Origin of the sequence: Dubosiella muris (assembly GCF_004793885.1) — a bacterium.
GTDB classification, from domain to species: Bacteria; Bacillota_I; Bacilli_A; order Erysipelotrichales; family Erysipelotrichaceae; genus Dubosiella; species Dubosiella muris.
Genome location: NZ_SRYG01000006.1, coordinates 1 through 111,225, shown reverse-complemented (window position 1 = coordinate 111,225; position 111,225 = coordinate 1). Strand labels below are relative to the sequence as shown.

At 48.1% G+C, this 111,225-nt stretch carries 114 protein-coding genes; 35 read left to right on the top strand and 79 right to left on the bottom strand.

The annotated features are described in order from the left end of the window. Window positions 1-143 precede the first annotated feature (143 nt). The 6 genes from E5336_RS04355 to E5336_RS04330 are packed head-to-tail and all read right to left on the bottom strand — an operon-like array spanning window position 144 to window position 6,925. Window positions 144-1,214: an NAD(P)-dependent oxidoreductase gene (locus E5336_RS04355; RefSeq protein ID WP_168353548.1), complete on the bottom strand. Its 1,071-nt coding sequence runs from the start codon at window positions 1,212-1,214 to the stop codon at window positions 144-146. Continuing rightward, a complete protein-coding gene (hemL, locus tag E5336_RS04350) occupies window positions 1,211-2,500 on the bottom strand; it encodes a glutamate-1-semialdehyde 2,1-aminomutase (protein ID WP_135979854.1) in 1,290 nt (429 codons plus the stop codon). The genes E5336_RS04355 and hemL overlap by 4 nt, the downstream gene beginning before the upstream one ends. Continuing rightward, window positions 2,490-3,434 carry a porphobilinogen synthase gene (gene hemB, locus E5336_RS04345; protein WP_277820778.1) on the bottom strand — a complete coding sequence of 315 codons (945 nt, stop codon included), beginning with the start codon at window positions 3,432-3,434 and terminating at the stop codon, window positions 2,490-2,492. The genes hemL and hemB overlap by 11 nt, the downstream gene beginning before the upstream one ends. A gap of 2 nt (window positions 3,435-3,436) precedes the next feature. Continuing rightward, window positions 3,437-4,873: a uroporphyrinogen-III C-methyltransferase gene (gene cobA / locus E5336_RS04340; protein ID WP_135979852.1), complete on the bottom strand. Its 1,437-nt coding sequence runs from the start codon at window positions 4,871-4,873 to the stop codon at window positions 3,437-3,439. Next, window positions 4,866-5,744, bottom strand: a complete 879-nt coding sequence (gene hemC / locus E5336_RS04335; protein ID WP_135979851.1) for a hydroxymethylbilane synthase — start codon at window positions 5,742-5,744, stop codon at window positions 4,866-4,868. The genes cobA and hemC overlap by 8 nt, the downstream gene beginning before the upstream one ends. Beyond that, window positions 5,735-6,925: a glutamyl-tRNA reductase gene (locus tag E5336_RS04330; protein WP_135979850.1), complete on the bottom strand. Its 1,191-nt coding sequence runs from the start codon at window positions 6,923-6,925 to the stop codon at window positions 5,735-5,737. The genes hemC and E5336_RS04330 overlap by 10 nt, the downstream gene beginning before the upstream one ends. A gap of 120 nt (window positions 6,926-7,045) precedes the next feature. Between E5336_RS04330 and E5336_RS04325 the strand changes: the two genes are divergently transcribed. Further along, window positions 7,046-7,339 (top strand): hypothetical protein, encoded by a 294-nt coding sequence (locus E5336_RS04325; protein ID WP_135979849.1) that lies wholly within the window; start codon window positions 7,046-7,048, stop codon window positions 7,337-7,339. A 38-nt stretch (window positions 7,340-7,377) separates the two neighbouring features. Here the strand turns inward: E5336_RS04325 and E5336_RS04320 are convergent, their stop codons facing one another. After that, window positions 7,378-8,406 (bottom strand): hypothetical protein, encoded by a 1,029-nt coding sequence (locus E5336_RS04320; protein WP_135979848.1) that lies wholly within the window; start codon window positions 8,404-8,406, stop codon window positions 7,378-7,380. A gap of 84 nt (window positions 8,407-8,490) precedes the next feature. Between E5336_RS04320 and E5336_RS04315 the strand changes: the two genes are divergently transcribed. Continuing rightward, on the top strand, window positions 8,491-9,210 hold the full coding sequence (locus E5336_RS04315; protein WP_135979847.1) for an SDR family oxidoreductase: 720 nt from the start codon (window positions 8,491-8,493) through the stop codon (window positions 9,208-9,210). A 13-nt stretch (window positions 9,211-9,223) separates the two neighbouring features. Here the strand turns inward: E5336_RS04315 and E5336_RS04310 are convergent, their stop codons facing one another. Continuing rightward, window positions 9,224-9,736, bottom strand: a complete 513-nt coding sequence (locus tag E5336_RS04310; protein WP_135979846.1) for a hypothetical protein — start codon at window positions 9,734-9,736, stop codon at window positions 9,224-9,226. Window positions 9,737-9,962: 226 nt separating this feature from the next. Between E5336_RS04310 and nrdD the strand changes: the two genes are divergently transcribed. The 7 genes from nrdD (at window position 9,963) to pcp (ending at window position 16,289) form a co-directional block, all read left to right on the top strand. Next, window positions 9,963-12,137, top strand: a complete 2,175-nt coding sequence (nrdD, locus tag E5336_RS04305) for an anaerobic ribonucleoside-triphosphate reductase (RefSeq protein ID WP_135979845.1) — start codon at window positions 9,963-9,965, stop codon at window positions 12,135-12,137. A gap of 1 nt (window position 12,138) precedes the next feature. Beyond that, window positions 12,139-12,384, top strand: a complete 246-nt coding sequence (locus E5336_RS04300; RefSeq protein WP_135979844.1) for a DUF1653 domain-containing protein — start codon at window positions 12,139-12,141, stop codon at window positions 12,382-12,384. A gap of 57 nt (window positions 12,385-12,441) precedes the next feature. After that, window positions 12,442-12,963 carry an anaerobic ribonucleoside-triphosphate reductase activating protein gene (gene nrdG / locus E5336_RS04295; protein ID WP_135979843.1) on the top strand — a complete coding sequence of 174 codons (522 nt, stop codon included), beginning with the start codon at window positions 12,442-12,444 and terminating at the stop codon, window positions 12,961-12,963. A 192-nt stretch (window positions 12,964-13,155) separates the two neighbouring features. Continuing rightward, window positions 13,156-13,848, top strand: coding sequence for a hypothetical protein (locus E5336_RS04290; protein WP_135979842.1), 693 nt, complete (start codon window positions 13,156-13,158; stop codon window positions 13,846-13,848). A 132-nt stretch (window positions 13,849-13,980) separates the two neighbouring features. After that, a complete protein-coding gene (locus E5336_RS04285) occupies window positions 13,981-14,679 on the top strand; it encodes a DUF969 domain-containing protein (RefSeq protein WP_135979841.1) in 699 nt (232 codons plus the stop codon). Continuing rightward, window positions 14,676-15,629, top strand: a complete 954-nt coding sequence (locus tag E5336_RS04280) for a DUF979 domain-containing protein (protein ID WP_135979840.1) — start codon at window positions 14,676-14,678, stop codon at window positions 15,627-15,629. Before E5336_RS04285 ends, E5336_RS04280 begins: the two co-directional genes overlap by 4 nt. 15 nt (window positions 15,630-15,644) lie before the next feature. Next, window positions 15,645-16,289 carry a pyroglutamyl-peptidase I gene (gene pcp / locus E5336_RS04275; RefSeq protein ID WP_135979839.1) on the top strand — a complete coding sequence of 215 codons (645 nt, stop codon included), beginning with the start codon at window positions 15,645-15,647 and terminating at the stop codon, window positions 16,287-16,289. A gap of 39 nt (window positions 16,290-16,328) precedes the next feature. Here the strand turns inward: pcp and E5336_RS04270 are convergent, their stop codons facing one another. The 4 genes from E5336_RS04270 to E5336_RS04255 form a co-directional block, all read right to left on the bottom strand. After that, window positions 16,329-17,291: a helix-turn-helix domain-containing protein gene (locus E5336_RS04270; protein WP_135979838.1), complete on the bottom strand. Its 963-nt coding sequence runs from the start codon at window positions 17,289-17,291 to the stop codon at window positions 16,329-16,331. 382 nt (window positions 17,292-17,673) lie between these two features. Further along, entirely contained in the window at window positions 17,674-18,165 is a 492-nt protein-coding gene (locus E5336_RS04265) for a hypothetical protein (RefSeq protein WP_135979837.1), read from the bottom strand. 183 nt (window positions 18,166-18,348) lie between these two features. After that, window positions 18,349-20,931, bottom strand: a complete 2,583-nt coding sequence (locus tag E5336_RS04260) for a heavy metal translocating P-type ATPase (RefSeq protein WP_135979836.1) — start codon at window positions 20,929-20,931, stop codon at window positions 18,349-18,351. A 10-nt stretch (window positions 20,932-20,941) separates the two neighbouring features. After that, a complete protein-coding gene (locus tag E5336_RS04255) occupies window positions 20,942-21,238 on the bottom strand; it encodes a metal-sensing transcriptional repressor (protein WP_135979835.1) in 297 nt (98 codons plus the stop codon). A gap of 106 nt (window positions 21,239-21,344) precedes the next feature. Between E5336_RS04255 and E5336_RS04250 the strand changes: the two genes are divergently transcribed. Beyond that, on the top strand, window positions 21,345-21,719 hold the full coding sequence (locus E5336_RS04250) for a hypothetical protein (RefSeq protein ID WP_135979834.1): 375 nt from the start codon (window positions 21,345-21,347) through the stop codon (window positions 21,717-21,719). Then, on the top strand, window positions 21,716-22,321 hold the full coding sequence (locus E5336_RS04245) for a hypothetical protein (RefSeq protein WP_135979833.1): 606 nt from the start codon (window positions 21,716-21,718) through the stop codon (window positions 22,319-22,321). The genes E5336_RS04250 and E5336_RS04245 overlap by 4 nt, the downstream gene beginning before the upstream one ends. Window positions 22,322-22,332: 11 nt before the next feature. On the opposite strand, the gene E5336_RS04240 is transcribed toward E5336_RS04245, so the two are convergent. Together E5336_RS04240 and E5336_RS04235 are read right to left on the bottom strand one after the other, a co-directional pair. Continuing rightward, complete coding sequence (locus E5336_RS04240) at window positions 22,333-23,331, bottom strand: hypothetical protein (protein ID WP_168353547.1); 999 nt, start codon at window positions 23,329-23,331, stop codon at window positions 22,333-22,335. Window positions 23,332-24,371: 1,040 nt separating this feature from the next. Continuing rightward, a complete protein-coding gene (locus E5336_RS04235) occupies window positions 24,372-24,854 on the bottom strand; it encodes a helix-turn-helix domain-containing protein (RefSeq protein WP_135979831.1) in 483 nt (160 codons plus the stop codon). Between the two features lie 243 nt (window positions 24,855-25,097). Between E5336_RS04235 and E5336_RS04230 the strand changes: the two genes are divergently transcribed. From E5336_RS04230 to E5336_RS04210, 5 genes are all read left to right on the top strand, one after another. Beyond that, a complete protein-coding gene (locus tag E5336_RS04230; RefSeq protein WP_135979830.1) occupies window positions 25,098-25,283 on the top strand; it encodes a hypothetical protein in 186 nt (61 codons plus the stop codon). Then, the gene (gene gpmA, locus E5336_RS04225; RefSeq protein ID WP_135979829.1) at window positions 25,280-26,026 is read left to right on the top strand and encodes a 2,3-diphosphoglycerate-dependent phosphoglycerate mutase; all 747 of its coding nucleotides are present in this window, start codon (window positions 25,280-25,282) and stop codon (window positions 26,024-26,026) included. Before E5336_RS04230 ends, gpmA begins: the two co-directional genes overlap by 4 nt. 152 nt (window positions 26,027-26,178) lie before the next feature. Continuing rightward, window positions 26,179-26,643: a DUF2087 domain-containing protein gene (locus tag E5336_RS04220; RefSeq protein WP_135979828.1), complete on the top strand. Its 465-nt coding sequence runs from the start codon at window positions 26,179-26,181 to the stop codon at window positions 26,641-26,643. Between the two features lie 4 nt (window positions 26,644-26,647). Next, a complete protein-coding gene (locus E5336_RS04215; RefSeq protein WP_168353546.1) occupies window positions 26,648-27,844 on the top strand; it encodes an MFS transporter in 1,197 nt (398 codons plus the stop codon). Between the two features lie 45 nt (window positions 27,845-27,889). Then, window positions 27,890-28,621, top strand: a complete 732-nt coding sequence (locus E5336_RS04210; RefSeq protein WP_135979826.1) for a DUF2087 domain-containing protein — start codon at window positions 27,890-27,892, stop codon at window positions 28,619-28,621. 41 nt (window positions 28,622-28,662) lie between these two features. Here the strand turns inward: E5336_RS04210 and E5336_RS04205 are convergent, their stop codons facing one another. Together E5336_RS04205 and E5336_RS04200 are read right to left on the bottom strand one after the other, a co-directional pair. Continuing rightward, window positions 28,663-30,063 carry a 6-phospho-beta-glucosidase gene (locus tag E5336_RS04205; protein WP_135979825.1) on the bottom strand — a complete coding sequence of 467 codons (1,401 nt, stop codon included), beginning with the start codon at window positions 30,061-30,063 and terminating at the stop codon, window positions 28,663-28,665. A gap of 104 nt (window positions 30,064-30,167) precedes the next feature. Next, a complete protein-coding gene (locus E5336_RS04200; RefSeq protein ID WP_135979856.1) occupies window positions 30,168-31,196 on the bottom strand; it encodes an alpha-hydroxy-acid oxidizing protein in 1,029 nt (342 codons plus the stop codon). Window positions 31,197-31,277: 81 nt separating this feature from the next. On the opposite strand from E5336_RS04200, the gene E5336_RS04195 reads away from it, so the two are divergent. Next, window positions 31,278-32,306, top strand: a complete 1,029-nt coding sequence (locus tag E5336_RS04195; RefSeq protein ID WP_135979824.1) for an aldo/keto reductase — start codon at window positions 31,278-31,280, stop codon at window positions 32,304-32,306. Window positions 32,307-32,348: 42 nt separating this feature from the next. Here the strand turns inward: E5336_RS04195 and E5336_RS04190 are convergent, their stop codons facing one another. From E5336_RS04190 to E5336_RS04165, 6 genes are all read right to left on the bottom strand, one after another. Further along, window positions 32,349-33,461 (bottom strand): DHHW family protein, encoded by a 1,113-nt coding sequence (locus tag E5336_RS04190; protein WP_135979823.1) that lies wholly within the window; start codon window positions 33,459-33,461, stop codon window positions 32,349-32,351. 15 nt (window positions 33,462-33,476) lie between these two features. Further along, the gene (locus E5336_RS04185; protein WP_135979822.1) at window positions 33,477-34,826 is read right to left on the bottom strand and encodes an MBOAT family O-acyltransferase; all 1,350 of its coding nucleotides are present in this window, start codon (window positions 34,824-34,826) and stop codon (window positions 33,477-33,479) included. 4 nt (window positions 34,827-34,830) lie between these two features. Next, complete coding sequence (locus E5336_RS04180) at window positions 34,831-35,310, bottom strand: DUF4358 domain-containing protein (RefSeq protein ID WP_135979821.1); 480 nt, start codon at window positions 35,308-35,310, stop codon at window positions 34,831-34,833. Continuing rightward, window positions 35,307-36,038 carry an SGNH/GDSL hydrolase family protein gene (locus E5336_RS04175; RefSeq protein ID WP_135979820.1) on the bottom strand — a complete coding sequence of 244 codons (732 nt, stop codon included), beginning with the start codon at window positions 36,036-36,038 and terminating at the stop codon, window positions 35,307-35,309. Before E5336_RS04175 ends, E5336_RS04180 begins: the two co-directional genes overlap by 4 nt. A gap of 74 nt (window positions 36,039-36,112) precedes the next feature. Then, window positions 36,113-36,367: a DNA repair protein gene (locus tag E5336_RS04170; RefSeq protein ID WP_135979819.1), complete on the bottom strand. Its 255-nt coding sequence runs from the start codon at window positions 36,365-36,367 to the stop codon at window positions 36,113-36,115. A 15-nt stretch (window positions 36,368-36,382) separates the two neighbouring features. Further along, window positions 36,383-37,360, bottom strand: a complete 978-nt coding sequence (locus tag E5336_RS04165; protein WP_135979818.1) for a hypothetical protein — start codon at window positions 37,358-37,360, stop codon at window positions 36,383-36,385. 201 nt (window positions 37,361-37,561) lie between these two features. Here E5336_RS04165 and E5336_RS04160 point away from each other — a divergent pair, with 201 nt between their 5' ends. Both E5336_RS04160 and E5336_RS04155 read left to right on the top strand, forming a co-directional pair. Then, on the top strand, window positions 37,562-37,954 hold the full coding sequence (locus tag E5336_RS04160) for a type II toxin-antitoxin system RelE/ParE family toxin (protein WP_277820777.1): 393 nt from the start codon (window positions 37,562-37,564) through the stop codon (window positions 37,952-37,954). Beyond that, window positions 37,951-38,238 carry a helix-turn-helix domain-containing protein gene (locus E5336_RS04155; RefSeq protein WP_135979816.1) on the top strand — a complete coding sequence of 96 codons (288 nt, stop codon included), beginning with the start codon at window positions 37,951-37,953 and terminating at the stop codon, window positions 38,236-38,238. Before E5336_RS04160 ends, E5336_RS04155 begins: the two co-directional genes overlap by 4 nt. A 189-nt stretch (window positions 38,239-38,427) precedes the next feature. Here the strand turns inward: E5336_RS04155 and glf are convergent, their stop codons facing one another. From glf to E5336_RS04030, 25 genes are all read right to left on the bottom strand, one after another. After that, entirely contained in the window at window positions 38,428-39,552 is a 1,125-nt protein-coding gene (gene glf / locus E5336_RS04150) for a UDP-galactopyranose mutase (RefSeq protein WP_135979815.1), read from the bottom strand. Window positions 39,553-39,563: 11 nt separating this feature from the next. Beyond that, window positions 39,564-40,670, bottom strand: coding sequence for a glycosyltransferase (locus E5336_RS04145; protein ID WP_135979814.1), 1,107 nt, complete (start codon window positions 40,668-40,670; stop codon window positions 39,564-39,566). A 54-nt stretch (window positions 40,671-40,724) separates the two neighbouring features. After that, the gene (locus E5336_RS04140; protein ID WP_135979813.1) at window positions 40,725-42,389 is read right to left on the bottom strand and encodes an LCP family protein; all 1,665 of its coding nucleotides are present in this window, start codon (window positions 42,387-42,389) and stop codon (window positions 40,725-40,727) included. A 62-nt stretch (window positions 42,390-42,451) separates the two neighbouring features. Next, the gene (locus E5336_RS04135) at window positions 42,452-43,444 is read right to left on the bottom strand and encodes a glycosyltransferase family 2 protein (protein ID WP_135979812.1); all 993 of its coding nucleotides are present in this window, start codon (window positions 43,442-43,444) and stop codon (window positions 42,452-42,454) included. After that, window positions 43,429-44,430 (bottom strand): glycosyltransferase family 2 protein, encoded by a 1,002-nt coding sequence (locus tag E5336_RS04130; RefSeq protein ID WP_135979811.1) that lies wholly within the window; start codon window positions 44,428-44,430, stop codon window positions 43,429-43,431. Before E5336_RS04130 ends, E5336_RS04135 begins: the two co-directional genes overlap by 16 nt. A 10-nt stretch (window positions 44,431-44,440) precedes the next feature. After that, window positions 44,441-45,493, bottom strand: a complete 1,053-nt coding sequence (locus E5336_RS04125; RefSeq protein ID WP_135979810.1) for a glycosyltransferase — start codon at window positions 45,491-45,493, stop codon at window positions 44,441-44,443. Next, the gene (locus E5336_RS04120) at window positions 45,480-46,670 is read right to left on the bottom strand and encodes a hypothetical protein (protein WP_135979809.1); all 1,191 of its coding nucleotides are present in this window, start codon (window positions 46,668-46,670) and stop codon (window positions 45,480-45,482) included. The genes E5336_RS04125 and E5336_RS04120 overlap by 14 nt, the downstream gene beginning before the upstream one ends. Window position 46,671: 1 nt before the next feature. Next, window positions 46,672-48,120, bottom strand: a complete 1,449-nt coding sequence (locus tag E5336_RS04115) for a flippase (RefSeq protein WP_135979808.1) — start codon at window positions 48,118-48,120, stop codon at window positions 46,672-46,674. A 44-nt stretch (window positions 48,121-48,164) separates the two neighbouring features. Continuing rightward, on the bottom strand, window positions 48,165-48,938 hold the full coding sequence (locus E5336_RS04110) for a DUF4422 domain-containing protein (protein WP_135979807.1): 774 nt from the start codon (window positions 48,936-48,938) through the stop codon (window positions 48,165-48,167). A gap of 272 nt (window positions 48,939-49,210) precedes the next feature. Then, on the bottom strand, window positions 49,211-51,043 hold the full coding sequence (locus E5336_RS04105; RefSeq protein ID WP_135979806.1) for a thiamine pyrophosphate-binding protein: 1,833 nt from the start codon (window positions 51,041-51,043) through the stop codon (window positions 49,211-49,213). Beyond that, window positions 51,040-52,272, bottom strand: a complete 1,233-nt coding sequence (locus E5336_RS04100) for a lipopolysaccharide biosynthesis protein (protein WP_135979805.1) — start codon at window positions 52,270-52,272, stop codon at window positions 51,040-51,042. The genes E5336_RS04105 and E5336_RS04100 overlap by 4 nt, the downstream gene beginning before the upstream one ends. Before the next feature lie 12 nt (window positions 52,273-52,284). After that, complete coding sequence (locus tag E5336_RS04095) at window positions 52,285-54,138, bottom strand: hypothetical protein (protein ID WP_135979804.1); 1,854 nt, start codon at window positions 54,136-54,138, stop codon at window positions 52,285-52,287. Window positions 54,139-54,177: 39 nt separating this feature from the next. After that, entirely contained in the window at window positions 54,178-55,863 is a 1,686-nt protein-coding gene (locus E5336_RS04090) for a hypothetical protein (protein ID WP_135979803.1), read from the bottom strand. A 9-nt stretch (window positions 55,864-55,872) separates the two neighbouring features. After that, window positions 55,873-56,805 carry a glycosyltransferase family 2 protein gene (locus tag E5336_RS04085; protein ID WP_135979802.1) on the bottom strand — a complete coding sequence of 311 codons (933 nt, stop codon included), beginning with the start codon at window positions 56,803-56,805 and terminating at the stop codon, window positions 55,873-55,875. Then, window positions 56,806-57,729: an NAD-dependent epimerase/dehydratase family protein gene (locus E5336_RS04080; RefSeq protein ID WP_135979801.1), complete on the bottom strand. Its 924-nt coding sequence runs from the start codon at window positions 57,727-57,729 to the stop codon at window positions 56,806-56,808. A 36-nt stretch (window positions 57,730-57,765) separates the two neighbouring features. After that, window positions 57,766-59,109 carry a lipopolysaccharide biosynthesis protein RfbH gene (rfbH, locus tag E5336_RS04075; RefSeq protein WP_135979800.1) on the bottom strand — a complete coding sequence of 448 codons (1,344 nt, stop codon included), beginning with the start codon at window positions 59,107-59,109 and terminating at the stop codon, window positions 57,766-57,768. Beyond that, window positions 59,102-60,181, bottom strand: a complete 1,080-nt coding sequence (rfbG, locus tag E5336_RS04070; protein ID WP_135979799.1) for a CDP-glucose 4,6-dehydratase — start codon at window positions 60,179-60,181, stop codon at window positions 59,102-59,104. Before rfbG ends, rfbH begins: the two co-directional genes overlap by 8 nt. Continuing rightward, window positions 60,160-60,936 carry a glucose-1-phosphate cytidylyltransferase gene (gene rfbF, locus E5336_RS04065; RefSeq protein WP_135979798.1) on the bottom strand — a complete coding sequence of 259 codons (777 nt, stop codon included), beginning with the start codon at window positions 60,934-60,936 and terminating at the stop codon, window positions 60,160-60,162. Before rfbF ends, rfbG begins: the two co-directional genes overlap by 22 nt. Before the next feature lie 227 nt (window positions 60,937-61,163). Then, window positions 61,164-62,189 (bottom strand): acyltransferase, encoded by a 1,026-nt coding sequence (locus E5336_RS04060; RefSeq protein ID WP_277820776.1) that lies wholly within the window; start codon window positions 62,187-62,189, stop codon window positions 61,164-61,166. A gap of 193 nt (window positions 62,190-62,382) precedes the next feature. Beyond that, window positions 62,383-63,405, bottom strand: a complete 1,023-nt coding sequence (locus tag E5336_RS04055; protein WP_135979796.1) for a sugar kinase — start codon at window positions 63,403-63,405, stop codon at window positions 62,383-62,385. 1 nt (window position 63,406) lies between these two features. Further along, on the bottom strand, window positions 63,407-64,045 hold the full coding sequence (locus E5336_RS04050; RefSeq protein ID WP_135979795.1) for a bifunctional 4-hydroxy-2-oxoglutarate aldolase/2-dehydro-3-deoxy-phosphogluconate aldolase: 639 nt from the start codon (window positions 64,043-64,045) through the stop codon (window positions 63,407-63,409). Window positions 64,046-64,176: 131 nt separating this feature from the next. After that, window positions 64,177-64,740 (bottom strand): tRNA 5-(aminomethyl)-2-thiouridylate-methyltransferase MnmM, encoded by a 564-nt coding sequence (gene mnmM / locus E5336_RS04045; RefSeq protein ID WP_135979794.1) that lies wholly within the window; start codon window positions 64,738-64,740, stop codon window positions 64,177-64,179. Then, the gene (locus E5336_RS04040) at window positions 64,737-65,261 is read right to left on the bottom strand and encodes a macro domain-containing protein (RefSeq protein ID WP_135979793.1); all 525 of its coding nucleotides are present in this window, start codon (window positions 65,259-65,261) and stop codon (window positions 64,737-64,739) included. The genes mnmM and E5336_RS04040 overlap by 4 nt, the downstream gene beginning before the upstream one ends. Then, entirely contained in the window at window positions 65,245-66,210 is a 966-nt protein-coding gene (locus tag E5336_RS04035) for a DNA recombination protein RmuC (protein WP_135979792.1), read from the bottom strand. The genes E5336_RS04040 and E5336_RS04035 overlap by 17 nt, the downstream gene beginning before the upstream one ends. Before the next feature lie 4 nt (window positions 66,211-66,214). Next, window positions 66,215-67,534, bottom strand: a complete 1,320-nt coding sequence (locus tag E5336_RS04030; RefSeq protein ID WP_135979791.1) for a CCA tRNA nucleotidyltransferase — start codon at window positions 67,532-67,534, stop codon at window positions 66,215-66,217. Window positions 67,535-67,638: 104 nt separating this feature from the next. Between E5336_RS04030 and E5336_RS04025 the strand changes: the two genes are divergently transcribed. Beyond that, the gene (locus E5336_RS04025) at window positions 67,639-69,255 is read left to right on the top strand and encodes a putative manganese-dependent inorganic diphosphatase (protein WP_135979790.1); all 1,617 of its coding nucleotides are present in this window, start codon (window positions 67,639-67,641) and stop codon (window positions 69,253-69,255) included. Between the two features lie 66 nt (window positions 69,256-69,321). Then, a complete protein-coding gene (locus tag E5336_RS04020; protein WP_135979789.1) occupies window positions 69,322-70,023 on the top strand; it encodes a YoaK family protein in 702 nt (233 codons plus the stop codon). 102 nt (window positions 70,024-70,125) lie between these two features. On the opposite strand, the gene E5336_RS04015 is transcribed toward E5336_RS04020, so the two are convergent. The 7 genes from E5336_RS04015 to E5336_RS03980 form a co-directional block, all read right to left on the bottom strand. Beyond that, window positions 70,126-70,887 carry an enhanced serine sensitivity protein SseB C-terminal domain-containing protein gene (locus tag E5336_RS04015; protein WP_135979788.1) on the bottom strand — a complete coding sequence of 254 codons (762 nt, stop codon included), beginning with the start codon at window positions 70,885-70,887 and terminating at the stop codon, window positions 70,126-70,128. Window positions 70,888-70,889: 2 nt separating this feature from the next. Next, window positions 70,890-72,212 carry a TldD/PmbA family protein gene (locus E5336_RS04010; RefSeq protein WP_135979787.1) on the bottom strand — a complete coding sequence of 441 codons (1,323 nt, stop codon included), beginning with the start codon at window positions 72,210-72,212 and terminating at the stop codon, window positions 70,890-70,892. Further along, on the bottom strand, window positions 72,205-73,593 hold the full coding sequence (locus E5336_RS04005) for a TldD/PmbA family protein (protein WP_135979786.1): 1,389 nt from the start codon (window positions 73,591-73,593) through the stop codon (window positions 72,205-72,207). Before E5336_RS04005 ends, E5336_RS04010 begins: the two co-directional genes overlap by 8 nt. A gap of 80 nt (window positions 73,594-73,673) precedes the next feature. Continuing rightward, window positions 73,674-74,183 (bottom strand): hypothetical protein, encoded by a 510-nt coding sequence (locus tag E5336_RS04000; protein WP_135979785.1) that lies wholly within the window; start codon window positions 74,181-74,183, stop codon window positions 73,674-73,676. Window positions 74,184-74,503: 320 nt separating this feature from the next. After that, window positions 74,504-75,697, bottom strand: a complete 1,194-nt coding sequence (locus tag E5336_RS03990; RefSeq protein ID WP_101870372.1) for a site-specific integrase — start codon at window positions 75,695-75,697, stop codon at window positions 74,504-74,506. Window positions 75,698-75,775: 78 nt separating this feature from the next. Then, entirely contained in the window at window positions 75,776-75,979 is a 204-nt protein-coding gene (locus E5336_RS03985; protein WP_002610247.1) for an excisionase, read from the bottom strand. Further along, on the bottom strand, window positions 75,979-77,040 hold the full coding sequence (locus E5336_RS03980; protein ID WP_302514054.1) for a replication initiation factor domain-containing protein: 1,062 nt from the start codon (window positions 77,038-77,040) through the stop codon (window positions 75,979-75,981). Before E5336_RS03980 ends, E5336_RS03985 begins: the two co-directional genes overlap by 1 nt. A gap of 486 nt (window positions 77,041-77,526) precedes the next feature. On the opposite strand from E5336_RS03980, the gene E5336_RS03970 reads away from it, so the two are divergent. The 5 genes from E5336_RS03970 to E5336_RS03950 all read left to right on the top strand — a co-directional run bounded on the left by E5336_RS03970 (window position 77,527) and on the right by E5336_RS03950 (window position 80,798). After that, on the top strand, window positions 77,527-78,162 hold the full coding sequence (locus E5336_RS03970; RefSeq protein WP_021372271.1) for a helix-turn-helix domain-containing protein: 636 nt from the start codon (window positions 77,527-77,529) through the stop codon (window positions 78,160-78,162). 334 nt (window positions 78,163-78,496) lie between these two features. After that, entirely contained in the window at window positions 78,497-79,084 is a 588-nt protein-coding gene (locus tag E5336_RS03965; RefSeq protein WP_117576205.1) for a TetR/AcrR family transcriptional regulator, read from the top strand. Continuing rightward, window positions 79,085-79,864, top strand: a complete 780-nt coding sequence (locus tag E5336_RS03960; protein ID WP_135979783.1) for an alpha/beta hydrolase — start codon at window positions 79,085-79,087, stop codon at window positions 79,862-79,864. 270 nt (window positions 79,865-80,134) lie between these two features. After that, entirely contained in the window at window positions 80,135-80,554 is a 420-nt protein-coding gene (locus E5336_RS03955) for an RNA polymerase sigma factor (RefSeq protein ID WP_021372267.1), read from the top strand. A 4-nt stretch (window positions 80,555-80,558) separates the two neighbouring features. Then, a complete protein-coding gene (locus E5336_RS03950) occupies window positions 80,559-80,798 on the top strand; it encodes a helix-turn-helix domain-containing protein (protein ID WP_021372270.1) in 240 nt (79 codons plus the stop codon). A 282-nt stretch (window positions 80,799-81,080) separates the two neighbouring features. Here the strand turns inward: E5336_RS03950 and E5336_RS03945 are convergent, their stop codons facing one another. From E5336_RS03945 to E5336_RS03935, 3 genes are all read right to left on the bottom strand, one after another. Then, window positions 81,081-81,332: a DivIVA domain-containing protein gene (locus E5336_RS03945; RefSeq protein ID WP_135979782.1), complete on the bottom strand. Its 252-nt coding sequence runs from the start codon at window positions 81,330-81,332 to the stop codon at window positions 81,081-81,083. A gap of 116 nt (window positions 81,333-81,448) precedes the next feature. Then, window positions 81,449-82,144 (bottom strand): N-acetylmannosamine-6-phosphate 2-epimerase, encoded by a 696-nt coding sequence (locus E5336_RS03940; RefSeq protein ID WP_135979781.1) that lies wholly within the window; start codon window positions 82,142-82,144, stop codon window positions 81,449-81,451. A gap of 88 nt (window positions 82,145-82,232) precedes the next feature. After that, on the bottom strand, window positions 82,233-82,856 hold the full coding sequence (locus E5336_RS03935; RefSeq protein WP_135979780.1) for a hypothetical protein: 624 nt from the start codon (window positions 82,854-82,856) through the stop codon (window positions 82,233-82,235). Window positions 82,857-82,999: 143 nt separating this feature from the next. Between E5336_RS03935 and ilvC the strand changes: the two genes are divergently transcribed. The 3 genes from ilvC to E5336_RS03920 all read left to right on the top strand — a co-directional run bounded on the left by ilvC (window position 83,000) and on the right by E5336_RS03920 (window position 85,112). Further along, window positions 83,000-84,025, top strand: coding sequence for a ketol-acid reductoisomerase (ilvC, locus tag E5336_RS03930; RefSeq protein WP_135979779.1), 1,026 nt, complete (start codon window positions 83,000-83,002; stop codon window positions 84,023-84,025). A 101-nt stretch (window positions 84,026-84,126) separates the two neighbouring features. Continuing rightward, entirely contained in the window at window positions 84,127-84,447 is a 321-nt protein-coding gene (locus tag E5336_RS03925; RefSeq protein WP_135979778.1) for a hypothetical protein, read from the top strand. Window positions 84,448-84,590: 143 nt separating this feature from the next. Beyond that, a complete protein-coding gene (locus E5336_RS03920) occupies window positions 84,591-85,112 on the top strand; it encodes a GNAT family N-acetyltransferase (protein ID WP_135979777.1) in 522 nt (173 codons plus the stop codon). Here the strand turns inward: E5336_RS03920 and E5336_RS03915 are convergent. The 6 genes from E5336_RS03915 to amrA form a co-directional block, all read right to left on the bottom strand. Continuing rightward, window positions 85,106-85,906: an ABC transporter ATP-binding protein gene (locus E5336_RS03915; RefSeq protein WP_135979776.1), complete on the bottom strand. Its 801-nt coding sequence runs from the start codon at window positions 85,904-85,906 to the stop codon at window positions 85,106-85,108. The genes E5336_RS03920 and E5336_RS03915 overlap by 7 nt on opposite strands. Next, a complete protein-coding gene (locus tag E5336_RS03910) occupies window positions 85,906-86,910 on the bottom strand; it encodes a FecCD family ABC transporter permease (protein ID WP_135979775.1) in 1,005 nt (334 codons plus the stop codon). The genes E5336_RS03915 and E5336_RS03910 overlap by 1 nt, the downstream gene beginning before the upstream one ends. Further along, window positions 86,903-87,910 carry a FecCD family ABC transporter permease gene (locus E5336_RS03905; protein ID WP_135979774.1) on the bottom strand — a complete coding sequence of 336 codons (1,008 nt, stop codon included), beginning with the start codon at window positions 87,908-87,910 and terminating at the stop codon, window positions 86,903-86,905. Before E5336_RS03905 ends, E5336_RS03910 begins: the two co-directional genes overlap by 8 nt. Beyond that, on the bottom strand, window positions 87,907-88,854 hold the full coding sequence (locus tag E5336_RS03900; protein ID WP_135979773.1) for an ABC transporter substrate-binding protein: 948 nt from the start codon (window positions 88,852-88,854) through the stop codon (window positions 87,907-87,909). Before E5336_RS03900 ends, E5336_RS03905 begins: the two co-directional genes overlap by 4 nt. An 84-nt stretch (window positions 88,855-88,938) precedes the next feature. Continuing rightward, a complete protein-coding gene (amrS, locus tag E5336_RS03895; protein WP_135979772.1) occupies window positions 88,939-89,754 on the bottom strand; it encodes an AmmeMemoRadiSam system radical SAM enzyme in 816 nt (271 codons plus the stop codon). Beyond that, on the bottom strand, window positions 89,751-91,142 hold the full coding sequence (gene amrA / locus E5336_RS03890) for an AmmeMemoRadiSam system protein A (protein WP_135979771.1): 1,392 nt from the start codon (window positions 91,140-91,142) through the stop codon (window positions 89,751-89,753). Before amrA ends, amrS begins: the two co-directional genes overlap by 4 nt. 146 nt (window positions 91,143-91,288) lie before the next feature. On the opposite strand from amrA, the gene E5336_RS03885 reads away from it, so the two are divergent. Next, window positions 91,289-92,338, top strand: coding sequence for a BglG family transcription antiterminator (locus E5336_RS03885; protein WP_135979770.1), 1,050 nt, complete (start codon window positions 91,289-91,291; stop codon window positions 92,336-92,338). A 47-nt stretch (window positions 92,339-92,385) separates the two neighbouring features. On the opposite strand, the gene E5336_RS03880 is transcribed toward E5336_RS03885, so the two are convergent. Then, window positions 92,386-92,868, bottom strand: a complete 483-nt coding sequence (locus E5336_RS03880; protein ID WP_135979769.1) for an HD domain-containing protein — start codon at window positions 92,866-92,868, stop codon at window positions 92,386-92,388. A 183-nt stretch (window positions 92,869-93,051) separates the two neighbouring features. Between E5336_RS03880 and E5336_RS03875 the strand changes: the two genes are divergently transcribed. Further along, entirely contained in the window at window positions 93,052-94,551 is a 1,500-nt protein-coding gene (locus E5336_RS03875; protein ID WP_135979768.1) for an ATP-binding response regulator, read from the top strand. 40 nt (window positions 94,552-94,591) lie between these two features. On the opposite strand, the gene E5336_RS03870 is transcribed toward E5336_RS03875, so the two are convergent. Beyond that, window positions 94,592-94,771 (bottom strand): glycine radical domain-containing protein, encoded by a 180-nt coding sequence (locus E5336_RS03870; RefSeq protein WP_288341954.1) that lies wholly within the window; start codon window positions 94,769-94,771, stop codon window positions 94,592-94,594. Between the two features lie 56 nt (window positions 94,772-94,827). Between E5336_RS03870 and E5336_RS12360 the strand changes: the two genes are divergently transcribed. Both E5336_RS12360 and E5336_RS03865 read left to right on the top strand, forming a co-directional pair. Beyond that, window positions 94,828-94,992, top strand: coding sequence for a hypothetical protein (locus E5336_RS12360; RefSeq protein ID WP_168353545.1), 165 nt, complete (start codon window positions 94,828-94,830; stop codon window positions 94,990-94,992). 97 nt (window positions 94,993-95,089) lie between these two features. Continuing rightward, complete coding sequence (locus E5336_RS03865; RefSeq protein WP_135979767.1) at window positions 95,090-96,346, top strand: ATP-binding protein; 1,257 nt, start codon at window positions 95,090-95,092, stop codon at window positions 96,344-96,346. A 71-nt stretch (window positions 96,347-96,417) separates the two neighbouring features. On the opposite strand, the gene E5336_RS03860 is transcribed toward E5336_RS03865, so the two are convergent. Genes E5336_RS03860 through E5336_RS03825 form a run of 8 tightly spaced genes read right to left on the bottom strand, consistent with a single transcriptional unit; the run spans window position 96,418 to window position 104,380 of the window. Continuing rightward, window positions 96,418-96,999 carry an RDD family protein gene (locus E5336_RS03860; RefSeq protein ID WP_135979766.1) on the bottom strand — a complete coding sequence of 194 codons (582 nt, stop codon included), beginning with the start codon at window positions 96,997-96,999 and terminating at the stop codon, window positions 96,418-96,420. After that, window positions 96,983-98,194, bottom strand: coding sequence for a MalY/PatB family protein (locus E5336_RS03855; protein ID WP_135979765.1), 1,212 nt, complete (start codon window positions 98,192-98,194; stop codon window positions 96,983-96,985). The genes E5336_RS03860 and E5336_RS03855 overlap by 17 nt, the downstream gene beginning before the upstream one ends. Then, window positions 98,184-99,266 carry a M24 family metallopeptidase gene (locus E5336_RS03850; RefSeq protein ID WP_135979764.1) on the bottom strand — a complete coding sequence of 361 codons (1,083 nt, stop codon included), beginning with the start codon at window positions 99,264-99,266 and terminating at the stop codon, window positions 98,184-98,186. The genes E5336_RS03855 and E5336_RS03850 overlap by 11 nt, the downstream gene beginning before the upstream one ends. A gap of 45 nt (window positions 99,267-99,311) precedes the next feature. After that, window positions 99,312-100,637 (bottom strand): PTS sugar transporter subunit IIC, encoded by a 1,326-nt coding sequence (locus E5336_RS03845; RefSeq protein WP_135979763.1) that lies wholly within the window; start codon window positions 100,635-100,637, stop codon window positions 99,312-99,314. 24 nt (window positions 100,638-100,661) lie between these two features. Then, window positions 100,662-101,009, bottom strand: a complete 348-nt coding sequence (locus E5336_RS03840) for a PTS sugar transporter subunit IIB (protein ID WP_135979762.1) — start codon at window positions 101,007-101,009, stop codon at window positions 100,662-100,664. Window position 101,010: 1 nt separating this feature from the next. Beyond that, a complete protein-coding gene (locus E5336_RS03835) occupies window positions 101,011-101,334 on the bottom strand; it encodes a PTS lactose/cellobiose transporter subunit IIA (RefSeq protein WP_135979761.1) in 324 nt (107 codons plus the stop codon). Beyond that, entirely contained in the window at window positions 101,331-102,389 is a 1,059-nt protein-coding gene (ypdE, locus tag E5336_RS03830) for an aminopeptidase (protein WP_135979760.1), read from the bottom strand. The genes E5336_RS03835 and ypdE overlap by 4 nt, the downstream gene beginning before the upstream one ends. Next, complete coding sequence (locus tag E5336_RS03825; RefSeq protein ID WP_135979759.1) at window positions 102,386-104,380, bottom strand: BglG family transcription antiterminator; 1,995 nt, start codon at window positions 104,378-104,380, stop codon at window positions 102,386-102,388. The genes ypdE and E5336_RS03825 overlap by 4 nt, the downstream gene beginning before the upstream one ends. A 100-nt stretch (window positions 104,381-104,480) precedes the next feature. Here E5336_RS03825 and E5336_RS03820 point away from each other — a divergent pair, with 100 nt between their 5' ends. Then, complete coding sequence (locus E5336_RS03820; protein WP_135979758.1) at window positions 104,481-105,440, top strand: L-lactate dehydrogenase; 960 nt, start codon at window positions 104,481-104,483, stop codon at window positions 105,438-105,440. Window position 105,441: 1 nt separating this feature from the next. Next, entirely contained in the window at window positions 105,442-106,425 is a 984-nt protein-coding gene (locus tag E5336_RS03815) for a pyruvate kinase (RefSeq protein ID WP_135979757.1), read from the top strand. Between the two features lie 201 nt (window positions 106,426-106,626). On the opposite strand, the gene E5336_RS03810 is transcribed toward E5336_RS03815, so the two are convergent. From E5336_RS03810 to E5336_RS03785, 6 genes are all read right to left on the bottom strand, one after another. Beyond that, window positions 106,627-107,586 (bottom strand): HipA domain-containing protein, encoded by a 960-nt coding sequence (locus E5336_RS03810; RefSeq protein ID WP_135979756.1) that lies wholly within the window; start codon window positions 107,584-107,586, stop codon window positions 106,627-106,629. Next, window positions 107,583-107,906 (bottom strand): HipA N-terminal domain-containing protein, encoded by a 324-nt coding sequence (locus E5336_RS03805; protein WP_135979755.1) that lies wholly within the window; start codon window positions 107,904-107,906, stop codon window positions 107,583-107,585. Before E5336_RS03805 ends, E5336_RS03810 begins: the two co-directional genes overlap by 4 nt. Beyond that, complete coding sequence (locus E5336_RS03800; protein ID WP_135979754.1) at window positions 107,903-108,112, bottom strand: type II toxin-antitoxin system Y4mF family antitoxin; 210 nt, start codon at window positions 108,110-108,112, stop codon at window positions 107,903-107,905. Before E5336_RS03800 ends, E5336_RS03805 begins: the two co-directional genes overlap by 4 nt. Before the next feature lie 170 nt (window positions 108,113-108,282). Beyond that, window positions 108,283-109,980: an ABC-ATPase domain-containing protein gene (locus E5336_RS03795; RefSeq protein ID WP_135979753.1), complete on the bottom strand. Its 1,698-nt coding sequence runs from the start codon at window positions 109,978-109,980 to the stop codon at window positions 108,283-108,285. 237 nt (window positions 109,981-110,217) lie between these two features. Further along, on the bottom strand, window positions 110,218-110,388 hold the full coding sequence (locus E5336_RS03790; RefSeq protein WP_168353544.1) for a hypothetical protein: 171 nt from the start codon (window positions 110,386-110,388) through the stop codon (window positions 110,218-110,220). Between the two features lie 329 nt (window positions 110,389-110,717). Further along, window positions 110,718-111,225, bottom strand: a 508-nt coding sequence (locus E5336_RS03785) for a transposase (RefSeq protein WP_277820775.1), incomplete at its 5' end; no start/stop codon positions are given.

Here is a 111,225-nt window from a genome sequence, read left to right as displayed (position 1 = left end):
AGTTTGTCGTTTTCGAGAGGCGTTTCCTTAACGCTCACTTATCATACCGCACTCCCTATCAACTGTCAACTGCTTTTTATATCTTTTTTAAAGAAATTTAGATGACAGATGAAGGGAGGAAAAAAGAGGATTTTTTATCCTTCTCATAAACGATCACGTAAAAGTTCCTGAAACGAAGAAAGATCAAGCAAGCAGCGACAACCCCATCGCACATCGGCGCCTCGCTCGCGCGCCCGCGCGATTTGATTCGCCACATCGTTTTCCACATGTCCGCCATCCAGCATAAACAACGGATACACGACCATTCGCTCTTTGTTTACGGGAAGTTCCTCCTCGTAGTCGACCACGACAGCCTCGTGGCAGCAAGCGGCTACTCGTTTTTTCAACGCGTCGTGTTGGCTGCGATGCACCACAAACACCGCCTCCGGGCGATCGAACGGAGTCAGGACGCGCCGCCATCCGTTTTCATCGAGCAAAAGCGGACGGTGCCGCTCGCAAAGCGCCTCAAACTGGCGATAAATCCTTCCGGCAAACACGAACATCGGCTGCACCTCGACCGGCAGTTCCAAAAGCGAAAATACCGCGCACGCCGATTCCCAGTTCTCCCGCATATAAAACGGCATGACGCCCTCGCCTAGCCGGGCGCGAATCCACGCGTGCTGCGCTTCGCTTTGGCAGCTATGGAACACGCACACTTTCCCCGCTTTGGCTTGCACGGCGTTTCCAAGCCACTCCAGCTGGTCGACTCGCCACTCCATCACCGCTGCCAGCAGCGCCGGATCCTTTCGCAGAAACGGCCGCAATCGTCTGAGCGCCTTCAGCCTTCGCTTCCACTTCTCGTCGTAAAGCGCTTCGATATCCCGGGCCATCGTCTTTCCATACAAAGGATAGGCGCGCCGCGTCGAAAAGCCAAGGCGCAGGCAATCCCGCTCGATTTGCCGCATCCAATGGACGCTCGCGTCCGGCTCGTACGTCGCGCTGGCGCAAAACACCCCTTCTTTTTGAGCCTGAACGACGATTTCATGATTCACGCGCGCGTCGTTCGTGCAGGCGACCACCAAGTCGTACGCCCGCAACGAACGCCAGTCAAAGCCTTGATCCACGACCGTGACGTCAGCGCCTTCCGCTTTGAGAAGCGCCTCCTTTTTTTTGCCTTGCTTTCCCGCGCCGACAATGAGGACTTTTTTCCCGTTCCACGACACGTCGACGATCACGCCGCCATCTCCTTCATCACTTCCCGGAACGCCTGAAGCGTGACATCCATATCGTTTTTCGTCAAAGCGCAGCTAACGAACATCGCCTCAAACTGGCTGGGCGCGAGCATCACTCCGCGATCAAGCATGCCGCGAAAATACTGGCTGTATTTTTTCAAATCCGCTTTTTGCACATCGTCATACCGGTGCGGAACGCGTTCGCAAAAAAACACCGTCATCAAGCTGCCTGCCCGGACCAGGGAAAACGGCAAATGGTATTCTTCCAAAATCGCCCGCATGCCCCGTTCCAAATACGCGGCTTTTTCCTCGATCACGTCATACACTGCAGGCTGGTGCTTCAAATAATCGAGCATCGCCTTACCGGCATGCATCGCCAGCGGATTGCCGGAAAGCGTGCCCGCCTGGTAAACCGATCCGGCCGGAGAAACGCACTCCATGATTTCCCGCCGGCCGCCATACGCGCCCACCGGAAAACCGCCCCCGATGATTTTTCCAAAACAAGCCATGTCCGGCGTCACGCCAAAGACGCCAGCCGCCCCATGGTAGCCAAGCCGGAAGCCCGTAATCACCTCGTCGAAAATGAGCACGATCCCCTTTTCCGTACACAGCGACCGCAAACCTTCCAAAAAGCCGGCATCCGGCAAAACGACCCCCATATTCCCGCAAACCGGCTCCACGATCACGCAGGCGATTTGTCCCGGATTGGCGTCCACTAGCTGCGCAAGCCGCGCCAAATCGTTGTAGGGAGCGACCAGGGTGTTTTTCACGATGTCGTCCGGTACGCCCGGCGAAGTCGGCAAACCAAACGTCAACGCGCCCGAACCACTCGAAACAAGCAAGCCATCGCTATGGCCGTGATAGCAGCCTTCGAATTTCACGATCTTGTCGCGCCCGGTAAATCCCCGCGCCACCCGAATCGCGGACATGGTCGCTTCGGTGCCGGAGTTGACCATCCGCACCTCGTCGATGCCCGGATACGCCTCGACAATCGTTTTCGCCAGCTCGACTTCCACCCGGCTAGGCAGGCCATAGCTGATGCCATCCAGCAAATGCCGTTCGACCGCCTCGTTGACGACCTCGCACGAATGCCCTAAAATCATCGGTCCCCACGAGGAAATGTAGTCAATGTACATCCGGCCGTCTTCGCCAAACAAGTGGGCGCCTTTCGCCTTCCGGATAAAAACCGGATCGCAGCCCACCGCCTTGAACGCCCGGACCGGCGAGTTGACGCCGCCGGGAATGTATCGTTTCGCCGTTTCAAACAGCGCTTTGTTTTTATTTTTCATTTGCCAACCTCTTTGCCACGTCCAGCGCGAAATACGTGATGATCATATCCGCGCCCGCGCGTTTCATGCACAATAAAGACTCCTCGACGACGTCCGGCTTCATCCAGCCTTTTTCGATCGCCGCCATCAGCATCGCGTACTCGCCACTCACATTGTACGCGCAAAGCGGCACGTCAAAGCGGTTTGACGCCGCGCTCAAAATATCCAAATACGGAAGCGCCGGTTTAATAATGATCGCGTCCGCGCCTTCCTCGATGTCCGCCGCCATTTCACGCATCGCCTCTTTCGCGTTGCCCGGATCCATCTGGTACGCCTTCCGGTCGCCAAAACCAGGCGCCGAATGGGCGGCTTCGCGGAACGGGCCGTAAAAACTGCTCGCGTATTTGGCCGAGTACGCCATGATCGGCACATACGGATACCCGGCCGCGTCCAGCGCGTGTCGAATCGCGCCAATGCGCCCATCCATCATGTCGCTTGGCGCCACCATGTCCACACCCGCTTTCGCATAGGAAAGCGCGATTTTTTCCAAATAGCGTACCGTCTCGTCGTTTTTCACCCGGCCGCACGCGTCCAGGATCCCGCAATGGCCATGATCGGTGTATTCGCACATGCAAACGTCCGCGATCACGTACATCGTCGGATCCCATCGCTTGATCGCCTGGATGGCGCGCTGCACGACGCCATCGGGCGCGTACGCCTCGCTGCCGCACGCGTCCTTACGGGCGGGTATGCCAAACAGCAAGCAGGCGCGCACGCCAAGCCGCTTCATTTCGTCCAGAAGCGCGGGCAGCCGGTCGATCGAATACCTGTACTGTCCGGGCATTGTGTCGATCGGCTCCTTGATTCCTTCGCCTTCCACGACAAAAATCGGATAAATCAAATCTTCGACGCACAATCTCGTTTCCCGGACAAGCGAGCGAATCGTCGGATTCATTCTTAGTCTTCTGCCTCTATACATGATTCATTTCCTTTCAAAATTTCCAGCATATCCCCATAACGCGGACGCTTCGCCTGGCAAATCGTCTTCACCCCGCCTTTTCGCAAGGCGGCGGTCGTTTTTTCGCCAATGCTGATGGCCGTTCCAATTCGAACGCCGCGCGCCAGCACGCTTTCCGCCATCCGCGCGCTCGTAAACACGCCATAGTCGTACGCCGGCCGCGACGCGTGCCAGTCAAGCGGCACCATTTGATACAGCACATGGACATCGACGTTGCCCTTGAGGCCGACAAACACGTCGATGTTGGCCGCCGAATGCGGAACCAAAATGTTCGAATCGGCGTCGACGACTTGATTGAGCTGCTTCACAAGGCTTTCCGCGTCTTTCGTGCCCACCAAATCCGCGAACACGCCATAACGCGCCAGCGCCTGCGCGCTTTGCTCGTGCACGACCGCCACCTTCGGCAGCCGCCGGACATCCACCTGTTGCCGGCGCATCCGTTCCATGAAAAGACGGATCGCCGTCTGGCTTGTCAGCACGACCCAGTCGTACTTTTCGACATCCACCGCCATTTCCGGACTTTCGACCCGCTCAAACGCGACCGGCGCGTCCACGATGGCGCCCAAATCCCGCAGCGGTTCCAGCAAGTCGTCCCGATCGGAATTGCGCGCGTACAGCACCGTCTTTCCCGAAAGCGGCCGGCGCGAAAACCAGTTCAGCGCTTCGGATTCGTTCACGACATTCCCCACGACGATGAGCGCCGGCGCCGGATATTCCTCGCGGGCGCATTGCTCCACAATCGTCGACAGCGTGCCAACGCATACGCGCTGCTCCGGAAATCCCGCTTTGGAAATCAAAGCGATCGGCAAATCCGGCGCGCCCGCCTTCTGGTACCCTTCCACGATACGCGCCAGATTTTTGCGCCCCATTAAAAAGACAACCGTATCCTTGGTGAAGGCGAGCTGTTCAAAATCAAGCTCCGGCATCCGGTCTTCGCTGGAATGGGCGGTATACACCCGAAATCCCCGGGTGATGCTCCGCGCCGTGATCGGAATACCCGCAAACGACAAGCCGGCAATGCACGAGGAGATGCCGGGCACCACTTCAAAAGGCACCCCCGCCTCCAGCAGCGCGTGGGCTTCCTCCGCCCCGCGTCCGAACACGTACGGATCCCCGCCCTTGAGCCGGACCACGCAATCGTACCGTTTCGAAAAGTCGACAAGCATGGCGTTGATTTGATCTTGCGCAACCGCGTGGTTGCCGCTTTCCTTGCCGACAAAAATTTTGACACAGCCGGGTTTCGCCGCCTTTAAAATCGCCGCGTCCATTAAATGATCGTACAAAATACAATCCGCCCGCTCCACAAAATCCCGCGCGCGAATCGACATCAAATCCGCTTCCCCGCAGCCCACGCCGGCCAGTACGACTTTACCCATAAAACGCCTCCCGGCTTTGCGCCACCGCCTTGGCAAGCGCCACCTGCGGATCTTCGTCCGCGTTTTCCGTCCGCACGATGCGGTTCTCGTCGCCAAACACCGTAAAAAGATGGAATCGGCCGCCCTCTTTGCGCATATAGGCACCAATCGGAATCGAGCACGAGCCGCCCAGCGCCGTCAAAAACGCCCGCTCCATCGCCACGCAGCGATCCAGCTCGGGATTGGCCAAACCGGCAAGCCACGCGTGCAAATCCGTCCGGCTAGCGCAAAGCTCGATCGCGAGCGCGCCTTGCCCGCAAGCCGGCACGCATTCACTCTCGTCAAACGTTTGCGTGATGCGCGACTCCAAGCCAAGCCTTCGCAAGCCGGCGCCGGCCAGCACGAGCGCGTCGTATTCGCCATCGTCCAGCTTTTGAAGCCGGGAGTTGATGTTGCCGCGCACGTTTTTGTACACGAGGTCGTTTCGTAGCGCCTTCAACTGCATCACGCGCCGAAACGAGCCCGTGCCGACCACGCTGCCCGCCGGCAAGGAAAAGAAGCCGCCTTTTTTGCTGACGAGAACGTCAAAGGGATCCGCTCGCATAAAAACGGGCGCGAACACGAAGCCTTCCGGCACCTGAGATGGCACGTCTTTATAAGAATGAACGGCCAGGTCGATTGCTCCCTGGGCGAGCTGCTGCTCGATTTCCTTGACAAACAATCCTTTGTCCATCATTTGATGAAGCGGCCGGTCGAGAATCCGGTCGCCTTTGGTGTGGATGACGACGAGCTCGTACGTCAGTCCTTCCTGTTGCTTTTTCAAGTATTCGCCAACGAGCGTGGCTTGCGCCAGCGCCAGCTGGCTTCCCCGGGTTCCGATTTTTAAATGCATTCGTCCTCATTCCTTTCTTTGTCCGGTTCCACCGCGAACAGCCTTTGAACGGTGGCGGGCTCCAGGTCGTCGTAATGGGTGCCGATTTCGTGAATGGGCGTGTGCAGCAGCCGGAGCATCGAGGCGCGCAAACTCTTTTTCAAAACCGCCTTTTCACGATCCGTCAAGTCGATTTTCCGTTCCAGAGCCGAAAAGGTCTGCCCGCTAATTTCGTCAATTTGGGCGTGGAGCGCGCGCAGCGTGTGCGCCTGCATCCCGCTGGCGTTTTGGGCGTCCCATTCCTTCACGTCGCGTTCAATGAGCGCCCGGATGTCCTCCAGCGCCTCTTTTCGAATGGCCTCGTTCGCTTTCGACAGCGCAGCAAACGTGTCCAGCGTGTACAACGTCACGCCCTTTTGCGTCGCGAACGCCGGGTCGATGTCGCGCGGCGAAGCGAAATCGTACAGCACCAGCGGTTTCTCGTTCAAAAAAACGGGAAGCACCAGATGGGGCGCCGCCGTCGCGCAGCACACCAAATCGCAGCGCCTAGCGGTCGCGACGCGTTGGTCAAACGGAACGACCTTGGCTCGCGGCGCGATGGCGCGCAAGGCGTTGGCGTGCTTTTGGTGGCGGCTGGCGATGTAAATCGCGCAGGGCTCGTCTTTTAAATAGCCAAGCAGGCGCCGGCTGATTTCGCCGCTGCCAATGAGCAGCACCGATTTCCCGCGCAAATCGCCCATCGTCTGCCGGGCCAAGTACGCGATCGAAAGCGGGTGCTCGCTCATCCGAAACCGGCTTCGCGCCTCTTTGCCGCATCGCAAAGCGAGCTGGAACAGACGGTGGAGCTTGGAATCGCACCGGTCCATTTGCACGCTCGTCGCGTACGCCTGCTTGACTTGCCGCAAGATCTCATCCTCGCCGAAAATTTGGGAATGCAGTCCATTGACGACTTCCAGCAAATGCCGAACCGCCTCGTTTCCTTGCTTCGTGTACACTTCCACCGCCTGTCCCTCGTAGCGGTCCAGGATGCGGTTCGCGTCGATTTTTTTCGTCGCGTAAATTTCAAACCGGTGGCAGGTGACCAAAATCACGCACGGCTGGTCCAGCTGCTCATACAAGGCCGTCACGCTCGACTCGCTCCAGGCCACCCGGGAGCGGACGTTCAAATCGGCATGCAGCCCAAACAATTCAATTTCCATCATTCACTCGTACCTCTTGGCTTTTCATTATACCTTCTTTGCCGGCGCATTTCGACTTTGTCAATCATCCGGCGACCATTTTCGACGGGATTCTTTTATAATGAGGAAAACGAGGTGAAAAGTATGACAAAAGAATACCGCATCGTCGTGGAGGAAGACGGCATCAAAATCGAGCTTCTTCAAGGCGATCAAACGATGGACTACAAAAAATGGCCGATTTATTCGACTGGCGCCGACGACGCCGATCCAAACGATCTGGCCAACTACATGATTCCGTTTGAAATCATTCCTCAAATGCAAATGCTGGACAAAACCGGCTTCGCGTTCGCCGGAATCAATTCGCCATTCGACACGATGGAGCCTTCCGACGAAAGCGTTGTCGACACCGACGGCATGAACGACGAGCAACATCAATAAGGACACAAAAAAGACAGGTTCGCAACCTGCCTTTCCTTTTATTCTCCTGTTTCGTCCGCCGCGATCTCGCCGCTGTACAGCTTGTTCAAATACGCCTGGTCCTCTTTGTCTTTTTGGATTCGCGCCTTGATCGCGTTCTCGTACGTCACAGCCGCGGCCTTGGCCGCCTCGAGTTCCTCGATTGGCTTTTCCTCGTCGAGCGCTGTTTGCAGGGCGGAGCGGTATTTTGCAAACTCGTCGCATTCGCTCTGGTAGGCGTCCTGCGGGCAGGCGTGCTTCGTCAAGTACGCTTTCATTTCCTCCCGGACATCGAGCAAATGCGTGATCCGGTACAAGTCGATCGTGTCCACCAGGCTCAAATAGCCGTAGTCGTTGAAGTCGGCCGCGTACGTGAAAAACGACATCACATACACCCCGCCCTCGATGGGCGCCAGAAAAGTTTCCCCGATCAAGTCGGCGGAAAGGTCGCCCTTTTCCTTTTTCGTAAGCGTATAGGCGTAGGTGGCCATCTGGCTTGGCCGGCCGTTGACTTCGTAATCTTCGGTCAGCACGTTCGAAACCGCCCCGTCGCTGCCAAGCTGCCCGGGAATGTAGCGCGACAAAAAGGCCTCGGCGTCGGCGCACGACGCGTTGTCGACATGGGACACGATCAAAACCGGGATCGGCTGTCCTTTCACGGGATAATAGCGGATTTCCCCCTCTTTTTTCACAGGTCGCAAATGCGGATCGACCATGTAGCTCATGTCCTGAAAATTGTCCACCTTCGTGCCGGACACGTGGGTGTATTCCTTAAGCAGCGAGGGAATGTCTTTCTCGCCGGGTTTGAACGCCACATAGCTGGCGGCCATCAGCGCCAGGGCGCACAACGGAACGCCAATGAGCGCGTTCCGGTTATAATGATGCTGCCGGAGCAGCGCGCGGACGGTAGGCGCTAAAAAAAAGCTGACCACCAATCCGAATAGACCAGCCACGAGCAGATTATCGTAAAACAAATAGATCGAGCCTAGGAAAAAGGCGAGGCTCGCGATCCATAAAATTCGTGCTGTTTGCCGTTTTCGTTTTGCCATCGTGATTCTCCTCTATCCAAATCATATCATCTCCGTCAAGAAAACGTCCATCGTGTGCTATGATTTCAAAAAGGAGAATGGAATATGCGTTTTAAAAACAAACATGTCGTCATTACCGGCGGCGCCTCGGGCATCGGAAAGCGGCTGCGCGAACGCTTCGAGGCGGAAGGCGCCCGCGTGGCGATCATCGACATTTTACCGAACGATTTTTTTCAAGGAAGCGTCTCGGATCAAGCCACGCTGGAGCGGTTCGCGAAAAAAGTCATCGACACGTTCGAAACCGTCGACGTGCTCGTCAACAACGCCATCCCCGTCATGCAAGGCATCGACGAATGCGGATACGCGGCGTTTTCCCACGCCATGGCCGTTGGCGTCATCGCCCCGTTTTACTTGTCGAAGCTGCTGCGGCCCGCGTTTGCCGAGCACGCCTCGATTTTAAACATCACCTCCACCAGACAGGATCAGTCGATGCCGCAAACGGAAAGCTACGCCGCGGCCAAAGGCGGACTGGCGGCGCTCACGCACGCCATGGCGATGTCCCTGGCGCCGGCCGTTCGCGTCAACGCGATCGCGCCTGGCTGGATCAACAGCCACGCGCAGGAATGGAGCGAGGCAGACGAAAAACAACAGCCGCTTGGCCGTATTGGAACCGTCGACGACGTCGCGGATCTCGCTTTGTTTTTGGCAAGCGACCAGGCCGCGTTCATCACCGCGCAAAACATCGTCGTGGATGGCGGCATGAGCCGGCAAATGATTTACCATGGCGAGCATGGCTGGATATACACGCCGGGAAACGAGCAGTAAAAAAAGCGAAGCGTCAATGCACACTTCGCTTTTTTGCGGAATCAAGATGCTGGTCCATATAGGCTTTGAGCATCGTCAAAAAGTCTGCCAGGTCATGGTATTCCTGCACGTCGATTTCTTCGTCCGCCGAAATCAGTGCCAGGCCGATCGTTTCATACATTTGATACAGCGCGCACGCCGCCAGCGACACCTTTCCGTGGCGGCCATACAATAAATTATCCGCTTTCACAAAGAGCTGGAACGTATACGGCACCGTTTGCCGAAACGTTTCGACCGAATTGTTTTGCACGAACGCGGCGATTTCGTCGGGGGAGAAATCATAATCCAAATAGTCGCGCAAAAACTGGCTTTCGCTCAATTCGATCCGGTCGTCGGAAACTGTCAAATACATGACATACATCATCAATTCGGTTTGTAGCAGAGCTTTCAGGGGGTTTTGGAGCGTTACGGTTTTTTGGAGCGTTTTTTCGACTTCTTCGCATAATTCATATACGCATTCGATCGTTTGTTTGAGTTCTTGATCCATATTCACATTATCCTCTCTTCCCATCTAAACCAAAATCCTCATTCCATACTTTGTCACATCCACCATAAGAAATCAACCCCTATTCCCCTTCCTTTTCGGGCATGCCAAACAAAGCGAAAAGTCAACTCTTTTCTTTCCGTTTTTTGTGTGTTACGATGGGCAAGCAAAATAGTTGAACGTTCAACTATTTATTTCCAAGGGATAAACGATCAAAGGAGAACATACGATGAAAGTGATCAAACGAAGTGGAGAAGAAGTTGTTTTTGACATCTCGAAAATAGAAAACGCCATTCGGAAGGCCAGCAACGCGACCCCGAACATGCAAATGCACGAACTCGAAGTGCAAGCCATCGCGCACATTGTCGCCGAAAAATGCGAGGATTTTTCCCGCAGTCCAAGCGTCGAGGAAATCCAGGACCTCGTCGAAAACGAAATCATGCGTCACGGCTATTTCGCAGTCGCGCACAATTATATCACATATCGGTACGAGCGGGCGCTCGTTCGGAAGGCAAATTCCACCGACCAGCAAATCATGTCGCTGCTCGAGCGCAACAACGAGGAAGTCAAGCAGGAAAACTCCAACAAAAACCCGCTTGTCAACAGCGTCCAGCGCGACTACATGGCCGGCGAGGTGTCCAAGGACATCACGAAGCGGTTCCTGCTGCCGCCTGAAATCATGGAAGCCCACGACAAGGGAATCATTCACTTCCACGATTCGGACTACTTCGCCCAGCACATGCACAACTGCTGCCTCGTCAATTTGGAGGACATGCTCCAAAACGGCACCGTCATCTCGGAAACGATGATCGAAAAGCCGCACAGCTTCTCGACCGCCTGCAACGTGGCGACGCAAATCATCGCCCAGGTGGCCAGCTCCCAGTACGGCGGTCAAAGCATCACCCTGTCCCACTTGGCGCCATTCGTGCAAGTGTCGCGCGACAAGGCGCGCCGGGAAGTGCGCGAAGAGCTCGACGCCATGGGCATGGAGTACACCGAGGAAAAAGCCAATGAAATGGCGGAAATGCGCGTACGCCGCGAAATCGAAAAAGGCGTGCAGACCATCCAGTACCAGGTTATCACGCTCATGACGACCAACGGCCAGGCGCCGTTTGTGACCGTGTTCATGTACTTGAACGAGGTAGAGGACCCGACGACGCGTCACGACCTGGCGCTGATCATCGAGGAAATGCTGCGTCAGCGCATGCAGGGCGTCAAAAACGAAAAAGGCATTTACATCACGCCGGCGTTCCCGAAGCTCATTTACGTTTTGGAGGAAAACAACATCCATGAAAACAGCCCGTACTACTATTTGACCGAGCTGGCCGCGCGCTGCACAGCCAAACGAATGGTGCCGGACTACATTTCCGAAAAAATGATGCTTTCGCTCAAAATCGACAAAGCCGGCGAAGGAAACTGCTACCCATGCATGGGCTGCCGCTCCTTCCTGACGACATATCGCGACGAAAACGACAAGCCGAAATACTATGGCCGTTTCAACCAGGGCGTCGTCACGCTCAACCTTGTGGACGTGGCCTGCTCTTCAAAAGGCAACGTGGAGGCGTTCTGGAAAATCATGGACGAACGGCTGGATTTGTGCTACCGGGCGCTCATGTGCCGCCACAACCGGCTGCTGGGCACGCCAAGCGACGTCGCGCCGATTCTTTGGCAGGATGGCGCCCTGGCCCGTTTGAAAAAAGGCGAAACGATCGACAAGCTGCTCTTTGGCGGCTACTCGACGATTTCGCTAGGCTACGCAGGTCTTTGCGAGTGCGTGACGTATATGACCGGCCATCCGCACACCGAAGAGCCGGGCACGTCCTTCGGTCTGGAAATCATGCAGTATTTGAACGACGCCTGCGCCAAGTGGAAAGCCCAGACGAACATCGACTTCTCGCTGTATGGAACGCCGATGGAATCGACGACGTATAAGTTCGCGAAAAAACTCCAGGACCGCTTCGGCATCATTCCGGGCGTCACGGACCGCAACTACATTACGAACAGCTACCACGTGCATGTTACCGAGGAAATCAACGCGTTCGACAAGCTGACGTTCGAATCGCAGTTCCAGAAGCTTTCCCCGGGCGGCGCCATTTCCTATGTGGAAGTGCCGAACATGGAAAACAACATCCCGGCCGTTCTGGCGCTGATGCGGCACATTTACGACCACATCATGTACGCCGAGCTGAACACGAAGAGCGACTATTGCCAGGCGTGCGGCTACACCGGCGAAATTCAAATCGTGGAGGACGAAAACCACAAGCTGGTTTGGGAATGCCCGAACTGCCACAACCACGACCAGGAAACGATGAACGTGGCGCGCCGGACGTGCGGCTACATCGGCACGCAGTTCTGGAACCAGGGACGGACGCAGGAAATCAAAGAACGCGTCATGCATTTGTAAGATGGAACGCGTCCTTGAATGCGGCGCGCTGTACCGCCACTTTAAAGGCGGCTTGTACCGGGCGTTGTTTCTGGCCCGTCGCGCCGAAGACGAAACCGTCGTGGTCGTCTACGAACCACAATACGCCAAAGGGACGTACTGGACGCGCGCGCTGGATGAGTTTTTGTCCGAAGTCGACCATCAAAAATATCCCGATGCCGGCCAGCGGTACCGGTTTGAGAAAATCGAAAACGAAACAGAACAATAATTTTCACAGGAGAGGAACGATCTGTTTTCTTCTCCTTTTTCAATGAGAGGTAACAACATGAACTATGGAAATATCAAGAAAAACGACATCGCCAACGGCGAAGGCGTCCGGGTCTCGCTGTTCGTGTCGGGTTGCACGAACCACTGCTTTCACTGTTTCCAGCCGGAAACGTGGGACTTCGACTACGGCCAGCCGTTTACCGCGGCCACGCAGGAGGAAATCCTGCAAGCGCTCGAGCCTTCCTACATCCAGGGCCTGACGCTGCTGGGCGGCGATCCGTTCGAGCTGTCGAACCAGGCCGAGCTTGTCAAACTGCTGCGCGCCGTCAAAGCCCGCTATCCCGAAAAAAACATTTGGTCTTATACCGGATTCCTGCTCGACCAGGACTTGCTGGAAGGCGGCCGGCGCCACGGCCCCTGCACGGATGAAATGCTTTCGTACCTCGACGTGCTCATCGACGGGCCGTTCGTGGAAGAAAAGAAGAATATTTCGCTTAAATTTCGCGGTAGCGAAAATCAGCGCGTCATCGACGTGAAAAAATCCTTGCGCGAACAGGAAGTCATTTTATACCTTGAATAGAAAGGACGTTCACATATTGTGGACGTTTTTTTATGACATTTCTTTGACATTGCGAATTGTCTTTTATTTATGCATACTTTCTCCTTCAATCCCGCTATTTCCAATCATTTTGTTCGTGATTTGTAAACAATTTTGACAAACCCGATTTTTTCCGGTATAGTCAGTCGCGGAAATAACACAAGGAGGATTTTTATGCTAACGAAACTTTTCGCCCTCGCGTACGTCGGAACCTCAATCTTGACCGCGACGCCGAACGTCTTGTTTTCCCAAGAAGCAAGTCCCGTCTTTGAACAAGCCAATTTACGATTCGAACGCTACTTTTTCGAAGAAGCCGACGAACCTGCCTATATCATCCGCGACACGAAAGGAAAAGCGGTACCGGAAGCCGAGGCGCTCAACCAGATCGCGCTCGACCAGTATACCGAGGTGACCTTGACCGGTCAAAACGGTTATGACTTCTGGAAAGTCGAAGTCGACGGCAAGGAATATTTTATCGACCACGACGACTTGACGACCGATCCAAAGGAAATCGACGCCCTGCTCGCCCAAAAGAAGCAGGAGGAAGAGGAAGCCAGCCGCTGGAAAGGACCGGTTTTAAGCGCGAGCGCCGGAACGAACCAGGGACCAAGCGGAAAGGAAACATATTATAATTTACCAATGGAAGGTGTCGTGGCCACGATGCGCGCCATGGGCAACAACGACGAATACTGGGTACGCGAGGATGGCGTGAAAATGCTGGGCGACTACGTCATGGTGGCCGCCCACCTGGGTATCCGGCCGCGCGGCTCGATCGTCGAAACGTCTCTTGGCAAAGGCATCGTGTGCGACACGGGTGGTTTCGCCCACGGCAATCCGACCCAGCTCGACATCGCGACGGCATGGTAATCTGAAAAAATCCGCAACCCGCGGATCTTTTTTTTATTTCCCTATCCTTTCTTTTTTGACAAAAATAAAGTAGTAATCAAAGAGCAGTTTCGGTATAGTAAAAGAGTATAAAATAAAGAAAGAGGTATAACGATGGAATGGCTTAATTTAATCGGGATCGTCATCGTCATTGTCGGCTTCGCCCGGAAATGGAATTCGATCCTTGTCATCCTGCTGGCGGCCGGCGCGACCGGCCTTGTCAGCGGCATTTCGCCAGTCGCTTTGCTGGAAACGATTGGCACCACGTTTGTCGCCAACCGCAACATGGCGATTTTCATTCTCGTCATGCTTGTGACCGGTACGCTCGAGCGCAACGGCTTGCGCGAGGCGGCCGCGGGCGTCATTGGCAAGTTCAAAGGCGCGACTAGCGGCATGGTCATTGGCATTTACGGTGTCATGCGCGCGATCTTCGCGGCGTTCAACGTCGGCTTTGGCGGCGTGGCCGGCTTTGTAAGACCAGTCATCATGCCGATGGCCGAGGGCGCGATCACGTCCAAAGGCCACAAGCCGCACGAAGAGCATATGGAAGAGCTCAAAGGCATGGCGTCGGGTATGGAAAACATCACGTGGTTTTTTGGCCAGGTGCTGTTTGTGGGCGGCTCGGGCGCGCTGCTCGTGCAAGGCACGCTACAAGGCCTTGGCATCCACGTCGAGCTCATCGACCTGGCGCTTGTGGAAATCCCGGTATGCGTCATCGCGACGGCGCTCGCGATCGTGTACTATTATTTCAAGGACCGGCGCATGCTGAAAAAATACTATAAAGACGAGCTGGGCGAGGAGGGACTGCGATGAGTTTCTTTTTGGATCCGCAAATCGCCACCAGCGCGAAAGTGATGGAGATCATTTATATTTTCATGGGCGGCATGTGCGTGTACACAGCGTTCAAAAATTTGAAGGACAAGGAAAATCCCGCGCAAGTCGGCACGTTCATTTTCTGGTTTCTGCTCGGCATCGTGTTGGCGCTGGGCCAATGGCTGCCGCCGCTGGCTTCGGGCATGCTCGTCGTGCTCATGTGTTTGCCGGCCGTCTTTAAAAAAGTGGCGAAGGGACAAGTCGCCGTTCCTTCCGACGACGAGACGCGCGGCAACTTTGAGAAGATCGGCATGAAGATTTTCATCCCGACGTTGTGCATTGGCTTGTTCGCCATCGTGTGCGCCATTAACGGACTGGGTGTCGGCTTGTCGGCGCTCAACGGCGTCGCGATCGGCGTCGTGCTGGCGATGCTGATTTTGATGCTTCAAAACAAGACGAACACGTTCAAGGTGTTTTTGTCCGACTCGGAGCGAATGCTTTCGACGGTCGGGCCGCTTTCGATGCTGCCGATGCTGCTGGCGTGTCTTGGTGCCGTCTTCACGCAGGCGGGCGTCGGCGAAGTCATCGCCCAGGTCGTTGGCACGATCATTCCCGAAGGCAACGTGACGATTGGCATTATCGTGTACGCCATCGGCATGATGCTGTTTACGATGATCATGGGCAACGCGTTCGCGGCCATTACCGTCATGACGGTGGGCATCGGCTATCCGTTCGTGCTCGCATACGGCGCCAACCCGACGGTCATCGGCATGCTCGCCTTGACGTGCGGCTACTGCGGCACGTTGTGCACGCCGATGGCGGCCAACTTCAACACGGTACCTGTCGCCTTGCTCAACATGAAAAAACAATTTGGCGTCATTCAAAACCAGGTTTTGATCGCGGCCATTATGATCGTCATTCAAATTATCATGATGATCGCGATGCAGTAAAAGGAGGACCTTATCATGAAACTGCTCATTACCGGATTCGACCCGTTTGGCAGCGAATCCATCAACCCGGCCTACGAGGCGGTGAAGCTTTTGCCCGATTCGATTCGGGATCTCGATATTATCAAGCTCGAAGTGCCAACCGTGTTCGGCCAGGCGGGCGAAACGCTCAAACAGGCGATGGACATCCATCAGCCCGACTACGTGCTGTGCATCGGCCAGGCGGGCGGGCGCAGCGCCGTGACGCCGGAAAAAATCGCCATCAACTTGATGGACGGCCGCATTCCGGACAACGCGGGCTACCAGCCATTTGACACCCCGGTGCGCGAGGATGGTCCGGCCGCGTACTTTTCCTCGCTGCCGGTCAAGGCGATGGTGCAAGCCATTCGCGAGGCGGGCATTCCTTCGTTTTTGTCGTATACGGCGGGGACATACGTGTGCAACTACTTGATGTACGAGCTGTTGTATTTGATCGACCATCACTATCCAAATACGAAGGGTGGCTTCATCCACGTGCCGTTTATGACGAGCCAAGTCGTGAACAAGCCAAACGGCACGCCGTCCATGGATTTGAAAACGATTGCCAGCGCGCTGGAAAACGCGATCGAGGCGATTGCGGAAAATGAAACCGACATTCAGGCCAACATGGGCGAAACCCACTAAACAAAGCGACGGAAGACTCCACGTTCTTCCGTCGTTTTTTTATTCCGCTTTTTTGGCTTTCAGCACACCGATCACGGCCGCGTACAGCACGCCGCCTACGGCGAACACCAGCCAGGTTTCGTCCCAGCGCTCGGTCGAAAAGCTCCATGCCAAATAGATCGCGGTCACCAGGCACCAGTACACGCCGGGCACATAGCCGTACCGGCGGTTGAACCGCTTTTCCTTTTTTGTGTATTCCCCTTCCTGCAACAGCATGTCGACAGCCTCCTGCATCGTTCCATCGTAAATGAGGATGCCGGCGCCGATGGCGACGACAAACAGCAGCACGCCGACGCTGACCGCCATGTTCCGGCCATTGTCGGGATCGAGAAACAAGCTGACGAATAACGGCAAAACCGAGAGGACGCATAAGCAAATGCCGAGCGTCGTGCGTTTGGCGTGGCCGAGCTCGTCGTCGTTTTTCAACTGTCGAAGCATGCGGGCGGTGCGCTCGCTCAGGCGCACGTCCTCTTTTTCGATCCACTCAAACTTTGCGCCTTGCGTGCTTGTGTAAATCAACACCCCGACGCCGATGGCGACCAAAACGAGCAGCACGATCATGCCCAGGCCGCCGAACCGGTCTTCCTGCGGCGTCCCTTCCCATAGGCCGCCAAGCACAATGAGCGTGATGGGCGAGCAAATGCACAGCCCGATGGCGAACGGAAGCGTTTTTTGTTCCTTTCTCTTATAGGCCAAAAACCGCTCCACTTCCTCGTCGCCCAGCCAGCGGCCGGCTTGCGTATCGACCTGGCTTTGGTCGCCTTCCTTTAACAAATAATCGGTCGACACGTGAAACAGCTCGCTCATTTGCACGATGCGTTCCAAATCGGGTGTCGACGCGTTCAATTCCCACTTGGATACCGATTGTCTGGACACGTCCAGCTTTTCGGCCAGTTCCTCTTGCGAATACCCGTTTCGCTTTCTTAGTTCTATAATTTTTTCTCCGGTCGTCAATGCGATCACCTAACTTTCTATGCCTGTATTTTGCCGGATTTTTGGCAAAAAGAAAAGCGCGTGCGCTTGGAAGGGGCGCACGTGCCGGTTGCTTCTTAAGAAAACCTTTCAAATTTGTTCGTTTTTTTCTTTATTTTATCGGATTATCATAGGATCATGAAAAACAAAGTGAAAAACCTATTCAACCCGGACTGGATCATCGACTTGTACATGCTACACAAACGGCGGCAGTGGACGCGCTATCAACGCGCGGTTCGCGACCTGCTTGTTTCTTAATTCCTTTTCGTTCCAGTCCAAAAAGCCGGATGGCCTCGCGTCGTTCGGCTTTTGTGTTTCAATCCCATTCCTAAATTCCGCGCATTTGCACGCTTTTTAGGAATGGAGTCCGCAGTCACTCCACGAGCAGCGCGAACTGCTGAAGAATGTCCGCGTCCAGCTCGACGCTTGTTTGTCTTCTTTCGACAAGCAAAAGATCGCCACGATGCGACGCAAGATCCGCGTTTGAAAAATCGGCCGGTGTTTTCGTTTCATCCGGCGCGTACCACACGAGCGAATACGCGGCCTTCGGATTTTGCGTCACCGTCCAAATCGAATTCTCATCCAGCACTACAGGTCTGCCATTTTCCTGCTGGTTTTTCAGCAGCGTTTCCAGTTCGGCAAACGACTGGTACGACACCATCTCGCTTTCAAATCCATGGACCCGGTCGACGCTCGTATAACAGCTGTCCAGTACGACCGGCTCTCCATCCACGATCACTTCGAGTGGCCCGAGCTGTTCCTGAACGGTTTTCACCCGATCCGCTTCGACTTGCTTCCAGATTCCAAACCCAAAAATGCCGGCTAAAAGGACGGCACCAGGTCCCATCCATTTTTTCCATCCCATCTTTTCCCCTCCTGTTTTTCTTTGATTATACCAAAAATATTCCCTTTCATAAAAAACAATATCAATATCTATTTTTTACTTCCTCTTTGGAATTTAAATTCTTTTTACACTTTTTCGGACCTCAAGCCTTTTTTGCTTCTCCATAAAAAAATGGAAGGTTGATATTCCTTCCATTTCTATCGCTTAAAGGATTTCCTTTGGCTCGTAGCCCGCTTCCTTGACGGCGTTCATAAGCGTGTCGTCCAGAATCGGCGCGTCCATCGTGATGACAGCCTCTTTTTTGTCCAGGTCGACAACGGCGCTTTGTACCCCGGCGATCTTTTCCAACGCCTCCTCGACGTGTTTTTTGCAGTGATTGCATGACATTCCATCCACGATCATGACTTTTTTCATTTTCTTTTCCTCCTTTGGATTTGATTCGATTGGATCCACTTCGACGTGGATCTTCGCTTTGGCGCTCTCTTTTTGTTCCTCGACGCTCTCGTATGGCGGCTTGAAAAACCGCAGGCGCAACGCGTTGAGCACGACGCACACGGAGCTGAGCGACATCGCGGCGCTGCCAATCATTGGCGACAGCAGCAAGCCCCACAGCGGGTAAAATACGCCAGCCGCCACCGGAATGCCGAGCACGTTGTAGAAAAACGCCCAGAACAAGTTCATCTTGATGTTTTTCACGACTTTTTCCGACAACGCGTACGCCGTGTTGACATCCATCAAGTTGTTTTTCATCAACACGATGTCCGCGGAATCAATCGCGATATCGGTTCCGGCGCCAATCGCGATCCCGATATTGGCGCGGGCGAGCGCCGGCGCGTCGTTGATTCCATCCCCCACCATCGCGACGAATTTTCCCTGGTCCTGAAACCGGCGCACGACATTTTCCTTTTCGGTCGGCAAAACGTCCGCGATGACTTCGTCCACCGCCACTTCCTTGGCGATGGCTTGCGCGGTTTGCGCGTTGTCGCCTGTCAGCATGACGACATGGATGCCATGCTGCTGAAAGAGCCGGATGGCTTGGGCGCTACTCGCCCGCACGGTATCCGCCACCCCGATGATGCCCAAAACGACCCGGTCCCTGGCGAAAATCAAAGGCGTTTCTCCTTGTTTGGCCAGACGATCGACTTGCGCCAGCGCCTGCTTTGGCAGCGCGAGCCCGCTTTCCGCCATCATTTTCACATTGCCGGCCACGACTGTCGAATCGTCGATCCACGCTTTGAGTCCTTTGCCCGAAAGCGCCTCGTACTTGTCAGGCGCCTGAAGCGGCAGCTCTCTCGCTCTGGCTTCCTCGACGATCGCTTTCGCGAGCGGATGCTCGCTTCCAAGCTCCACGCTGCCGGCGAATCGCAAAAACTCGTTTTCCGACAGGCCGGGTTCCATGAGCACGATGTCGTGAATCGACGGATGGCCCGACGTGATCGTTCCCGTCTTGTCCAAAATAATCGTGTCGACGCGCCGCATCGTTTCCAGACTTTCTGCCGACTTGATCAAAATGCCGTTTTCCGCCGCTTTCCCGGTCCCGACCATGATGGCGACCGGCGTGGCCAAACCGAGCGCGCACGGACACGAAATCACCAGCACGCTGATCGCGTTGCTGAGGGCGAATTCAAACGACTGCCCCAGCGCCATCCACACGATCCACGTCAAAAGCGCGATCCCGATCACGACCGGCACGAACACGCCGGACACCTTGTCGGCAAGCCGGGCGATCGGCGCTTTCGAGTTGCCGGCCTCGTCCACGAGCCGGATGATTTGCGCCAGCGTCGTGTCCTCGCCCACTTTTGTCGCCCGGAAACGGAACGATCCGTTGACGTTCATCGTCGCCGATAACACGTTGTCCCCCGGCTCCTTTTCCACCGGCACGCTCTCGCCGGTAATGGCGGCCTGGTCCACAAAGCCATGGCCGGATTCCACGACTCCGTCAACCGGGATCCGCTCGCCCGGACGAATAACGACCAAATCCCCCTCCATGACATCTTCGGCGTCGATTTCCACTTGCGCCCCATCCCGGATGACCGTGGCGCTTTTGGGCGCCAGATCGACGAGCTTACCCAGCGCGTCGCTCGTTTTCGACTTGGAGCGCGCCTCCAAGTACTTGCCCAGCGAAACGAGGGTGACGATCATCGCCGCCGACTCGAAATACATCGAGTGCATCGCGGCGTGAATCATGGCGTGGTCGCTAAAGCCAAAGCCATACGCCATGCGGTACATGGCGTACAAGCCATACAAAAACGCCGCGCTGGCGCCAAGAGCCACGAGCGAGTCCATATTTGGCGCCCGTTTGACAAGCGCCTTCCAGCCATGCGTGAAAAAGCTTCGCTGGAAAAACAAGATGAACATCGTCAAAAGCAGCTGCGTGATGGCGGATACCATCGCCCATTCCATGCCTTGCCAAAACGGCAGTCCCATCATCGGGCCCATGGCGACGACCATCAGCGGAACAAGAAGCGCGATCGACCACCACAAATGGCGTTTGCGTTCTTTTTGCTCGTCCTCCATGCGCCGCGCTCTGGCGTCCCACTGTTCTTTGAGCGTGTTTTTTCCCGCTTTCGTTTCTTGTTTTTGGGGAATCGCGCCATAGCCGATCCGGTCCACGGCTGCGCTGATTTGCGCCACGTCGACTTGGTCGGCGTCGTATTCCACTTTCATGGTGTTTCCGAGCAGCGACACGTCCACCGCGCGCACCCCGGGAAGTTTTTCCACCGCCTTGGTGACGTTGGCCTGGCACGCGGCGCATGTCATGCCCGTCACATCGAATGTCTCTTTCATAGTCTACCTCCTACTTCAGTTTTCGGATCAGTTCCATCACTTCATCCATCGTTTCCGTACGCCCCTCGAGCACGTCGTTTGTCACGCACGAATGAAGATGGTCTTTTAACAGTATATAGCCAAACGATTGCAGCGCCGACTCCAACGCCCCCACCTGGATGAGGATGTCGCCGCAGTACCGCCCTTCGTCAATCATTTTTTCAATTCCGTTGAGCTGGCCGATCATCCGATGCAGCCGATTTTTCAACAGCCTCGTTTCCTGCTCGTCGCGCGGCGTCTGCCGGTAGCGCTTTGTGTCTTCCTTCATCGTTTTGTCCTCCTGTTCCCATAATATACCCTTATGGGGTATAATGCAACTGGAATGTTATTTCCCGTCCCGATTTGCTAAAATAAAAGAAAAAAGGAGTCTTTGTATGAAAAAGGATTACTATACATTGCTGCTGTGGCAAGGCGTGCTCGCCGGCTCGTGCTTCTGGATTCCTGAAATCGGCTGGCTGTTCACGATTGGAGCCGTCGCCTTGATCGTGCTGCTGGAAAGCGCGCTGGCCCAGTATGCCAAATCGAAAAACCTGCAAGTGTTCGGCACGCCGTTCCATACCGACAAATATATGGAGGATGCCAGCTTGCTTGTGCTTCAGCTTTGTTTTACGATCGCGCTGGCCGTCGTGGCTCTCGTGCTGTTGTCCGGCTACGCGCTCTGGTCCGTGTTCTGGATCATGCTGGTCGCCAGTCTTTGTTTCCTGATCGCGTTTTGCCTGTTCTGGCGCGCGCGAAAGGACGCCGCATGAAATCGAAGGTCAACTCCCGCACGCTCGGGCAGCTGCTGTTGTCGCTGGCCGGATTGCTCGCCCTCAACTGGATCGACATCCACGCGGTCGAGATCCACTACAACACATCCATCCACGAGTTCGTCGCGGAATTCGACGTGACCGGCTACGCCGTGCTCAACGTCTTTTTGTGTCTGGTCACGAGCTATTTCCTGTCCCGCCTGTTTTCGTGGTCGAAAAGCACGTGGTCGCTCATGTACGCGTTTTACGTACTTTTGCTTTGCACGTGCGTGCCCAACTTGATCGCAGCCAACTCGGCCGTGTACTTGAGTATGCACTTCACCCGCTCGGCCAAGCTGTTCAACACGATTTTGATGATTAAAAACTCGATCAAGCTTCTTGCCTTCCTGCTTTTGGCCGGCGGCATCTGGATGCGCTACAAAGACCGGCACTCGATGGTGACGACGACGCTTTTGTTGTCGAGCATCGTCATTTCGGGCGTTCTTTACGAGTTTTCCACGTTCGCCTACGCCTGGTATTTTTACCTGGGGCTGTTTGGCCTGGTTCCCATCTTTTATTTGACGATGCGCCAAAACGAGCTGCGCATCCCGAAAGACCGCTAAAAAGCCGGCATCTAGCGCGATGCCGGCTCGTTTTTTGATTCGGGATCTGTTTTTCGGATCCAGCGGTAGTTGTCGATTTCGTCGGTGTTCCAGTGCTTTTCGATGTACGCGTTGTACTTTTCCTTTTCCTGCGCGTAGTCGGCCTTCTTTTGCTGGAGGGCGTCCCAGAACTTGAGCCTGTCCTTGCCGCCCGGCACGAAGTTGAGCGAAAGAATCGAATGGGCTCTGGAAATCATGCCAAACGCCACGCCAAACACGGCGATGCCGCCCGCCGTTCCGGACAGCGCGACCAAGATCTGGCGCGTTTCGCCATAGCCCGAAAACCACGCGGTTTCAAACGAAAGCAGGGACACGATCGAGCAGGCGAAATTCAGCGCCCGGGTGCTTGTCAAAATCGGCGCGTCGATTTTCCGGTAAACGATGTGGCCGAACACGACCATGACCCACTGGTAGATCGTAAAGCCGGCCATCACGTACAGCATGAGTCCTCGGTACGAGTACGACTGGTTTTTCTCGAGCATCATGAACGCGATCCAGCAATACGGCACGAGCAGGACAAGCAGCATGATGCCGGTGAATTTATAACGTTTCAAATCTTCGAGAAACTTTCTGCCCGCGATCTTCTGCCGGCCGTGGTGGCGGTTGACGTAGCTAAGTAAATAAAAGCGAATCACCGTCAGCACGAGATAGTAAAACGAGATCGCCACCAGCCATTCGGAATGATCCACCAGCCCGGTGAACAAATCGAAGCACGCGTAGGCGGTCGTGATGATCATGTTGAAATACAAAGAAACGAAAATCCGGACATTGACGTCGTTGACGAACATCGACGTGTACTTGTGGCGATTGAGAAACACGAACACGCCTCGAATCATTTTCGGGGTCGCGCACGCGAAAATCGTCAAGGAATACATAAAAAATCCCCAGGCGAACGTCATAAGCGTTCGAAAGCGATTGGCCAGCGGCATGAGCACGATCGTGATCAGCGCGCAGGTCAAAACCCACCGCATCGGTGGAAATATGATTTTGCTTCCCCAATGTTTCTTTTTTTCCATCTTTCTTCTGTCCGCTTTCCCTTTTCTTTTTTGTACACAAATCCAAAGAAAAACTCAACGCTTTTTTCACTTTTTCCATTCCTGTGACAAGGCAGGATGGAATTTTCCGTTTTCGGCTTTCTCGACGAGGCCACGCAAAATGTCGAGCGCTTCCTCGTCGTCGTAAAACAAGCGGTCCGGTATGTTTTCGAAATAGTCGCGGAACAAAAACAGCAAGTACGGGTTTTCAACGTTCAAGTAAATGGGGCGCTCCTGGGCGTCGATGATTTGCAAAAAGCCATTCGAGTCCCCGAGAAACCACTGCAATTCGCGGCGAAACGTCGAAATCGGATCTTTGAGCATGCGGTAGCCGTCTTTGCGGTACCGCTCGATCATCCGCTTCACAATGTCGAGGCGCTGGGAAAACGTGAGCGGCGCGGTTTGCGTCAAAAGCGAAATGTCCTCGCGTTCCAGAAATCCGGTCACGGCCGGCAGCGCGAAGATGAACATCGTCTGGGCCGCGCGCAACCGGGTTTGTATGGATTCGATGCGCGCCTGCGCTTCGCCTTCTTCCCGCTCCGGCAGCACGATTTCCCATTCATTTTGGGTCAGCAGCGGAAAGAGCGACATCGCCAAGTGGAACACCATCGCCTGTTTGCCGGCGTTGGCGACAATCGAATAAAAATAATCGAGCTGGTTTTGCACGTTGGAAACCGAAACCATGAACGGATGGACGATTTTCAGCTGGTAGTTGAAATGGTCGGCGAACGTCTTCACGATTTCCTCCTGGTTGTGAAACAGGGCGGTTTTGAAACCGGCGTCGATTTGGATCAGGGCGTGGTCCGAAACGGCGTAGTACGGAAACGGATCGGTGGACGCGCACCGCTGATCGTAGTAGTAATACGCGTCATAGCGGGCGAACGACGAGTACATGGGCAAAATGTTTTGCAGCGCGAAAAGGATGTCTTTGGAGGAGAGCTCGAGAATGTGCTCGATGCGCAGTGTCCGGTTTTCTTTCATGTAGGAACCAACCAAATGCGGCAGCATGGAAAACGAGGCGGGCATGAACAGCCGGATCGGATCTTTTTCGCTGTCGAAAAACATGTCGAACAACGTCTGGGCGATGGCCATGGAGCCCCGGGCGACTTTGGAGGTGGGCGGCAGCTGCGCGAACACCTCGTTTCGTCGCAAGCGCAAGGCAAGGCGCTTTTGTTTTCGTGAACCGCGTTTAAAAAGTTCGTCACTTCCTTGCGGCGATCGTACACATCCTTGCCCCAAAGCGTCATAAAATAGGCGTCCAGCAGCTGTTCGCGGCCAATCGGATCGACCTGGATGTAGTCGGCGATGCGTTGGACAAGTTCCACGGAAGTCGGCTTGCGTTTGCCGTTGAGAATTTGATATAAGCTTTGCGGCGCGATTTGGCAATAGTCCGCCATCTCGTACACGCGAATGGTCCGCCCGGCTGTCAGGCGTCCATACATTTCTGAAAATTCGTGCACCCCGTTCTCCTTTCATAAAAAAGCAGGAAACCTTCCCCACATCGGTTTCCTGCCGGTTAAGGCATTGCTGCCGTTTCGTCGTACCCAAGTACAGTACACTTGTATCATAGCGAAAAACAAGCGGCGGAACAAGTTGTCGCAAGAAATATCGCAAACTTTCGATGAGGCCGCGCGAAGCATTCAAGTATGCGTTTTTTGCGATGTTGTTTACAATGAAAGCAGGAAAACGAAAGGAGAACTCCCATGCAAAAAAACCAAATCTATTTGATCGCTGTCATCGAAGCGATCTTGTTCATCGCTTTCGCCTTCCAAATGGTCACGAATCCTTCCTGGACAAACCTGGCAATTCTTGTCGTCCTGGGCATCGGCTTCGTCCAGTTGAAAGACATGTACGATAAAGCGAAACAAAAAGAGGATAAAAATTTATGAAGCGGCTTGTATGCGTCCGTCACGGCGAAAGCGAGTGGAACAAAGAAAACCGCTTCACCGGCTGGAGCGACGTCGACCTGTCCGCCAAAGGCCACGAGGAAGCGAAGCAAGCCGGCCGGACCCTGAAAAGCCAAGGCTACACGTTCGATATCGCCTACACGTCCGTGCTCAAACGGGCGATCCACACGCTTGACCACGTGCTGGACGGACTTAACCAGGTGTATTTGCCCGTCGTCAAAAGCTGGAAGCTCAACGAGCGCCACTATGGCGCGCTGCAAGGCTTGAACAAGGCGGACACGGCCGCCAAGTACGGCGAAAAACAAGTTCTCATATGGCGTCGTTCCTTCGACGTCCTGCCCCCATTGATGAAAGAGGACGATCCGCACGCACCGCGCAACGAGGCGATGTACAAAACCGTGCCGGCCGACGAACTGCCGCTTGGTGAAAGCTTAAAAACGACAATCGAACGCGTCGTACCGTTTTACGAGCAAACGATCAAGCCGCACATCGAAGGCGGCGAAAACGTCCTCGTCGTCGCGCACGGCAACTCGCTGCGCGCCCTGTTGAAGTTTCTCGCCCATATTGACGACGACGCGATCATGGGCGTCAACATCCCAACCGGTATCCCGCTTGTGTTCGAGTTTGACGACGACATGCGCCTCGTCCGCTATTTCTATTTGGCCAGCCAAGAGGAACTGAACGAGAAGATGGCCGCGGTCGCCAACCAGGGGAAAGTAAAATAATTAAAAAGTCGAATCCATTCGTTTGGATTCGATTTTTATTTTTTGATTTTAAAAATAAATTCATTTAAATATTTAAAAATTAGAAAACAAATTATAGTTTTGTTTGATTTATTCCATCCAAGCGCCTATAATGACCCCAAGGAGGCGATGGCATGAAACCCACAATAATCGAAAAATACTTTTCAAAGAAAGATCCAAAAAAACTGCTTCAGATCCCCAAAAAGCGGAAGGAACGCCTTGAAATTCTGGCAGTGATCTGCTCGTTGTTCGAAAAAAACACCTTTTACCCGGAACATACGGTCAATCAGACGCTACGATCCACTTACGAGGACTTTCCCGCTCTTCGACGCGCGCTTGTGGATGAAAAATTTTTGTTGCGGGATCCATCCGGCCACCTTTACTGGATCAATCCCGATCAAACGATAAGCCGAAAAAAGCCCACTTCTCAAGAACTTGCCAGCTACTTCGACCGTTTTTTCAATGGACAAAACGCCCGGAAAATTGCGGACCTTGAACAATGCCCTGATTTTTTCAGTCCACTTTTACAATACTGTATCTCCCATTCCTTGCTTGTATGGAAAGACGGCTCGCTCTGGATTTCCGATTCCAACAACTAAGACGATGGAACGAAATCTAAAATACTACACCGCGGCCCGTTTCGTGAATTTACTCGGAACCGGAATCTACTCCATTTGCGTCCCGCTTTTTCTTATTGAGCAGTTTCAAACCATTTTCTCGACCAGTATTTTTTACACATTGATCCAGATCCCATCCCTTTTGTTTCTTCCGCTTCTGGGGATCTTTCTGGAAAATAAAAATTTGAAACATGTTTTATTGGAGTCCAATGTCCTTTCCGCGGTTCTTTTCTTGTTTCTTATCGGTTATATGCTGTTCGCCAAACACCAAATCTGGCTGTTTATCCTATTTTCGGCTCTGGAAAAAATCAATTCCTCGTGTTTTAATGTCGCTTCAAATAGTATTTTCGCAAGAATTTTTGCGGTGGAAACGATTGAAAAAGCCAACGGATGGAAAAGCACCGTCGACAATTTGACTTCCGTGCTCGCGCCGGTTTTCGGAACATTCATTTATGCCGGATTCGGATTGAATATCGTCATTTTATTGAATGCCTTTTCGTTTTTGATTTCTTTTTTGTTTTTAACAAAAATTTCTTACCCGGAAACCATTTCGGCAAAAAGAACGAGACTATCTCTATCCGACGGATTGCGGTATATTACAAAAAATCAGGAATTAAAAACCTTGTTTATCGCTTTTATGCTTTTAAATTTTTTAGTCATGCCCACCGCGAATGTTTTCGCGCCCGGTATCTTAAAGATCGACTATCATTTTTCCGACGTTCTTTATGGTCTAACGAGCACCGCAGTTTGTCTTGGCGCGATCCTTTCGAGCCTCGCCATCAGTTTGCATCCAAAACGTGAGAAGATTACCGTGTTTTTCTATATGCAAGGCGCGCTGATGATCGTAAGCGGCGTCCTGGCGTACGGACTGCACGCCACACCCGGTCTTTTTTACTGGCTTTATTTGATGCTGTGCGGATTGTCCGGCTACTTTTCCACCAAAGTCAACATCCCTTTGATGGCCTATTTTCAAAAACAAGTTCCCGCGCACCAGCAAACCCGCTTTTTTTCTTTGTTGACATTGAGCGCGAACCTCATGTCTCCATGCGGAACGCTTTACGCCGGGACGTTGTGCAATCAAATCGGAAGCAGTATGGCGTATGCCAGCAACGGTCTGCTCCTCGTACTCGTTCTTCGCTTTTTGTTTCGGAAATCAAGGTGGAAAAACAACACGCTTTTCTAGACAAACACCCTATTTCTTTTTAAACTTTTTATAGAGGTGAACACAATGGACTTTTCGACATTAACATATTCTGAAATCAAACATGGCTATGTGGAAACAAAAACCGGCTATCAATGCATTTACTGCGAGTTTTCCACCAGCAAAGATGAAATCTACCCATACGAAAACAAGTTTTACACCGCGCTTGGCATGATGAAGCTGCACCTTCAAGTGGCGCACCGTTCCAATCTGGACATGCTTTTGGATTTGCCAAAAAAGGATTCCGGACTTTCCGCCCACCAGGTCGAGCTTATCCGCCTGCTCCATGAAGGATACGCGGACCAGGACATCGCCCAGCGTTTAGGCATCAAGGAATCCACCGTCCGCTATCAGCGGTTCACGTTAAAAGAAAAAGAAAAACAATGCAAGATCTATTTGGCGGTCATGGAAAACTTGCGGCAAAAGCCCGATTCCAACTTTCTTGCCATCCACTCCACCGCCAGACAAGTGGATGAGCGCTACATCGCCACAAAGGAGGACGAGGAAAAAGTAAAGCAGGACTTTTTTCTGAGTTTGGATCCGTTAAAACTCAAGTCGATTCCCAGAAAGGAAAAATACAAGATCATCGTCTTGCGCATTCTTTGCGAAACGCTCACGCAAAAAAACTATACCGAAAAACAATTAAACGATATTTTGCAGCCGGTTTATGAAGATTTCGCCTCCCTGCGGCGCTGCTTGATCGAATATGGATTTTTCTCCCGGGATTTTTCCGGGCAAACCTACACAAAACTCATTTAAAAAAGGAAGTGACCTGGTTTTCACTTCCTTTTGTGTTCTCATTACAGTCCCTGGGCGATCAAATCCTGCACGACTGGATCTTTGACGGTCACACCCGCCGCTTCCAGCTCGGCGATTTTATCCGCGAACTGCGGGAGATATTTTTTATGGGCGATCAGCAACTCGTCGAGCACGTTTTTCGCGCTTTGTCCGCTTGGGATCTGCGGATTGAGGATGAACGCCTGCAACGCCTTGCCGTAGTCGCCGGTCACCGCCGCTTCCTGCACGCAGTGCTCCATGTTTTTCATGACTTGCAGCCAACCTTTTTCCGCTGGTTTGAGTGGTCCAAACGCGATGGCTTTCGCGCCCGTTTTGCCAATCATGGCCGACACTTCCACCGCGCAGTCCGCCGGCAGATCCGGCACGGCGCCGTTGTTTTTCGTCGTCACGACAATGTGGCTGTTTTTGTTGGCGTAAATGCTCGCGATCGTCTCGCACGCGGCATCCGAATAATGCGCGCCGCCACGCTTTGTCAGCTGCTCCGGCTTATAGTTCAAATTTGGATCTTTGTACAGTTCGAACAGCTCTTCCTCGGTTTTCTTCACCTGCTGTCCGCGCGTTCCGATCGTGTTGTATTCCTCGATGCCATGCGCCAGCATTTCCTCCTGCCGGTAGTAGTAGCGATGGTATCCGCAAGGGATCATGCCCATTTCAACGAGCTGTTCCTTGAAAAACGGCATGTCGTGAATGTTGGCCGGAATGCCCGCATCGACATCGTCCTTGTACATCGCTTCGATAATGTCCTGCGTCACCTCGTCGCCGTTTTCATCCCACACCCGGTGCCAGTGGAAGTGGTTGAGGCCGGCGAATTTGTACGTTAAATCGTCCAGCTCCTTGCCAATCGTGGCCGGCTCTTTCAGCATCGCGCCAACCGGCACGTTGCACAAACCAATGACTTTATCCCACTGACCGTATTTCATAACGGCCTCCGTCACCATGCCGCTCGGGTTGGTGAAGTTGATGAGCCACGCGTTCGGGCAAAGCTCTTTCATGTCCTCCACGATGTTCAAAATGACCGGAATCGTGCGGAACGCCTTGAAGATGCCGCCCGCGCCGTTCGTCTCCTGGCCAAGCATGCCGTACGAAAACGGAATGCGTTCGTCCTTGATGCGCGCGTTCAGCAACCCGACCCGAAACTGCGTCGTCACGAAGTCCGCGTCCTTGAGCGCCTCGCGGCGGTCCAGCGTCAAATGCACTTTCACGTCATGGCCCGAAGCGTCCCACATTCTTTGCGCCATCGTTCCGACGATTTCCAGCTTTTCTTTTCCGTCCTCGATGTCAACCAGCCAGATTTCGCGGATCGGAAGCTCGTCGTACCGATTGATAAAGCCCTCCATCAGCTCTGGCGTGTAGCTGCTGCCGCCGCCAATCGTTACGATTTTCACCCCTTGTTTTTCACTCATTGTCAAATCCTCCTCTTTGGTTCCATTATAGCAAACAAAAAAAAGAAAAGATGAAAGCGCTTCACTTTGAAACGGCGTTTCTTCTTTTCCTTTTGTTTTGGGGTTTATTTTGCAGCCGGCGTTTCGACCATGGAAGCCTGGATCGACGCAAGATCGGTGGCGCCGCACATTTGCATCGTGTCTGCCAGCTCGCTTCCCAGTTTTTCCACAAGCGTTTGCGCGCCTTGGGCGCCCGCGCCATACACCGCGTTCACAAACGGTCTGGCAACGAGGACGCCGTCGGCCCCTAACGCAAGCGCCTTGAACACGTCCACACCCGTACGGATGCCGCCATCGACAAAAATTTTCATTTTTCCTTGCACGGCTTGCGCGATCTTCGGCAGCACGCTGGCCGTCGAAGGCGTTCCATCCTGCACCCGGCCGCCATGATTGGACACGACGATCGCGTCCGCTCCGGCTTCAAGCGCTTTTCGCGCGCCTTCCACGCTCATGATGCCCTTGATAATGAAAGGCACCGGACACATGGCGCGGATGGCTTTCAGCTCCTCGACGCCCTTGCGGCCCGCCGGCGGATTGAAGGCCTTTAAAAACGGCAGGCCGGCCGCGTCCACATCCATGGCGACGGCGAACGCCCCGCTCTGTTTGGCCAGCTCCATCTTCGCTTTCACAATGTCCAGCGGCCACGGCTTGATCGTTGGCACACCGATTCCGTCCTGCGCTTGAATGGTGGCTGTCGCCGCCTCCATGATCCGGTCGTCCATTCCATCGCCTGTGAACGCCGCGATGCCCGCCTTTCGCGCGCCTTCCACAAGCGCGTCGTTGTATGTGGCGTCGGTATACAAATCGCTGTAGTGCATGTCAACCGCGCCAACCGGTCCGGCAAAAATCGGATATTTGAACGTTTTTCCAAACAGCTCGAACGTCGTGGACACCGCGTTCGTATCCTGGATGGTGTCCACGTTCACGAACACGTCCTGCCAGCCTTCATAGTTGCGGATCGCGACCGTTCCCGTGCCTTTGGCGCCGGGACCTGGAATGTGGTTTGTGCACGCCCGTCCGTTGCATACGGGGCATGATTTGCACCAGGTTCCCATGCGGCCACGGCTTTGTTCCAATACTTCCTGCATATTCATCGTCTTCACCTCGTCGGAATGATTATAACACAATTTCCCATTCTTTCTTTTTGTGTTATCGTTAAGAAAAAGGAGAGAGATATGAAAGATGTGACTTTAGGAACGACGGGCATCACCGTCGTTCAAAACGGCTTTGGCGCCTTGCCGATCCAGAGAATCTCGAAAGAGGCGGCCGTCCGGCTGCTTCGGCAGGCGTACGCGGGCGGGATGCGCTTTTTCGATACAGCCCGGGCGTATTCGGACAGCGAGGAAAAAATCGGCGCCGCGTTCGCGGATTTGGATCGCTCGACCTATGTGCTGGCGACCAAGACGATGGCGAAGACCCCGGACGAGTTTTGGGATCAGCTTGAAACATCTTTGCGGCTGCTGCAGACCGATTATATCGACATTTACCAGTTTCATTGCGCCAGTCAAATGTACAAGCCTGGCGATGGCAGCGGCATGTACGAGGCGATGCTGGAAGCCAAACGGCTTGGCAAGATCCGCCACATTGGCATCACGGCGCATAAGCTGGGCGTCGCGCAGGAAGCCATCGAATCCGGCTTGTATGAAACGCTCCAGTTTCCAATGAGCTACTTGTCTTCCGAAAAAGAGCAGGCGCTCATCGCGGCGTGCCGGGATCGGGAAATGGGCTTTATCGCCATGAAAGGACTGGCCGGCGGACTCATCAACCAGTCCGTTCCGGCGATGGCGTTCATGCAGCAGTTCGACAATGTCGTTCCGATTTGGGGCGTCCAAAAAGAAAGCGAGCTACAAGAGTGGCTGGCGTTCATGGACGACACGCCAATCATGACCGGGCAAACCGCCGCCTTTATCGCCAAAGAAAGAGCGGAAATGGCGGGCAGCTTTTGCCGCGGATGCGGGTACTGCATGCCGTGTCCGGTGGGGATCGAGATCAACCAGTGCGCCCGCATGTCGCTTATGGTCCGGCGCGCGCCAAGCGAAAGCTGGCTCGACAGCCACTGGCAGCAGGAGATGGCGAAAATCAAAAACTGCCTCCACTGCAACCAGTGCGCGTCCAAATGCCCGTACGAGCTCGACACTCCGCGCTTGCTGGAGGAAAACCTGAAAGACTACGAGGCGATTCTCGCCGGCGAAGTGCAAGTTTAAAAAAAAACGGCCGCGTGTCCATCCATGCGGTCGTTTTTTCGTTTATCCGTTCGCGCTGGAAAGCACGTCGGCCAGAGTCGCGTCGGAAACAAAGTTGCTGTAGTTGTACACCACGAGCACATCGGTAATCAAGTCCGATTTCATGACCCGGTCGATGTCGTCGTAGTAATAGCGCGGGTCGATGATCGTGATGGTTCGATATTGCGGAATGAGAAACTGAAGCAGCGAGTTGGCGTACGAGTCTTTGAAAAGCACGAGCCGGCGGTCGCTGTCGTTGTCGCATTCGATTTTCACCATGCCCTGGTTGGGACCGAGAAACACTTCGTATTTGTTTTTGGCGTCCATGGCATCCGCGTCGTACATCGTCCGGCTTTTGTGGTCCCCGCCATACGTCACGACGTATTCGGGAATGTTTTCGGGCACATACAAGTCGATGTCGTCTTTTAAAAACGGACTGCCGGTTTTGGAAGCCAGCGTGCCTTGAAAATCTTTCGTCAGCGGGTAGACGGTCGCTTTGGCCGGTGTCCAGCCTTGACTTTGGGCCAAGGCTTCAAAAGCCAGCGAGGCACCAAGGCTTGTCCAGTGATGGTCGGTCTTGTAGTAGAGGCGCTCTTGTTTATGGTCGTTGAAGATCGGGCGAACGTCGATGTTGGTGATTCCTTCCCCGCTTTTGGCGAAAATATCATCCAGCGCCTCGGCTGGCGTGTCGACAAAAGGAGGCAGCTTGTCTTTTTCTACGCTCGCGGCAGTTGGCACGACCATGAGCATCGTGTTGAGCGGATACGTCTGCCGAAATGCGCTGAGAGCGTCCATGTTTCTGTCGACGATCGACGCGTCGTACGGCATGCTTTCCTGGATCAGTGTCCCTTTGCCTAAATAGACGTTGTCGATTTCCCGAACGCCTTCCAGCTTCTTGAGGAGGTAGTTGGCGTTGATTGCCAAATCCCGGCCAACGAACTGGTCGGAAAAATACAAATCCAGATCGTCAAGAAAGCTCGGTGTCCACGCTGGAAATTTGGCGAGCGGGCGGTTTTCGAGCGCGCTGGTTTCCCGGTCCGGCCAAAACACGTTGACGAGCAGGCCCAGGCAAAGGAGCGGCAGCACGATCATGACGTAGCGCTTGCCAAGAGCGGCTTTGAATGGCGTTGATTTCATTGTAGACTCCTTTCCTTAAAACGCGAAATACAAAAACGAATTGGATGTCGATCCAATGATGAAAACGACACAGACGGCAAAGGCAAACAAATACAGGGCGAGCCATGTCGTTTCGCCATACCGCTTTGTGATCGTTTCCGCTTCCACACGCTCAAAAAGCCGGGTGCTGAACGCGAAGGAGGCGAGCAGCAGCAGGCCATAGTTCGACAGCGCGAAGAGCGCGGTTTGAGAGGCGCTTGCGCCGATACCGATGCCGACAAGCCGGCCCAGCTGTCCGAAAGCGGCGCCAAGATTTGGACTGGAAAAGAACACCCATCCAATGTTGGCGACAAGAAAGATCACGAGGACGCGCAGCCAGTCGGGCAGCTTTTCAAAAGGCTTCTGGAGCGCGAAATGCTCGAGCAGCAGCAGACCGCCATAATACAATCCCCAAACGACGTAGGTTAGGCTGGGGCCGTGCCAAATTCCGGTAAGGAGCCAGACGATCAGGATATTGCGGATGTAGTTCCGTTTCCCGGCGCGGCTTCCGCCAAGAGGAATGTACACGTAGTCGCGAAACCACGTCGACAAGGCGATGTGCCAGCGGCGCCAGAAATCCTTGACGCTTTTGGCGATGTAAGGATGGTCGAAGTTGATCGGGATGTCGAATCCAAACATTTTTCCTAGACCGATGGCCATGTCCGAGTAGCCGGAAAAGTCAAAGTAGAGCTGGAACGTGTAAACGAGCGTGAGCAGCCAGGCGCCAAGCCACGAATCGTCTGCGCGCAGCAGCGTGTAGGCCACGGCGAGCTGGTCGGCGAACACGACTTTTTTGACGAGTCCGCGGGTAAACAGGAGCAGTCCTTCCCCGGTTTTTTTGTGCGTGCATACGCGGCGTGACAGCTGGTTTTCCATCTGATGGTACTCGCTGATAGGTCCCATGTTGACTTTTCCGAAAAAAGCGAGATACAACCCGAACGCGACCGGATCGGTTTGCAGGGGCGCTTTTTTCATGTAGATGTCCGCGAGGTACGAGATCGCGGAAAACGTGTAAAACGAGATGCCGATCGGGAATCCGATTTTCAAATCGGAAAACCAATACGGGATGTACTTGTAAAAGCAAAGCACGGCGATTTCGACCGCGACGGAAGCGATGAATACCGGTTTGCGGTTTTGCGGGTCCGCTTCCATTTCCAGGGCGGATACATACGTCCAGGTTCCCATTATGAGCAAAACGCCAAGATCTTTCCAGGAGCCGAACGCGTAAAAAAGCAGCGAGGCAGCCAGAAGCGCGATATTTTTGGCTTTTGGATTTTTAAGGCGCTGGACGAGCAGCCAGGTGACAGGCAGGAAGCCAAATAAAAAGAGAACGTTGTTAAAGACCATGGGACTACCTCAAACTTTCCTTGAACTGTTTGTCGATGGCGCGGGCTTGCGGGCCGACGACGTAGAGCGCGTAGTTGGCTTCGATGTCCACGCGCCCTTCCTTGACGAGTTGTTCCTGTTCGGGCGCGTAGCCCTGGTAAATCTTTTTCTGGCTTTCCATGCGTTTGTTGACGGCTTCCTCAAAGGGAGCGGCTTGTGTGTCGTCCCGAAAGCGGACGATGACGAGCTCGGAGGCGTTCATCGCGTCCTCCGTGCGGTAAAAAGCGATGTTTTCATAGCTTGCCGGTTCCAGTCCGAGATAGCGTTTGATGGCTTGATTGTCCCGTTGCGGGTACACGTTTTGGTCGATGTCCTGCATCGTCTGGCTGACGACTTGCTCGAAGGGCGCGTCGGAGTTTTTCGGCTTGAAAAAATGGGGCGCGACCATAAGGAAGAGCAAGACGAGCAGAACGGCTTTGCAGGCGCGAATCACTTTGATGTTCATGGGCGGTCCTCCTGCGCGCTGTACATGCGTTCGGCCAGCAGCGGATACAAGCTTTCGGAGAAGTGCTCTCCGTCTGGTTCGTAGTATTCGTCGTGAACCAGATCGGTGCAGTCAAGATAAGTCCATCCGTTTTGCTCGCACGCTTTTTTGAGCGCCTCGTTGTAGATGGCGACTTGCTCGTTCATGGCGTCGTCGTTTTGAACAGGCAGGATGCTGAGCGCGATGATTTTGGATTGCGGACAAACTTCTGCGACTTTTTTGAGTTCGTCGGTGACGATTTTTTCATAGCCGCCTTCCAGTCCATTGAGGTTGGAGTGGATGTCGTTGAGTCCGTAAAACGTGTAAATCACGCGTGGCTGCAACGACTGCAAGGTGGACAGGTAGTTGTCGATATTCGTGATTTTCACGCCGATGTCGGCCATGACGCGGCTTGGATCCAAACTGTTTTGGAAGCGGACGGCGCGTGAGTCGCCCAGGATCGCGTAAGAGTCGAATAGGTCGTAAATACTCATTTGTTCATTAGCGCTGGCGGCGGTCAGTTCGGCGGAACGACGATTGGCGAGCGTTCCGGCGAGTTCGTCGGTTGATTTTTGATCCTGTTCTTTGATGTAGTTCTCTCCTTCCAGAACAGGCTTGGGCCAGAGCGCGATGGCAATCGCCACGATTCCCACGACCACGGGCACCGCGTAGTACCAGTGGATTTTTCCCCTTATTTTTTTGTTTTTCATGCCTTCTATTGTACTCTGTTTCCTGAAAAATGGGTATAGAAAAAAACTCTCCGTGCAGAGAGTTTTCGGGATTTTTATTGTGGTTTCACGTTGGCGCGGACACTGATTAAATAATCGTCCGCGGCCTGCTGGCACTGTTCGAAGATTTTATTGATTTGCAGCGCGGCTTCGGCGATGTTGCCGGTATTTTGACATAAAAGCCGGCGGTCTTCCAGTTTCGCGTTGGCTTCTTCGAGCTCTTTTTTCAGGCGTTCCACTTCTTTGCTTTGCTCGACAAACAGTTCGAGAAGGTCGAGCCGGGATAGTTTTCTGAGTTCCTTTTCGGTCATAAGTCCTCCTTGGCTTTATTCTTCGGTTTCCGCGGATGGCGTGTCCGCTTCCTCATCTTCGTCGGCTCTCTCAAAGTACGTGTATTCTTTGTCCTGCATGCACACCCAGTCCCCGTCGACGATTTTGCCCCAGACGCTTTCCTCGTCGCCGTCTTTGAGCTCGGAGATCACGACGGTTTGATTTTCCTGGATCGTTCCGGTGCGTTCGGCATCGAGATTTGGCTCCTTGCGGATTTTCATCGTGTATTTCGCGATAAACTCGGTTGGAATTTCCTCGCCCTCCTCCATAGTTTCTTCGTCGGTTTGCGCGGCTTCTTCTTTTTTCTTGGACGATGGCGCGGCGACGATTTTTTTCATGCCTTCCTCGCGGTGGAGCCAAGCGCCGTTTTCGAGCTGGAACCACTCGTTTCCGGATAAATCCTGATAGATGGCTTCGTAAGGCACGCGTTGATCGCCTTCGAGCTGGCCGGCTTCGGGCGCGGAAAGCGATGGGTCTTCGTAGGTCGTGGCGGGTTGCTCGAGCTCGAGTTCGCCGCCATCACTTTCCACTTCGCGCAACACGTTTTCGCTGGCGTAGTTTTTCTCGTGGTCGCGCAGCAGGATCCAGCCGTTTTTCAACTGGCCCCAGAGCGCTTCGGTTTCGTCGACGTAGGCGGTGTTTTCACACCAGACGATGTCGTCTTTTTTCACTTTCCCAATGACTTGGCTGTCCATAGGTTCGAGAACAATGTCCGCGTCTTCGTTGACGATATATTCGGACGATTGATTGAGTAGCCGGTAATCGTACGTTTCCTGCGGGGCGATGGTTTGCAGTGTGTCCATCACTTTAAAATTGGCGAACGCGACGGCGCCGACGATGATGCCGACAAGAACGACGGCGACAAGAGCGAAACCGATGATGGTTTCCTTTTTCTTATACCATGGCGCCGGTCCGAGGTTCATCTTTTTTGGATCCACGGGTGGCGGCGTCACTTTCTTATTTTCTTCTGACATAGTTTTTCCCTTCTCTTATATTTTTATCTTAGTTTAGTATACCGATTGGGCGAAGGTTTTTCAATGGGGGATGGAGGATCCGGCCAACTCTAGTTTTCTGGAAAAACTCTTTTTATGAATTGATATGCGATAGCATTAATGCTATCATTTGGATGGAAAAAGAAGTTTTAAGATAAAATTAAATTTAAGTTTACCTTATTTATGGAGGGAAAAGTTATAAAAATGTATACAATAGAGTTTTATGAAAATGAAAACGGAGAAAGCCAAGTTTGGAATTTTCTTGAAAAGCTAAGAAAAAATGCCAAATCAAATAAGAATGAACGGGTACAATATAAACAAATTTCTTTTTATATAGAACTTCTTCAAAAAAATGGCACCCATTTGAGCGAGAATATCACAAAATATTTAGAAGATGGGATTTGGGAACTCCGCCCCGGGAATAACAGGGTTTTTTATTTTTTCTTTCAAAACAATACATACGTATTACTTCATCAGTTTCGAAAAAAATCTCAAAAAACTCCCAAACGTGAAATCGCAAAGGCAAAACGCGAAAGAGATGACTATTTGCATAGAAAGGATAATGAAAATCTATGAAAACGTGGAATGATTATAAAGAACATGTATATAAAGTTGATTCAGAAATCGCAAAAGATATGAAAGAAGTAGAAGAATTGGCCGCCATTATTTCGACAATTATTGAACAAAGAAATAGACTAGGATTATCACAAAGAGATTTAGCAGCTCTTTGCAAGCTACCTCAATCTTCTATTGCGAGAATTGAATCATGCCAAACCATGCCAAATTTAAGAACCCTCTTAAATATCCTTCAGCACCTTGGCTTATCTCTGACCGTTTCAAAATCAAGACAGGTTTTTTAAATCATGATTGTTAGTAAATATTATACGACGATAAGCCCACACAATGCGCTGAAACAAGTCCAGTAAAAACGGTGGAGAAGACCATCAGTTTAAATAAATAAAACCCTCCGGTCATAAGATTCATAATAAGCTTTTGCATGCTTATTCGATCTTATACCTCGGAGGGTTTTATTCTAAAAAATCAATGTGTTATTTTTGCAGTTCCTTTTTCGCACAATCCAGCGCCTGGGCGATTACCGCGTCCATGTCGTAGTACTTGTATTCCGCCAGACGACCACCAAACACAACGTTTTTTTCCTGTTCTGCCAGCGCTTTATATTGTTCATACAGCCTGGAGTTTTTTTCATCATTGACTGGATAGTATGGCTCGTCTCCCAGTTTCCATTCAGAAGAATACTCTTTTGAAATAATCGTGGTCGGAATATCGTTTCCTTCCTCATCCTTTCCAAATTCAAACCATTTATGCTCGATGATTCGGGTATACGGCGTTTCGCGGTCTGTATAGTTCACGGCCGCGTTGCCCTGGAAGTTATCCGTATTCAAATGCTCCACCTCGAAGCGTACGGAACGGTATTCGAGCGGTTCCAACGCGTAGTGGAAATACGCATCAATCGGTCCTGTATACACGACTTTATCCGCCAAGGCGTCCAGTTCTTCTTTTTGTTTTAAATAGTCTGTATTTAACCGCACTTCGATGCCTTCCAGTATGTTTTCCACCATCTTTGTATAACCACCCATGGGAATGCCCTGATACAGCGCGTTGAAATAGTTGTTGTCGAACGTAAAACGAACAGGCAGCCGTTTGATAATAAACGCCGGCAAATCTTTGCAGTCGCGACCCCATTGTTTTTCGGTATATCCTTTGATGAGCTTTTCATAAATATCCTTGCCGACTAAAGAAATCGCCTGCTCTTCCAGATTTTTCGGTTCTTTAATTCCCGATTCCTCTTTTTGACGCTCAATCATCGCTTTCGCTTCTTGCGGCGTAATCACGCCCCACATTTTATTGAACGTGTACATGTTGAACGGAAGTGAATACAATTCTCCTTTATAATTCGCGACGGGCGCATTGGTAAAACGATTAAAGGTCGCAAACCGCGTAATATAATCCCATACCGTGCGATTGTTGGTATGGAAAATATGCGCGCCATATTCATGCACATGGATTCCATCCACCGTTTTTGTATATACGTTTCCGGCGATGTGGTTTCGCTTTTCCACCATCAACACTTTTTTTCCTTGTTCTTTTGCCTGTTGCGCGAATACCGCGCCAAACAAACCGGTTCCTACCACTAAATAGTCGTATTGTTTCATATTTGTCTCCTTTATTTTTCAAATTCCCCGTGTATAAAAATATCAATAAATTCCTGTTTTTGATCGTTCAAATCATACAAGATCTCCGACGGATATTCTTTTGGATCCATCCTTCCAAGCTGAAGAAGCTTTTGTGCTTTTTCAACCCCTTCCTCCATATTTTGAGTGTGGAAGAAAAGGCTGTGATTGCTGAAGGCGAGGGCTTTAGGAACTTTATCGGAAAACAAACATGGAAGCCCATTTACTTGCGCCTCTACGCCAACTATTCCATATCCTTCAAAATTGGAAGGAAGCACAAACAAATCCATCGCACTATAATATCGTTCTATATCGAATCTTTTTCCTAAAAATAAAATATAATTTTGTTTATTTTTACTTGCAGTTTGTTCCAATGAATTTCTCAAAGGTCCATCACCAATTATCAATAAATAACTATTTGGAATTTTCTTTCTTAACTCTTTCATAAATTGAAGTAGAAAAAATGGATTTTTAGAATAGGTTAAATTTCCAACGAACCCCAAAACCACAGTCTCTTCAGAAATTCCTAATTGTTCTCTTACTTCTTTTCGATTCATCGAATTATAAAGAAATCGTTTCGACTGTATCGTATTACGTATCAGTCGATATTTTTTTCCTTTTCCAAACAACCAATTTGCCGCTAAATCCGAACACGCAAAACAATAAGTTGTATATTTATTAATAACTGGTCTTCCACAAATATGTGCTACTTTCGAAACGTATCTTTTTAACCGATTCTGGTTATCATTTCCAGCGCTATGACTATGTGTAATCACAACCGGAACGATTTGATGGCAAGCAAGATTTCCAAAACAATCAAATGCCTCCGAGATATTAAAGTAAGCGATGTCGTACTTGTTTTCTTTGGCATATTTTCTAATTTGATCATATCGTTTTTTTGGATGCGGGATTCGATCAATAGGTAAGAATCGTATGTTCGGATTCGCCTTATACTTTTCTTCTAGTTCTTTGTCGATTGCGCTGCTTAACAAATCAATCTGAACAGCTTCCGTTTTCAGGATATCCACAAGATTGTAAATATAATTATCCAAGCCACTTCCTTTTGTATTGGAAATATAGCCAATCAAAATTCTTTTCATTCTTTCTCCTTTACACAAAGAAAGAGAGAATTATTCTTCTCTCTTCTTTCTCCTTTAATAGCCGTAAGTGGAATCCACCGCGTTTGGATCATAGTAGACTGGGTCTTCCACGTAAGTTTGATCCTCGCCATAATATACATCTCCTTGCGATGTCGATTCTTCTACATACGTTTGATCTTCCACCACTGGCGTCTCTTCCTGTGGCTGCTCAGCTGGTTGTTCTTGTGCTGGCGCCGATTCTGTCACCGGTTGTCCTTCCAAAACTTCCTGAATTTGCTGACGGGCCATTTGTACAGATTCCTCGTTTGGAATCGTTACGTAGGCACGGTCACCTAACTCGGCGCAGAACTCTGTGCTTCCCGTACCATCTAGCGTCGTTGTGATAAAGTTCCAGTTTCCACCATTGTCAATTTGATTATGGATGAGCTTCTGGATTTCCTCGTCACTTAAGTCGGTTTCCAACGCACCACCTAATGCGTCCATCAAACGGGAGTAGTTGACAATGACAGCCGGAGACAACGCTTTTTGCGCAATCGCCATCAATACGGTCTGCTGATTTTTTACTCGCTGGAAATCCCCTTCGGTATAGGCGTACCGCTCCCGGGCAAACGCCAAGGCGCCTTCGCCATCCAAATGGTTTTCCCCTTCATGGACACCATAAGCCGGATTCGTCCAGAACGATTCCACAGCGTATCCTTCCGGAACAAACACGTCGATACCGCCTAACGCGTCAACGAGGTTGACAACGCTATTGAAGTTTACCCGCAATGTGTAGTTGATTTCAATGCCCAGGAAATTCTCAATCGTCTTTTTAGTCGTCTCCACGCCATGCAATCCTGTATGTGTCAATTTATCCAGTTGCCCTTGCGCGCATCCATATCCTTCATCGCATTGGGTTGTCACATAGAAGTCACGCGGAATACTGGTCAAAAGAACCGTATGTGTCTGCGGATTGACCGTGGCCACCATGTTTACATCACTGCGTCCGGCTTCCGCGAAACCATTCCGGGAATCGCTTCCACTAATCAACACCGTAAATGGCTGCTGAGTAATATCGTTTACCTTTTTCGCGCTTCCTTGTACCGCATCCGTATAATACACGGTTTCATACACAACTTTCGTGTCATTGTCGAAATTTGCGTACTGCTCGTTTTCCGCCACACTTCCACGTCTTGCTTCATTCAAAATAATTGCGTCTACAGAATGATCATAGAGCGCCGCCACTTCCGCATTCAATCCATCAAATCCCGTTTGCGTAATGGTGACATTTTCATTGGCAATCGCATCCAGACACTTATCGGTTCCTACACGATCCAATGTATTCAATACGCCAACTTTTTTATCCCGAAGGCCCTTCAAATTTTCGATTTGGCTATCTTTTAAAGCCACAACCGAGATCTTGTTTGCAACCTTCCCTTCTGGTGTTGTAATGTTCGAAAGCATGCTGCTTGTTTTGTAGATATTAAACCCGCCAAACGCGATGATTGCACAAATCAAAACCATTAAAATACTGGTAATGGATCTGGATACCACGGATTTCGCCATAAAAACAACAAGCAACGCCATAATCAAAACAATGAGTATGATGGCTGCAATAATTGGAAGCAAAATCTGTGTAGGCAATACACCCAGCTTCACCAACTGGTAAACAAAAAATCCAGTTGCTAATACAGTCAATATAGTCAAGATAATTGAAAATATTCGATATCCTTTATTCATGGTGTACCTCTCTTATGTCGTGTCTATTTAACCATATTTCTTATTTAAAAGCAAAATTCGTTTTATGAACGTCTCACTTTTTCGCGAAGTTTTATAACCGGATAAAACAATTTGGGCTGCAACCGGATGAAGCGTACCATCGTACCCTGGCTGTCTTTGTAGATTTGTGCGTCTTTTCCTTTTAACTCCTGATTAAATCGGTCAATTTCTTTTGTGACATTCCAGTCGAACGGAAAACTAAAGTAGATTTGGTATTGCATTTCAATTAACGCCAAAACTCTTTTCTTCATATATTCCTGTTTTTCTTTCGTCAATAAAGGCGCGTATCGCAAATAATAATCTACCATATGCATCGCAACATCATAGTGATGCTGAACATTTTTCTGCATATTTTTAACATTCATGCTTTGTTGTTCGGTAAACATGCGATAAAGATACATCGGATATTCTAACAGCTCAATCGTTTGGACAAACGGAATCGGCATCAGCACATATTCGGCATCCACATAAAATCTGTGTTCATCAATTTCAATATGATGTTTTTTCAAAATAGATGTTTTATATGTCATCGCATGCATCTGGATCGAAAACTGATTTGAAACCTCATCAAAAGCATATACATGCTCAAACAAAAGATTTGTTGTAGCCTGTCCAATTTCTTTTCTCTCTTTGGTTTGGTCATTGACTTCAAAAAAAGGATTATACACAATATCCGCATTCGTTTTCTTTAAATCTGCAAGAAATCGTGGAAGGTTCTCGGTAATCAGCCAGTCGTCACCATCGACCACTTTAAAATACCGCCCTGTCGCTTCTCGCATACCCGTATTGATCGTGGAGCCATGTCCCCCGTTTTCCTTGTCGATTGCCCGCACTGTATTTGGATAATTTTTCTCGTATTCGTGCGCGATTTCAGAAGTCGAATCTTTCGAACCATCGTTTACGATTAAAATTTCCAAATCATTTAAAATCGAAGGCTCCAGCAAAGAATCGACCGTTTCTTTCAATGTCTTTTCCACATTGTAAGAAGGAATCGTGATCGTCAATGTTTTTTCCATTTTTTAACCTCCTTTTTCACTTTATCTCCCAGTTGGATCTTCCAGATTTGATTGTGGTCGATCCATTCATAAAATTTTTTCTCCTTTGGTGTAAACAAAGAAAAATACGGATTGGAATGGAAATTTGGAAAGTTTTCCACTGTATACTCTTTAAACTTTTGAATCATCGCCTTGCTGTGCGGAATCCGCGCCACCCGGTTGATTCCAAACACATACACATGGGCAATACACAAAAATTCCAATTCTTTTTCATACGTTTTATAAAGATGATTTGCTTTAAAATAATGGATCAAATCATCCATCGCCTGTAAAGACTCGGCTTGTCTTGATAAAGTCGTGGAGTTCATGATCGAGCTTGCTCTTTGCAAATAAAGGTAAAATGGTTCATGAAGAAAGCCAACCCGCTTTGCCTGCGCGATCAACTTTGGTGTCGTTCGCAAGTCCTCATACCATACGCGATCCGGAAATCGTAAATTTGTATGTTCAAACAACTCTCTTTTATACATCTTATTCCATGCCGCCGGATCCATGAGCAACACTTCTTTTTGATGAAGAGGCTCATAAACTTTCTGCTCTAAAAAAGGTAATTGATGGCTTTCTATGCACTCTCCATTTTCATTCACTCGTTCATATTCACAAACTACAATGTCCAAATTATTCTTCTCCAACACTTTTGCCATTTTTTCCACCATATTATTCCTAATGTAGTCATCACTGTCGATAAATAAAATATAGTTTCCTTTGGCATATTCAAGTCCTGTATTTCTTGCTCCTCCCAGACCTTTATTTTTCTGGACGATATATCGGATTCGCGAATCCTGTTTTGCGTATTGTTGAGCAATCTCCCCACTTTGATCTGTTGAGCCATCATTGACCAATATGATTTCTAAATTTTTATATGTCTGGCTAATCAAGGAGTCAATGCATTTTGACAAGTATTTTTCCACATTGTATATTGGTACAACGATTGAAACCAATTCATTCATAGCTGTTCTCCTATCGTGTTTGTTTTGCCTTTGCGAAAAGCGTTGGCAGTTTCTCTTTTACAAAACCGGCAGACTTTCCAGCCGCGATACTCCATCCTATATTCCGTGATACAAGAGGGGTATAAATCCATTTCTTTTTGCCTTCAAAATGCATATACGGATGCAACATATTAAACAATTCCGATTCATATACACTTTTCAGCCATTTTTTTATATCCGTTCCTTCATAACGGGCAATCGCCGACAACAAATACCGGCAATAGATCGGGGCCATCGTTTCTTTACAACGTGGTAGAAGCTCCGGCATATGGCGTTCATATTCTTCAATAAAAAGAGTGATCCGGGTCGTATGAAGCTCGAAATAATCTGCCAATTTTTGATGTGTCAAACTCGCGTTGGGACGAATGGCATAATGATACGGAGCAACAGACAACGTTTGCATCGACTTTAAATAGGGAAGAAGTGCCAAATTAAACCGAATATCTTCAATCATCTTTACTTTTTTAAAGGCTATCCCATTTTTTCGTAAAAGCTCTGTTCGATAGCATTTATTCCACGGATATCCAAATAAAGTCTTCGCTTCCAGAAAAAGCGCTTCCTCATAAATAGATTCTTGGGAATCATACACTTTGCTTTTTTCCGGAATGATCACCTTCTCGTATTCAATCTTCCCATTTTGGTTCATATATTCTTCTTTAGCGCCTACGATCACTAAATCTGGATGGTACTTTTCAATCGCTTGATCATATATTTCAAGCAAGTTTAAATCAATCGAATCATCTGGATCAATAAATAAGATATATTCGCCATAAGCGGACTGTAATCCTAAATTTCTAGCTGTACTTACTCCCTGATTTTTTGAACAATCAATAATTTTAACTTTTTCCTCTTTTTCAAATTTTCTACATATTTCCAAAGAAGAATCGGTCGATGCATCATTTACGAGAATAAGCTCAAAATCCAAATATGTTTGATTTAATATACATAAAATAGATTTTTCAAGATAAGGCGCCACATTATAAATAGGCATCACAACGGAAAACTGCACTTTAGATTTTTGCATATACCCGACCTTTCTTTAGCTTATCATTTAAATCTTTCAATCCCAAAATCAAGAAAGGATTGAAGAGCGGGTTAAAAAAGAATGGCTCAATCATACCCAGAATAATTAAAAAAGAAAAAGCCAATACTTTGCGAATCTGATTTCTTTTACACAAATTCCAAATTCCTAAACTACATACTGTCATATAAAAAATTAAGTTGAATATTCCTGTTTCTAAGAAAATCCGAATATATGAATTGTCAATATAGTTATATGTTCCATTTATTTGTGTAAATGAATAGCCAATCCATTGAATGGGTTGTCCAAAAATAGTAAATCCATACCTCATCAAACCGGTATGCCCTAAAGCGAGTCGATCGCTTAATAAGGAATTTATAGTACGCCAGATTTCATTGTTTGGATCATAAAATAAAAAGCCTAAAAACGAAATAATCAAAAAAAGAATTGGCAAACAAGTGAATATCATTTGAATTGACTTTTTTTGACAAGAAAGAAAGTGCGTCTTTTGTTGAAATACGACTAAAAGCAAAAACAAAATACTCATTATGAATATAAATCTAGCATCTGTAAATAAGTAAATCACCACAATAGATACAAGAAAAAGATAGACTTCATTTTTCTTCCACTTATACTTTCGCACACATTCATAAAGAATGAGAATGTGTAACAATAAAACGGCCGCTGTCGTCGTCCAATCAAATCCTAGCCCAAATCGCATCCGATCTTTATCGTATAAAATATTTTCAATGACTCCAAACGCTGTCAATGTGATCACAAGCAACAAAATAAAAGACTGTACGTTATAATACTTCTTCAAAATAAAATCAAACGGAAACACGGAAAGCGCCGTTAGTAAAAAAAACATTTTTATCGGCTCTGCATCTTTTGAAAAAAAAGTAACCAAACCAGATAACAGAAAAAAGCCACCACACAATTTCCAATCCAGGTTTTTCTTCCATATATTGTAAAGGATGCTAATCAAAAAAATGATAAATGCAGCTTTTCGAATGAGATCTAACCCGATTACTGCTACATCATTCCATACCGATTGAGATTGCTTAAACAATAAGCAATAAGAAAGCAAAGCGACCGCTAAATAAGCAGACCCGGCAATGGATAAAATCCTTTGGGAATATCTTCCATACAAATCAACGACTCCTACCCATTTCTCTTTCATATTACCCTCCTCTCTTTGGCAAATATTTTCCAATCACAGACATTACGATTTCTTCTTTATTGAAAATCAAGCCAATTCCATAAACCCCAAAGAACGCGATGCCAGCGACAAGCAACCGCCAGAATACGCCCTGGATCGGCGAACACCAAACTCCCACAAGAACGAGAAGCGCTGGTGCAAAACTGCAAATCAAACTCCGCCATTCCAAATGCTGAACGATTTCTTTCACCATGTCCCGCAAGTAAAAAAGTTGAACAATGAAAACGACACATTCCGCCATCAACGTTCCAAAAGCCGCTCCTGCCGCTCCAAATACCGGAATCAGGCACATGTTTAATACAAAGTCCACGATGGCTCCGTAAACGACACTTCGTAATACCAAACTTTCTCTTCCAGTTGGAACAAGAACCTGGATTCCCGTGATGTTGGAAAGCCCAATCAATAAAATGGTTGGAGTAATGACCATCACGGCTGGAATGGCTTCTAAAAAGCTTTCTCCCGACAACAATAAAATCGTATCTTTCGCAAAAACCATTAAATACACGCAACACGGGATTGCTAAAAGCAGCACAAACGAAAAGGCCTTTGACACAAGCGCGTGAAATTCCTGGATCTTATTTTGTTCAAAATAATACGAGATCCGCGGCAACAGAACCGTTCCTAACGAGGTGACCAGCGACACCATGATCGTCTTGATTTTAACGGCCGCGTTGTACAAGCCCACATCATAATTGGATCGCATCAGTCCAAGCATCACCACGTCGAGATTCGTATATACCGTTGTCGCCACCGTCATGGCGAAAAACGTAAACATTGGTCGAATATGCCGTTTGAAATCATAATTTCCCACAGGACGTAAATCCACGAGTTTCCGAAGTCGAATAAAGTTAAATATACTCGATCCAAACCCGCCAATGACGGTAATCAACGCGTAGGCGATATAATCGTTGGCTTGATGAACAAAAGTAAACATGAGGATGAGCGCCACGACCTTAAACAACAAGGACATCATGGTAATGTAGGAATATTGCTCCAGCGCCTGATAAAGCCAGTTGACGCCAATCACATTCAATACAATGGCCAATGCGCTGACAAAGTAGAGTGTTTTCATCACCGAAAAGCTCGGCACGCATAAAATGGTGATAAAGAACGCGATATAGGCAAGCACCATCATCCCTATATTCATGATCATCAATTCCTGTACCGTCCGCGAGAGTTCGATTCGATCATCCCGTACACGGGCGCATACGCGCACTCCATAGGTTGGGACACCCAGCATCGCCACCATCGTAAAGTACGACACCACCGATGTTCCCATCGTAACATTTCCGGTTCCCGTTGGTCCTAACACTCTTGAAACATACGGAAATGTAATGAGCGGAAACAAAATCGAAGAGGCGGTGAGCAGGAAATTCATAATAAAATTCAGTTTTATCGAATGCACTTTCATATCAATTCTTCTCCAAAATAAAAAGCAGGACAAAAGGGCCTGCCTTAAAAACTTCCCTCATACTTTTTTCCAAAAAACTTTGCTTTAATAAAGGATGTGCCCTTTTTCCACCAGTTAACCGGCTCCATATGCATTACAGGAACTTCCACGTAATCTATGTGGTTGTGGTCGATCCAGACATCAAGAAGCAATTCACTGATTCGTCCGAACAAGCGGGCTTGAAAATCATCATAATCGCTCACGGTCACTTTCTGGTTTAACCGATCCAGCACATCAAAAATAAACGAACAATACGAGTCGAGTTTTTCTTTTTTCATAATACACATATTGAACATATGCGCGCTTCGCTTCTTCATCACTTTATCCCATAAAGGAACGTATTCCGGATAGTTTTCCACAAGAATTTGTCGGGTCGCAATCAGTTCCCTCTCATAATGCGTATGTGCGTAATGAGAATAAATCGTTTCAATGTAATAATGTCTTTTTTTAGGAAGAATCACATCTGTCGATGCCAGCAATGCTTCTGCTTCCGATTTGCTTAATACGCGGTCAAACTTTGAAGAACCAGTATGCTTCCCTTTAAAATGGCGCCGATAATGCGTCAATCCGATATACTCGGCATTTAAATTTTTCCACGCCCAAAACAATCCCGTCAATTCACAAAAATATGGATTTAAAGACGAAATGTTTTCTCCCGTATTGTCTCGCAAGAATCCAATATCCTTTTTTCCAAACGCCCCCACTTGTAATGGAACATACATTGGATCGGTTGGCATTTTATATGGTTTGTGGGTTGCCACAATAATTTCTATATCCATATTTTTCCTTTCTAAAAAATAAAACTTAAATTTCTTCTATCCATAGGCATTATGGCATAAGAATGTCAACGCATGATGGGTTTATGCCCGGAATCCTGAGTTATGCCATAATAAGTTATCCTTATATATCTTCTTCAAACGGATAAACTCTAACAAGCAAAAATAAATGAGCAACTTTTAAAAATAAAAAGCTATAACTCTCCCATTCCAAAAGGAAAGAAAATTATAGCTTTTCATAAAATTTCTATCCTTAACTAAGAGCCTTACATCCCTTAATTTTCATCTACCATCGGAACAATCATAATTTCTTCCAATTCTTCTCTTGGAAGGAATGGTGCCAAATCTTCCAATGGCGGACTTACCAAAGTTCCATCTTCTAGTCGCTTGGTACTGCTTTTTGGCTCCCAAACTTGGCTTGTATCTGTAAAAATCTCACAAAATACAGGTCCATCCTCCTGCAATACCTTATCTACGACTTCTTTCATTTCCTGATTGCTGTGCGCACTGTAATAAGGATACCCGAAAGCCTTCGCAATCTTTTCGAAATCCGGGAACGACAAATCCGAAGATTCCGGTCCAATCCCAACTTTTGTATGTTGTCCAAATAAATTGGTTTGTGTAATCCGAATGGAATGATACCCATTGTTATTGATTAAGAAAATTTTAATTGGCAGTCGATTTGTCAAAATTGTTTGAAGCTCCTGTAAGTTCATCATAATACTTCCATCGCCTTCCAAACAAATCGTATCCCGTACACCTCCACCAATACACGTACCAATCGCTGCCGGCAATCCATATCCCATGCTGGCGATGGCACTGTTATTGGCCATTCGGCTTCCCTTTTGAATCACATACGTTTGGTTTCCTACCACACAGCACGCACCATTCGAAACCGCTGTTAAGCTATTTTCTGGCAGTTGACTACTTAAATAGTGAACAAACGCATATACATTGGCTGTTGTTCCGTTTTCTTCCCATTGTCTAGGTTGAACAACTGGATATTCTTTTTTCCATTTCTGACACGTTTCCAGCCATTTTTCTTTTCTCGGCAACGGCTGCGTCAAAGATTCGTTCATTTTCAATAAAAAGTCTTTCGCATCCGCCCAAATCGGCATTTCTACATGCAATGTTGGTTTTTTCAATTCGGCCTGATCAATATCGACCATAATTACTTCCGCTTCCCGTGCCCAAGTTTTCCAGTTATATCCAACCTGACGAATTGAAATTCGCGTACCAATGGCTAAAATCAAATCCGCATTTTGTATCGCCCAGTTTCCAGGCCGATCTCCCATGTTTCCAGCCCGTCCACAATACAATTCATTTTCATCTTCAATCAAATCTACTGCGTTCCAATACGTTACAATCGGAATGCCAAGCTTTTCTGCCACTTCTCTAAACTGCTTATACGCCCCGGAAAGTCGAATACCATATCCTGCATGAAAAACCGGTCTTTCCGCTTTTTTAATTTTCTCAATAACTTCATCAATCGTTTCTTGAGAAACCGCTGGCGGCAACAGTGCATCGTCTTCAGTAGGATCATAACCTCTCAATTCATCCGTCTCAATGTACATTCCTTGAAAATTCACCGGAATATCAATCCACACTGGACCAGGACGTCCTGTCGTTGCTAAATGCCACGCCTTTTCCAACGCATATCGAATATCCATCGGATCTTCGATCATCGTCGCATACTTCGTCATCGGCGCAACCGATTTTACAATATCGTATTCCTGATCACCCATAGCCCGTAAAGGGGTTTCTGTAAACTGCAACGCATAGCGAGCCGTCGTATCATATCGAACCTGTCCGCTAATAATCATCATTGGAATCGAATCCAACCATCCTCCAACAACACCTGTCAAGGCATTCGTTCCGCCAGGACCCGTTGTCACGCATACCGCGGCAATTCGGTTATCCAGACGCGCATACGCTTCCGCGGCAATCGCGCAAGCCTGCTCATGATGGTTATATGTTACTTTCAAACCATCCTTATGCCCTAAAGCGTCGTTTAGATGCATTGCACCTCCACCTACGACACTAAAACAATCTGTCACTCCATGATTTACTAAAAAATCCGCTACATAATCTGCTAATCGCATTTTCATAATCTCTCCTCCTTTTTTTGTCTAAATATAATAATTTCAATAACGCCCCATAAACTAGTATATACAATCAACAAGGAAATAATCAATGCATATAAAGCGCCGACCAAACCAAAAGAATCCACTATAAGCGAAATAGATAATGTACACAATACAACACCGATTATATTGATCATCAGCATTAAATGATTCTTTCGAAAAGAAATCATAATAGAGCTTGTCAAGGAAACTAAAGACAAAATAATTGAAGCAATAATTGTTGGTGTTAACAAGTATATATAATCAAGAATTTGCTTACCAAACAAAATGGAAAATACGAAATTTCCCAATACGATTCCCAACCCTACACACACAACACCAAATCCAACAATTCCTAGGTTTGCTAATAAAATAAACTTATTCAGTTCTTTATAGTTTCCTGTCTGATATAAATAAGCGATTTTAGGAAGCACTGTTACAAAAATAGATCCCATTAATGTACTCATCACAGTAAAAACCATCGTGATAGAAGAGTAATAACCGAGAATCTCTGTTCCAAATTTTAATTCCACCACATACCGAGATAGAAAATTCAAATACGGCACGATCAGTCCATAAATCATTAAAGGTACACAGGGAATGAGCATCTTTTTGTATTGACTTGTCTTGACTTCAAAATCACTCACCAATTTCTTTATTTGATTCCCATCATACAACGCAATAAACAAAAAATATAGCAGTGCTTGAATCGCAATCGCAATAGGCAAGTTAAACAAATATAATCCAATACAGAAACCGGCAATCGTTAAAATTCCTTTTCCAATATAGGAAACCAAGATTTCAAAATATCCATCATGATTTTGCCAAATCCCAAAAATTACATCTGTATATCCTTCAAAGACTTTAAATATCATATAAAGAATACAACATATTACTGTTACCTGACTAAATCGCATACAAAACAGCGAAATCACAAAAAGAATTAGAGCGATTCCAGATGTAATATGTCGCGAATTTAAATAATCACGATCCGTAAACTCATGGTTAATATCTGTAACCTGAAAATTCCGAACTCCAAATAAAGCAATGAAATAGAAGATATTCGTAAAAGAAATCACAATCGACAAAATACCAGCATCTTCATATCCACTAATTCGAACTACAAGAATCGTTGTCAACCATTGACAAAAGAAATAAAAGAATGTCCCTATGGTATTATAGATTACATTTTTAGAAGTCTTTGCCTCGTTCATTTTTACCCCTCTCTATTTCTTTTTATAGTATTGGTATTCTATATTCCCTTGAATCCCTTCCGTCTTTCCTTCTAAAATCAATTCATAATTTTTCTTCATTTCTTCTTTTACTTCGTTTTTACCTAAATTCCAATAAAAGTAAGGAATAAAAGGAACTACCACTTCTTCTGGCATGTCTTTTTTCTTTTTAATAGAAAGAATTGATTCTAAATTTTCCACTTTAATCGGAATTATCGAATCAGAAAGATTCTCAAACGTTCTTCTTGAGCTATTTTTATCCCAGTTTACTTGATATATTTCGCCATTTCCGTTGATTTGACTACCATCAAAGATTCCTGGAAAAGCCACAATCTGATTTTCATCATAATTTACCTTCTTTAAAAGCTGATCGTAACTATTTATAAGAAACGAATATTGATTATTGTAGACTAAGTTATCTCCATAATATATATTCTTTCCTAAATAACCTGGATAAACCATACTAATCGAATTGGTCGATACAAGTGGATAAATAGACTTAGAAATAGGATCTGTTGTTATAAAACTTTCTACACAAAAAATAACGCAAACTACTACTAATGATCCATTTATAATGTTTTTCACCTTTAACTTTGAGACTTCACTAATTATCATCCCTAAAACCAAAATAATTAGAAGATCAGAAATATAATTATAACGTACCAAAGCAAACGTAATATATAAACAATTAAAGCAAATATAACTAAATAAGCTCAAAGTAATACTCAAAAGCAAATATTTATTAACAGATAAGTTCAATTTCTTTTTAAAGAGAAGAATCAAAAAGCTTCCTAATAAAACTAGGAAAATAATAATCCATCTATAGTTCTCAATAAACATCTGCTGGAATTTAAGGACTATATATTCTATATTAAAACCAAAACAATTAAAACCATCATTGTTCCAAGTAAAATTACTTCCAGCATCCTCTACTTGTTTCCATTTAGTTACTCCTCCAATATATTTCATATATCCAAGATAGAACAAAGCGGCTACCATTGATATATATATAACTGGATTCTTAAAGATGGTAAAAAATACATTTCCAGCCTTTTCATCTTTTTTTTCAAGAATTTTTGCGATCATAATTCCTACAATAAAGAAAAAATAAATAATCGCTGAGACTTCTTTCGTGAATACAAAACAAATACTCCAAAATGCAAATAAAATGTATTTTCGCTCAAGTAAAAAATACAACATAAATATAAAAAACAAAGCGATTCCATAATCTGGATTGTAATATCCACTTGTTCCAAGAACTAATGGTGATAAGCTAAATAAACCACACAAAAAAGAAGATGTTGTTTTATTAAGTTTTATATATTTGTTAAAAATTTTATATAAAAAAACCAGTGCAAATGCCGTTAAAACCAAAACTACTAAATTTACTCCCCAAACTTTTCTAGGAAACAAAAACTCTCCAATGCCTGTGAAAAAAGTATATCCATAATTGGGGTGATTTGCTAAATTAAAATAATCCAAAAAAGACGTTAATGAAAAATCAAATTTTTCCGTTGCGGTAATTAGTCGTCCATAATATTCACCTGCATCCCAAATAATTCCACCAGTAAGTTGAGGTATTCGAATAAGGATGCTTCCTGTAAAAATTAAACAGAACAACCAATTCTTTCTTAAAATTTTTTTTATTTCGAAATTTTTTTCAATTTTATATTTTCCCAGCTTATATGATAAAGCAATTATACTTCCAATAATTATAATCCCTTCTACCATCATCCAATTGGCTCTTACTACTTTCCAACTAGAATTATAAACAGCACTCATATAAAATATCAGAAAAAATAAATTAATGATCCATAACTGCTTTATCTGATTTTGTCGATTCAACATTTTTATCATTTTCCTCACTTTACACTTCCATTCCTACTTCTATTTCGCATAATTTCTATAAAAAAACGTATTTTTATAATCTTCAGACACAAAATTATAGTATGTCCTTCCTGTCTCGTGATATTTGTTTAATGTCTTAATTTGATCGGCTTGAAGACTTGTCGTCCCGGCTTCCATAGCTTTGTAAATTCCTCTTCCCATTTCTACTATAGGAGTTACGCTGCCTATGCAAAGAAATCCAACAAGAAAAATCGTACTTATATTTTGTATTCCTTTAAATTTTTTTCCGTTATAGATCCAATCACATATTTTCTTTGCACATAAAGTGGTCAAAATAATTAAACTTGGAATGGATGCCCGCATACAAAAATCAATGGAAGTTCCAATATGAATCATAGGAAATACTAACAAAGTTCCTGCAATCAAATAATATAAATAACGGTTTGCAAAATCCGGAGCTAAGCAAAGCCAATATATTCCGCATTCTAAAGCCAAAAATACAAAATAAATTCTTCGAGTCTCTGGATGTGTGATGACCATCCCGATTAAGAGCAATAACAAAATCAACGATCCTAAAATAAATTTTAGTGATTTTTGTGTTTGAATTTCTTTTCTTCTTTTCCAAATATAGACAAATCCAATCAGTGCGACGATACTCATCCCGAGTATCAATCCCTTCATTGTTGAAGTAAGCAGAAGTTGGTCTGGCAATAGATAAATGTTCTCTTTTGTTTTTCCGATCGCACTATTCATCAATAAGTATGCAATCATGGAAGGAGTAACAAAGAGAATCGCGCCTATATTCGAAACGGAGAATGTTTCTACTAAAAATTGTTTTTGTGATCTCAAATGAATTGCTCGTATTAAATCGCCTATATATTTTCCAATCATCAAAGCCGCAAGTCCCACTGCCGGAAAAGTAGCCGCCAATAAAAGACAACTAATGATGAACGCATAATTTTTTGGAGAGTTTTCATTCAAAAATAACATGGTTGCCACCCAAGCTGGTATAGCTTGATTAAAGACCCAAAAAAGATCGGTAGTATTAGAACTAAATTGATAGCCTGGCGACCACCATTCCAAATGCATCCACTCCATAAATGTTTGCCAGTTCCATTTTTCAAGAACACATCCAATTACATCCATACCACTGAAACCAATAAAAACAATCAGAATGATCCACTTTAAGTTTTTTGATTTTGGTTGAATATAAATTATCATCAACAAGTAAGTAAACAAAATCCCGATAATAGTCCACAACGCAAGAAATAGATTTCCGATTTGAAAGGCAAGCACGCGATTAGAAGATAAAATATAGATTATCTTGCCCATACCTGCTGCCGGAAGCCAATGGCCAATATAATAGGTCAACATCGTATCTGTTTTTGGATAGTATACAGGCCAATCAAATTGAATCAAATCTCTAAAAATCGCATTCCGTTCATTCCAATCACTTGTTTGATAAAATAAACCACCTTGTCCTCCAAGATACGCCCAAAGAATAAAAGCAACAATAACGATGAATAAAGTGTTTATTTTGAACGTTACATATCCGGGGGCTTCCTTTTCTCTTCCCAGCTTGAAAACAATCCATCCAATAAAAAGAATCGCAGGAAGCGTGATATTCCATTTTACAAAACCTATAAAAAACAACACAACAGGAAAAGCCAGATACAGAAAAGAACCAAGCCTTATTGATTTATAATTTATCCTTAGTTCTTTCATAGCATCTCCTTAAAAGTTCAGCCTCTCTTCTTCCACCACAAGAGGCCGATTCATGATCCGCGTGTTCATACTCATGATATATTCTCCAACCAGCCCAATAAAGAAAAGCTGTAACGATCCAAAGAAAAATATGCCTAAAAGAATCGGCGCAATCCCGGCTTGGAATGTATTCCAATGAATGAGCTTTAAAATGAAATAAACGATCGCAATCAAAAAGCTGATCATCGAAATAATAAATCCACCAATCGTAGCAATACGCAATCCAATCTTCGTATACGATGTAAAGCTCAACATGGCAGCATCATAAAGACTGTACCAGTTATTATGCGTTTTGCCTGCCCGACGTTTTGCCTGCGTGTATGGAATATCTTTTCTTTTTGACCCTAACTCCGCGACAATTCCTCTTAAAAATGGAGTAGGATCTTTTAAATCTCTCAAGACTTCGATGAAAGAACGGTCATAAAGACCAAATCCAGTGAAATGTTCAATCTGCTCCACATCGGACATTTTTTTAATCGCCTTATAGTAGCAAGTTCTTAAAAAGCGGACAAACCGATTTTCTTCACTTTGCGTTTTTACTCCGCATACGATCTTGTATCCTTTTTCCCATTCTTCTATGAACTTGGGAATCAACTCGACTGGATCCTGGAAATCACAGCACAAACAGATCACACAATCTCCAGTTGTTTGTAACATGCCATAATAGGGTGAATTAAACTGCCCAAAATTTTTAGCATTTAAAATCGCCTTTATGTTGGAGTCGTTTTTGCAGATTAGGCGTAGTTTTTCCCGTGTAGAATCTGTCGAACAGTTGTCGATAAAAACCACTTCATAATCGTATGTAGGAAGTTGCTCATGAAAAAGAACGGTTAACGCCTCGCTCATGGGAATAACATTTTCTTCCTCGTTATAACAAGGAACCAAAACACTGATTTTTTTCATTTAGTCACCTTCCTTGATCCATTGAATTGTTTTTTTTATGCCTTCATCAAATGTATGTTCAGGCTCAAATCCAGTATCTTTTTTTAAATCTTCAATATCAGCGCACATATACATCACTTGATTTGGGTAGTAAGGAACAGCGCCAAAATCTAACGAAAGATTCGGATCCACATTATCCCGCATGATTTCAATATATTCTTTCAAGGGCTTTACTTCACCGCTTCCTAATGGATAGATTTTTCCATCTTTTCCATTTTTTGCCGCCTGATAAAGCGCTTGAGCCGCATCCTCGCAATAAAGATAGTCCCACATTTGTTCGCCTTTGGTATACTTTCCTTCATGCCCGGCCAGCATATTCCTCAACCCTGACATAACCATTGTTCCCTGACCATCGTATGGGCCAAATACGCTTAATACCCTCACCCATATATGGCGAAGTTCTAAAGATTGGGCATATATCCGGCTCATTCTATTCGCACACAATTTTGCGATCCCGTATCCTGTGACAGGATTAGTTGGAGTTTCTGCACTCATTTTTTCCTTTACCGGTCCATATTCGGCTTGAGATCCTGTTCCTAAAAACACTTCACATCCCAATGCCTTGGCTAATTTCACTGCATCTAAAGTATATTCAATATTTTTTGTTTGCAGATACATGTCATTTCTGGAATCTCCAAATGTTCCCATCCACGCCAAGTGGAAGAAGTATGTATAATCTTTGGGAAGAATGGTTTCTACTTGTTTTAACTGACTCATATCAGCCAAAACAATTTGAATGTCTTTAAATTGTTCTAAAACCGCTTTCCGATTTGAATTTGGATTCATAAGAACCGTGACTTCTACATGATTAGCCAGTAAGCATTGAATGAGAGCGATTCCAATCATTCCCGTGCCGCCTGTAATAATAGCTTTTTCTTTCTTCATAAATTTGCCTCAAACAAAACGAAAACTATTTTGAAGTTAGTTTTCTTCAAAATAGTTTCTAATTACTTTCACCATGTAATCAATTTTCTTTTCGGACATGCCCGGATACAATCCAACCCAGAACGATTCATTCATAATACGATCCGTATTTGTCAAGTCGCCTACGATTCGATAGCCTTTTCCTTCTGCACGCATTTCGTCGAAGCATGGATGCTTTGTCAAATTTCCGGCAAACAACATCCGCGTTTGCACGCCTTTGTCTTCAATATATTGAACAAGCGCGTTCCGATCTACGCCTTCTTTGCACGTAATCAAGAAACCAAACCAGCTTGGATCCGAATTTTCTGTTGCTTCTGGCAAGATTAAATATTCTTCTAATCCTTTGAGTCCTTCCTTCATTCGTCTAAAATTTTCTTTTCGTCTTTCAACAAATGTAGGAAATTTTTCTAGCTGCGCACATCCAATAGCCGCCTGCATATCTGTGGCCTTTAAGTTGTAACCAAAATGAGAATAAACATACTTATGATCGTAACCGATTGGAAGTTCTCCATATTGGCGGTCAAAACGATGTCCGCACATATTATCTTGTCCCGGGTTGCATACGCAATCTCTTCCCCAATCACGGAAAGAACGAGCGATTTTATTCAAAACAGGATTGTTTGTATAGACAGCGCCACCTTCTCCCATCGTCATATGATGAGGCGGATAGAAGCTGGAAGTTCCAATATCGCCAATTGTTCCTGTTTGTTTTGTCACTCCATCAATCGTGTAAGTTGATCCCAACGCATCACAGTTGTCTTCAATCAGCCAAAGCTTATTTTTGGTACAAAATTCTTTTACTGCTTTCAAGTCAAACGGATTTCCTAAAGTATGGGCAATCATAACGGCTTTTGTTTTTGGACTCAAAGCGTCTTCCAGCTTTGTCACATCAATGTTATAGCCCGGAATTGTAACATCCACAAAAACAGGCACTGCACCATATTGAATCATTGGAGTCACAGTTGTTGGAAAGCCCGCCGCAACCGTGATGACTTCATCTCCACGATTTACACGACGCTCGCCCAATAATGGAGATGTCAATGTCATAAAAGCCAATAAATTCGCGCTTGATCCCGAATTGACTAATGAGCAGAACCGAACATTCAAATACTCTGCCAATTTCTTCTCAAATTCATCCGTATAACGCCCAGACGTTAACCAGAAATCCAAAGAGCTGTCGACGAGATTGACCATTTCATCGTGATCATATACACGTGACGCGTAAGGAATGCGATCCCCTTCCTGATACTCTTTGTTTTGGTTGTGGTATGTATCACAATATTCACTAACCATTTGAAGAATTTCGTTTCTTGCTTCCTGCTCTGTTTTATTTTTAAACATTGTTTTCTTCCTCCTTTAAATATTCTTTAATTTGCTTCAACATCGTATCCAATACGTTTTCGTTAGCAAAATAGGCTTTCGACCATTCTGCCGTCTTTCCTACGGCTTCTCGTACATTCCATCTTGGTTTCCATCCAAACATTGATTTTAATTTCGAACAATCCAGCTTCAAAAAATTTGCTTCATGAGGCGCATTATAATCTATCGCATGCCATTTTGCGCCTTCTCCCCACTCTTCACAAAAAATTGTCGCTAAATCACCCGTCGTAATGCAGTCCGTCTCGTCCGGTCCAATGTTGTAGCTTCCCGCTTTTGATTTATCTAAATATTGCTCTTTTGCAATCATTAAATAGGCAAATAACGGCTCCAGCACATGTTGATATGGTCGAGTAGAATTTGGATTTCGCACTTCAATTTCTTTTCCTTCTTTCATGGCTCTTACACAGTCTGGGATAATTCGGAAATTCGCGAAGTCACCGCCGCCAATCACATTTCCTGCACGTGCTGTAGAAACAATAACCCCCAATTCTTCCAAAAATGATTTTTTATATGAATCGGTTACCAGTTCTGAACACGATTTGCTGTTCGAATATGGATCATATCCATTTAAACGGTCAATTTCCCGGTATCCCCAGTTCCATTCATTGTTTTGATATACTTTGTCAGTTGTGATATTGACAACCGATTTTACACTTGGTGTTTTTCGAATACATTCCAAAACATTGACTGTTCCCATTACATTCGTCTCATAGGTGTATACCGGATCCGTATAAGAATCCAAAACGATCGGCTGGGCTGCCAGATGAAAAACGATTTCCGGCTTCTCTTCTGAAAAGATTTTTTCCATTTTATTCAGATCTCTTATATCGCAAATATACGAATGAACCAAATCATCAATTCCTCCCACCTCATAAAGGGATGGATTCGTGTTCGGCTTCAAAGAAATTCCACTCACTTCCGCTCCGAAATAATGCAAAATCGCACAAAGCCATGATCCTTTAAAACCCGTATGTCCTGTAATGAGAACTTTTTTCCCTTGATAAAATTTTTTTAATCCTTCCAAACTTTCCATGGTGCTTCTCCTTTTTCAAATAATTCTTCCAACTGCTGCTTGTCTTTCATTGTATCCATGCATTGCCAAAAACCGTGATGCTTATACGCATCCAACTGATTTTCCGATGCAATGGTTTCAAGTGGTTCACGTTCGAAAGTCGTATGATCCCCTTCAATATATTCTAATACCTTAGGTTCAAGAACCATAAAGCCTCCGTTAATCCAGCCTCCATCTTCAACTGATTTTTCTCTAAAACATTTGATTTGTCCATCTTTTGCTAAATCTAAAACGCCAAATCGTCCTCCCGGTTGAACCGCTGTGATCGTCGCCAAACGATTGCCTTTTTTATGAAACTCAATTAATTTTTCTAAGTCGACATCAGCCACTCCATCTCCATATGTCATAATAAAAGGCTCATTACCAATATAATCTTTCACCCGTTTTAAACGGCCACCCGTCAATGTGTGCAACCCTGTATCAATCAAAGTTACTTTCCAAGGTTCTGCTGAATTGTTTAAAACCTTTTTTTCTCCCGTTGAAAAATTATACTGAATATCCGATGTATAGAGGTAATAATCATCGAAAAACTCTTTCACTTTATGTGCTTTATACCCCAAACAAATAATAAATTCATTGAAGCCAAAATGGGAAAAATATTTCATAATATGCCATAAGATCGGCTTCTCTCCAATTTCAATCATAGGTTTTGGTTTTAAATAGGACTCCTCGCTAATTCGCGTTCCAAAACCGCCAGCTAAAATAACTACTTTCATTATATTCTCCTTTCGACATTTGATAGTGATTAAAAATTCAATTCTCCGCCAAAAAGTCATAGCCCCCGTTTAACTTTTTCGGATTATTATGCCAATGAATTTTCACTTGCATTCAACATTGCCATGGTCATTATAGCAAGTATAAAGGTAAAAAAAAGATGAAAATAAATGTAACCGATGTAATCCATAATCCAACCCCTTTCTTTTTCTCGCAAATCTCCCTCAATTTACTTTGGGAGCACCAGCCTTCCTAAGGAAAATAACCGAATAAATTTTGTGATCCCTACAATAAAAGTACAAAGTACAAAGGGAAAATACAATCTATATAAGATCGAGCGTTGGTCAACTACAGAAAATCGCTCAATCCAGTCAAAAATAAAAAATTGAAGCAAATAGATACTAAAAGTGTAAGAACGAAAAAAAGCAATTCCTTTTCGAAACCAGTCAATTCGCTTAATTTTTGGAAAAATATCTTTTATGAATAAAAAGGAAGAAAAAGAATACAATAAACACGGTAAATTCTTATCTCCTCTAAACAATTCACTAATCGCTCCAATCCTTATGGAAGAGAAATAGGTCCCTAAAATCATGACGATCAAAGAGATAATACCAGCACAATATATGAATCTCTTCTGCGACTTTGAAAATTCACTATGATGGATGACATATCCAGCTAATGGATAAACCAAATAACCTCCCATCACCGGAATAGCCCAACTACTCGTATTCCATTCCAAAGAAAAAAACGAATTAAAAAATGGAATCAACCCATTGATCAGTAAGTAAAGTACAACATATCCACTAAAAATTTTTATTCTTTTCTTTTCATCTATTGAAGTTAGAAACGGAATTGAAATATAAATCATAAATAAAGGAATAAAAAACCAAAAATAGCGAATTCCATTTCCATTTACTAAAAATGCAACAATATCTTTAAAAGAAAGAACAGCCTTCTGCCCATTCCAAGGAAAAAGATAATGGGTCCAAAATATCCCTATTAAACTCCAAAAAACATACGGAATCATCACTTTTTTCATTCTTTTTTTCACAAAAGTCTTAGTTGAATACTTTTTAGAATAATCCATAAGTGTTACTCCACTGATCATGAAGAAAAGCGGGACGGCACAATAAAATATACTTTCAATTATATTCGCACTTTTCCAATAACGTTCCGTAGCCGAAAAAATCCAAAAGCAATTATTTGCATGAAGAAACGTAACCATAATCGCACTGCTTACGCTCATAAGATCCAAATAATTTAAGGCTCATTCTTTTGAAATTCTCATAAATCAAATTCCTTTCTTTGCCATTTAAAATACCATCTATCATACCCCTCTACAACTTTTTATTCCCCATCGCATCGCAATCACACTATTTTCTATTTCTTTTATGATTCCAAAATAAAAAGTGCTTATCTTTTTAGCACTTTTTCAAAAATAATGTTTTTTATCGCTGAACGCGTCCCGAACCATCGCCCTGGGCGAGCTTTTCGACCTCGTCCACCGACACCAGGTTGTAGTCGCCTTCCACCGAGTGCTTCAGCGCGCTGGCCGCCACCGCGAACTCGATCGCGTCCTGGCTGTTTTTGCCTTCCATCAAGGCGTGGATCAATCCGCCGCCAAATGAGTCCCCGCCGCCTACGCGGTCCACGATGTTCAAATCGTATTTTTTCGAGAAGCAGTACTCGTTGCCATCATACAGCATCGCGCTCCACAAGTTCCGGTTCGCGCTAATGCTTTCCCGCAGCGTGATCGCCACTTTCTGGAAGCCGAACGTGTCCATCAGCTGTTTGGCCACGTCTTTGTAGCCTTCGTGGTTGATTTGGCCGCCATGGATGTCCGTGTTCGCCGCTTCGATGCCAAACACGTCTTTGGCGTCCTCCTCGTTGGCGATGCACACGTCGATGTACTTCGCCAGCTCGCTCATCACTTTGTTGGCTTTTTCCTTGCTCCACAGCTTGTTGCGGTAGTTCAAGTCGCACGATACCGGAATGCCTTTTTCATGGCATTTCTTCATCGCTTCCAACGTGATGGCCGCCACCTCGTCGTTGAGCGCCGGCGTGATGCCCGTCGTATGGAACCATTCAGCCCCGTCCAGAATTTGATCCCAGTCGAAGTCTTCCGGGTTCGCTTTCGCGATCGCGCTGTCTTTGCGGTCGTAAATGACCTTGCTTGGACGCTGGCTGGCGCCTTTTTCCAAGTAGTAAATGCCGACACGCTCGCCGCCGCGCACGATGTCGCTTGTGTTCACACCGTATTTGCGCAGCGAGTTCAGCGCCGCCTGCCCGATTTCATGGGCTGGCAGCTTGCTGACAAAATGCGCGTCGTGGCCGTAGTTGGCCAGCGATACCGCGACGTTGGCTTCGCCGCCGCCGTAGGTCGCGCCAAAGCTATCGGCCTGCACGAAACGCGTGTAGCCTGCCGGCGCGAGCCGGAGCATCAATTCTCCGAATGTAATGACTTTTTTCATTTTATCCTCTTACCTCATTCAATTTTTTGACTGCCTGCCGCGTCATTTCTTCGATCTGATCGAACGCTTTCGCCTCGATCAAGTCCTTTTTCACCATCCAGCTGCCGCCGATGCACAGGATGACGTCCTCTTTCAAATACGCATCCATGTTCTTTTCGGAAATGCCGCCGGTCGGCATGAATTTCATCATGTTGTAAGGCGCTGCGATCGCTTTGATCATCGCCAGACCGCCTGCCGGCTCGGCCGGGAAGAACTTCACGACATCGAGTCCGAGGCGGTACGCCTTTTGCACGTCGCTTGGCGTACACGTTCCCGGCGTCACCGGAATGTCTTTTTCGATACAGTAGCGAACGACATCCTCGTCGAATCCAGGGGAAACGATGAACTGCGCGCCCGCGTTGATGGCTTCGTCGACTTGTTTTGTCGTCAAAACCGTACCCGCGCCGACGAGCATGTCGGGACGGGCGGCTTTCATCGCCTCGATGCAGGCGGCGGCTTCGCGGGTGCGGAATGTCACTTCCGCGGCGGGAAGACCGCCTTCGCAAAGGGCGTTGGCTAGTGGCGCGGCGTCTTCTTTATGGTCGAGAACGACGACCGGGATGATCCCTAGATCATGAAATCTTTCAAACATTTTTGTCATAAAAATATATCACCTTTCTTATCTTTCTCTTTTTATTCATTATACCTCATTAAATGTTTCGTTCTCTTTTTAAATTTAACTTTTCTGAAAAAATCTGCATATATTTTTTGGTTAAAAACAAAAAAAGAGAATCAGATCGTTTCCGACTCTCTCCCTGTTTCCCCTGCTTTTTTCTCCACCAGCAGCACAAAAGGCCCCGCTTTCGTATTCACACTCTCCACTCTCTGAATCGTCGCCACATGCGGGTCGATCCGCCTCAACACCCGCTCCAGCGCGTCCGATTCCTGTTCTCCAAACAAATGCGGATACAAGACCAGCGCCATCCGCCCCTTTTTTCTTAAGCGCCCGATTGCTTTTCGCACCGCTTCCACACTCTCCTTCGGCATCGTCGTAATCGTTTCATCCCCATGCGGACAAAAACCAAAATTGAACACGATCGCGTCCACCGGCTTGTCGACATACCGATCCAAATGCGCATGTGAATCCACAATCAGCTCAACCACCCTTTCATCGAAATCGCCCCTTCTTTTTTCAATGAGTTCTTTTTGAATGTCAAACGCGTACACAAGCCGCGCGCCACATTCCACAAAGAACGCGGTATCCTTCCCGTTGCCAAACGTCGCGTCCACGCAAACAGCCTGCCGATGCAAACACGGTTCAAGAAACGCGTGCGCGATCTCCACCATCGACTTCATAGCGAGCGCAGCGCCTTTTTATACAATTCATAGTCGATTTGCTCGAAACAAACAAACACGATGTCGATCGCCTTCGTATCCGGATACGCCGAACGGATTTTCTTAATCGTCCGGATCGCCACATCGCAAGCCGCCTCATGCGGATAGCCATAAATCCCCGTCGAAATGCAAGGAAACGCCAAACTCACCCGCGACAATTCATGCTCCCGCATATACTCGTACGCCAGCGCCACGCAATTCCAGTAACAGCTCGCCAAGTCTTCCGCGTTTTGCTTCGTTCCCTCGTAAATCGGACCCACCGCATGTAGCACCGCCTTGCTTGGCAAGTCGAAAGCCGGCGTGATTCGCACATCACCCGCCTTTCCCTTCGGTAGCGCCGCGCACGCCTGCGCCAGCGCGGGACCCGCGGCCGCGAAAATCGCGCCACACACGCCGCCGCCCGGCAAAAACTGGTCGTTCGCCGCGTTCACGATCAAATCAAAATCCAAGCCCGTTATATCGCCTTTAATTGTCGAAATCATGTTGTCCATCCTTTCCTTCGATCATCGAATCAAACCGCGTCCCAATCTTACGCGCCGAAATGTACACCGACTGGAACTGCTTGCTCAACGCGTCCAGCGATTTCAGCGACTTCTCCGTCCGCTCCTCCAGCCGCTCGATGTCGTCTTTCAGCTTAAACAATTCCCGCTCGATCTCCTCCAAATGATGCGCCCGGTAAAAGTCGTTCGTGCTCGTCTGCAACGAAAACAAAATGCCCACCAGCGTCGTTGGCGACGTCAGCATCACATGTTTTTGCAGCGCGTAGCTAAACAACGAGTCGCAGTTGCCGCACACAAACTGGTAAATGGCCTCGCTTGGAATGAACATCAGCGCCTGCGGCGCCGTATACGCGTTGATATACTTATTCGAAATATCGTCAATATGCTTTTTAATATTTTGCATAAACAACCGCAAGTAGTAGTCCCGGCTCTCCGGATCGTCGTCCATGCGCATAAAGTTTTCCATCGGAAACTTCGAGTCGATGCACAGCACCTGCTTCGTTCCCGGCAAATGCAGCGCCACGTCCGCGATCTTTCCATTCGGCAGCGTGTACTGCGTCGAGTAAATCGAGTCATTCTCTCCCAAATACGTCCCCAGCAAGTAATCCAGCTGGTACTCGCCCCAGTTGCCCCGCCGCTTTGTGTTCGTCATGACTTGCGCCATCCCCTCGACTTGCTCCTGCACCCACTCCAGCGAATCCGCTGAGTGGATCTGGTTTTTTTGCAGCGCCTGCATTTGGCTTAAAATGGAGTCGAACCGCGAAACCATCTTTTGATCCGCCATGGACGACACCGTCAGTGCCTCCTGGTTTTTCGCCAGCAGCTGCGCGTTGATCGACTCGCTGCGCCGGCCCTGATTGAGCAAATACACAAACAAAACCAGCACGCACACCAGCAAGACAACGAGCAGTAAAACAATCAACAATTCCATATTCTCAATGAATCCTTTCCTTTATAAAACGCGTCAATCCCTCCCGGGTATTTTGTTCCGGATGGTAAAACGCAAAATCCAGCATACTTTTCAACGCCTGGCCAACCGCTTTTCCCTGAACCGGCGCCAGAGCCATGACATCCTGCCCCGAAAGCGCCAGATCCGCCAGACAAAGCGGACGCCTCTTCGACTCCTCCTCGTAAAAACGAATCATTTCCCCAAGCGCGGCCAGCCGCTGTCGGCCCACGTTTGAATGCGCCATGATATCCGCGTACTGCACCGCGAACAACCGCCGCATCATTTCCTCGTCCCAGCCTTGCTCGACCCGAAACCGATACAACCACTTCAAAGACGGTTTCACGATCTCGTCATGATAACGAACCAGTTCCGGAATCGTCTTTTTCCACGCGTTCGGCAGTTTCAAATCCCGGCAAACCCGCTTAGCGATTTCGACACTCACCTTGGGATGGCCCTTGAAATGGTCCCGGCCGTCAGGATCGGTCGTGCGAACGAATGGCTTCCCCAAATCGTGGAGCAGCAAAGCAAACGCGCACATCGGATCAAACGAGCGCAAATGGCCAATCGCGCACAACGTGTGATCCAGCACATCCATCGAATGATACGGCGTGTTTTGTTCACAATGGGCCGCCGCCTCCAATTCCGGCAGCCACGGACGCCACAAAGAAAGCATCTTCCGCACCTGAAACGGATCGTCCCGCAATATCCGCATCCATTCCGGAAGCAACCGCTCCACCGCCACGAATCGAATCAGCGCCGCGTTTCGCTCGATTGCCGCCAAAGTCGACGGCTCGATCGCAAAGCCAAGCGAAGCCGCGAACCGATGGGCCCGCACCATGCGCAGCGCGTCCTCCTGAAACCGGCGATCCGGATCCCCGACCGCCCGGATTCGCCGCCGTGCCAAATCCCCTCTTCCGTCAAACGGGTCGACGATTCCGGTTTCCGGCGCGTAGGCGATCGCGTTTATCGTAAAATCCCGCCGCGCCAAATCTTCCCGCACATCTTTGACAAAACAAACAGACGTCGGATGCCGGTGATCCACATACCCGCTCTCCGTACGAAACGTCGTCACCTCGACATGCTCGTGGTCGACAACGACCGTCACCGTGCCATGCCGCACCCCTGTCAAAATCGTTTTTTCAAACAACGCCATCGTCTGACGCGGCAGGGCGTCGGTACACAAGTCATAGTCGTGCGCTTTCCGCCCCAGCAGCGTGTCACGCACGCCGCCGCCTACGACATAGCACAAATAGCCCGCCGCATGGAACCGGCGCATGATTTTTTGAATGGAATCCGGAAGTTTCATAGTGCTCCTCTCTGTTCTTTTCCTATTATAAAAAAAGTGTTTCTTTTCTACACGAAGTTTTTCGTTTTGTTTCCCTTTTCAGGGATTTATGGTACTGTTCAAGTATGAACACGATATATATTACCGGCCACCGGCACCCGGATTCGGACTCGATCGTGGCCGCCATCAGTTACGCCTACTTAAAAAATCAAAACCAGATTCCCGCCGTGGCGTGCCGTCTTGGCCCGCTCAACGACGAAACCGCCTATTTGCTCAACCGGTTCCACTTTGACGAGCCCCCACTGCTCGAAGACGCCAGAGTGCGGCTGTACGATTTGCCGCTCGAGCGCCCGTATGTCGTCGAGCAGGACGCGACCATCTTTGAAACGCTCGAGAAAATGCGGCGCTGCCATCAGCCGTTCATGGCCGTCGTGGACAGCGAGCAAAAAGTCGTCGGCATGATCACGACCAACGATTTAGGCGTCATCGCCCTGGCCGACACCGCGCTTGGCATCGACCTGCTCAAAGACGTCAAAACGAAAGACGTCGCCAAAACGCTGGACGGCAACCTCGTCTTCGACGACGAGCAGCTCCACCTGAACGGAAAAGTCAGCATCGTCACACTGTCCCGGCACAAGGCGGACCGCTACCAGGTCAAAGACCGCATCGTCATTATCGGCGACGACACGGCTTCCCAAAAACAAGTGCTCGAGCAAGGCGCCGGCATGCTCATTATCGTCTGGAGCGGCCACGTCGACGAGGAAGTCCTCGAGCTCGCCGCCCAAAAGCACTGCCCGATCATTATATCAGGTCACGGCTCGATGAACACTTCCCGTTATTTGTTTTTCGCGCCCACGATCCAAAAACTCATGTCCGGCAGCGTGCACATGTTTCACATCGACGAGTTCATGGAAGACGCCGCCAAAAAAATGCGCAAAGACCGCTTCCGCGCCTATCCGGTCGTCAACGACCAGCACCGGCTGGTCGGCTACTTGCTCAAAGACGCCGGAATCGACTACGAAAACAAGTCGATGATCCTCGTGGATCACAACGAGTTTTCCCAATCCGTGCCCAACATCGAAAAGGCGACGATTCTCGAAGTCGTGGACCATCACCGCATCAACGACTTCTCCACGACCCGGCCGATTTATTTCCGCAACGAAATCATCGGCAGCACCACGTCCATTATCGCCAGCATGTTTTTCGAAAGCGGCATCGAGCCTCCAAAAGCGCTGGCCGGCCTCATGCTGGGCGCCATCATCTCGGACACGATGAACTTCCAGTCCCCGACCACCACCGCCAAAGACATCGAGCTGGCCGAGCGACTTTCCCAAATCGCCGCCGTCAAAACCGACGATTTGGCTTACGACATGTATTTCATGGCATCCAACTGTTCTCAAAAAAGCGCCAGCCGCTTTTTGGAAGAAGACGTCAAAGCCTTCACCATCGAAAGCCGCAACGTTTTGATCGCGCAAGCCGTGATTCCCAGCATCGAGGACATCGCCTGCACCGCCCAGCAAATCGAGGAAGCCCTCGAGGAGCAGGCGCTTCGCAAAGGCGCCGACCTGTTTGTTATGGTGTTTACCGACATTTTGCAAAAAGGCTCGTACTTTTACTTTGGCGGCCCGCTCAAATCCGTCCTGGAAACAACGGAACAAACGCCTTTGTTCATGGAACACGTCCTGTCAAGAAAAAATCAAATTCTTCCCTGGATCACAAACCGCCTCAAAGACGCGCTTTAAAAAGCACATGTTTTTCAAAAAAACACAAAACACCGTATAGTAAAGCTAGAAAAGGCGGGTGGTTTTATGGATCCTGTACGTCAAATCATTCAGGACGAAAAACATGGAGAGGATTCTTTGCGAGTCGGGATACTCGCCAGCGCGAGCGTGGGGATCATGGACGCGGGATGCTACGTCACCCGCGGCAAGGTATTCGCGTCCAGTCAAACCGGAAATCTGCTCTATTTGGGCATGGATATCGCCAACGGCGACTTTTCCCAAATCTTGAAATACACCTTCCCCGTGTTGCTTTTTGTGCTCGGCGTCGTTTTAGGCACCCATTTTCATTTGCACGACGATCGGAAAGGATGGCGCATCGGCCCGGCCCTGTGCGAAATCGTCCTCATCCTCATCGCCACGATGCTTCCCGCCTCGTGGAACGCGCTCGCCAATCCCATGTTCGGACTCGTCTGCGGCCTGCAAGCCATCACCTTTCGACGAATCCACCACATTCCGCTGGCGACCGTCTACTTAAACGGCAATTTACGCGAAGCTGTCGAACGCCTTGTCAAGTACATCCATCTGCGCGACAGCGACGACATGTACCGGTTTTTGCTGAGCATCATTCTCGTCGTCACTTTCTTAGTCAACGTCATTATCGGCGCGTTTTTCGCGCAGTTTATGACCCACTACGTGACAATCATCGCGGCCTTGCTGCTGGGCGTCGACGTGTTCATTATGATGCACGACAAAGCCAAACACGACCATGCGGAAAACGCGGCCTCCTAATTCCCATAAAAGCCAAACCGGCGTCTGATTCACACGAGTCATTCGCCGGTTTTTTATAGATCCGCAAAAAAGCGGCAACGTTTTTACGCGGCCGCTTCCGTTCTAGTTTTTAATATAAATCGGCGTGGAATCCGCCATGATTTGCTGCGCGACTTGCATCGTCGAAAAAATAAACTCCATGTCCTTGCCATCCGTTTTTCCCCGGCACGCTTCGCCAAGGCGTTGAAACAGTTTGGGATCTTGCGGGTTCATATCCACGATGACGAGCCAGTGCACATCGTCGCCTTCCAGACGCTCTTTCAAGTACACTTCCTGAATCGACGGAATTTTCTGCGCCTCCTCGTTGAGCGCCGAAATCAGGGCCTCCACCTTTTTCAGCGGCTCGCGCACTTGCAGCTGCTCGCCTTTTTTCAGCTTCGTCGGCTTGATCACCGTTTTCTTTGTCCGGGCGACGCCTTCCAAAAATTCCACGTCGATCGGCACGTTTTCCGTAAACGGATCGAGCACGATGCCCTGGATCTGCCCTTTCGCCATGTCCACAAACGACATGAACTGGTCGAAGGACAGCACGAGCGCATGGACGGTGTCGTCGTGATTGGCTTGTTTCAGCTCTTCAAAACTCGTAAACATCGGGAAATACATGTTTCCTTGCGCGTCCTGCATGATCATGAGCTGAATTTTCGTGTTCGGCTCAAACACAAGCTGCCCGTTCTCGTCTTTTTGAGGTTCCTGATCCCACATGGCGGGCGCGAGTACGCTCGTATCGCGCAACGTCCGGGCCATGTCGTTGATCGTCTGCTGGTTTTCTTCTTTTCTTAACGCTACCAGCGCGTCTTTTAATTGTTGATTGTTGTAAGGTGCCATATTTATTCTCCACTAATCGCGCACTGCTTGAACAAGATGCTTGGCGACGCGATCTGCTTGTAGCTCCAATCCAAATCGCTGCCAACCGCTTCCACCTCGTTCATCAAATCGAGGAAACGTCCCGCCACGGTAATCAAAGTCACCGGATCGCCTCGTTTGCCATCCTTTACCAAATAGCCGCTCGCCTGCAAGGAAAACTGCGTCGACGCGAAATGCAGCCCGGCATGCAGTCCCATCAAATCGGTAATGACCAGCCCGTCGCCCATGCGCGCCAACAACGCGTCCAAATCCTCGGTACCCGGCTCGATCCACATATTCATCGGGCTGACACGCACCGGGGAGGCGTAACCCGACTTAAAGCCGTTGCCTGTGCTTTCCACGTTCATTTTCGCCGCGGACCGGGCATCGTACAGCGGCTGCTCGAACACGCCATGATCCACGACGGTTTTGCGGCGGGTCGGAAACCCTTCGTCGTCGAACGCCGCCACCGAAAGCGCGTCGGTATGGCGCGGATCGTCGAAAATCGTGATTTGATCCGAAAATATTTTTTTGCCTAAATCTTTGGAAATCGGGGAAATGCCCTTCGCGATCATGTCGCCGGAAAACAACCCCGCGAACGCGCCAAACAGCGACGTCATCGCGTCCTTTTCAAACACGACCGGACACGTCCGGGAAGGGATCGAATGCGCGCCAAGTTTTCCCAGCGCCTCCTCGCACACCTCTCGGACAAACGCGTCGACGTCGAATCCGGCATCGTATACGATCCGGACTTTGGTCGCGTCTTTGTACTCGCCGTTTTCCAGTGCGACGATCGTGCACGCCACATATTGAACCGCGTCCTCGTCCGCCAGCTGCACACCAAGCGAATTGGTGATTTCACGACCTCCTTTGGCTTCCTCGTATCCCAAATAGCCAACCTGGACGATTCGTGGATCGAACGCCAGCGCTTTTTTCTCGATCGCCTGCAGCATCGCTTCGATTTGCTCGACGGAAAGCGGCTCGAACCGATGCGGATTTTCCAGCGCGACGACTTCACGCACCGGCGTCAGGGCGACCGCCTCCTCGCTCGACACGATCGCCGTCTGTTCCAGCAGCGCGCGCAACGCCTCGTCCATTTTCCCGTCGTCGACTTCCTCCAGCGCGATCGTCGCCACATTGCCGTCCTTGATGGCCCGCAAGCTTGTGCCCAGCACTTTGCTTGTCACAAACGTGTCCAGCGTTTGCTCGAACCATGTGAATTCCTTTTGCGAAGCGAGCGCCTGGTAAATCTCGAACTGCTCCAGGCCAAGCTCTGCGGCCCGCTTCATCCATGCCTGCTTATTCATTGGCCGTTCCTCCTACTGTGATTTTTGAAACGCGAATGCGCGGTTGGCCGACATCGGTCGGGATCGAGCCGCTGCTTGAGCCGCACATCCCCTGGGAACGGCTCAAGTTGTCGCCCACCATGTCGATATGCATTAAAATCTCCTTGCCGTTGCCAATGAGGGAAGCGCCTTTGACCGGATCCGTGATTTTTCCGTTTTCAATCAAATAGCCTTCCTGCACCGCGAAATTGAACTCGCCGGTTTGCGGATTGACGCTGCCGCCTCCCATCTTTTTCGCGTACAAGCCTTTTTCCACGCCATCGAGCATGTCTTCCAGACTGTCGGTGCCGGCCGCCAGAAACGTGTTGCTCATGCGGGAAGTCGGCTCGAATTTATACGACTGCCGTCTCGACGACCCGGTGGAAGCCATGTTCATACGGCGGCCGTTGAGCGTGTCGACCATATACGATTGAAGGATCCCGTCCTTGATCAGCACCCGTTTTTGCTGCGGATTGCCTTCGTCATCCACGTTTTGGGAACCCCACGCGTTTGGAATCGTCCCGTCGTCGATGGCTGTCACCTTTTCGGAAGCGATGCGCTCGCCAAGCTTGCCGCAAAAAACCGACTGGTTTTTCGCGACCGCCGTCGCTTCCAGCGAGTGCCCGCACGCCTCGTGGAAAATCACGCCGCCAAATCCATTGTCGATAATGACCGGCATCTTGCCCGATGGACACGGTTTCGCCTTGGTCAGCACGATGGCGACCCGCGCCGCTTCCTGGCCAATGGCTTCCGGCGTCGTCGTGTCGAAAAACTCAAGCCCCATGCTGGCGCCTGGCGAAGCGGTTCCCGACTGGAGCGTCGTTCCGTCGCTGGCGTACGCCGCGCAAGCCATGCGGGTGCGAATGCGCGTATCCTGCACGAGACGTCCATCGGAGTTCGCGATTTGCACATGCTGGCGCACGGCGCTTAGCGTTCCGTTGACTTTCTCGATTTGATCGCTGGTCGCGAACGCCGCCTTTTGCGCCCGGTCGAGCAAAGCCACTTTTTCTGCCAGCGAGGCGTCGACAGGATCCACGGCGACCGGATGATTGTTTTTGACAGGCGTCGGGTGCAAAACAACGTCCTTTCCTTGTTCCTCTTTCCCGATGGCCGCCCGCAAATCGTCGATTATTTCCTCGAGCGTCGCGTTGTCGAGCACGTTGGTATATCCATAGACTGAGCGGGTTCCGGCGTACAACCGGATTCCGATTCCGCTGCGCAGCACCCGGTTGACGTCTTCGACGGCGTCGTTGAGCATCGAAATCGCTTCGCTTGTTCCATCTTCTTCAAAGATTTCCGCGAAATCCGCCTTGGAGCGCATGCAGCGGGTCAGCATCCGCTCCAACTGTGTTTTTGATAGCATACATTTCCTTCTTCCTAATTCCATGATTGATGATTCTCATTATAGCACACACCACGCAAAAAAAAGGACGCGCCGCGTCCTTATATGAGAATCTCCTCCAGGACGCTTTGAATCATTTCGTCCACATCCGCCGGATCCATCCAGGCGCGCAGATTCTTTTCGTGCTCGCTTTTCCATCGAACAAGATGCCGGCCGCTTTCGTCGTCGTACAACGCGTACAGCACCATGATATACAGGGAATCCAATACGTTGTAAAGTCCCGAACCGCAATCCACGTTCGCCATCGCCAAAAGAATTTGGCTGCGCAGCTTCATCAGCCGATTCGCGAACGTATGCGCCGGGGGATAAAAATCAATCGTGAAGCCTTGCGCGGCGATGATCCCGTTGCGTTTCGAAAAAGAATACAGGATGTTGGGCTGCTGGTCGTCCATGAACATCTTCACTTCCGCGATCAGCTCTTCCCACTGGCGCATCGCCACTTCGTTGGCTTTGCTGGCGTATTGCGCCTTCAGCACTTGCAAGTGGCTTTCAAATCCCTGAAATCTTCCACACTCGTAGGCGGCCATTCGTAAATTTTCGTTTCCTAACATGCTCGACACCTCCTGTTTTTCCCTTCCTTGCCGGATTCGATTTCCGCGCGCTGGCGGCCATCCCTATATATAAAAGTGTCGATCCCATTCTTTTTGTTCTCCTTCATCATATTCCTTCTCCCTCTTATGAAAAATCATAATAAATTTCTGTTAAATTATATATGTCTTTTTGACTATCTTTTTATATCTTCTTAAATGTCCGCAAAGCCTTATTTTATAGGCTCTACGGGCATTTTGCTTTTGTGGTAAACCTCACATATCTAGGTCTATCTTCTTATATTTTCGCTATCAAGCGTGGTTAAAATCGTGGTAAATACTTCTTATGCGATTAGACGCTGAACCTCTGATTTTGCGGTATCTATGGACGCATGAGCATACCAGTTCATTGTGATACTGATATTTGAATGCCCCATGATATACTGCAAATCTTTCGGGTTCATGTTCTTGCTTGCCAGCCTTGTGCAGAACGTATGGCGTAGTGTATGCGGTGTGATATGTGGCAAGGGATTGTCCTTGTGGTGCTTGTTGTATTTCTTTACCATACGGACAAATAAGGCGTTATAATCAATGGCAACTTTGGGCTTGCCTTTCTGATTGACAAATAGGAAGTTGCCCCGTCCGCCTATCACAAATGGTTCTGCCTTTGGGCGTTTCTTCATAACCCGTTGAAATGCCTGTATCGTTTCTCTGCTTAATGGCACTTGCCTTGTTCCGCTCTTTGTTTTAGGCGTTTCAATATAATAGCCCTGTTCCTTACTCTTTAATAACTGGTGGTCGATAATCACAACTTCATTCTTGAAATCCATGTCGGCTACTGTCAGTCCGCACAGTTCCGAGATACGAAGTCCTGTCTTTAACAGTATCAGCACATCATCATAATACGTGTGATACACGTTGTCCGTCTTGATGAATGACAGTAGGGCTTGTTCTTGTTCCTCTGTCAATGCGACTTTCTCTTTGGTATCATTTTCTATGACTTCACTCAACTTGAAATCAAAAGGGTTCTTCCTTACACAATCGTCTTGTATGGCGATATAGAATGACGCTTTTAACGAGCGTTTATGGTTGTTAATGGTATTGTAGGAAAAGCCTTTCTCTTTCATGCGTAACGCCCATTCTTTAGCGTCAGAGGGTTTTATCGTATCAATGCTCCTAGCACCCAACTTGTCCTCTTTCAATAACCGCATAAGTTGTTCCCGTTGTTTCTGTGTGCTTTTCTTCACATTTGCCCTCTGTGCGTTCTGTTTGGCGTAGAGTTGGCAAAGCGTCATTTTCTTGCCTGTGCTGTCGATACCGTCCTCAATATCCCGTCTTATCTGCTGTTCCAGTTCACGAAGTGAGGGTTTTTCCCGTTTTCCCTTTGGTGTCGGGTCTGTGGGTGTCAATCTCCAAGCATACACATATTTTGTGTTTCCAAATGCGTCCACATATTTATATAAGTATTTTCCGTCTGTTCGTTGGCTCTCTCCAGTATGCAGGATACGTCCTTTGCTATCCCGTCTTTTTTCTTTCATGGTGTCTGCTCCTTTCCTTGTTGGAAAGAGCCTTGATATGACTTGTGTTCATCATAACACATACAAGGCTCATTTGCATTAGATTGCGTCCAATTTATCAATGACCTTTTCAAACTGTCGGCGTTTAATCTGTATGCGGTTGCCATTCATAATGAGCCAGCCAGCGTCCTTGTTTTCCTCTGCCAATCGTCTTAACTTGTTTTCTCCGATACGGAAATACTTTGACGCTTCTTCAATGGTAAGGGTGTATTTTTCCCATACGGGAATATCGTTGTTATTCATCAGATACCCCCTTTCCCATGCTTTGTGTCATACTGGATATAAGGGATAAGGTCGGTGCGGTTTATCCTCTGTAAATGGGCGGTTAGTTTACTGGAAAGGGAATTGCTGTATCTTGCCTTATCAAGCATAGTTCCCACTTTTTCCAATCCACCTAATGCGTCATGTTCTTCTAAGAAGTAAAAACTTTTGACAGCGGAAATCACGCCACCCTCTGTAAGCCATTGCTGTGTTTCTTCAAGGGAATTTTGCTGTTTTGGTACTTGCAGTTTCAAGACTTCCACAGCCCCTAAAAAGCGTTCCCAAAACCGACACGTTTTCCATCTGCTTTTATTACTTTCGTTTCTGTTTGGCACGACAAAGCGTAGGTTGTTTGCCAATAACCCGAAAGCCAGTTCTCCCAGTTCCAGCGGTCTGTCCTTGACTGTCATGGCAAAGGCATGAGCCTTTTCATCACGCAGTTGCATTTCTGTCCGTTTCCAACTGCCGACTTCCTCAAGTATCTTATTATGTTTTGAACAGACTTCCTTATCCTTGTCATAAAAGCGGTAGGACAATCCCGATTTACCAGCACCGATATAAACAGTCTTTGCGGTGTCGAAATCATCAAACTTGCTTTCGTCAAAGTGGTAGCCCTCACTATTAGAAATAAATTCCTCTTTTTCGCATTTCTTCTTTATCTGCTCTATGGTAAAGAATGGCTTTTCGTTCTTGTCATCAATGGCAATATCAAGCCTTGTGAAATGGAAGTTATCCAGTCCGTATCTTCGCTCACAACGTCGGAACATATCCCCAAAGGTATAATTCCTACTGTCGAGAATACGGAAAATATCATCACAACCTCTGCCAGTCATAACAAGATAACAGCCTAACCCTTGTGGGTTATCCTCTGTCTTTCTTGCGTCCCCCGATACATAAATATCTCCAATCTGCCAGCGTGCTTGATAAGTCTTGAATTTAACACTTGCCGGATAGACATTGAAAATATCAGTCGGTAAATTTAAAATGTGCATGATTACATCTTCGGCGGTTGCAGTATCAAATACAATACTGATGTAATCAATCTTAACGGATAAATTTTTGTGTGTAGTTATAGTGCATTGCTCCTTTCGTATGCCCCCATTTTTTGCGGGGTAAAAATCGTGTTTTGTCCTTTATTTATCACAGTTTCTAGGTACTATGACATGTATGCGCAGGGCGGTGTTACATATACGCCCTCTGCGAACGCCTAAAGGCGTTCCCTTTCCAAAAGGAACTGTCTGTCCGAAACACGTTTGGGGGACGTGCCCCGTCCAGCCAGCCCCTTTTGGAAACCCGATTTTCAGTCTGATAGTCCATGCTTGTTCATGCTATCAAAGTTAAAATATATCTTTTCTATGCTTACTCAAGCGTGTGATTGACCCTAGTGTGCTTAATCACTTCATCCGATACGATAATAACGCCATTAGAATTACTTGTCAAGAAGTTTTTGTTGACTTTTTGATACAGATTAAGTATGATATGCTTATAAATACCAAGAAAAGCAACGAAAGGAGAGGTTATACTAAGTTATGGAGCATTATGAAAAGAAAATCAGTTTTTTAGGAGAAAACATACAAACCATAAGAAAACACAGAGGAATGAAACAGCAGGAACTTGCGGATAAAATCGGTATCAATATGCAGAGCCTTTCCAAGATTGAACGAGGTGTGAATTTTCCTACCTTTGATACGCTGGAAAAGATAATAGACGTGCTGGGAGTAACACCCAATGAATTGTTGTCGGGGGAATGGAAGTTTGTCAATCAGGGAGAAAAAGAAGTCTGCCAGTTTTTAAAAATCGAAGAACGTCTAAATGCAGAACTAAAACATGGACACTATGACAACTTCTTTGATAGCGAGGAAGAATGGCTGGAATATGAGTTAGAAAAGTTACGGGAATATATTACCGATTACATCAACGGGAAAAGCATTGTAGCGTCCGACCTTTACCCAATCAAAGAATTTATCCAGCATTTGAAATTCCAAAAACTACTAGACCGCTATGATGATTTATACAGCATGGATATGTTCGGAGAAAGCATAGTGGGACATAAATATAGGACACCACATCAAGTAGTGAAAATGATAAACCCGAACTCAAAAGAGGATATGGAACTGTTACGGGAAGTATTAAAGAATAACCATTTTGATGATGAGGACGAATAATCTTTTTCCTCTTGTGAGAAGATACAGAAAAGAAAAAGCCCAATCAAGAGTGCAAGCACCACCAATGGTGGCAAGCTCTTGACAGGGCTTTTTCTTTTCTGTTGTGGGTAATCAAGAGGAAGAAAGAAGTAAAATCTGATTTGTGACAAATCAGGCAATATCAACGCAAGTGTCGCAGTATGAGTTGTACTACATAAGAATAGTAACTGGAAGATTCTAAATTAAGCTTTTATCTTGCACTTATAAAATACAGTTGTGTTAAATTGTAGAAAGTGATAAAATGAACACATAAACATATCGTTCATTTTATCACTTAAATTGAAGGAGAAAAAATATGCCTAAAATTTTTTCAGACGCAAGGAAACAGTCCTTGTATAAAATTATAAAACAAAATTGTATTAATTTAATTAGAGAAAAAGGATATAAACAGCTTAATATTAGAGAGTTAGCAAAAACCACAGGCATTTCAACGGGTACATTTTACAATTTTTATAACTCAAAAGAGGATTTAATTTTATCTATTATGGAAGAGTCGCAACACAACTTGGAAAATCGTTTTTTTAAGATTTTAGAATGTAATGGAAAAATAACAAAATCGGAATTTATAGATTTATATTCATTCTTTTTTCTGAGAGATGAAAAAAACATTTTTCGATATTTATCAAGAGATGATTTAACTGCTATTCTTTTACGAACAGAAAGAAATCAATCTTTTGAAACCATAAGAACTTCTATGAAAAAAAATATTAAATATATAGATAAGCCAAAGAAAAATATTAACTTTAATGCTGTTATAAATTTTATACAGCTTGTTAATCTTTGTTTACAAAACAGTGATTTATTAGTCAAAGAGGAAATTGAAAGTACAGTAAAAAAACTATTAGAAAATATTACAGAACAGATTTTTGAGGAGGAAATATAAATGAAATTCCATGAGTTTGGAGATAAAGAAAATCAGCATATTATGTTAATTCATGGCGGTGGAAATTCATGGTGGAATTATTTAAGACAAGCAAAAGCATTGTCTAAAGAGTATCATGTTATTTTGCCAACTCTAGATGGACATGGAGAAGAATATAATACAGAATATGTCTCTACAATAGATAGCGCCCAAAAACTAATCTCGTATATAAATCAAAATTGTAATGGACAGCTTTTTCTGCTTTGTGGTGTATCTTTAGGGGGGCAGATTGTGATAGAAATGCTTTCTCTTAAAGCTGATATTTCTCAAAAAGCTATCATAGACGGAAGTATTTGTTATCCACAACCCAAATTGGAAAAATTTTGTATTGCCACAGTCCGTCTTTTTGGGGGATTGATGTTTAGTAGATTTTCGTGCAAATGTCAAATGGTTTTGCTGCGATTGTTTCCTAATATGAGATTTACAAAAGAAATTGAAAATTATTATATACATGATATGCCCTTATTAAAGAGGAATACGCTTTATAATATGTATCGCACATACATGGCAGAATATCAGTTAAAAGAAGATATTTCTAAAACGAAAGCACAAATTATGTATTGTTATGGTTCAAAAGAAATGAAATGTGTAAAGAAGTCGGCACAACTCTTTAAAGAATTAGTTCCTTCATGTCAAATATACGAAGCGAAAGGATATAATCATGGATATTTAGCAATATATTTGCCTGACGAGTGGTTGAAAGTAGTTGTACCCTTTTTAAATACAAAGGAGAGCTTATGATAGGACTAAAAAAAGCAAGATATAAAAAACATTGAAAGTAACTGCTATGAGAAGGACTTGTATTATGGAAAGCTTTAAGCATACTTTCATACGAGCAACAGAAACCTAACAGTATTTTACCAACAACTAAATATTTTACAACATTAAAAGTTCGTACAGACAGTATGTTTTGTGCGGACTTTTTTCTTGTTCTTTTTTCCGTATTTTCCAAAGATATAGACGGCATTTCCGTTTATATAGTTTCGGCGTATGCGGAAAGGGGGTGAGATTATGAACACATCTTCTTTCGAGCATATCGTTAGAATACAGTTTAATGCTTTGATGATGACTGTTATTAAATGCACAGTAAAAAGCAGGAACAAACAGTTTGCAAGACGTTCTAAACGTGAAGTTTTATTCTGTGAATTATCAGATATGAAAATGTTTGAGCAAGGAGCAGAGGATAATTATTCTTGTAATTATACCTCTTTTGAAGTCTTGAATTTCACAATCCAAATATCAAATGAGAAACTTGCTGTTGCTTTATATAAGTTATCGAATAAAGAGCGTGATGTTATTTTATTACGCTATTTTCAAAGCATGAGCGACCAAGAAATCGCAGAATTATATCATGTATCACGTTCTACTGTTTATCGCAGAAGAAGTAACGGATTGAAGAGACTAAAAACACTATTGAAAGAGAGAAATTGAACCAATGAGAAAAGAATATGGCTATCCGGAATTAGAAGTAATATGTAAAGCGTCTGCTGGAAATGAAGCTTCAATAAAGGAAATCTTGAATTTCTATGACGCTTATATATGTAAATTGTGTTTGCGTCCGTTTTACCACTCTGAAAGTGGTAAAATCACTATGCAGATTGATGAAGAATTAAAAGGTCAAATTCATACAGAAATGATGAAAGCAATCTTGAAATTTGAAATTAGAGTGAAGTAATCATATTACATGAATGAAAAAACGGGAGATACACTAATGTCTGTGCTATCTCCCATGTTATTTTTAGTATCATATCAAGGCTCATTCAATCGTGGTAAATTTGTGGTAAAATGAATGGTTTTCTATACTTCAAAATGCTTGAAAGTATAGTATTTATGCTGATAATCGAAAATCAGATATAAAATTTAACAGAAATGTCAACACTTTTTGGGATGAATTTGTGAAATGCGGTTTTATATGCACTTTTGCCAAAAAAAAGCAGAAATCATTCCGATTTCCGTTCTAGGCTTTCGCCTCTTCGCGGAGCTGCTGGTTTTTCGCTTGCAGCGCCCGGGCCTGCTCCTGAAGCTGCGCCGATTTCATCTGGAACCGGTGCAGCGCCTCGTCAAGCTCCTGGACCTTCTCGTCATACTCTTCATAGTCTTCAATGACTTGATCCAAAAACGCGTCCACCTCCTGGCAGCCGTACCCGTTGGCGCAAATGGTAAAATCCTGGCTGTATATCGTGTTCGGATCCAATTTGATGTTTTCCATGTTCGATCTCCTTACCTGCTTTTAAACAAGACCCATCATAGCAAAGACCCCTCCAAAAGGAAATTAAAAAGCGCTCGCCATTTCCAGCCAGCGCTTCGCGAAAAATCCGCTTTTCTTTATTTTTCAATCGCGTCCACGAACCGTCTTGTAATGACTTGCGGACGGGTGATGATCGAGCCAACCACGACGCTGTAGGCGCCCAGGTCAAGCACGCGTTTCACCTTTTCCGGAGAGTCGATGTTTCCTTCCCCGATCACCGGATGCTTGGCCGTCTTCAGCAGCTCGCGAATGATTTCAAAATCGTTCGTTTCGATTTTGTCGCCTTCGCTTTCCGGCGTGTAGCCTACCAGTGTCGTGCCAATGAAATCAAAGCCGAGATCGTCGGCGTGTTTCATTTCGTCGAGCGTCGCGCAATCCGCCATCCAAAGCTGGTTTGGATATTTCGCCTTCATTTCGGCGAACATGTCGTCAAGCGATTTGTTGTCGGGGCGCTGACGGCAAGTCGCGTCGATCGCGATGACTTCCGGCGGATTTTCCATCGCCATCAGCTCGTCCACTTCCGTCATCGTCGGGGTAATGTATACGTGGTTGTCGCCATACTGGCGCTTGATGATGCCAATCACCGGCAAATCGACTTGTTTTTGAATTTCCTCGATGTCCGCCACCGTATTCGCGCGAATCCCGCTGGCTCCGCCTTCTTTGGCCGCTTTGGCCATCCGACCCATGATGAAAGAAGAATGCAGCGGTTCTTCAGGAAGGGCCTGACAAGAAACGATCAATTTTCCTTTGGCTTGTTCGATTTTGTTGTTCATAATGCAGCTCCTTTTATTATATCTATATACTTTATTATAGCGGAAAAACCCGGATTTGGGCACGAGTTGTACCAAAAAACAACGTATTTTACTCTTCCATCCGCAAAGGCCGCAAAATTCCTTTTTCCTCCAGCAGCTTTTGTTTTATGACAAGCAAATCCGGATAGGCGATCACGTCGTACTCGGCGCGCTGAAGCTGCAGCTCCATCCACGCCAGCAGCGCTTTGAGCTCCATCCAGCCCGCGCTTTCGCCATGGCCGGCGTCGACCAGGGCGTGGATCCCGTCCTCGTTCAACGCGTCGCGGTATATCGCCAGCGTCGTGCACGCTTTCGGCCCGAATCCTTTCGGGGCGAGCGTGGTTTTGATGGGCTCGTACAACGCGTGCCGGCATGCTTCGAGCAGCGCTTTGGCGTAAAAAAGCGCCGCGGCCGAAAAATCGGCTTCCGGGTCGTCCTCGTAATAGTCTTCCATATCGTCCGCCGCCTCCAGAGCGTCCTGCATCTTTCCGGGCAGATCGACAAACAGCGACTCCTCGAATCCGAGTCGTTCCGCCAGGGAAACCTCTTTTTCTTCTTCCGCTTCTTCGTCCTTTTTCGGGGCGTTTTGGCTCATCATCTGCCGGGCCATGTCCTGAATCCGGCTCTTCTCCTCGTCGGAGAGGGAATCCACCATATTTTTTATCGCTGAGAAATCAATATCATTCCAGTTCATCGTTTTTTCTTCCTTTCCGTTTTCTTATTGTAACGCAAAACGGTTATGAAACAAAGGTTTCATACATCGTGAAAAACTTTCATTCTTTCTTGAACATTTTTTCAAATTCGATTATAATGCCCCATAAAGGGAGATGTATAAATATGGAAAACGCAAAGATCTTTTACGAAAACGATTGCAATATCGGATTATTAGACGGAAAAACGATCGCAATCATCGGCTATGGCTCGCAAGGTCATGCCCACGCATTGAATCTGAAAGAGTCGGGTTGCCATGTCATTATTGGATTGTACGAAGGTTCCAAATCATGGGAAAAAGCCGAAAAAGCGGGATTCGAAGTATATACGGCTGCTGAAGCCACCAAAAAAGCCGACATCATCATGGTTTTGATCAACGATGAAAAACAAGCGGCGCTCTACGAGGAAAGCATTAAACCGAATTTGAAAGAGGACGACATGCTCATGTTCGCGCACGGTTTCAACATTCATTACGGCTGCATCCAGCCGCCAAAAGATATCGACGTCGCGATGATCGCGCCAAAGGCGCCGGGGCACACCGTTCGTTCCGAATACCAGGCCGGCAAAGGAACGCCTTGCCTTATCGCCGTGGAGCAGGACCACTCCGGCAAAGCGTGGGATTTGGCGCTGGCGTACGCGGCGGCCATTGGCGGCGCCAGAGCGGGCGTGCTGGAAACGACGTTCCAGACGGAAACCGAAACCGACTTGTTTGGCGAGCAGGCCGTTCTTTGCGGCGGTGTCGTCGCTTTGATGCAGGCGGGCTTTGAAACGCTTGTCGAAGCGGGCTACGATCCGCGCAACGCCTATTTCGAGTGCATTCACGAAATGAAGCTGATTGTCGACCTCATTTATCAAAGCGGTTTCGCGGGTATGCGCTACTCGATTTCGAACACGGCGGAATACGGCGACTACATTACCGGACCAAAAATCATCACGGAAGACACGAAGAAAGCGATGAAAAAGATTTTATCCGACATCCAGGACGGCACGTTCGCCCAGGACTTCCTCGTTGGTATGTCCGACGCGGGAAAACAAACAAAATTCAAAGCGCTGCGCCGCAAAGCGGCCGCCCATCCAAGCGAAAAAGTGGGCGAGGAAATCCGCAAGCTGTACAGCTGGAACAACGAGGACGAGCTTCTCATCAATAACTAGCCTTTCAAGGACTTTTGAAAAAAATCAAAAGTCCTTTTTCCTTTTTTAACTTGTAAGCGTTTTCATAAGCGAGTAAAATAAAAGAAAAAGGAGATTTGAATATGACACACGAACAAATCGCTGCCTACATGCAGCCCAAGCTCCAACAGGCGTTCGACGACGTCATGGACGACGTGACGCAAGCCAACCGGCTGTCGGTGCTCGCCAAAATTTATCACGAGCTGTATGACACCCCGGAGGAAAAGCTCCAATGGCTCGACGACGAGGAGCTCAAAGAAATGATCCTGACGATTTACTACTCCCTTTCGCGCCAGCGCCACGCCCTGACAAGCGGCGTCGCCAAAGAAGTGAAAAAATACGTCAAATCAAGCTACAAGGACTGGAAACTGCTCGAGGAAATGACGACCGACGGCGACGATTAAAAACAAAGCGAGTCCCCGCGAAAAAGCCGGGATTCGTTTTCTTTTCTGCGCTCATAGAGTATCCGTGCACACAACACGCGCCCTTTCCACTAAAATAAAGACGTACCCATGAGGATACGCCTTGTTTTTCAGGAGTCCAAATTATGCTAAAATATCAATTTATCCATTCCACCCGACATCCGGATTACGCAAATATCCAGTCGTTGTACCGCCATTCCTTTCCCCCCAACGAGCGGAAAGATCTCGTCAAATTGATCGACGACGACCGTTTTGCCAAAGTCGTTTCCTTTCACGACGAAGCGCAATGGGTCGGCTTCGCCTCCTTGCTCATCGTCCGATCCATCGTTCACATCATTTATTTTTGCGTCGAGCCAAAATTAAGAGACAAAGGCTACGGCTCGAGAATCCTGCAAACGATTCAAACCGCCCATCCCGACCAGGCGATTTTAGTCGACATCGAAACGATTCACGAACACATCGACAACCGGGAGCAGCGCGTCCGAAGAAAAGCGTTTTACCTTCGCAACGGCTACCAGGAAACAAACATCCAATACACGTGGCAAAACGAGTCGTATGAAATTTTAAGCGCGCAAAAGACGATCACGCCCGACGACTTCCAGCGGTTTTGGGGTACTTTGTACCAAAACGGTTTCGAAGGCTATTGAGCCAGCCGGTACGTCAGCATCGTCGGCCGCCCCGACCACGGATCTGGCACAAGATAGGCGTCCAGGCCAAACACGTCCCGCATCATCTTTTCGGTCATGACGGATCGCACATCCCCTTCAAACAAAATGCGCCCATCTTTCATCGCCACCATAAAGTCGCTAAACCGGGCCGCCAAATTCAAATCGTGAATGACAAGAACGATCGTCTTGCCCGCAGTTTCATTGAGTTTTCGCAGCAGCTCCAAAATTTCCAGCTGATGCGCCATATCCAAATACGTCGTCGGCTCGTCGAGCAAAATGAGCGGCGTGTCCTGCGCCAGCGCCATCGCGATCCAGGCCCGCTGACGCTGTCCGCCCGACAACGTCGCGATATCCCGCTCGCGTAAATCGTAGACCCCCGTGTTTTTCATCGCCTCGTCGATCAAGGCGTGATCGGTCGAATCCAGCGCCCCGAATCCTTTTTGATACGGATAGCGCCCGTAAGACACAAGTTCTTCCACGCTCAAGCCGGCCGGCGCCTGCGGGGCTTGCGGCAGCAGGGCCATTTGCTTCGCCACTTCCTTTGTCGGCGTTTGAAAGATGTTCTTTCCTTCCAGCAGCACTTCGCCGCTTTCAATCGAAAGAACGCGGGCGAGCGCTTTCAGCAAAGTCGATTTTCCGCAGCCGTTGGGACCAATCAGCGCCGTGATTTTGCCGCGGGGAATTTTCACATCCAGCCCGGGCACGACGATTTTGCCATCGTAGCCGATTTTCAGCCCTTTTCCTTCCAAAATCGTTTTCTCTTTGTTTTCCATTACTTCTCCTTTACTAGCAAATACAAGAAATACGGAGCCCCAAGCACCGTCGCCACGATGCCGACCGGAATCTCGTTGGGCAGCAGCAATGTGCGCGAAACAATGTCCGCGCCCGTCAGTAGCACGCCACCCAGCAACACGCTTCCAATCACGAGCACCCGATGATTGACACCCACGAGTTTGCGTGCCAGGTGAGGACAAATCAAACCGACAAAACTCAAGCCGCCGCCGACCGCGCAGCAAAGCGAGGACAAGGCGATGGCCGCCAGCAAAAACTTTTTCGTCTGCCTCTTGACATCCACGCCCAGCGCCGTCGCCGGAATTTCGCCCAAATCAAAGAGGTTGAGCGTTTTCGCTCCATAAAACGCCACCCCCAGCAGCGGAACAAACCCGACCGCGAGCAGCGCGGCGTTTCCCCAGCTCGCGCCCCAAATGTTGCCGGCCAGCCAGTTTTGCACAAACGCATAGTCCTGATCGGGCAGCCGCAGCATCAGCATCGTCGTCAAAGAGGAAAGCGCCAGCGAAATCGCCACGCCCATGAGCAGCAGCCGCTTCGGATGCATCTTCTGACGGACAAGCGCCAGCCGGTATTCGAGTCCAAACACGCCTAGCGCGCCGGCAAACGATAAAACCGGCAGCCAAAACGAGAAACGATCCACGCTTTGTTTAAAAAAAACGAAAAACACCGCCAGCAGCAGACCCGATCCCGCGTTCATCCCCAGCAGCCCCGGGTCGGCCATCTCGTTGCGGGTCACCGACTGCATGAGCATCCCCGACACCGACAACCCGACGCCCACAAGCAAAGACACGACGATTCGCGGCATCCGCAACTCTAAAAACGTATACGTCAGCGCCCGGCTCGCCCGGCCGCTCAAAATCTCCCCGATTTGCGTCAGCGAAATGTTCGCGTAGCCGGACTGCAAGTCGACCACGACCAATCCAAGCAGCGCCACCAGCAGTCCAAGCAGCACGACGCGCTGTCTTCTCTTTTGTTTTTTACTCAAAACCGCGTCCTCCTTTGCGCGCCAGCGCCACGAACACCGGCACGCCGATGATCGCGAAAATCAAGCCAACCGGCGTTTCGGATGGCGCGTTGACTACCCGGGAAATCAAATCCGCCACGACCATAAACAGCGCCCCCGTCACCATGGAAGCCGGAATGAGCGTTTCATAGCTCGGCCCGATCCAAAACCGCGCGATGTACGGAACGAGCAAACCGACAAACGCGATCGGTCCCGCCAGCGCCACCGAGCAAGCCGCCATGAGCAGCACGGCCGCCAGACATTGAAGCGTCGCCCGTTTGACTGGCACCCCCAGGCCTTGCGCGACCTCTTCGCCAAGCGAGAGCACCGCCACTTTTTTCGCCAGCAGCAAACCCCACACGAGGCCCGCCAGCAAGATCGGCCCCACGATTTTCAGCTGTTCCATCCGAATGCCGGCCACGCCGCCAGCGCTCCAAAACGCCAAGTCCTGTCCCGTATTCGTAAACAAGGAAATGGCCTGGGCCAGCGACGTGAACAACATGCTGACAGCCAGACCCGCCAGCACGAGCCGGCCGGTATCGAACGGACGGCGGCCGACCCGCATGGAGCCAAACACAAGCAAAGCCGCCACTGTGGCGCCCGCCATCGAAGCCAGGACGCTCCATCCAAAATCCATCGTGGAAAACACGCCAAGGCAAAGCGCCAGCGCGAACGACGCGCCAGCGTTGATGCCAAGCAAGCCACAGTCCGCCAGCGGATTGCGTGTGACCCCTTGCATCATCGCCCCCGCGCAAGCCAGGGCGGCGCCCACAAGCAAATCGCCAATCGTGCGTGGAATGCGCAGCTCTAAAACCGCCAAATGCGCGTGGCTCGTTCCATCGGGCGAAACGAGCGCCTGAAGCACTTCCAAAACCGGGATTTTCGTGCTCCCTAAAAAAACAGAAAGAATCGCGGCGAAAACCACCGCGATACAAATCACAATCATATAAAAGGCGGGCTTGATTTTAACCGTCTTTCTCATTCCTGCACCTCTTTGCCCGTTAAAAACGCGTACAGCTCATCGAGCTGGCCGTTGAGCGAGATCGGATCCCGATGCATGAACGCCACTTGCCGATACGGAAGCACCCGCTTTGCCTGTACGGCCGGCAAGTTGTTCCAAATCGCCGAATCCGTGACAAAATCCGGATCCGTGTCCGAAAGGACGCCGTATAAAATATAGTCCCCGGTATAGTCCGGCAGCGCTTCAAGCGAAACGACTTGGTACGCTTCGTCCCCATCGACCATTTCCTTTTGCACGGTTTCCGGCGCTTTCAGTCCCCACAAATCGTAAAGAATCGTTCCGCCCCGGGCGAAATGACTGCCCATGGAGTAAATTTGCTGCGGCCACACTTCCACGATCGAAACGGTTTTGTCGCCAACCGCCTGCTGGACTTCCGGCTTGGTTTTTTCCACTTTCTCGTGGAATTTCCGCAAATATTCGTCCGCTTCCTTTTCTTTGCCAACAAGTTGCGCGATATAGCGAAACAGCTGCTCGTCGCTGCGCTTTCCGTCCTCGATGTACACCGTCGGTGCGATTTTCGAGTATTTCTCGTAATCCGCTTCGGTAATCGTCACGATCAAATCCGGCTCAGCGGCCGCGATCATTTCCTGCGCGGTTTCCGCGCTGGTGATATTCATCGGTTCAATGCCTTCGACTTGATCCGCCAAATACGGATTGTCCAGCGCGTACGGCGAGGCGATGACCGGCTTGGTGTCCACCGCCAGAAACTCGCCCAAATAGTAATCGGAAACGATTCGCTGCGGATGGGCCGGGATCTCGACCTCCCCCTTGTCCGTTTGCACGACTTTCGTTTCTTCGGCGGCGGATTCGTCCGCCGGACGACTCGCGCACCCGCTCATATAAGCGATAGAGAAAACCGCCGCCAGGGCGATTCCTATCTTTTTTATTTTCTTCAATGCTCGCATGTGTTTCTCCTTCGTCAATCGTTAGTTTAAACTAACTAGTGGTATGATCCTACCATCCTTCCTCTGGCTTGTCAACGAAAAACATCATACATTTCCTAGCACAACCTTGTCGAGATGCCGAAGGGCCACCGCTTGAAGCGCTTGCAGCGTTTCGATGGACGTCGCGGGCGTTTCCTCTTTCCATCGTGGAAAGTATCGGGTCAAATGCAGCGGAATCGACGGAGAAATCGACGCCACAAAGCTGGAGAGCGCCTCCATTTCCTCCAAGCTGTCGTTTTTTCCCGGCACGACAAGCGTCGTCAGCTCGACGTGCGCATCCGTCGCCGCCCGTTCAATGAATCGTTTGACGGTTTCCAGATTCCCGGACACATAGTCGTAGTACGCGTTGGAAAAGCCTTTCAAGTCGATGTTAAACGCGTCGACATACGGCAGCACCTTTTCCAAAACAGGAAGCGTCACGCTACCGTTGGTCACGACGACGACCTGCAAGCCTCTCGCCTTGGCCAGCCGGCCGGTATCGCGGATAAACTCCCACGAAAGCATTGGCTCGTTGTATGTGAAGGCGATGCCGATGTTGCCGCGCGGAACGAGGGAAACCGCTTTTTCCACAAGTTGTTCGGGTGTCACCCAGGCGCAGGATCCATCGAGATCGCGTTGCGCGATTGCGTGGTTTTGACAAAACGGACACGCCAGATTGCATCCGTAGCTGCCGACCGACAAAATCATCGAGCCGGGATGGAAAAACGCCAGTGGCTTTTTCTCGATCGGATCCAGCGCGAGCGCGCTGATCTTCCCGTAGTTGCGGTCGACGATCACATCCCCGACGCGCTGCCGCGCCTTGCACCAGCCAATCTGTCCTTCGGCAAGCGCGCAATGGCGAAAACATGTCTCGCATTTCATATGTGGCGCTCCACCTCAAAGCGTTCGAGCACGCAATCCGGCTCGTTTGGATCGAGTCCCGCTTTTTGTTTCGCGATGGAAAGCTGCATCTCCACGGTGTCCACGCCTTCCAGATCCGGCAGCAGCAGCCCGCGCTTGTTTCCTTTCGTCACGATGACACCGTACCGCTTGGAATCGAGCGAATCGGAGGAGTCGATTCGAGACGCCGGACCGAGGACGTCAACATGGATCTCAAGCGATTCGAGCTCCCAGGGCTGTATCGCTGGAAAACGCGGATCGCGGGTGGCCGCGGCGATGGCGTTGCTCACGATTTCGCTGGCGACGCACTCGCGCGTCGGACTCGTCGTGCCGATGCAGCCGCGCAGCCGGCCGTTTTCATGGATGGATACGAAGACCCCGGCGCGCTCCTTCAACAGTTTTTCGGGCAAATCCATGGAAGGCAGTGTCAACTCGTTCTTTTCGATTTCGTTGTTGATGGTGGTCCGCGCCAGCTTTACGTAGTCGTCCTCCCGGGCGACGCGAGCTTCGTAGTCTGCCCGCGCCTGCGCGTTGGCGGTTATTAAAAAGTGCCGAAGCGGATCCAAGCCAAGCGGGGCGTAAGACACGACGCCATAGCCGACGCCAAACGGCGCCGCGTGCGCTCCCTCGCTTGCCATGACGGCGAGTCCGTCCAGCGCGCCGGCCAGCACGCAAAACGATTTCTGCCCGCAAACCATCGCCTCGTCGGAATCGCGTTCGGGAATCGAAAGCAGGGCGAGAAAATTGCCGGTTTTTAAGACGCGCATCATATTCTCGTCGTAAACGGGACCGCACGCTTTAAAGCCATAGGCGCCGTCCTCCTTTTGGCAGTGGCTCAAATCGCCCGATCCCACAATAGCGACGCGTCGACCCAGCTTCGCGGCCGCGCGTTGAACGATCGAACCCAGCTGATAATGCAGGCGGGCGTTGACGCCGCCAATGCCGATCCGGATGAACCGGGTCGACGCCGGCAAGTCTTTCAAAAAATAGAGCGGCACCATCGTGCCGTGGTCGAGCAGGCCGTCCTGCTTGCCTAGCGTGCCGGCGGGCATATCCTCCTGAAGGCACATCGCGCTGATTTCCTCAATGAGTTCGGTATCGTAGCGGATTTGAAAGCGGTCGATGGAATCGCCAAAAGCGTGCAAATCGCCGACGCCTTCCTTCCCGCTGGAAATTTGAATGTAGTCGAAGTAGCTTGGCGCGTGCGGCGAAACAATGACCACGGTTTCCGGTTGGGAGGCGATCAGTTTTTGCGCGGCCGCCCGGTACGCGTCGAGGATGGGCTGCGCCTGGGCTTCCCGTCCTTGTCCAATGTTGGGCAAAAAGATAGGCGGATGGGGCACGACCATCGCGTTTGTGATTGGATGCATACAACATCATCTCCTTTTTCTTGATTATATCGAAACGATCCGACGACGTAAAAAGAAACACCACATACGAAAAAAGGTTCAAGGCGTCCCTCAAACCTGTTTATAGTCAAAATCCGGAATCTCGCGCCAGCGAGCCTTCCTTTGAAATGGATCAAAAAAACATTCGTTTCACGAGTCAAATTTTGGATTTGCTGGAAAAAAGGTTTCATGTCGACCTCAACCGGGAAGAAGTCAAGGAATTGTTTTTGCGCCATTTGCACAATTTGAACATTCGCGCGCAAACAGGCGGATTCATCAAAAAACCGATGAAAGAAAGTATCCGGCAAATCAGCCCGACCATTTATGAAATGGCGATCGTCATGGCCGTCGAATACAAAAAAAACTTTCAAGTCCTGCTGCCGGAAGACGAAATCGCCTTTTTCGCGATCCACATCTCCTCCTGGATCGACCAGTCGAACGCGCTCAACCAAAAACTGAAAACCTTGCTCGTCTGTCCGGCGTATTTGAACTTCCAGTCCGATTTGCTGCAAACGCTCTCTACGCGATTCGCCGACGAGCTTTACATTCCGCACGTCGCTTCCTCGGAACAAAGCGGCATGGACGACGGCTACGACCTTGTCGTTTCTACGATTCCACTCTCGACCGTTTCGAGCCAAAAAGTCATATCGCTTTCGCCGATCTGGACACCATACACCCAGCAGGCGCTCAGCAAAAAAATCTTAAAAATCAAAGAGCGGAAAAAAGGGGAAATGATTCGAAACCATTTTTTCGAATATTTCCAGGAACCGTTCTTTTCCGTCGTCCGCAAAACGAGCAAAGAGGCGCTGCTTCATCAAATGTGCGCCCGATTCAACGAAAAGGAAATCGTCGCGTCGGATTTCGAAAAAAGCGTACTCGAACGCGAAAAGGCGTGTTCCACCGCGTTTGGCGGCTTCGCCATCCCGCACCCACTCGTTTCCTCGGCCCGGGAAACAAAGGTCAGCGTCGCCTTGTGCCCGGAAGGGGTCTTATGGAACAACGAGCAAAAAGTGTACGCCGTCTTTCTGCTCGCCATCAACGAAGTCGACAAACGCGTCTTCCTGAACGTGTACGAACCGCTTGTCAGCTTGCTTTCCGACGAGGAGTTCATGACCCGCCTGTCCGCGCAAACGGATTTTCACGCTTTCTCGAGCCTGCTCATCCACAAAATCAAATAGCGCCACACAAAAAAACGCAACCTCCATCAAGATTGCGTTTCTTTGTTTTATCGTGTCGTTTCGTAGCTCCAGTTTTTGATCCAGCATTCCTTGAACGCGCAAATCTTGTCCGCCAGCGTGATCAGCCACCCTTCGCGGTGTTTTGGCGGTTTGATCGTCAGCGGAAACATATGCTTCAGGATCGCGTCCTGCTCCCGTTCGCAAAGGCCAAAATCCCGATGCGCGTTGTCACAGGCGAAGCGGGGATGCTTAAACCCGTGAAACTTATGCCACGCCTCGTCGTCATGCCAGTCGTATAAATAATAATCGTGCAGCAGCGCAGCGCGAATCAGCTTGTCCTCGTCCACTTTCACTTTCAGGGAATGCGCGATTTTCAGCGCTGTATAAGCGACATGGCGCACATGCTCATGCACGCTCACATGTTTATGGTGCGGATAATTGTGCTGTTGAAAAAAGCGGCCGTTTTGTTCAAAATGCTCGACATGGGCCTGGATTTTTTTCTGAAACTCTTCTTTTTTCCTCATTTTCATGCCGTTATTATAGGCGATAACTTCGCATAATGCAAATTATTTAAGGGAATATAAACCATTTTGATGTCACATCCTCGTTTTTTTCCTCTCTTTTTCAAAATCCGCTTTTTCGCCCTCCCGCAAAATGGTATCATGAAAAACAGGACAAAAAAGTCCTCTCTCTAGAGCAGAAAGGTTTTTTCAATGATACACCAGTCAAACTTTCCGCCGTCGATTGGCCAGGCGCTTGCCGCGCTTGCCGAATTTTTGACGGTCCATTCTATATCCTGGGAGTCCGCGATGCAGTCGCGCGACCAAATCGCCTCCCCGTCGCCAGAGCGCCAAGCCTTGTTTTCGCTCGCGTTTTCATTTATCGCGTTCGCCCGATGGCTACCCGACGCTCTTCTTGTTTTCAAAAACGACGAACAAAAAGAAATCGTGTACGCCAATCCAGCGCTCGTCCAGCTCTTTGAATGCGCGAGCCTCGACGAATGGCTGGCGTACGTCAACCGGTCGTTTTCCGAAATCGCTGCGTTCGAAGACCGCGCCCGGATCCGAAACGAGGTCATCCGCCCATCCGCGTCTTCCACACCCCTTACCTACCGCATCCGGCCGGTAAGCCAAAGCGTTCGATGGGTCGAAGAGCGCCGCTCCGATCTTTTTGAGCCGGGCCGCGACGCGTTGGTTTGCGTCACGCTCGCTGACATCACCGAACGCGTCGAACGCGAGCAAAAACAAATCCGGCAAATCGAGCGCCTCGAAGCGAGGCTGCGCCGCGTTCATCAGGCGCAAACCATGCACGCCGAAGTCATCGAAACGCTCTCCGAACGTTACGACTCGATTTTATACGCCGACCTGGAACGCCAAACCATTTACGGCTTTCGCGTCAGCGACCGGATGGGCGCCCTGCTGCCCAAAGGCGCCAGCGCAAAGTACGACGCCCTGTTTCGCGACTACGCCAGAGAGTGGATCCTTCCTCAGGACCAGGCCGCGTTTCTCGCGCAAACCGCGCCGGAATCCATTCGCGCCGCTCTAGCCGGCAAGCCCGAACTCACGCTGACCTACCAGGTCGCCATCCACGAACCCCCTCTGGCGATGCGGTTGCGCGTCGTCAACAGCGTGCCGGGCGCCAAAACAGTGGAACGCGTCGTGATCCATCTCCATCCGGTCGAAAACGAGCGACGCCAAAACGACATTCTCGTCGACGCGCTCGAAACCGCCCGCCGCGCCAACCGGGTCAAAGAAGCGTTTTTATCCAACGCTTCCCGCCATTTGAATGGCGTCCTGGATTCCGGCCAACCGGCCTCGTCCCCGGACCCGCTATCCAAAGCGTCGATCCGGCTGCTCGTCGTGGAGGACAACGAAATCAACCGGGAAATCGAAACGGAAATCTTGCAGGACATGGGATTTCAAGTCGAGGAAGCGGAAAACGGCTTGCAGGCGCTCGGCCGCCTCGTGGCCGATCCAAACGGCTTCGATCTTGTCGTGACCGATATTCAAATGCCGCACATGAACGGCTGGCAGCTCGCCAAGGCGATGCGCGACAACCCCGCGATGCGCCACATTCCGCTAATCGCCTTGTCCGCCAACTCGCTGGAAGCCGACAAACAAGCCTCGCGCCAGGCCGGCATCGACATCCATCTCGACAAACCAATCGACCCGGACATTCTCGAGCAAGCCATCCACCACTGTCTCGTTTCCTGACGACAAAAAAGCGTATCCCGTCCACGATACGCTTTTTCTTTTATAACGTTTGCTTCGTCCGCCCGATGATATCGTCCTGCGTCTTTTTCGACAGCACGTTGAAAAACGCGCTGTATCCCGCCACGCGGACAATAAGATCCCGATGCTTTTCCGGATGGGCCTGCGCGTCCAGCAGCGTCGCCTTCGAAACAATGTTGTATTGCACATGGTAGCCATGCAGGCGGTTGAAAAACAGCCGTCGGGCCGTTTGTCAAAGACACGGCGAGCCACTTTCTTGTGGACAAGTTTTTTATCGGCGTCGACGGCTACGACGACAAGGCGGGGGTTCACGAACAAAGACCAGATACGCCCGCCAACCAGGCAAACGAGCTGATTGTCGTTACGGAAAGTGAAAAGTTTTCCCCTGTAAAACCTTTTTACTGCACGAACGAGTCGACTTGAGTCGATAAAGCTCTCGACTCATAAATTTTTGAGTCGAGGAAGCTCTCGTTGCACACCAACTCGATTCGATATACAATATCAAAAAGAGGTGATCACAATGCGCGAAAGCAGGAATCTGGAATTGAAAGAAACCGTCGATACAAATTCATTTTTAAAAACAATATCAGCTTACGCAAATTTTGGCGATGGAAAAATCATTTTTGGGATCCGTGACGATGGCACGGTTCCGGGAATCGAGCATCCGGTTGACGCCTGTTTGCGTTTGGAAAACAAAATCAACGATGCGATCAAGCCGCTCCCTTCCTACACTTTAGATATAAACGAAGATCAAACCATAACCCTGAACATCTTGAAAGGTCCTTACACCCCTTATTTTTATAAAGGAAAAACGTATAAAAGAAACGATTCGGCAACGATCGAAGTGGATCGTCTTGAGCTAAACCGCCTGATTCTGGAAGGTTCGAATCAAACCTACGAAGAACAGCCTTCATCTATACAAGATTTGACTTTCTCTCAACTTGGAAAAGAATTTTTTCAAAAGAAAGGCGTCGAAACGATAACACCGGACATTTTGAAAACATTAGGGTTGATGGATAAAAACACCTATAATCACGCCGCGGCTCTTGTCGCGGATGAAAACCGGTTTCCAGGCGTGGATCTCGTACGATACGGGCGGAATATCAACGAACTCATGGAACGTCAAACCTATGATCATATGTCCGTTTTCTGTATGTACCATCAAGCGATGGAAATGTACCGGAAATATTATTGTTATGAAAAAATCGAAGGGAGCCAACGCGTCCAAAAAGAAATGATTCCAAAGGAAGCGTTTCGCGAAGCGCTCGCAAACGCCTTGGTCCATCGGACATGGGACATCCAAACAAGAATCAGGATTTCGATGGATCAAGACAAAATAGAAATCACGTCGCCTGGCGGATTGCCGGCCGGCATCAGCGAAGCGGAATATCTGGATGGACAAATCAGTTTTTTGCGAAATCCAATTTTAGGAAATATCTTTTTCAGACTCGCGTACATTGAAATGTTTGGCTCCGGAATCAAAAGGGTCAAGAAAGCCTATGACCCCTATCAAGCCAGTCCGGAATTTAAAATCTACGACAATTCCATCACCGTTGTTCTTCCCGTGTCGGATACGGTCATCGAGACTTCAGCCGATGAAAAGACGATATTAAGCAACTTGTCTTCTTCGACTTTGTTGTCGAGAGCGCAGCTGGAAGAGCGGACCGGCTTCAGCAAAGCGAAAACCGTTCGCCTTCTGCATTCGTTGTCCTCTAAAGGATTGATTCAAAAAAACGGTTCCGGCATGAATACAAAATACAGGATCTTCAAAAAATAAAGACCGCCAAATCAAAATCCATGCCCTATAAAAAAGATTCCCGAAAATTGTCTTCCGGGAATCTTTTTCCTTTAAGCCGGCACCACTTTCGTGTTGGCCAAATAGTCGTGCAAAGCGCGGTGACTGAGCGTGACAGCGACCAGCAGCGCGGACAGGACGATCAAAATCGACCCCGCCATTTGCCACCAGGAATCCACATTGTAGGAAAGCGCCAAAGTAGCCATTTGCCGAAAATAACCACCCACCACAACCGCACCGCTTTCCACAATCATCAAACCAATACACTGGCGAACGAACAAAGATCGCAAACAGACACGGCTTCCATCTTTATTCACGATTTTAATTTTCATGATTTTCTTGCCCAACGTCTGGCCCTCGTACTTTTTATACGGAATATAAACAAAATAAACAATGGCTGCCACAATACATAGAAAACCGCCAAGATAAGACCAGAACGGGCTGTACCCCAGTGCCGGAAACACATAGAGATCCGTAAACACATCGCTGCGCCGTGTAATCAATCCATAAAGAAGAACGGCCGGAAAAGCGCAAACCACGCCACCAACCACCCAGTCAATCAAATACGCGTACAAACGCGCGGTCGTGTTCACTTTGTTGGGCGTCTGGTCGACCCAGCTAAACAGTTTTTTCATCCGCGTTCTCCTTTCGTTTCGCGTCGTACAAAGAATCCATCGCGATTTTCACCCGTCGCAACCCTTCTTCCAGCTTGGTCCGCGGGCATCCGCAATTCAACCGTAAATACCCTTTGCCATTCTTTCCATACACTTCGCCATTCATAACCGCCACGTTTCCAACCTTTACCAGCGCTTCCTGCATCTCTTTTGCCCCAAACGGCACATTGGAAACGTCGATCCAGGCCAAATAAGTCGCCTGAGGAATTGCAAACTGAAAATCCGGGAGCTGACTCGCAAGGAAATCGTGGACAAATTTCATATTTTCGAACACGTACGCCGACAACTGGTCAATGTAGTCGTCACATTCGTTATATCCGGTCATGATCGCATGCATGCCGAAAATACTGGCGGAATTTAGAAAATCCATCGTGCGCGTCTGATGCAAAAACGCGTTTCGAATGGCTTCATCCGGAATCATAACGTAAGATCCAATCAACCCGGGCACATTGAAAATTTTCGAAGCGGCCGAGGCGGTATACAATCCGTCATATTCGCCGATATATCGCAGCAAAGGAATCGGCGCCTCCCCCTGCAAATGGATGTCCATATGAATTTCATCCGAAATGATTTTGACGCGGTGCTTTTTACACAAACGCACGATTTGATCCATTTCCTCTTTCGTCCAAACCCGGCCTGTCGGATTGTGTGGCGAGCAAAGCAAAAGAATCGAAGCGCTCTCCAGTTCTTTATCCAGCCGTTCAAAATCAATCGACCATCCTTCTTCCGCGTTGAGCGAATGGCCAATCAGCTTCCGGTGATTTTGTTCAATCACATTCATAAAAGCGTCATACATCGGATCGAACGTCAAGACGCCGTCTCCTTCCTCGCTTAAAAGCCGAATCAGCAAGCTGACCGAATACATGACGGATGGACTGTATAAAATCCATTCCTTTTGAATTGGCGTGTTGAATCTTCGACCGTAATGCCCGGCAATACTGTTCTTAAAATCCGCATGGTTCCAGCGCGTGTACCCATAAATTTCATGCGCGGCCACTTCTTTTATCTTTTCAGTAATCGGAACCGGAATCTTAAAATCCGTATCCGAAATCGTAAAGGGCAGCAAGTCTTTTTCCCCAAAGCGATCTTGTACATAATCCCATTGCGTACAATACGTTCCTTTCCGATTGATTACTTCATTAAAATCATAGTTCATGTGTTTCCTCCTGCAAAATGCACATCTCTTTCGGAGTACGATTCAAGGCCACGCCTTTCCCGTCGCGAATCAGGACATCGTCCTCAATGCGGACACCCCCGACGCCCGGCACATAAATGCCGGGTTCGCAGGACATCAGCATGCCTTCTTTCAAAACGGTATCCGATTTTGGATTCAGCCGCGGCAGCTCGCTGCCATCCCCGATTCCGATTCCATGCCCGAGCCCATGACCGAAATACGCGCCATATCCGGCGTCCGTAATGATTTTCCGGGCCACCGCGTCTATTTCCTGTCCAGTCTTTCCTTCTTCTATCGCGGCCAGCGCCGTGGTCTGCGCGACCAGAACCGTATGATAAATTTTTTTCATTTCTGAAGACGGTTCCCCGATAAAGAGCATCCGTGTCATATCCGACTGATAGTTGTTGTATTGGATTCCAAAATCAATCAGGATCGGCTCATGGGGCCTGATCTTGCGATTCGTCGGCCGGCCATGCGGCAGGGCGGTCCGCTCTCCGGACGACACAATGGTGTCGAACGCCATCTGCTGGGCGCCACTGGCGATCGCGTAGTATTGCAGCCAGGCGGAAACCTCATTCTCCGTCATCCCTGCCTTGATTTTCGCTTTGACTTGTTCAAAAATCCAATCGGTTCGATCGACAGCTTCCTGAATGCGCCGGATTTCCTCTTCGTCCTTGACAATTCGCATTTGTCCGAGTTCCTCATCCAGTAAAATCACATCTAACCCTTTTTCTTTGAAATCTTTATATGCACTGACAGAGGTTTCGCTGTTTTCCACGGCCAGGCAATGCCAGTCGTTTTCTTTCATGATCCGGCTTATTTCCTCTTTTATATTTTCGGTTAGAATAATTTCCAAATCCCGTTCCTTTTGTCTTGCTTCTTCCACATACCGGCCATCCAGCAGCAAATAACCTTTCTCTTTCGCAATCAGGATTTGACAACCGCTCCCGGTCATCGTATCCAAATATTTTTTCATCGTCTTGCTTTTGAGATAAATTGCGTCGGCGCGGTGCCTTCCTAACTCTTTTCGAATGTTTTCAATATGTTTCGCCATTGTCCCTCCAAAGAAAGGGCAAGAAAATCCTGCCCTTTGAAATCATTAGAAATCAAGATGTAAATCATCCAGTAGAGCCTGATCTTCGGCACTGAAAATATCTTGTTTTTCCTCTTTTTCTTTTTCCGCCAGCAGTTCACGATTCTCATAAATTTTAAAGAACGGATACCATATCAAGATGGACAGAACTAGCTGGATTCCGTTTGCAACCAAAGACATGTAGTCAAAGTTCGTCAAATATCCTTCCAGGAAAACGCCAACATATGGTGGCGTGAAAGTGGAACACTTTAGCCAGCCAAAGTACATCATCCAGTACGGAATAGAGCCGATAATTCCACCACAGATTACATATGGGATCGCGAAAATCGGGTTCAATACGACCGGCGCGCCAAACAAGATTGGCTCATTGATTCCAAACAACGCCGGAATCAGCGAGATGCGGCCAACCTGTTTCATTGCTTTTGCCTTGGACAGCAAGCACCAGAACACAAGACCAAACGTCACGCCGGTGCCTGTAAAGTTTCCGAATGCCGATTCCGGTCCAGGAGCGAAAAAGTGGATCGCTTCGCCGCCGGCTTTGACCATTTCGATATTTTCAGCAAGAAACTGCGTTGAAATCGGGCTCGTAATCGGTGAAAGCACCGATGGATGAATACCACAGAAGAACAGCAGACATCGCAAAATCTGCAAGAACGTAACCGCAAACGGGTTGTCCATGGAGCCGACCAAAGGCGCGAACAAATTCGTGAAAACCAGAGGCGGCAGCGTGTTCAGCACATTGACGCACACAACTCGGATGATCAGGAAGAAACCAATAATGATTACACTAATCGGAATCATTTCAAAAGAGCGGGATACGAAATCCGGCACCGACTCCGGCATCTTAATCGTAAAGTTTTTCTTCTTGCACCAGCGGAACAATTCCACTGCGATAATGGAAGCAAACATCGCCGCGAACAAGCCTTTCGGCCCCAGATAAGTGGATTTGATTCCACCGTCTTCTCCATAGTCAACACCCATCATCAAGAAAGCGATAATCGCCATGCAGAGAACGCCGGGAATGTCCAGTTTGTAATGTTTTCCTAAATGGTAGGCGATAACCGCCGTCACATAAAGCGAGAGAAGCGCCATTCCTACATTGTAAGGAATGTAGATAATGTCCAGATTGGTCGTGATCCACTGGGATATTGGATTGTTGGGACCGATCATGTTCGGAATCGCTTCCGGAATCAAACAGAAACTACCGATCAAAAGAATCGGAGTCATCGCGACCATCGCTTTTTTGATCGCGCTCAAATAACGGTTCTGATCCATTTTATTGGCGATTGGCGTCAAATATTTGGACATGAACGTTTCGAATTTATTCATCATAACTTTTATCTTGTCCCTTCACTTTTACGATTTCTTATTTGCTTTTGCCAGATCCGCTTTTCGGCGGGCGATCAGAACCTGCTTCATAACCGTGGCGCCATCCATTTTTCCATACACATCCTGGTCTACGATGATGTGCGGAATTTGATACGGATCAATCATTTCATGAATGTAGTCGATACGGTGTGCGATTTGCGGCCCCACGACAAGCACATCCGTGTCTTCTACTTCGGCCGGCAGCAAATCGACAGGCACAGCCTTGAACGCAAAGTCCTCATCATTCAATTTCGCAGAATTATGAACCGTTTTCTTCATGTTATCCATCAACATAGTGGTAGAAAATCCACCTGCACAGCACAATACAATTTTCATCTTATTTTCCTCCTTTTTCTTTTGCTTCAAAAATCTCAATAAATTCTTCAACCAAATCCCGGGCCAGCTGGCTCGTCATATAGTGATCCTGGGCATGGACCATCAACAGTCCGATTTCCGGTCGCTCCTCCCCGGACATTTCTGCCGTGATGAGTGCGGTCTGTACTTTATGCGCTTCCAGATCTGCCTGTCTCGATTCAGCAAGTAGAGCCCGGGCGCCATCATAATCGCTTTCTTTCACTTTGCGGAGCGCTTCGAAAGCTTTCGCTTTACTGGCACCCGCCGCAGAAATAATCGTTACGATTTGTTGTTCCAATTCAGTCATTTCATACCTCCTGTAAACTGTAGAAACTGTTCGTAGTTCTTTCTTGTTAGTGTAGCGGCGAGTTCGCATACGAACGCGACCGCGTTGTCTATATCGCTCAAACTGGCAATAGATGCCGGTCCATGACAATACCGCAAAGGAATCCCGATAACCAGAGCCGGCTTTCCATTGCCAATCAGATGCGCCTGGGCGCAATCCGTCCCGCCTCCGCTCAGCATGTCCTCCTGAAAGGAAATGTTCGCTTTTCGCGCGGTTTCTTTAGCAAATTGCAGAAGCTTGTCATTGGGCGCCATCGTTTTGTCATAATGCTCGATCATGCATCCTTTATGAAGCTGGCGGTGATTTTTAAAGCTTCGATCCAGCTCCGGGTGGTTGGCCACGTCAATCGCGAATACAATGTCGGGATCTTCCTGAAATACCGCCGTCTTCGCTCCGCGCGTACCGACTTCCTCGCTGCTCGTTGCGCACATGAGGATGTCGTTTTCCAGCCGCCTGTCCTTCAGCTTTTCCAGCACCTTGCTGACGACATAACAGCCAGTACGGTCATCCATCGCTTTTCCCATGATGGTTCCCGTGCCTTCGGGCAACACGCACGTCGTATCAAATGTCACCATATCGCCAATTTCAAGTCCTGCTTTTTCCGCTTGTTCTCTTGTTTCAAATCCTAAATCCACATAAATATCGTCTGGATGGCCCGCCTTGTCCCGCTGGCAGTTCATGATGCCTGGTAATTTTTTTCCTGATCGCGTCGTAATCCGGACTTTTTGCATATCCAGACAGTTGTCCAGCACACCACCTGTCTTTATTAAATAGACAAAACCAAGGTCGGAAATATGCCGTACCCGAAATCCCACTTCATCCATATGCGCGGTAAACATGATTTTCAAAGGATGGGCTCCACACCCTTTTTTCACAAAAATCACGCTTCCGAGATGGTCGCAGCGAATTTCATCACAATGCTCTCGATTGGCTTCCACGAGCAGGTCGCGCACTTCCGTTTCTTTGGACGCGATCGCGTCCGCATTGCTCAATTTGCGTAAAAATGTTTCATTCATGAAACCGTAGCCTCCACTTCTCTAAGAATCAATCGCATTTGTTCAAAAGAACGGGCAGCCGCCATGTGACTGGCGCTTCCTCTGTCCTGCATCAGTTTGTAAAAAAGCTTCGTAATCTCCTCATATTTTCCATATTCATCTTTGCGAAGGGAGATAAGAAAAACAGTGCGAACTTCCTTTCCCTGCTCCATCAAAGGCGTATCGAGTATACAGACGGAAATCACGCTTTTCTTTGCGCAAAGCTTGATTGGATGCGGTAACGCGACGCCATTGAAGAATACGGTGCTCATGTATTTTTCCCGCTCAAGCACGCTGTCTTTGTATTCCGCTTCCACAACATCGTCTTTTATCAACTGATCCGCCATCTCGGAGATAAGTTCTTTGTAGGAACCAGCTTTCCGAACTTGAAAGTATCGCCGGGAAAACAAAGCATCAAATTTACTTGATGTATCCGATAATTGAAAATTTTGTATGCAGTCATAAGATAGAAATTGCCGGATCGCTGCCAGATCTTCCGGTTCCAACAACTCATGAATATAAATAATAGGTATATTAAACTCCCGGTTTAGCGGCATGATCGTGAAAATAATATCGGGATCGAATAACTCGAGTTCATCCATATTCAGAAAGCTGAATGTCTGAATTTTTTGCTGGGGAAAAATCGTTTCCAGCTGCATCTTCAGAAGATAAGCACATCCGCCGCCACTTGAGCAGACGACAGCTACCCGATCAAACCGCATGAGCTTTTCTCTCTTTTCTTTTTCCAGGTGACCTGCAAAATGAGTAGCAATAAAAGCCGCTTCATCCTGGGTCACTGTAATCCCGTACAGTTGTTGAAGCATATTGGAAAATTCGATTGCCACACTGAATACGAGCGGATACCGAATACAGATTTCATGAAGCATCGAATTTTTATACGACACTTTTTGATGGCTTCGGCTTACAAGAAGACAGACATGTTCCGACAGCATTTTTTTGAAATTTTCGTCATCCGTAAATTTTGTGTTGTATCGCGCGTCAATTCCTTTCAAAAATTCTTCGATATGGTTTTCCAGCTGGTCGCTAATATCCAGCGAGGCATCTTTAAGTCGAATATTGCTTCGGACCACATCCACAAACACTTCATATTGCCAGGCCGCGAAATTTAAACCCGCGTTTTTATTGAGCTGTTGAAAAACCGCGTCCGCAATGCGATCGACCGGGGTGTTTTTTACGCGGTATCTTTCTTCCGGCAAACAAAGAAGCGAAGCCTGAAGAGCGATCGCTCCCAGCCAAATATAAATCGTTTTCAGTTCATTGTAGTTGATTTGCTGCCGGCTCTCGGTAATCTGATCAATGAGAAACGGATAGATGGTCCGAAAAACAGGAAGAGATTGCTCCATATAAAGCTTTAACACCGGATTATCCGCTTCCAGCATTTCCGCCAGCATCGTCGTAAATGCGAGATTGTCTTTTTTTAGACGCAAGCCATAATGGCTTTTGATTTCCAGAACCACATCGTATTTGCGGCAAAACGTTTCAACTTCTTTAATGAGCGCTTTGACCGCCGACCGATTGATGTGAAAATGGAAAGCTGTTTCTTCCATAGAAATGTAGTCTTTTTGCACCGCGAGAAAAGCGGTCAAATTTTCAGGTGTGTCTGGAGGAACGGTTGGATGCTGCTGGGCCAGCTGCGCAACAAACCGGTCAAATTTTTCTGAGTCTGTCACTTCCAGCAAATATCCTTTTCCACGGATTGTATGCAGCTTGAACCCGTTTCTCTCCCCGATATTCATGAAATAGGAGAGATCCCCTTGTATTGTCCGTTTGGAAACGTGATACTTTTCCGTAAAATACTTGAGATTCAGACAATCAGCCGTTTCGATAAAATCGCGCATGATTGAATAAAGTCTCATTTTTGCCACCTCCTCATTATGTAAGCGCTTTTTTCTTTCGCTTGACACACTTATCATAAAAATTGGCTCTTGCAAAGTAAACGCAATTTTTTGCATCTTAAAATGCAGTGGTTCTGCAATTTAACTTGTCACGCTCTTTCTTTTCTATTCATCCCGCCTCTCTTATAGTTCCTTTTGAAGGAGTTGAATCAATCATATGAAAAACAATAAAAAAATCGTTCTCGTTGGAACAGGGCTGGTGGGAATGAGCTTTGCCTACAGCTTAGTCGTTCAGGGGAATGTCGATGAACTCGTTTTAATCGACTTGAACAAAGAAAAAGCGATTGGCGAAGCCATGGACTTGCAGCATGCCGGCTGTTTTGCCAAAAAACAAATCCGCATGAAAGCGGGTGACTATGCCGACTGCAAAGGCGCCGATATTGTCGTCATCACTGCCGGCATCATTCAGCGCTCCGATCAGACCCGTCTGGATTTAACGGTCGATAACACAAAAATCGTCCAGTCGGTCACCGAGCAAATCATGGCTTCCGGTTTTGACGGCATCCTGATCGTGGCGACCAATCCGGTTGATTTAATGACAGCGGTCGCGCAGAAAGTGTCCAACCTTCCGACGAACCGGGTCATTGGTACGGGAACCTTGCTGGATACGGCTCGTTTGCGTTTTCGTCTAAGCGAATGTCTCCAGGTTTCTCCTTACAATATTCATGCTTACGTATTTGGCGAACACGGAGATTCGAGCTTTGTGCCATGGTCCCATGCCTGCATTGGAAGCAAGACCATACGGAATGTATTGAAGTCCCGTAAAATCGACGAAGACATGCTGGAAGAAGTCTTTGACGAGGTGCGCAATGCCGGGTACGAAATCGTCAATCGGAAAAAATCGACATATTACGGGATTGGAATGACGCTCAATCGACTTGTCCAAGCCGTTTTAAATGACGAAAACAGCATTCTTACCGTTTCGGCTAAACAAAATGGTGAATATGGTTATACGGGTATTTATAACGGGGTTCCTGCTATCATCGGGGCGAAAGGCGTCATTGAAAAGCTGGAGCTTGAGCTTGAACCCGCCGAGCAGCAGCGGTTTTTGGATAGCTGCCGGTTGTTAGAAAAAATCTGGACGGAAACTGTGAATCCGGTACTTGAGAGTCGTTAATATGAAAGACCTTTATATATTCGGAACGCTTGGCCCGGCCTGCCATGAAGTCGAAACGATTATGGCTTTGTTTCGGGCTGGTGCCACAGGGATGCGGCTGAACTTGTCGCATGGCAATCTGGCGCAACATGCCGACTGGATCGCCAACTTTCATATCGCGGCCAAGCGGTGCGGCGTTTCTCCTCAGCTTCTTATAGATATGCAAGGTCCGGAATTAAGAACCTCCGCTTCTTTATCGCCTTTGCCACTGGAAACAGATCATATCGTGATGACGAACACGCTTGGATTTCCGGATTGTGTGCGACCCTATTTAAAAACTGGTGTCCAAATCCTCGTGGACGATGGCAGGATCCTGCTTGAAACCGTAGATCATGAGAAATCCAAAGTTCTCCGGGGCGGCCTGCTTCTTCCCCGGAAAAGTATCACCATCCAAAATGTGTCGATCCCTTTGCCGGTTTTGACAAAAGAAGACTTCGATAATTTATCGTGCGCGGCGCAATATGGCGTCACCGGCATCATGCAGCCGTTTGTTCGCAGCACAGAAGATTTGATAAAGGTTCGTGCGCAAATGGATGCGTGTGGTCTAAAAAACGCCTGCCTATACGCCAAGATCGAATCAAAAGAAGGAATCGCGATGGCGGAATCCCTGCTTCCGTATTGCGATGAATTGATCATCGCCCGTGGAGATCTTGCCGATTCGGTTGGTCTTGTCCATCTGGCCAGCGCGCAGCACGACTTGGAGAAAATATGTCGCAGGCATGAAAAGCCGTATATGATCGTGACGCAAATGCTGCACTCGATGATGACTTCTCCCATCCCGACACGGGCGAAAATATCCGATATTTACCACGCGGTTTACAATGGGGCGTCCTCGATTATGCTGACGGGGGAAACGGCGTCTGGCTCTTATCCTGTCGAAGCGATGAACTATTTTGCACAAACCGCGTATACTGCTCTGAAAGACCGGGAGGATGGTACCTTTTAATTCGGGCACGTCTTCATGTCGTTTGTTTTACAGCTTTAAAGAAAAAAGGTAAAATCACTTTAAATAAAGCGGTTTTACCTTTTTAAGTTCTTCACGGTTTACGTGATATTTCTACTTTTGCTTCTCGAGCATCCCCTTCGTAATGATAGCCTTTTTATTGTTTTTCCAAACCGGTAAAGACGCCAAACTTGCCGGCTTTCTTTATCCGTGAAGCGATTCCGCCCGCTCCAGGATCAATCGTTTCACGTTTTCTTTTTCTTCTTCGGGCAAAAAAGATTGTTCGCACGCTTCCAAAAAGCGGCCAATATTTTTCAGCATCCGCTCAATCAGTCTTTCAGCTGTTTTCTTTTCAATCCCAATCGAATGCGCGAACTTCAAAAAATCGCCTCGCCTCAAATTTCGCTTTTTTCCATTCAACGTTAAAGCCATTTGATCGAAATCTTTAGACATTATGATGTTAACAGGAAGCTGATCATATACCGGAGAAAGCTGATACACCCCTTCTTTGTTTTGAATCAACGAAAAGTTTTTTAAATGCATATCGGAATTGCCAATGAGAAACGCAAAAACGAGTCGGATAAACAATTCAGTTAAGTCGAATTGATAGAAAGCCGAATATTTTTTTATTGTTTTTGCGCACCGCTCATAAGAACTGTTGTATTTGTCTTCCGTCAAACGTTTCTGAAGCTGGCAAAAATCTTCCATCGCCAGCTTTGTGACTTTTTTCTTTTTCTCCAACCGGTCAATTCGTTTCGTGATATACGCCAACGTCCCATCTTTTAATCGAATCAACCCGAATGGAACGGTAGGAATCTTAGCAATTTGCGCAAGGCGCATTCCCAACTGCTCAAATTCTGGAAGATAGGAAAATTTTCCCGTTTGTGGTTTTAAAATATATCCTGCCGGATAATCTACGATCGTTAACCGCGATCCCTTCTCTTCTTCGATCAAATGCAAAGAAAGCTTTTTTTGAACGCCAGGCACCGTATATCCTTCGCTTACCGTTTTTCGAGCGATTTCCCGCAAGATCGAATCATCTAAATCAAGAACCGGATGCAAAGTCATTCCGAAAAATTTTTTAGTACATTCTGTATGCCATTGTGACTCCATTTCTTCCGGCGCGGGATCGACGATCTCCTTTCCGCAATACAAACATTTCATCTTTCATTCTCCCCCCATATGGATACATTTCCAATGGCATCTTTACAGGCGACAAGCAATACGCCAAAACGATCTTTACGATCGAGCTTCCAGTTTCGAACCGTCACATCATATAGCCAGCCTTCCGGAATCAATCCATCAAAAAAAGGAAATAACACAGACGATTCATAAGGTTCATCATGAAGCGGCAAAGTCAAACTGACGTCCTTCGCATCTTTCATGGCTAAATAGTCTTTTTCATAGGAAAACCGGTATCCGCGATCCGTCTCTTCAATCGTTCCGGCTTTTCGTTCCTCCACCCATACACTTCCTTTTCTCATTCCTCGCTCCGATCCAAATCACCCGGCACCGCTTCCTTGCCAAACATCCGCAGCGCCTTGTTCACCTTATCCATTCGAACCGTTTCCTTTCCCTGTTCCAGCTCACGGACAAACCGCAGTCCCAGTCCGGCCCGCAGCGCGAACTCCTCCTGCGTGATTCCCAGTTTTCTTCGTTCCGTTTTGATATAGTTTCCAATCGTTGTCATGTTTTTATTTTATACCCTTTCGGGTATATATTCAACAAAAATAGCCATTTTATACCTTTTCGGGTATAAAATTGGACATTCAGCACAAATCAACACCCGAACGGGTATACTTTCGGTTATGAATGTCCACTTTCCATCCAGCCGCCAAAAGAAAAAGGGCACTCGCCCTTTTAAGATTTCTGTTTCATACGCTGGGAACGATACCGGTTCATAACCCCCATGAACTCCTGTTTCCTTACCCGGCAAAAGTCCCGTTTTCCAAGGACCCGCAATCCCTCGCTGTCGATTCGCTCTTCCAGCCTGTCCGCGACTTCCTTCAACGTCCTCTTTCCATCAATCAAATGCCGATGCGCGTACAAAACCATCGCGCCCAGCGTCGGCAGCTGTTCCGGATCCACCAGCTGTTCCACCAGACGCACATCCAGCGGTTCCCGGTCCAGCACGATGGCGTCCAGTCCTTGCGATTTGATTTTGACCCGGTCGGATCGCAAAGACGCCAACGGCAGTGGAACACGCGATGTAAAGAAGCGCTCCGGTGCCAGTTTTCGTTCCGGCGAGCACAAATACGGGAACGCCAGCGCCATCTCTTTCGCTCTGGCGGTCACATCCATCGGAATGTAGTGATCCATCTGCAAAACCAAATCGGCCTGCTCGAAAAACGCCCCCGAACTGCCGGCAACCAAAATCGTGCTGACCCCCGCCCGTTCAAACAACTGTGAAATGCGATAGACAAGCGGTGTGATCGGCTCGTGATCCGGATGGACGACTTTTTGCATCAAAGCGTCGCGCACCATGAAGTTGGCCGCGCTTGTGTCTTCGTCAAACAACAAAACTTTCGCGTCCGCCTCCAGCGCCTCGCTCACGCCCGCCGCCTGCGAAGTAGATCCGGACGCGTCCTCGCTCGAAAAGGCGCGTGTCGACTTGTCGCCCGGCAAATCGCGGATAAACGCCTCGATATTGTCGTTCTCGATGCTCCGTCCATCTTCCGCTCTTGACTTCACCGCGCTCTCGTCACACAAGACATATTCCCGTCCGTCATGGGCGATATGGTCATATACGCCCCGCTCCAGCGCCTCCAGCAGCGTGGACTTACCATGGTATCCGCCGCCAATAATCAGCGTAATTCCTTTTTTGATTCCCATTCCCTTGATTGGCTTGCCGTGCGGAACCGGAATTTCCACGCTCAGCGATTCCGGCGAAATAAACGGCACCGCATCCCGCATCGGCGACTGTGAAATACCCGATTTTCTTGGCAAAATGGCCCCATCCGCCACAAACGCCACCAGATCGAGTTTCTTCATCGCTTCCCGCAACGCGTGCTGGTTGTCGGCCAGCGAAATCGCCTCCCGCACCCGTTCCAGATTTTTCATGCTTAAATTTCCCGCGATCAAGTTGTTTAAAATCATTTCAGGCAAATAATTGCACACGATCTTAATCAACTCGTCCGATAAGACCCGCCGTCCGTTGGCCGGAAATCCAATGTGAAACCGAATGGTAATTTCCTTTTCGTCGATATGGCAGGCGCTTCGCTCCATCACTTCCTGCTGCGGCCGACTCACATAAATCACGCCGCTTTTTCCACTTCCGCGGCCTTTGTATGGATCGTTTTTCAACGCCTCGTAAAAAATCCGCAGCAATGTATCCTCCAGCGCGATCCGGCGATGTCGAACCTCCCAGCTCTCCTTTTCAAAAGAGTTTGGAACCCGAACCGACACGTCGCTTGGCGCCGCGAACGGATCGCCCTGCACATGGTCGACGGAAAACACATAGCCATCGCATTGATATTCTCCACGACAATCCTTGTATGCCGGATAACCTCTTCCCTGTATTCTTTCACAAACTTTGATAAAATCCCGTTGTGTCTGCATACTGTCACCTCTCATCAATTATCTTAACGAAAACAGGACAATTAAACTTGTCTAACGCAACCTGACACGTTGTGTAATCCCACTTTTCAGCAATCCATACAATCATTGCGGGTTTTCGCAATCTCGAAATCCTCTTCCGGTTCGCGCGTGATCCGGTATGGAAATCCGGAAACTCCCGTCAGGAATTCTAAAAAAAAGCCCGGTCCTTTTTATACCGGACTTGCGTTGGCTCCCGCGCTAGCGTACAAACACATACACCGAATACGCGACATAAAGCAAGACGAACAACACGCCTTCCTTTTTGGAAATTTTCTCGTTGCGCGACAAGACAAATAAGAGCACCGCCACCAGCAGGACAAGCACACAATCCACCACCGACTGCGCGTTGATCGCGTACGGGGCGATCACCTTGGCGTTGTTGACGAAACCAGGCAGAATGTGTAACAGCTCTTTTTAGCAATCAATACAATAGCTGTGGGGGTTTTGCGATATGAAGTTTTTTTCTTGTAATACCATTCTTTTTTGATAAAATAAAAAGTCTTGACAGGGGACTTTGTCCCCTGATTTATACTCTTAAGAAAAGACAACTATATAGGAAGTCAAGTATAAAATTATGAAATAGTTTGAAATATTATTGCTTGATTTGTTGTCGATTTGATCTTTGAAATTGTAAAAATGTGTACACTAAAAAGAACTATGGGGAAATAGCTTTTTTAAAGATGACTTTGACTTATTTATTATCGTAAAAGGGCTGGATCAAATTCTTTGCCGGTCGTCAAAATATGATAGATTATTCGAAGCAGTTTACGCACGCAGTGGCCTTGAGCACAAAGGTGGGACTTACCTTCTGCTCGCTTCTTTGCATAGTATTGATTGAATACCGGATTGAAGAGGATTACTGTCTGAATCGTTTTATAAAGTGTTGCTCTTAGATACTTTGACCCTTTCTTTTCTAACCTTGTTCGTGCCATACTATAGGTACCCGATTCATATACAAATGGATTGGTTCCTGACAGTTTGATGATTTGTTTGGCACTTTCATATTTGGAGAAATCGCCGATCTCTGCCAGGATAGACATCGCTGATATGTGTGAGATACCAGGGATGGCAAGAATGGGAGAGTTTAGTTGTCGGCTGAACTCTTCTATTTTTTTCTCAACAGCCTCTAGGTTTGAATTGATCTTTTCGATCATCTCCACAGTCTGCCGGATTTCTATTTCCATTGCGAAATTAGAATGACCGATC

Bases quoted from the DNA above. Each gene is read 5' to 3' on its own strand.
- E5336_RS04300 (WP_135979844.1), top strand. From the start codon at position 12,139: ATGGAACGCGTCCTTGAATGCGGCGCGCTGTACCGCCACTTTAAAGGC.
- E5336_RS03880 (WP_135979769.1), bottom strand. From the start codon at position 92,868: ATGAAAATGAGGAAAAAAGAAGAGTTTCAGAAAAAAATCCAGGCCCAT.
- E5336_RS03875 (WP_135979768.1), top strand. From the start codon at position 93,052: ATGATACACCAGTCAAACTTTCCGCCGTCGATTGGCCAGGCGCTTGCC.
- cobA (WP_135979852.1), bottom strand. From the start codon at position 4,873: ATGGGTAAAGTCGTACTGGCCGGCGTGGGCTGCGGGGAAGCGGATTTG.
- E5336_RS03900 (WP_135979773.1), bottom strand. From the start codon at position 88,854: ATGCGAGCATTGAAGAAAATAAAAAAGATAGGAATCGCCCTGGCGGCG.
- E5336_RS04220 (WP_135979828.1), top strand. From the start codon at position 26,179: ATGAAACCCACAATAATCGAAAAATACTTTTCAAAGAAAGATCCAAAA.
- E5336_RS04120 (WP_135979809.1), bottom strand. From the start codon at position 46,670: ATGAAAGAGAAATGGGTAGGAGTCGTTGATTTGTATGGAAGATATTCC.
- E5336_RS04250 (WP_135979834.1), top strand. From the start codon at position 21,345: ATGAAAAAGGATTACTATACATTGCTGCTGTGGCAAGGCGTGCTCGCC.
- amrA (WP_135979771.1), bottom strand. From the start codon at position 91,142: ATGCATCCAATCACAAACGCGATGGTCGTGCCCCATCCGCCTATCTTT.
- E5336_RS04005 (WP_135979786.1), bottom strand. From the start codon at position 73,593: ATGCTATCAAAAACACAGTTGGAGCGGATGCTGACCCGCTGCATGCGC.
- E5336_RS03855 (WP_135979765.1), bottom strand. From the start codon at position 98,194: ATGAACTATGATTTTAATGAAGTAATCAATCGGAAAGGAACGTATTGT.
- E5336_RS04040 (WP_135979793.1), bottom strand. From the start codon at position 65,261: ATGATTTCGACAATTAAAGGCGATATAACGGGCTTGGATTTTGATTTG.
- E5336_RS04195 (WP_135979824.1), top strand. From the start codon at position 31,278: ATGAAAGATGTGACTTTAGGAACGACGGGCATCACCGTCGTTCAAAAC.
- E5336_RS03905 (WP_135979774.1), bottom strand. From the start codon at position 87,910: ATGAGAAAGACGGTTAAAATCAAGCCCGCCTTTTATATGATTGTGATT.
- E5336_RS04290 (WP_135979842.1), top strand. From the start codon at position 13,156: ATGCTAACGAAACTTTTCGCCCTCGCGTACGTCGGAACCTCAATCTTG.
- E5336_RS03805 (WP_135979755.1), bottom strand. From the start codon at position 107,906: ATGAGAAAAGGAAGTGTATGGGTGGAGGAACGAAAAGCCGGAACGATT.
- hemL (WP_135979854.1), bottom strand. From the start codon at position 2,500: ATGAAAAATAAAAACAAAGCGCTGTTTGAAACGGCGAAACGATACATT.
- E5336_RS04330 (WP_135979850.1), bottom strand. From the start codon at position 6,925: ATGATGGAAATTGAATTGTTTGGGCTGCATGCCGATTTGAACGTCCGC.
- E5336_RS03850 (WP_135979764.1), bottom strand. From the start codon at position 99,266: ATGGCGAAACATATTGAAAACATTCGAAAAGAGTTAGGAAGGCACCGC.
- E5336_RS03825 (WP_135979759.1), bottom strand. From the start codon at position 104,380: ATGCAAAAAATTGCGTTTACTTTGCAAGAGCCAATTTTTATGATAAGT.
- E5336_RS04180 (WP_135979821.1), bottom strand. From the start codon at position 35,310: ATGAACATCAAAGTGATTCGCGCCTGCAAAGCCGTTCTGCTCGTCTTG.
- E5336_RS04100 (WP_135979805.1), bottom strand. From the start codon at position 52,272: ATGAACGAGGCAAAGACTTCTAAAAATGTAATCTATAATACCATAGGG.
- E5336_RS03865 (WP_135979767.1), top strand. From the start codon at position 95,090: ATGCGCGAAAGCAGGAATCTGGAATTGAAAGAAACCGTCGATACAAAT.
- E5336_RS04310 (WP_135979846.1), bottom strand. From the start codon at position 9,736: ATGGATCAAGAACTCAAACAAACGATCGAATGCGTATATGAATTATGC.
- E5336_RS03795 (WP_135979753.1), bottom strand. From the start codon at position 109,980: ATGCAGACACAACGGGATTTTATCAAAGTTTGTGAAAGAATACAGGGA.
- E5336_RS04280 (WP_135979840.1), top strand. From the start codon at position 14,676: ATGAGTTTCTTTTTGGATCCGCAAATCGCCACCAGCGCGAAAGTGATG.
- E5336_RS04125 (WP_135979810.1), bottom strand. From the start codon at position 45,493: ATGCAAAAATCTAAAGTGCAGTTTTCCGTTGTGATGCCTATTTATAAT.
- E5336_RS04190 (WP_135979823.1), bottom strand. From the start codon at position 33,461: ATGAAATCAACGCCATTCAAAGCCGCTCTTGGCAAGCGCTACGTCATG.
- E5336_RS03840 (WP_135979762.1), bottom strand. From the start codon at position 101,009: ATGAAAATTGTATTGTGCTGTGCAGGTGGATTTTCTACCACTATGTTG.
- E5336_RS04265 (WP_135979837.1), bottom strand. From the start codon at position 18,165: ATGGGATGGAAAAAATGGATGGGACCTGGTGCCGTCCTTTTAGCCGGC.
- E5336_RS04135 (WP_135979812.1), bottom strand. From the start codon at position 43,444: ATGGAAAAAACATTGACGATCACGATTCCTTCTTACAATGTGGAAAAG.
- E5336_RS03860 (WP_135979766.1), bottom strand. From the start codon at position 96,999: ATGAAAAAACTGTTTAGCTGGGTCGACCAGACGCCCAACAAAGTGAAC.
- E5336_RS03985 (WP_002610247.1), bottom strand. From the start codon at position 75,979: ATGAATAACAACGATATTCCCGTATGGGAAAAATACACCCTTACCATT.
- E5336_RS03800 (WP_135979754.1), bottom strand. From the start codon at position 108,112: ATGACAACGATTGGAAACTATATCAAAACGGAACGAAGAAAACTGGGA.
- pcp (WP_135979839.1), top strand. From the start codon at position 15,645: ATGAAACTGCTCATTACCGGATTCGACCCGTTTGGCAGCGAATCCATC.
- E5336_RS03940 (WP_135979781.1), bottom strand. From the start codon at position 82,144: ATGAACAACAAAATCGAACAAGCCAAAGGAAAATTGATCGTTTCTTGT.
- ypdE (WP_135979760.1), bottom strand. From the start codon at position 102,389: ATGAATGAAACATTTTTACGCAAATTGAGCAATGCGGACGCGATCGCG.
- E5336_RS04085 (WP_135979802.1), bottom strand. From the start codon at position 56,805: ATGAAAAAAATCAGTGTTTTGGTTCCTTGTTATAACGAGGAAGAAAAT.
- E5336_RS04030 (WP_135979791.1), bottom strand. From the start codon at position 67,534: ATGAAACTTCCGGATTCCATTCAAAAAATCATGCGCCGGTTCCATGCG.
- hemC (WP_135979851.1), bottom strand. From the start codon at position 5,744: ATGCATTTAAAAATCGGAACCCGGGGAAGCCAGCTGGCGCTGGCGCAA.
- hemB (WP_277820778.1), bottom strand. From the start codon at position 3,434: ATGAATCCGACGATTCGCTCGCTTGTCCGGGAAACGAGATTGTGCGTC.
- E5336_RS03815 (WP_135979757.1), top strand. From the start codon at position 105,442: ATGAAAGACCTTTATATATTCGGAACGCTTGGCCCGGCCTGCCATGAA.
- E5336_RS04000 (WP_135979785.1), bottom strand. From the start codon at position 74,183: ATGTTAGGAAACGAAAATTTACGAATGGCCGCCTACGAGTGTGGAAGA.
- E5336_RS04105 (WP_135979806.1), bottom strand. From the start codon at position 51,043: ATGAAAATGCGATTAGCAGATTATGTAGCGGATTTTTTAGTAAATCAT.
- E5336_RS03965 (WP_117576205.1), top strand. From the start codon at position 78,497: ATGCCTAAAATTTTTTCAGACGCAAGGAAACAGTCCTTGTATAAAATT.
- E5336_RS04230 (WP_135979830.1), top strand. From the start codon at position 25,098: ATGCAAAAAAACCAAATCTATTTGATCGCTGTCATCGAAGCGATCTTG.
- E5336_RS04050 (WP_135979795.1), bottom strand. From the start codon at position 64,045: ATGACAAAAATGTTTGAAAGATTTCATGATCTAGGGATCATCCCGGTC.
- E5336_RS04130 (WP_135979811.1), bottom strand. From the start codon at position 44,430: ATGAATGAATTGGTTTCAATCGTTGTACCAATATACAATGTGGAAAAA.
- E5336_RS04170 (WP_135979819.1), bottom strand. From the start codon at position 36,367: ATGACCGAAAAGGAACTCAGAAAACTATCCCGGCTCGACCTTCTCGAA.
- E5336_RS03920 (WP_135979777.1), top strand. From the start codon at position 84,591: ATGCTAAAATATCAATTTATCCATTCCACCCGACATCCGGATTACGCA.
- nrdD (WP_135979845.1), top strand. From the start codon at position 9,963: ATGAAAGTGATCAAACGAAGTGGAGAAGAAGTTGTTTTTGACATCTCG.
- E5336_RS03990 (WP_101870372.1), bottom strand. From the start codon at position 75,697: ATGAAAGAAAAAAGACGGGATAGCAAAGGACGTATCCTGCATACTGGA.
- E5336_RS04255 (WP_135979835.1), bottom strand. From the start codon at position 21,238: ATGAAGGAAGACACAAAGCGCTACCGGCAGACGCCGCGCGACGAGCAG.
- E5336_RS04035 (WP_135979792.1), bottom strand. From the start codon at position 66,210: ATGGAATTGTTGATTGTTTTACTGCTCGTTGTCTTGCTGGTGTGCGTG.
- E5336_RS04080 (WP_135979801.1), bottom strand. From the start codon at position 57,729: ATGAAGAAAGAAAAAGCTATTATTACAGGCGGCACGGGAATGATTGGA.
- E5336_RS04160 (WP_277820777.1), top strand. From the start codon at position 37,562: ATGGAGGGAAAAGTTATAAAAATGTATACAATAGAGTTTTATGAAAAT.
- E5336_RS04140 (WP_135979813.1), bottom strand. From the start codon at position 42,389: ATGAATAAAGGATATCGAATATTTTCAATTATCTTGACTATATTGACT.
- E5336_RS03955 (WP_021372267.1), top strand. From the start codon at position 80,135: ATGAACACATCTTCTTTCGAGCATATCGTTAGAATACAGTTTAATGCT.
- E5336_RS04095 (WP_135979804.1), bottom strand. From the start codon at position 54,138: ATGTTGAATCGACAAAATCAGATAAAGCAGTTATGGATCATTAATTTA.
- E5336_RS04240 (WP_168353547.1), bottom strand. From the start codon at position 23,331: ATGCGGTGGGTTTTGACCTGCGCGCTGATCACGATCGTGCTCATGCCG.
- rfbG (WP_135979799.1), bottom strand. From the start codon at position 60,181: ATGGAAAGTTTGGAAGGATTAAAAAAATTTTATCAAGGGAAAAAAGTT.
- E5336_RS04025 (WP_135979790.1), top strand. From the start codon at position 67,639: ATGAACACGATATATATTACCGGCCACCGGCACCCGGATTCGGACTCG.
- E5336_RS03810 (WP_135979756.1), bottom strand. From the start codon at position 107,586: ATGAAATGTTTGTATTGCGGAAAGGAGATCGTCGATCCCGCGCCGGAA.
- E5336_RS04185 (WP_135979822.1), bottom strand. From the start codon at position 34,826: ATGGTCTTTAACAACGTTCTCTTTTTATTTGGCTTCCTGCCTGTCACC.
- E5336_RS04020 (WP_135979789.1), top strand. From the start codon at position 69,322: ATGGATCCTGTACGTCAAATCATTCAGGACGAAAAACATGGAGAGGAT.
- amrS (WP_135979772.1), bottom strand. From the start codon at position 89,754: ATGAAATGCGAGACATGTTTTCGCCATTGCGCGCTTGCCGAAGGACAG.
- E5336_RS03925 (WP_135979778.1), top strand. From the start codon at position 84,127: ATGACACACGAACAAATCGCTGCCTACATGCAGCCCAAGCTCCAACAG.
- rfbF (WP_135979798.1), bottom strand. From the start codon at position 60,936: ATGAAAGTAGTTATTTTAGCTGGCGGTTTTGGAACGCGAATTAGCGAG.
- E5336_RS04115 (WP_135979808.1), bottom strand. From the start codon at position 48,120: ATGAAAGTGCATTCGATAAAACTGAATTTTATTATGAATTTCCTGCTC.
- E5336_RS04205 (WP_135979825.1), bottom strand. From the start codon at position 30,063: ATGAGTGAAAAACAAGGGGTGAAAATCGTAACGATTGGCGGCGGCAGC.
- E5336_RS04155 (WP_135979816.1), top strand. From the start codon at position 37,951: ATGAAAACGTGGAATGATTATAAAGAACATGTATATAAAGTTGATTCA.
- rfbH (WP_135979800.1), bottom strand. From the start codon at position 59,109: ATGTTTAAAAATAAAACAGAGCAGGAAGCAAGAAACGAAATTCTTCAA.
- E5336_RS04245 (WP_135979833.1), top strand. From the start codon at position 21,716: ATGAAATCGAAGGTCAACTCCCGCACGCTCGGGCAGCTGCTGTTGTCG.
- E5336_RS04320 (WP_135979848.1), bottom strand. From the start codon at position 8,406: ATGGCAAAACGAAAACGGCAAACAGCACGAATTTTATGGATCGCGAGC.
- E5336_RS04200 (WP_135979856.1), bottom strand. From the start codon at position 31,196: ATGAATATGCAGGAAGTATTGGAACAAAGCCGTGGCCGCATGGGAACC.
- E5336_RS04055 (WP_135979796.1), bottom strand. From the start codon at position 63,405: ATGAAAAAAGTCATTACATTCGGAGAATTGATGCTCCGGCTCGCGCCG.
- ilvC (WP_135979779.1), top strand. From the start codon at position 83,000: ATGGAAAACGCAAAGATCTTTTACGAAAACGATTGCAATATCGGATTA.
- gpmA (WP_135979829.1), top strand. From the start codon at position 25,280: ATGAAGCGGCTTGTATGCGTCCGTCACGGCGAAAGCGAGTGGAACAAA.
- E5336_RS03945 (WP_135979782.1), bottom strand. From the start codon at position 81,332: ATGGAAAACATCAAATTGGATCCGAACACGATATACAGCCAGGATTTT.
- E5336_RS04210 (WP_135979826.1), top strand. From the start codon at position 27,890: ATGGACTTTTCGACATTAACATATTCTGAAATCAAACATGGCTATGTG.
- E5336_RS04015 (WP_135979788.1), bottom strand. From the start codon at position 70,887: ATGGCACCTTACAACAATCAACAATTAAAAGACGCGCTGGTAGCGTTA.
- E5336_RS03915 (WP_135979776.1), bottom strand. From the start codon at position 85,906: ATGGAAAACAAAGAGAAAACGATTTTGGAAGGAAAAGGGCTGAAAATC.
- E5336_RS04260 (WP_135979836.1), bottom strand. From the start codon at position 20,931: ATGAAAGAGACATTCGATGTGACGGGCATGACATGCGCCGCGTGCCAG.
- E5336_RS03935 (WP_135979780.1), bottom strand. From the start codon at position 82,856: ATGAACTGGAATGATATTGATTTCTCAGCGATAAAAAATATGGTGGAT.
- E5336_RS04315 (WP_135979847.1), top strand. From the start codon at position 8,491: ATGCGTTTTAAAAACAAACATGTCGTCATTACCGGCGGCGCCTCGGGC.
- E5336_RS04010 (WP_135979787.1), bottom strand. From the start codon at position 72,212: ATGAATAAGCAGGCATGGATGAAGCGGGCCGCAGAGCTTGGCCTGGAG.
- E5336_RS04325 (WP_135979849.1), top strand. From the start codon at position 7,046: ATGACAAAAGAATACCGCATCGTCGTGGAGGAAGACGGCATCAAAATC.
- E5336_RS04090 (WP_135979803.1), bottom strand. From the start codon at position 55,863: ATGAAAGAACTAAGGATAAATTATAAATCAATAAGGCTTGGTTCTTTT.
- E5336_RS03845 (WP_135979763.1), bottom strand. From the start codon at position 100,637: ATGATGAATAAATTCGAAACGTTCATGTCCAAATATTTGACGCCAATC.
- E5336_RS03960 (WP_135979783.1), top strand. From the start codon at position 79,085: ATGAAATTCCATGAGTTTGGAGATAAAGAAAATCAGCATATTATGTTA.
- nrdG (WP_135979843.1), top strand. From the start codon at position 12,442: ATGAACTATGGAAATATCAAGAAAAACGACATCGCCAACGGCGAAGGC.
- E5336_RS04215 (WP_168353546.1), top strand. From the start codon at position 26,648: ATGGAACGAAATCTAAAATACTACACCGCGGCCCGTTTCGTGAATTTA.
- mnmM (WP_135979794.1), bottom strand. From the start codon at position 64,740: ATGAAGTCGATGGTGGAGATCGCGCACGCGTTTCTTGAACCGTGTTTG.
- E5336_RS03820 (WP_135979758.1), top strand. From the start codon at position 104,481: ATGAAAAACAATAAAAAAATCGTTCTCGTTGGAACAGGGCTGGTGGGA.
- E5336_RS03970 (WP_021372271.1), top strand. From the start codon at position 77,527: ATGGAGCATTATGAAAAGAAAATCAGTTTTTTAGGAGAAAACATACAA.
- E5336_RS04285 (WP_135979841.1), top strand. From the start codon at position 13,981: ATGGAATGGCTTAATTTAATCGGGATCGTCATCGTCATTGTCGGCTTC.
- E5336_RS04145 (WP_135979814.1), bottom strand. From the start codon at position 40,670: ATGAAAAGAATTTTGATTGGCTATATTTCCAATACAAAAGGAAGTGGC.
- E5336_RS03835 (WP_135979761.1), bottom strand. From the start codon at position 101,334: ATGACTGAATTGGAACAACAAATCGTAACGATTATTTCTGCGGCGGGT.
- E5336_RS04165 (WP_135979818.1), bottom strand. From the start codon at position 37,360: ATGTCAGAAGAAAATAAGAAAGTGACGCCGCCACCCGTGGATCCAAAA.
- E5336_RS03885 (WP_135979770.1), top strand. From the start codon at position 91,289: ATGGATCAAAAAAACATTCGTTTCACGAGTCAAATTTTGGATTTGCTG.
- glf (WP_135979815.1), bottom strand. From the start codon at position 39,552: ATGAAACAATACGACTATTTAGTGGTAGGAACCGGTTTGTTTGGCGCG.
- E5336_RS04175 (WP_135979820.1), bottom strand. From the start codon at position 36,038: ATGAAAAACAAAAAAATAAGGGGAAAAATCCACTGGTACTACGCGGTG.
- E5336_RS03950 (WP_021372270.1), top strand. From the start codon at position 80,559: ATGAGAAAAGAATATGGCTATCCGGAATTAGAAGTAATATGTAAAGCG.
- E5336_RS04110 (WP_135979807.1), bottom strand. From the start codon at position 48,938: ATGGATATAGAAATTATTGTGGCAACCCACAAACCATATAAAATGCCA.